The 113109-nt window shown below is 68.0% G+C and carries 112 protein-coding genes and 4 pseudogenes (2 of these 116 only partly in view); 84 read left to right on the forward strand and 32 right to left on the reverse strand.

Annotated features, from left to right (window positions below):
- From rimM to D7316_RS02985, 11 genes are all read left to right on the forward strand, one after another.
- Window positions 1–402, forward strand: the 3' portion of a protein-coding gene (gene rimM / locus D7316_RS02935; protein ID WP_124706968.1) for a ribosome maturation factor RimM. Its footprint begins 114 nt before the window's first position; only the last 402 of its 516 coding nucleotides appear in the window; its start codon lies beyond the left edge, outside the window; the stop codon is at window positions 400–402.
- 2 nt (window positions 403–404) lie between these two features.
- Window positions 405–1142, forward strand: a complete 738-nt coding sequence (gene trmD / locus D7316_RS02940; protein WP_124711064.1) for a tRNA (guanosine(37)-N1)-methyltransferase TrmD — start codon at window positions 405–407, stop codon at window positions 1140–1142.
- 26 nt (window positions 1143–1168) lie between these two features.
- On the forward strand, window positions 1169–1525 hold the full coding sequence (locus D7316_RS02945) for a YbaB/EbfC family nucleoid-associated protein (protein ID WP_197718173.1): 357 nt from the start codon (window positions 1169–1171) through the stop codon (window positions 1523–1525).
- Entirely contained in the window at window positions 1522–1893 is a 372-nt protein-coding gene (locus D7316_RS02950; RefSeq protein WP_124706969.1) for a hypothetical protein, read from the forward strand. Before D7316_RS02945 ends, D7316_RS02950 begins: the two co-directional genes overlap by 4 nt.
- On the forward strand, window positions 1890–2957 hold the full coding sequence (locus tag D7316_RS02955; protein WP_197718174.1) for a hypothetical protein: 1068 nt from the start codon (window positions 1890–1892) through the stop codon (window positions 2955–2957). Before D7316_RS02950 ends, D7316_RS02955 begins: the two co-directional genes overlap by 4 nt.
- Window positions 2954–3400, forward strand: a complete 447-nt coding sequence (locus D7316_RS02960) for a hypothetical protein (protein WP_124706970.1) — start codon at window positions 2954–2956, stop codon at window positions 3398–3400. Before D7316_RS02955 ends, D7316_RS02960 begins: the two co-directional genes overlap by 4 nt.
- 54 nt (window positions 3401–3454) lie before the next feature.
- Complete coding sequence (locus tag D7316_RS02965; protein WP_124711066.1) at window positions 3455–4393, forward strand: hypothetical protein; 939 nt, start codon at window positions 3455–3457, stop codon at window positions 4391–4393.
- Between the two features lie 77 nt (window positions 4394–4470).
- Window positions 4471–4812: a 50S ribosomal protein L19 gene (rplS, locus tag D7316_RS02970; RefSeq protein WP_124706971.1), complete on the forward strand. Its 342-nt coding sequence runs from the start codon at window positions 4471–4473 to the stop codon at window positions 4810–4812.
- 18 nt (window positions 4813–4830) lie between these two features.
- On the forward strand, window positions 4831–5715 hold the full coding sequence (gene lepB / locus D7316_RS02975; RefSeq protein WP_124706972.1) for a signal peptidase I: 885 nt from the start codon (window positions 4831–4833) through the stop codon (window positions 5713–5715).
- Window positions 5716–5749: 34 nt separating this feature from the next.
- Complete coding sequence (locus D7316_RS02980; RefSeq protein WP_124706973.1) at window positions 5750–6442, forward strand: ribonuclease HII; 693 nt, start codon at window positions 5750–5752, stop codon at window positions 6440–6442.
- Window positions 6432–6743 (forward strand): DUF2469 domain-containing protein, encoded by a 312-nt coding sequence (locus tag D7316_RS02985; protein WP_124706974.1) that lies wholly within the window; start codon window positions 6432–6434, stop codon window positions 6741–6743. The genes D7316_RS02980 and D7316_RS02985 overlap by 11 nt, the downstream gene beginning before the upstream one ends.
- 70 nt (window positions 6744–6813) lie before the next feature.
- Here the strand turns inward: D7316_RS02985 and D7316_RS02990 are convergent, their stop codons facing one another.
- Window positions 6814–7443, reverse strand: coding sequence for a DUF3558 family protein (locus tag D7316_RS02990; protein WP_331852558.1), 630 nt, complete (start codon window positions 7441–7443; stop codon window positions 6814–6816).
- A gap of 547 nt (window positions 7444–7990) precedes the next feature.
- On the opposite strand from D7316_RS02990, the gene D7316_RS02995 reads away from it, so the two are divergent.
- The 5 genes from D7316_RS02995 to D7316_RS03015 all read left to right on the forward strand — a co-directional run bounded on the left by D7316_RS02995 (window position 7991) and on the right by D7316_RS03015 (window position 14044).
- The gene (locus tag D7316_RS02995; protein ID WP_124706975.1) at window positions 7991–9331 is read left to right on the forward strand and encodes a hypothetical protein; all 1341 of its coding nucleotides are present in this window, start codon (window positions 7991–7993) and stop codon (window positions 9329–9331) included.
- A gap of 113 nt (window positions 9332–9444) precedes the next feature.
- The gene (locus D7316_RS03000; RefSeq protein ID WP_124706976.1) at window positions 9445–9867 is read left to right on the forward strand and encodes a YraN family protein; all 423 of its coding nucleotides are present in this window, start codon (window positions 9445–9447) and stop codon (window positions 9865–9867) included.
- Window positions 9864–11396 carry a YifB family Mg chelatase-like AAA ATPase gene (locus D7316_RS03005; protein WP_232016737.1) on the forward strand — a complete coding sequence of 511 codons (1533 nt, stop codon included), beginning with the start codon at window positions 9864–9866 and terminating at the stop codon, window positions 11394–11396. The genes D7316_RS03000 and D7316_RS03005 overlap by 4 nt, the downstream gene beginning before the upstream one ends.
- Window positions 11396–12526: a DNA-processing protein DprA gene (gene dprA / locus D7316_RS03010; RefSeq protein WP_124706978.1), complete on the forward strand. Its 1131-nt coding sequence runs from the start codon at window positions 11396–11398 to the stop codon at window positions 12524–12526. Before D7316_RS03005 ends, dprA begins: the two co-directional genes overlap by 1 nt.
- Window positions 12527–12766: 240 nt before the next feature.
- Window positions 12767–14044 carry a saccharopine dehydrogenase family protein gene (locus tag D7316_RS03015; RefSeq protein WP_124706979.1) on the forward strand — a complete coding sequence of 426 codons (1278 nt, stop codon included), beginning with the start codon at window positions 12767–12769 and terminating at the stop codon, window positions 14042–14044.
- A gap of 17 nt (window positions 14045–14061) precedes the next feature.
- On the opposite strand, the gene D7316_RS03020 is transcribed toward D7316_RS03015, so the two are convergent.
- The gene (locus tag D7316_RS03020) at window positions 14062–14628 is read right to left on the reverse strand and encodes a TetR/AcrR family transcriptional regulator (protein ID WP_124706980.1); all 567 of its coding nucleotides are present in this window, start codon (window positions 14626–14628) and stop codon (window positions 14062–14064) included.
- 145 nt (window positions 14629–14773) lie between these two features.
- Here D7316_RS03020 and D7316_RS03025 point away from each other — a divergent pair, with 145 nt between their 5' ends.
- The gene (locus D7316_RS03025; protein ID WP_124706981.1) at window positions 14774–15637 is read left to right on the forward strand and encodes a siderophore-interacting protein; all 864 of its coding nucleotides are present in this window, start codon (window positions 14774–14776) and stop codon (window positions 15635–15637) included.
- Window positions 15638–15722: 85 nt separating this feature from the next.
- Window positions 15723–16637, forward strand: coding sequence for a tyrosine recombinase XerC (locus D7316_RS03030; protein ID WP_124706982.1), 915 nt, complete (start codon window positions 15723–15725; stop codon window positions 16635–16637).
- On the opposite strand, the gene D7316_RS03035 is transcribed toward D7316_RS03030, so the two are convergent.
- Window positions 16585–17202 (reverse strand): M23 family metallopeptidase, encoded by a 618-nt coding sequence (locus D7316_RS03035; RefSeq protein WP_124706983.1) that lies wholly within the window; start codon window positions 17200–17202, stop codon window positions 16585–16587. The genes D7316_RS03030 and D7316_RS03035 overlap by 53 nt on opposite strands.
- A gap of 303 nt (window positions 17203–17505) precedes the next feature.
- Here D7316_RS03035 and rpsB point away from each other — a divergent pair, with 303 nt between their 5' ends.
- Together rpsB and tsf are read left to right on the forward strand one after the other, a co-directional pair.
- Entirely contained in the window at window positions 17506–18321 is an 816-nt protein-coding gene (gene rpsB / locus D7316_RS03040; protein WP_124706984.1) for a 30S ribosomal protein S2, read from the forward strand.
- 80 nt (window positions 18322–18401) lie between these two features.
- A complete protein-coding gene (gene tsf / locus D7316_RS03045; RefSeq protein ID WP_124706985.1) occupies window positions 18402–19226 on the forward strand; it encodes a translation elongation factor Ts in 825 nt (274 codons plus the stop codon).
- A 48-nt stretch (window positions 19227–19274) separates the two neighbouring features.
- Here the strand turns inward: tsf and D7316_RS03050 are convergent.
- Window positions 19275–20989: pseudogene (locus D7316_RS03050) on the reverse strand (DHA2 family efflux MFS transporter permease subunit).
- A complete protein-coding gene (locus D7316_RS03055) occupies window positions 20989–22410 on the reverse strand; it encodes a condensation domain-containing protein (RefSeq protein WP_124706986.1) in 1422 nt (473 codons plus the stop codon). The pseudogene D7316_RS03050 and the gene D7316_RS03055 overlap by 1 nt, the downstream one beginning before the upstream one ends.
- Before the next feature lie 322 nt (window positions 22411–22732).
- On the opposite strand from D7316_RS03055, the gene D7316_RS03060 reads away from it, so the two are divergent.
- The 5 genes from D7316_RS03060 (at window position 22733) to D7316_RS03080 (ending at window position 27333) form a co-directional block, all read left to right on the forward strand.
- Entirely contained in the window at window positions 22733–23743 is a 1011-nt protein-coding gene (locus D7316_RS03060; protein ID WP_124706987.1) for an alpha/beta hydrolase, read from the forward strand.
- 95 nt (window positions 23744–23838) lie between these two features.
- Entirely contained in the window at window positions 23839–24795 is a 957-nt protein-coding gene (locus D7316_RS03065; RefSeq protein WP_124711068.1) for a glucosyl-3-phosphoglycerate synthase, read from the forward strand.
- A 180-nt stretch (window positions 24796–24975) separates the two neighbouring features.
- The gene (gene pyrH / locus D7316_RS03070) at window positions 24976–25716 is read left to right on the forward strand and encodes a UMP kinase (RefSeq protein ID WP_124706988.1); all 741 of its coding nucleotides are present in this window, start codon (window positions 24976–24978) and stop codon (window positions 25714–25716) included.
- Window positions 25717–25777: 61 nt separating this feature from the next.
- Entirely contained in the window at window positions 25778–26335 is a 558-nt protein-coding gene (gene frr, locus D7316_RS03075; RefSeq protein ID WP_124706989.1) for a ribosome recycling factor, read from the forward strand.
- A 35-nt stretch (window positions 26336–26370) separates the two neighbouring features.
- A complete protein-coding gene (locus tag D7316_RS03080) occupies window positions 26371–27333 on the forward strand; it encodes a phosphatidate cytidylyltransferase (RefSeq protein WP_124706990.1) in 963 nt (320 codons plus the stop codon).
- Between the two features lie 35 nt (window positions 27334–27368).
- On the opposite strand, the gene D7316_RS03085 is transcribed toward D7316_RS03080, so the two are convergent.
- Entirely contained in the window at window positions 27369–27752 is a 384-nt protein-coding gene (locus D7316_RS03085) for a LapA family protein (protein ID WP_124706991.1), read from the reverse strand.
- 30 nt (window positions 27753–27782) lie between these two features.
- On the opposite strand from D7316_RS03085, the gene rlmN reads away from it, so the two are divergent.
- The gene (gene rlmN, locus D7316_RS03090) at window positions 27783–28889 is read left to right on the forward strand and encodes a 23S rRNA (adenine(2503)-C(2))-methyltransferase RlmN (RefSeq protein ID WP_124706992.1); all 1107 of its coding nucleotides are present in this window, start codon (window positions 27783–27785) and stop codon (window positions 28887–28889) included.
- 28 nt (window positions 28890–28917) lie between these two features.
- On the opposite strand, the gene D7316_RS03095 is transcribed toward rlmN, so the two are convergent.
- The gene (locus D7316_RS03095; RefSeq protein ID WP_124706993.1) at window positions 28918–29181 is read right to left on the reverse strand and encodes a DUF2631 domain-containing protein; all 264 of its coding nucleotides are present in this window, start codon (window positions 29179–29181) and stop codon (window positions 28918–28920) included.
- A 167-nt stretch (window positions 29182–29348) separates the two neighbouring features.
- Between D7316_RS03095 and puuE the strand changes: the two genes are divergently transcribed.
- From puuE to D7316_RS03125, 6 genes and pseudogenes are all read left to right on the forward strand, one after another.
- A complete protein-coding gene (puuE, locus tag D7316_RS03100; RefSeq protein WP_124706994.1) occupies window positions 29349–30305 on the forward strand; it encodes an allantoinase PuuE in 957 nt (318 codons plus the stop codon).
- A 47-nt stretch (window positions 30306–30352) separates the two neighbouring features.
- Window positions 30353–31527: pseudogene (gene dxr / locus D7316_RS03105) on the forward strand (1-deoxy-D-xylulose-5-phosphate reductoisomerase).
- Window positions 31524–32756: a M50 family metallopeptidase gene (locus D7316_RS03110; protein WP_124706995.1), complete on the forward strand. Its 1233-nt coding sequence runs from the start codon at window positions 31524–31526 to the stop codon at window positions 32754–32756. Before dxr ends, D7316_RS03110 begins: the two are co-directional and overlap by 4 nt.
- A gap of 56 nt (window positions 32757–32812) precedes the next feature.
- A complete protein-coding gene (gene ispG, locus D7316_RS03115; protein WP_124706996.1) occupies window positions 32813–34003 on the forward strand; it encodes a flavodoxin-dependent (E)-4-hydroxy-3-methylbut-2-enyl-diphosphate synthase in 1191 nt (396 codons plus the stop codon).
- A gap of 94 nt (window positions 34004–34097) precedes the next feature.
- Window positions 34098–34934, forward strand: a complete 837-nt coding sequence (locus tag D7316_RS03120) for a GNAT family N-acetyltransferase (RefSeq protein WP_124706997.1) — start codon at window positions 34098–34100, stop codon at window positions 34932–34934.
- 81 nt (window positions 34935–35015) lie between these two features.
- On the forward strand, window positions 35016–36851 hold the full coding sequence (locus tag D7316_RS03125) for a penicillin-binding transpeptidase domain-containing protein (RefSeq protein ID WP_124706998.1): 1836 nt from the start codon (window positions 35016–35018) through the stop codon (window positions 36849–36851).
- A gap of 76 nt (window positions 36852–36927) precedes the next feature.
- On the opposite strand, the gene D7316_RS03130 is transcribed toward D7316_RS03125, so the two are convergent.
- From D7316_RS03130 to D7316_RS03140, 3 genes are all read right to left on the reverse strand, one after another.
- Window positions 36928–37710: a heme ABC transporter ATP-binding protein gene (locus D7316_RS03130; protein WP_124706999.1), complete on the reverse strand. Its 783-nt coding sequence runs from the start codon at window positions 37708–37710 to the stop codon at window positions 36928–36930.
- A 2-nt stretch (window positions 37711–37712) separates the two neighbouring features.
- The gene (locus tag D7316_RS03135; RefSeq protein ID WP_232017119.1) at window positions 37713–38729 is read right to left on the reverse strand and encodes a FecCD family ABC transporter permease; all 1017 of its coding nucleotides are present in this window, start codon (window positions 38727–38729) and stop codon (window positions 37713–37715) included.
- A 71-nt stretch (window positions 38730–38800) separates the two neighbouring features.
- Window positions 38801–39790, reverse strand: coding sequence for a heme/hemin ABC transporter substrate-binding protein (locus D7316_RS03140; RefSeq protein ID WP_124711069.1), 990 nt, complete (start codon window positions 39788–39790; stop codon window positions 38801–38803).
- Window positions 39791–39990: 200 nt separating this feature from the next.
- On the opposite strand from D7316_RS03140, the gene map reads away from it, so the two are divergent.
- The 3 genes from map (at window position 39991) to D7316_RS03155 (ending at window position 43263) form a co-directional block, all read left to right on the forward strand.
- Window positions 39991–40854 carry a type I methionyl aminopeptidase gene (gene map / locus D7316_RS03145; RefSeq protein WP_124707001.1) on the forward strand — a complete coding sequence of 288 codons (864 nt, stop codon included), beginning with the start codon at window positions 39991–39993 and terminating at the stop codon, window positions 40852–40854.
- 10 nt (window positions 40855–40864) lie between these two features.
- Complete coding sequence (locus D7316_RS03150) at window positions 40865–42391, forward strand: cobyric acid synthase (protein ID WP_124707002.1); 1527 nt, start codon at window positions 40865–40867, stop codon at window positions 42389–42391.
- A gap of 68 nt (window positions 42392–42459) precedes the next feature.
- Window positions 42460–43263: an alpha/beta fold hydrolase gene (locus D7316_RS03155; RefSeq protein WP_124711070.1), complete on the forward strand. Its 804-nt coding sequence runs from the start codon at window positions 42460–42462 to the stop codon at window positions 43261–43263.
- Between the two features lie 19 nt (window positions 43264–43282).
- Here D7316_RS03155 and D7316_RS03160 read toward each other — a convergent pair whose 3' ends face one another.
- The 4 genes from D7316_RS03160 to D7316_RS03175 all read right to left on the reverse strand — a co-directional run bounded on the left by D7316_RS03160 (window position 43283) and on the right by D7316_RS03175 (window position 47159).
- Window positions 43283–43996, reverse strand: coding sequence for an FAD-binding oxidoreductase (locus tag D7316_RS03160; RefSeq protein WP_124707003.1), 714 nt, complete (start codon window positions 43994–43996; stop codon window positions 43283–43285).
- Window positions 43993–44589, reverse strand: coding sequence for a molybdopterin-dependent oxidoreductase (locus D7316_RS03165; RefSeq protein WP_124707004.1), 597 nt, complete (start codon window positions 44587–44589; stop codon window positions 43993–43995). The genes D7316_RS03160 and D7316_RS03165 overlap by 4 nt, the downstream gene beginning before the upstream one ends.
- Window positions 44590–44679: 90 nt before the next feature.
- Window positions 44680–46074, reverse strand: a complete 1395-nt coding sequence (locus tag D7316_RS03170) for a mycothione reductase (protein WP_124707005.1) — start codon at window positions 46072–46074, stop codon at window positions 44680–44682.
- Window positions 46071–47159, reverse strand: a complete 1089-nt coding sequence (locus tag D7316_RS03175) for an alpha/beta hydrolase (protein ID WP_124707006.1) — start codon at window positions 47157–47159, stop codon at window positions 46071–46073. Before D7316_RS03175 ends, D7316_RS03170 begins: the two co-directional genes overlap by 4 nt.
- A gap of 193 nt (window positions 47160–47352) precedes the next feature.
- Here D7316_RS03175 and mqo point away from each other — a divergent pair, with 193 nt between their 5' ends.
- The 6 genes from mqo to D7316_RS03205 all read left to right on the forward strand — a co-directional run bounded on the left by mqo (window position 47353) and on the right by D7316_RS03205 (window position 55242).
- Window positions 47353–48882, forward strand: coding sequence for a malate dehydrogenase (quinone) (gene mqo / locus D7316_RS03180; protein WP_124707007.1), 1530 nt, complete (start codon window positions 47353–47355; stop codon window positions 48880–48882).
- A 72-nt stretch (window positions 48883–48954) separates the two neighbouring features.
- The gene (locus D7316_RS03185) at window positions 48955–49458 is read left to right on the forward strand and encodes a GNAT family N-acetyltransferase (RefSeq protein WP_124707008.1); all 504 of its coding nucleotides are present in this window, start codon (window positions 48955–48957) and stop codon (window positions 49456–49458) included.
- Complete coding sequence (locus D7316_RS03190) at window positions 49455–51467, forward strand: VWA domain-containing protein (RefSeq protein WP_124707009.1); 2013 nt, start codon at window positions 49455–49457, stop codon at window positions 51465–51467. Before D7316_RS03185 ends, D7316_RS03190 begins: the two co-directional genes overlap by 4 nt.
- A gap of 37 nt (window positions 51468–51504) precedes the next feature.
- Window positions 51505–52122, forward strand: a complete 618-nt coding sequence (cobO, locus tag D7316_RS03195) for a cob(I)yrinic acid a,c-diamide adenosyltransferase (RefSeq protein WP_124707010.1) — start codon at window positions 51505–51507, stop codon at window positions 52120–52122.
- A 19-nt stretch (window positions 52123–52141) separates the two neighbouring features.
- Window positions 52142–53581: a cobyrinate a,c-diamide synthase gene (locus D7316_RS03200; protein ID WP_124707011.1), complete on the forward strand. Its 1440-nt coding sequence runs from the start codon at window positions 52142–52144 to the stop codon at window positions 53579–53581.
- Window positions 53581–55242, forward strand: coding sequence for a GAF domain-containing sensor histidine kinase (locus tag D7316_RS03205; protein ID WP_124707012.1), 1662 nt, complete (start codon window positions 53581–53583; stop codon window positions 55240–55242). The genes D7316_RS03200 and D7316_RS03205 overlap by 1 nt, the downstream gene beginning before the upstream one ends.
- Before the next feature lie 14 nt (window positions 55243–55256).
- Here D7316_RS03205 and D7316_RS03210 read toward each other — a convergent pair whose 3' ends face one another.
- Both D7316_RS03210 and D7316_RS03215 read right to left on the reverse strand, forming a co-directional pair.
- Complete coding sequence (locus tag D7316_RS03210) at window positions 55257–56090, reverse strand: CPBP family intramembrane glutamic endopeptidase (RefSeq protein WP_124707013.1); 834 nt, start codon at window positions 56088–56090, stop codon at window positions 55257–55259.
- A 37-nt stretch (window positions 56091–56127) separates the two neighbouring features.
- The gene (locus D7316_RS03215; protein WP_124707014.1) at window positions 56128–56814 is read right to left on the reverse strand and encodes a response regulator; all 687 of its coding nucleotides are present in this window, start codon (window positions 56812–56814) and stop codon (window positions 56128–56130) included.
- A 152-nt stretch (window positions 56815–56966) separates the two neighbouring features.
- Here D7316_RS03215 and D7316_RS03220 point away from each other — a divergent pair, with 152 nt between their 5' ends.
- The 5 genes from D7316_RS03220 to D7316_RS03240 all read left to right on the forward strand — a co-directional run bounded on the left by D7316_RS03220 (window position 56967) and on the right by D7316_RS03240 (window position 61860).
- Window positions 56967–57977: an acyl-ACP desaturase gene (locus D7316_RS03220; RefSeq protein WP_124707015.1), complete on the forward strand. Its 1011-nt coding sequence runs from the start codon at window positions 56967–56969 to the stop codon at window positions 57975–57977.
- Entirely contained in the window at window positions 57974–58291 is a 318-nt protein-coding gene (locus D7316_RS03225) for a hypothetical protein (protein WP_124707016.1), read from the forward strand. The genes D7316_RS03220 and D7316_RS03225 overlap by 4 nt, the downstream gene beginning before the upstream one ends.
- A 39-nt stretch (window positions 58292–58330) precedes the next feature.
- The gene (cobA, locus tag D7316_RS03230) at window positions 58331–59605 is read left to right on the forward strand and encodes a uroporphyrinogen-III C-methyltransferase (RefSeq protein ID WP_124707017.1); all 1275 of its coding nucleotides are present in this window, start codon (window positions 58331–58333) and stop codon (window positions 59603–59605) included.
- 111 nt (window positions 59606–59716) lie between these two features.
- A complete protein-coding gene (locus tag D7316_RS03235; protein WP_124707018.1) occupies window positions 59717–61237 on the forward strand; it encodes an MFS transporter in 1521 nt (506 codons plus the stop codon).
- Between the two features lie 65 nt (window positions 61238–61302).
- Window positions 61303–61860: a pyridoxamine 5'-phosphate oxidase family protein gene (locus D7316_RS03240; protein ID WP_124707019.1), complete on the forward strand. Its 558-nt coding sequence runs from the start codon at window positions 61303–61305 to the stop codon at window positions 61858–61860.
- On the opposite strand, the gene yaaA is transcribed toward D7316_RS03240, so the two are convergent.
- On the reverse strand, window positions 61850–62590 hold the full coding sequence (yaaA, locus tag D7316_RS03245; RefSeq protein WP_124707020.1) for a peroxide stress protein YaaA: 741 nt from the start codon (window positions 62588–62590) through the stop codon (window positions 61850–61852). The genes D7316_RS03240 and yaaA overlap by 11 nt on opposite strands.
- A gap of 102 nt (window positions 62591–62692) precedes the next feature.
- Between yaaA and D7316_RS03250 the strand changes: the two genes are divergently transcribed.
- Window positions 62693–64423, forward strand: coding sequence for a proline--tRNA ligase (locus D7316_RS03250; protein WP_124711071.1), 1731 nt, complete (start codon window positions 62693–62695; stop codon window positions 64421–64423).
- Between the two features lie 12 nt (window positions 64424–64435).
- Here the strand turns inward: D7316_RS03250 and D7316_RS03255 are convergent, their stop codons facing one another.
- Window positions 64436–64870, reverse strand: a complete 435-nt coding sequence (locus tag D7316_RS03255) for a ferritin-like domain-containing protein (RefSeq protein WP_124707021.1) — start codon at window positions 64868–64870, stop codon at window positions 64436–64438.
- Complete coding sequence (locus tag D7316_RS03260; RefSeq protein ID WP_124707022.1) at window positions 64867–65409, reverse strand: hypothetical protein; 543 nt, start codon at window positions 65407–65409, stop codon at window positions 64867–64869. The genes D7316_RS03255 and D7316_RS03260 overlap by 4 nt, the downstream gene beginning before the upstream one ends.
- Window positions 65410–65588: 179 nt before the next feature.
- Here D7316_RS03260 and rimP point away from each other — a divergent pair, with 179 nt between their 5' ends.
- From rimP to truB, 11 genes are all read left to right on the forward strand, one after another.
- Window positions 65589–66134, forward strand: coding sequence for a ribosome maturation factor RimP (gene rimP / locus D7316_RS03265; RefSeq protein WP_124711072.1), 546 nt, complete (start codon window positions 65589–65591; stop codon window positions 66132–66134).
- A 129-nt stretch (window positions 66135–66263) separates the two neighbouring features.
- On the forward strand, window positions 66264–67301 hold the full coding sequence (gene nusA / locus D7316_RS03270; protein WP_124707023.1) for a transcription termination factor NusA: 1038 nt from the start codon (window positions 66264–66266) through the stop codon (window positions 67299–67301).
- Window positions 67302–67471: 170 nt separating this feature from the next.
- On the forward strand, window positions 67472–67705 hold the full coding sequence (locus tag D7316_RS03275) for a YlxR family protein (protein ID WP_232017120.1): 234 nt from the start codon (window positions 67472–67474) through the stop codon (window positions 67703–67705).
- A gap of 102 nt (window positions 67706–67807) precedes the next feature.
- Window positions 67808–70648 (forward strand): translation initiation factor IF-2, encoded by a 2841-nt coding sequence (infB, locus tag D7316_RS03280; RefSeq protein ID WP_124707025.1) that lies wholly within the window; start codon window positions 67808–67810, stop codon window positions 70646–70648.
- Between the two features lie 93 nt (window positions 70649–70741).
- Complete coding sequence (gene rbfA / locus D7316_RS03285; protein ID WP_124711073.1) at window positions 70742–71209, forward strand: 30S ribosome-binding factor RbfA; 468 nt, start codon at window positions 70742–70744, stop codon at window positions 71207–71209.
- On the forward strand, window positions 71206–72162 hold the full coding sequence (locus tag D7316_RS03290; protein WP_124707026.1) for a DHH family phosphoesterase: 957 nt from the start codon (window positions 71206–71208) through the stop codon (window positions 72160–72162). The genes rbfA and D7316_RS03290 overlap by 4 nt, the downstream gene beginning before the upstream one ends.
- Window positions 72159–73514, forward strand: coding sequence for an MATE family efflux transporter (locus D7316_RS03295; RefSeq protein ID WP_124707027.1), 1356 nt, complete (start codon window positions 72159–72161; stop codon window positions 73512–73514). Before D7316_RS03290 ends, D7316_RS03295 begins: the two co-directional genes overlap by 4 nt.
- Window positions 73515–73556: 42 nt before the next feature.
- Entirely contained in the window at window positions 73557–74315 is a 759-nt protein-coding gene (locus D7316_RS03300; RefSeq protein ID WP_124707028.1) for an esterase/lipase family protein, read from the forward strand.
- 61 nt (window positions 74316–74376) lie between these two features.
- A complete protein-coding gene (locus D7316_RS03305) occupies window positions 74377–75363 on the forward strand; it encodes a metallophosphoesterase family protein (protein ID WP_124707029.1) in 987 nt (328 codons plus the stop codon).
- Complete coding sequence (locus D7316_RS03310; RefSeq protein WP_124707030.1) at window positions 75360–76016, forward strand: 4'-phosphopantetheinyl transferase family protein; 657 nt, start codon at window positions 75360–75362, stop codon at window positions 76014–76016. The genes D7316_RS03305 and D7316_RS03310 overlap by 4 nt, the downstream gene beginning before the upstream one ends.
- Window position 76017: 1 nt before the next feature.
- The gene (gene truB, locus D7316_RS03315) at window positions 76018–76932 is read left to right on the forward strand and encodes a tRNA pseudouridine(55) synthase TruB (RefSeq protein WP_124707031.1); all 915 of its coding nucleotides are present in this window, start codon (window positions 76018–76020) and stop codon (window positions 76930–76932) included.
- A gap of 16 nt (window positions 76933–76948) precedes the next feature.
- On the opposite strand, the gene D7316_RS03320 is transcribed toward truB, so the two are convergent.
- Complete coding sequence (locus D7316_RS03320) at window positions 76949–77704, reverse strand: metal-dependent transcriptional regulator (RefSeq protein WP_124707032.1); 756 nt, start codon at window positions 77702–77704, stop codon at window positions 76949–76951.
- A 161-nt stretch (window positions 77705–77865) separates the two neighbouring features.
- Between D7316_RS03320 and D7316_RS03325 the strand changes: the two genes are divergently transcribed.
- The 5 genes from D7316_RS03325 to D7316_RS03345 all read left to right on the forward strand — a co-directional run bounded on the left by D7316_RS03325 (window position 77866) and on the right by D7316_RS03345 (window position 84338).
- Window positions 77866–78846 carry a bifunctional riboflavin kinase/FAD synthetase gene (locus tag D7316_RS03325; protein ID WP_124707033.1) on the forward strand — a complete coding sequence of 327 codons (981 nt, stop codon included), beginning with the start codon at window positions 77866–77868 and terminating at the stop codon, window positions 78844–78846.
- A gap of 141 nt (window positions 78847–78987) precedes the next feature.
- On the forward strand, window positions 78988–79257 hold the full coding sequence (gene rpsO / locus D7316_RS03330; RefSeq protein WP_124707034.1) for a 30S ribosomal protein S15: 270 nt from the start codon (window positions 78988–78990) through the stop codon (window positions 79255–79257).
- A 413-nt stretch (window positions 79258–79670) separates the two neighbouring features.
- A complete protein-coding gene (locus tag D7316_RS03335; RefSeq protein WP_124707035.1) occupies window positions 79671–81941 on the forward strand; it encodes a polyribonucleotide nucleotidyltransferase in 2271 nt (756 codons plus the stop codon).
- 150 nt (window positions 81942–82091) lie between these two features.
- On the forward strand, window positions 82092–83555 hold the full coding sequence (locus D7316_RS03340; RefSeq protein WP_124711074.1) for a putative nucleotidyltransferase substrate binding domain-containing protein: 1464 nt from the start codon (window positions 82092–82094) through the stop codon (window positions 83553–83555).
- A 12-nt stretch (window positions 83556–83567) separates the two neighbouring features.
- Window positions 83568–84338 (forward strand): NRDE family protein, encoded by a 771-nt coding sequence (locus D7316_RS03345; protein ID WP_124707036.1) that lies wholly within the window; start codon window positions 83568–83570, stop codon window positions 84336–84338.
- 4 nt (window positions 84339–84342) lie between these two features.
- On the opposite strand, the gene ald is transcribed toward D7316_RS03345, so the two are convergent.
- Entirely contained in the window at window positions 84343–85449 is a 1107-nt protein-coding gene (gene ald / locus D7316_RS03350; protein WP_124707037.1) for an alanine dehydrogenase, read from the reverse strand.
- Between the two features lie 137 nt (window positions 85450–85586).
- Here ald and D7316_RS03355 point away from each other — a divergent pair, with 137 nt between their 5' ends.
- The 5 genes and pseudogenes from D7316_RS03355 to D7316_RS03375 all read left to right on the forward strand — a co-directional run bounded on the left by D7316_RS03355 (window position 85587) and on the right by D7316_RS03375 (window position 88112).
- Window positions 85587–86075 (forward strand): Lrp/AsnC family transcriptional regulator, encoded by a 489-nt coding sequence (locus D7316_RS03355; protein WP_124707038.1) that lies wholly within the window; start codon window positions 85587–85589, stop codon window positions 86073–86075.
- A gap of 57 nt (window positions 86076–86132) precedes the next feature.
- Window positions 86133–86885, forward strand: coding sequence for a 4-hydroxy-tetrahydrodipicolinate reductase (dapB, locus tag D7316_RS03360; protein WP_124707039.1), 753 nt, complete (start codon window positions 86133–86135; stop codon window positions 86883–86885).
- Window positions 86886–86902: 17 nt separating this feature from the next.
- Entirely contained in the window at window positions 86903–87382 is a 480-nt protein-coding gene (locus tag D7316_RS03365; RefSeq protein ID WP_124707040.1) for a hypothetical protein, read from the forward strand.
- A pseudogene (locus D7316_RS03370) lies at window positions 87379–87603 on the forward strand (flavodoxin family protein); the annotation flags it as partial. The gene D7316_RS03365 and the pseudogene D7316_RS03370, both read left to right, overlap by 4 nt.
- Before the next feature lie 53 nt (window positions 87604–87656).
- A complete protein-coding gene (locus D7316_RS03375; RefSeq protein WP_124707041.1) occupies window positions 87657–88112 on the forward strand; it encodes a flavodoxin family protein in 456 nt (151 codons plus the stop codon).
- A 27-nt stretch (window positions 88113–88139) separates the two neighbouring features.
- On the opposite strand, the gene D7316_RS03380 is transcribed toward D7316_RS03375, so the two are convergent.
- Window positions 88140–88898: a hypothetical protein gene (locus D7316_RS03380; RefSeq protein WP_124707042.1), complete on the reverse strand. Its 759-nt coding sequence runs from the start codon at window positions 88896–88898 to the stop codon at window positions 88140–88142.
- A gap of 277 nt (window positions 88899–89175) precedes the next feature.
- Between D7316_RS03380 and D7316_RS03385 the strand changes: the two genes are divergently transcribed.
- Window positions 89176–90057 (forward strand): hypothetical protein, encoded by an 882-nt coding sequence (locus D7316_RS03385; protein ID WP_124707043.1) that lies wholly within the window; start codon window positions 89176–89178, stop codon window positions 90055–90057.
- Window positions 90058–90290: 233 nt separating this feature from the next.
- Here the strand turns inward: D7316_RS03385 and D7316_RS27365 are convergent, their stop codons facing one another.
- Window positions 90291–90719 carry a hypothetical protein gene (locus D7316_RS27365; protein WP_232016738.1) on the reverse strand — a complete coding sequence of 143 codons (429 nt, stop codon included), beginning with the start codon at window positions 90717–90719 and terminating at the stop codon, window positions 90291–90293.
- A gap of 258 nt (window positions 90720–90977) precedes the next feature.
- Between D7316_RS27365 and D7316_RS03395 the strand changes: the two are divergent.
- Window positions 90978–91271, forward strand: a pseudogene (locus tag D7316_RS03395) (flavodoxin family protein); the annotation flags it as partial.
- A 12-nt stretch (window positions 91272–91283) separates the two neighbouring features.
- Here D7316_RS03395 and D7316_RS03400 read toward each other — a convergent pair.
- Both D7316_RS03400 and D7316_RS03405 read right to left on the reverse strand, forming a co-directional pair.
- The gene (locus D7316_RS03400) at window positions 91284–91760 is read right to left on the reverse strand and encodes a hypothetical protein (protein WP_124707044.1); all 477 of its coding nucleotides are present in this window, start codon (window positions 91758–91760) and stop codon (window positions 91284–91286) included.
- A 145-nt stretch (window positions 91761–91905) separates the two neighbouring features.
- Entirely contained in the window at window positions 91906–92592 is a 687-nt protein-coding gene (locus tag D7316_RS03405) for a TetR/AcrR family transcriptional regulator (RefSeq protein ID WP_124707045.1), read from the reverse strand.
- A 65-nt stretch (window positions 92593–92657) separates the two neighbouring features.
- Between D7316_RS03405 and D7316_RS03410 the strand changes: the two genes are divergently transcribed.
- The 4 genes from D7316_RS03410 to D7316_RS03425 are packed head-to-tail and all read left to right on the forward strand — an operon-like array spanning window position 92658 to window position 95589.
- Window positions 92658–92978, forward strand: coding sequence for a hypothetical protein (locus D7316_RS03410; RefSeq protein WP_124707046.1), 321 nt, complete (start codon window positions 92658–92660; stop codon window positions 92976–92978).
- A gap of 9 nt (window positions 92979–92987) precedes the next feature.
- Window positions 92988–93827 carry a thymidylate synthase gene (locus D7316_RS03415; protein WP_124707047.1) on the forward strand — a complete coding sequence of 280 codons (840 nt, stop codon included), beginning with the start codon at window positions 92988–92990 and terminating at the stop codon, window positions 93825–93827.
- Window positions 93827–94351: a dihydrofolate reductase gene (locus D7316_RS03420; RefSeq protein ID WP_124707048.1), complete on the forward strand. Its 525-nt coding sequence runs from the start codon at window positions 93827–93829 to the stop codon at window positions 94349–94351. Before D7316_RS03415 ends, D7316_RS03420 begins: the two co-directional genes overlap by 1 nt.
- Before the next feature lie 8 nt (window positions 94352–94359).
- On the forward strand, window positions 94360–95589 hold the full coding sequence (locus D7316_RS03425) for a winged helix-turn-helix domain-containing protein (protein WP_124707049.1): 1230 nt from the start codon (window positions 94360–94362) through the stop codon (window positions 95587–95589).
- 4 nt (window positions 95590–95593) lie between these two features.
- On the opposite strand, the gene D7316_RS03430 is transcribed toward D7316_RS03425, so the two are convergent.
- A complete protein-coding gene (locus tag D7316_RS03430) occupies window positions 95594–96610 on the reverse strand; it encodes an NADP-dependent oxidoreductase (RefSeq protein WP_124707050.1) in 1017 nt (338 codons plus the stop codon).
- A 27-nt stretch (window positions 96611–96637) separates the two neighbouring features.
- Window positions 96638–97021 carry a DUF1304 domain-containing protein gene (locus D7316_RS03435; RefSeq protein WP_124707051.1) on the reverse strand — a complete coding sequence of 128 codons (384 nt, stop codon included), beginning with the start codon at window positions 97019–97021 and terminating at the stop codon, window positions 96638–96640.
- A gap of 92 nt (window positions 97022–97113) precedes the next feature.
- Here D7316_RS03435 and D7316_RS03440 point away from each other — a divergent pair, with 92 nt between their 5' ends.
- Window positions 97114–97701, forward strand: a complete 588-nt coding sequence (locus D7316_RS03440; RefSeq protein ID WP_124707052.1) for a TetR/AcrR family transcriptional regulator — start codon at window positions 97114–97116, stop codon at window positions 97699–97701.
- 105 nt (window positions 97702–97806) lie between these two features.
- The gene (locus D7316_RS03445) at window positions 97807–98571 is read left to right on the forward strand and encodes an HAD-IIB family hydrolase (protein WP_124711076.1); all 765 of its coding nucleotides are present in this window, start codon (window positions 97807–97809) and stop codon (window positions 98569–98571) included.
- Window positions 98572–98576: 5 nt separating this feature from the next.
- On the opposite strand, the gene D7316_RS03450 is transcribed toward D7316_RS03445, so the two are convergent.
- Window positions 98577–99419 (reverse strand): tyrosine-protein phosphatase, encoded by an 843-nt coding sequence (locus tag D7316_RS03450; protein ID WP_124707053.1) that lies wholly within the window; start codon window positions 99417–99419, stop codon window positions 98577–98579.
- A 13-nt stretch (window positions 99420–99432) separates the two neighbouring features.
- A complete protein-coding gene (locus D7316_RS03455; RefSeq protein ID WP_232016739.1) occupies window positions 99433–101163 on the reverse strand; it encodes an alkaline phosphatase D family protein in 1731 nt (576 codons plus the stop codon).
- A gap of 140 nt (window positions 101164–101303) precedes the next feature.
- On the opposite strand from D7316_RS03455, the gene D7316_RS03460 reads away from it, so the two are divergent.
- The 6 genes from D7316_RS03460 to D7316_RS03485 all read left to right on the forward strand — a co-directional run bounded on the left by D7316_RS03460 (window position 101304) and on the right by D7316_RS03485 (window position 109673).
- Entirely contained in the window at window positions 101304–102104 is an 801-nt protein-coding gene (locus D7316_RS03460) for a DUF427 domain-containing protein (protein ID WP_124707055.1), read from the forward strand.
- 92 nt (window positions 102105–102196) lie between these two features.
- On the forward strand, window positions 102197–102949 hold the full coding sequence (gene thyX / locus D7316_RS03465) for an FAD-dependent thymidylate synthase (RefSeq protein ID WP_124707056.1): 753 nt from the start codon (window positions 102197–102199) through the stop codon (window positions 102947–102949).
- Window positions 102950–103011: 62 nt separating this feature from the next.
- Window positions 103012–103917 carry a 4-hydroxy-tetrahydrodipicolinate synthase gene (gene dapA, locus D7316_RS03470; RefSeq protein WP_124707057.1) on the forward strand — a complete coding sequence of 302 codons (906 nt, stop codon included), beginning with the start codon at window positions 103012–103014 and terminating at the stop codon, window positions 103915–103917.
- Window positions 103917–105992, forward strand: coding sequence for a ribonuclease J (locus D7316_RS03475; protein ID WP_124707058.1), 2076 nt, complete (start codon window positions 103917–103919; stop codon window positions 105990–105992). The genes dapA and D7316_RS03475 overlap by 1 nt, the downstream gene beginning before the upstream one ends.
- A gap of 45 nt (window positions 105993–106037) precedes the next feature.
- Window positions 106038–106670: a TIGR03085 family metal-binding protein gene (locus tag D7316_RS03480; RefSeq protein WP_124707059.1), complete on the forward strand. Its 633-nt coding sequence runs from the start codon at window positions 106038–106040 to the stop codon at window positions 106668–106670.
- A gap of 96 nt (window positions 106671–106766) precedes the next feature.
- Window positions 106767–109673 carry a DNA translocase FtsK gene (locus tag D7316_RS03485; protein ID WP_124707060.1) on the forward strand — a complete coding sequence of 969 codons (2907 nt, stop codon included), beginning with the start codon at window positions 106767–106769 and terminating at the stop codon, window positions 109671–109673.
- Between the two features lie 7 nt (window positions 109674–109680).
- Here the strand turns inward: D7316_RS03485 and D7316_RS03490 are convergent, their stop codons facing one another.
- Window positions 109681–110103 carry an MmcQ/YjbR family DNA-binding protein gene (locus D7316_RS03490; protein ID WP_124707061.1) on the reverse strand — a complete coding sequence of 141 codons (423 nt, stop codon included), beginning with the start codon at window positions 110101–110103 and terminating at the stop codon, window positions 109681–109683.
- A gap of 224 nt (window positions 110104–110327) precedes the next feature.
- Between D7316_RS03490 and D7316_RS03495 the strand changes: the two genes are divergently transcribed.
- Window positions 110328–111314, forward strand: a complete 987-nt coding sequence (locus tag D7316_RS03495; protein ID WP_124707062.1) for a TerC family protein — start codon at window positions 110328–110330, stop codon at window positions 111312–111314.
- Between the two features lie 116 nt (window positions 111315–111430).
- On the opposite strand, the gene D7316_RS03500 is transcribed toward D7316_RS03495, so the two are convergent.
- Window positions 111431–111715 carry a YciI family protein gene (locus D7316_RS03500; protein WP_124707063.1) on the reverse strand — a complete coding sequence of 95 codons (285 nt, stop codon included), beginning with the start codon at window positions 111713–111715 and terminating at the stop codon, window positions 111431–111433.
- Window positions 111716–111733: 18 nt separating this feature from the next.
- Window positions 111734–112240: an amino-acid N-acetyltransferase gene (locus D7316_RS03505; protein WP_124707064.1), complete on the reverse strand. Its 507-nt coding sequence runs from the start codon at window positions 112238–112240 to the stop codon at window positions 111734–111736.
- Between the two features lie 203 nt (window positions 112241–112443).
- On the opposite strand from D7316_RS03505, the gene pgsA reads away from it, so the two are divergent.
- A protein-coding gene (pgsA, locus tag D7316_RS03510) for a CDP-diacylglycerol--glycerol-3-phosphate 3-phosphatidyltransferase (protein WP_124707065.1) crosses the window boundary here: on the forward strand, window positions 112444–113109 show its 5' portion. The gene runs 33 nt beyond the window's last position; 666 of the gene's 699 nt are visible here — the first part of the coding sequence; the start codon lies at window positions 112444–112446; the stop codon falls past the right edge of the window.

Below are 113109 nucleotides of genomic sequence, written 5' to 3' on the forward strand. Positions count from 1 at the left end.
GGGAGATTGCCGCGTGGGGGTGGAGAGAAGTCATTCATGGTGACAGCCGCCCGGCAGCATGCCGGGCGGCTGTTGCTGTCGCTGGACGAGGTATCGGACCGGTCCGCCGCAGACGCGCTGCGCGGCACGCTGTTTCTCATCGACAGCTCCGAGGTGGATTCGGGTCCCGATCCGGACGAGTTCTACGACCATGAGCTCGAAGGCCTGCCCGTCTCGACCGTGGACGGGACAGACGTGGGGGCGGTGTCGTCGGTGCTGCATCTCCCGGGCGGCGAGATCCTCGAGGTCCGCACCCCGGAGGGACGAGAGGTGCTGGTGCCCTTCGTCCGTGAGATCGTGCCGACCGTGACCGCCGACGGCATCGTGATCGATCCGCCCGACGGTCTCCTCGACCCCGCGTGACCATGCGCATCGACATCGTCTCGATATTTCCGGAGTATCTCACCCCGATGCGGGTTGCCTTGTTGGGTAAGGCAATCGACGCGGGAAAGATCACCGTTGACGTCCACGACCTGCGCGAGTGGACACACGACGTCCACCGCAGCGTGGACGACTCGCCCTACGGCGGCGGGCCCGGGATGGTGATGAAACCCGACGTCTGGGGGCCCTGCCTCGATGAGGTCTGTCCCGACGAGGCGCTGCTGGTGGTGCCGAGTCCCGCCGGTCGCCCGTTCACCCAGGCGACAGCTCAGCGCTGGAGTCGCGAGCGCCACCTGGTGTTCGCCTGCGGCCGTTATGAGGGCATCGATCAGCGGGTCTTCGACGATGCCGCGCGTCGGGTGCGGGTGGAAGAGGTCTCACTCGGCGATTTCGTGCTCATCGGCGGTGAGGTAGCCGCCATGGCCATGGTGGAGGCCACCGTCCGGTTGATCACCGGCGTACTCGGCAATCCGCGGTCACACCAAGAGGATTCGTTCTCCGACGGTCTGCTGGAAGGCCCGAGCTACACGCGCCCGGTGTCCTGGCGCGGGCTCGACGTCCCGCCGGTGCTGCTCAGCGGCGACCACGCCAAGGTCGACGCCTGGCGGCGTGAGCAATCGCTGGCGCGTACCCGCGAGCGTCGCCCCGACCTGTTGACCGAGGACCATGCCGCGGCCCGGCCCGGTGCGGACGGAACGTCGGAGAATTCCGCGGCCCGTTAGGATCGGCACACCGGCGGAGGGGGCTCATGGTGGATCGGTGGTCGGACATGCTCGACGAGCTGTCGCGCCAACGCTCGGAGCTGACCCGGGTCGGCGAGACGATGGCACGCCTCAGCGCCCGCGCCGTCAGCGCCGATCGCCTCGTCGCGGTGACCGTCGACGCCCGCGGGCGGTTGGTGGACCTCACGATCGATCCGCGCGCCCTTCGGCGCTATCGCGCCGAACAACTCTCCGCACAGATCACCGCGCTGACCACCGAGGCCGATCAGCAGATCCGGGACAAGCGGAACCAGATCCTTGCCGCAGCCGTCCAACCTTCACCGGACTATGCCGACGTCCGGGTGGACAGCGCGGCCGAGGCCGGTGAGCGGGGGAATCGATGACGAACGGGTCGGATGTGGATGGTGGGACCGATCGGGGGCCGGCCCATGGCTCCGCGGGAACGTTAAGGGCGGATCTGCGGTCACTGGGCGAACTCGTCGAACGGATGTCGTCGGCGGGTGACGAGGGGGCCCGGATCGTCGACGACGTCGCCGCCGTCCTCGGTGAGGTCGACGCGGCCATCGGCGTCGACGAGGCGGCCCGCGCCTTCCGTCGCGGATTCACCGAGGTGTCCGCCGGTATCGCCGCAGCGGCCGACGACGCGATGACGGCGCTCGAGCGTCACCGCGCGCTGATCGAGCGGGGGACGCGCGAGATCGACGGCGCCGACCACGATCTGGGTCTCCGACTCGGCCAGGCCGGTCGATGACCACCGCATCCGCCGACCTCGGTCCGACCGCCCTGCCGGTGCCGCCGGAGGTGCGCGCCCTCGCCGACGAGCTGGCGCCCGGCCGATGGCCGACCGCAGACGTCGCCGCAGTGCGGGAGTCCGCAGCGCGGTGCCGCGATCTGGCGGCCCGGGCGGCGGCACTGGCCGCGGACGTCGACGGTGCGCATCGTGATCACGCCACCGGCAGCGGCGACTTCCACGAGGGGATCTCCCGGGGACACCACGAACTGACCGGGTCGTCGTCGACCGGTCTCGGCCGGCTGACCGGACGACTCGAGGCCGCGGCGTCGGCGCTGGAGGACTACGCGGACGCCGCGGTGTCGGCGCACAACGAGATGGCGGTCATCGCGTCGGTGGCCGACCGCGAGAGGTTGCGGTCCGACTTGTTGTCGACGTTGGGCGACGACTCGGCCCGGGTTGTCGCAGCCGGCGCCGGCCGGATGGCGCTGACGGCGGCCGGAGACGACTACACCGACCAGGCGAATGACGCGGGTCAGCGGCACCACGACGGTGACCAGCCCCCGCCGGCCGCGACGAGCGGCATGATGCCGTTCTCAGCGCTCGGCGGGTTGGCCGCCGGGGCCGGTGCGCTCGCCGGCAGGCACGCCGGCGCCGGGATGATCGACGAGTCGTCGCTCGCCGAGATCGACTCCGACTGGCTGCAGCGCCGGGCGGCGCAGTTGCAGGCCGGCCTGCCGTCGTCGGTGGCCGGCTCGGTGCGGATGGCCATCGGCGTCGGAACCGCAACCGACGGGTCGCGGGCCGTCGTCGTCGGAACCAGCGATCCCTATCCGTACGAACGTGAGGGCACCGAGTTGGGTCCGGGGGAGACGCTGGTCGGTAATGGTCGGGCCGCTGAACTCGCGATCGTCGACCACATGATCCGCACGGGCGTCGACCCGCACGCGATCGCGGCGGCCACGCCGATGTCGTCGGAGACGATGGGTGCGCTGATGGGCACCGGTGCCGAACTCTTCGCGCCCGATGACGGCGCGGAACCCGGCGTGCACTGGTTGCCCGACGACGGCGGAGACCAGTCGTGAGCCATCGGATCACCCGGCTGCCCGGGAACGTCGCCGAGCTCGTCGATCGGGTACCCGACCCCGATATCGCCGCATGCACCTACTTCCTGGCCATCACGGTGACCTCCGCGGTCGACATCGGTGACCATCCGGAACTCTCGACCGCATTGTCCGAACTGCGCGAGCGGGGTGTCGTCGCACCCAGTCATCGTCTGCAGGTGGGCAGCCTGCTGGCTCAACAGGAACAGCGGGCATTCGCCGCGGCACGGCGTGGCGACCACGACGCGCACGAGCGGGCCTTCTTCCGGGCGCGGGCGCTGAACTGTGTCGTGCACGCCGTCGGTGCCGGCTCGTCGACTCCACGCCCACCTCGCGACACGCTGCGCGAGGCGGCCTACGAGGCCGCCATCGCCTGCCGGGGTCCGGCCGCGGTGGAGAGTGTGCTGATCCGCTACGCGGGCTGACCCGACTAACCTGGACGTGTGCACCATTGGCTCTCGCATCGGGCCGCGCACTGGATGAACCACGACATCATCGAGCGTGGCCGGCTGCCGCTCCTGGTGTTCTTCCTCGGCCTGATCATCGGCTTCGTGGTGATCCGGGTCAGCGTGCGCCTCATCCGCGCCGACGTCAGCTGGTGGTTCTCCAATGTCACCGCCGGCGACACCCACATCCACCACGTCGTGTTCGGCGTCGTGCTGACATTGCTGTCGGGGCTCGGACTGATCGCGATGGGACTCAGCGGCGACCAGCTGACGATGTCCATCCTGGCCGGACTGTTCGGGGTGGGGGCCGCCCTGATCCTCGATGAGTTCGCGTTGATCTTCTACCTACGCGACGTCTACTGGTCGCAGGAGGGGCGCACCTCGGTGGATGCGGTGTTCATCGCGCTGGCCGCCACCGGCATGATCCTGCTCGGTTTCCGGCCGCTCGACCTGTACTTCGACGCCCTGCACGATCTCCGGATCGGCCGGACCGTCGTCGTCGACGTGGTCGCGGCCGTCCTGAACCTCGGGCTCGCCGCTCTGGTGGTGCTCAAGGGCAAGATCTGGACAGGCGTCGTGGGCGTGTTCGTGTGGCCGCTGCTCATCGTCGGGGTGATCCGGCTCGCCCGGCCGACCTCGCCATGGGCACGGTGGCGGTATCTTTCCCGTCCCCGCAAGCTCGAACGGGCGATCCAGCGCGAACGCACTCTGCGGCGGCCCCTCATCCGGGCGAAGATCTTTGTGCAGGATCTCGTCGCCGGGCGTCCCGATGTGCTGCCGCACGTGCGCGCGGCCACCGAGGATCATCTGGATCGTGTCGTGCATCCGGCACCGCCGCCACCGGCGATTTCGCCGCACCGGGGTCTGTCTGGCACAATAGTTGGGTTGCCTGGTGACGACCGGCCCCCTGCGGGCGGCGGCCCGGACACACCCCATGACTCGGAGCACGAACCGGTCGAACCTCATACCTGACCTCCCGGCGATCGGGAGGTCGAGTGCGGGCCGCCAGGTTCCTCTGTTCACGCGAAACGCCAGATTGGACCCACCAGATGAACACCCTCGACTTCCTCGACAAGCAGTCGCTGCGCGACGACATCCCCGAATTTGCACCCGGTGACACCCTTGACGTTCACGTCAAGGTCATCGAGGGCTCGAAGGAACGTGTCCAGGTGTTCAAGGGCGTCGTGATCCGTCGCCAGGGCGGCGGCATCCGCGAGACCTTCACCGTCCGCAAGGTGTCCTTCGGCGTCGGCGTGGAGCGTACTTTCCCGGTGCACAGCCCGACCATCTCCAAGATCGACGTCGTGACCCGCGGTGACGTGCGTCGCGCGAAGCTGTACTACCTGCGCGACCTCCGCGGCAAGGCAGCCAAGATCAAGGAAAAGCGCTGACGCGTCTACCCTGACGACGTGGCCGACTCTCACTCCACGGGTAGCGATTCCGATTCCGACGCACAGTCGTCGCCCGCCGACGCAACGTCGCCGGCCGAGGACCACGGTTGGAAGTCGGATGACGAACATCCCGACGAGCGCCCCTGGCGCACCAAAGATGATGAACCCGAAAAGCGTGGCTCGCTGCTGCGTGAGGCGGTCATCATCATCGGCTGCGTCCTACTGTTGACCTGGCTGCTGCAGACCTTTGTCGGTCGTCAGTACGTGATCCCCTCCGAGTCGATGGAGCAGACCCTGCATGGCTGTGCGGGCTGCACCAACGATCGGATCGTGATCGACAAGCTCTCGTACCGATTCGGCGATCCCAGTCCCGGTGATGTGGTGGTCTTCAAGGCCCCCAGTGAATCCTGGGACGGCGCCTGGCTCTCGCCGCGGTCGGACAACGCGGTGGTGCACGGCATCCAGGACGCGCTGTCGTGGTTCGGCTTCGCGCCGCCCGACGAGAACGATCTGGTGAAGCGCGTGATCGCCACCGGTGGGCAGACCGTCGAGTGCAAGAACTCCGACAACGTTGGGGTGACGGTCAACGGCAAGCCGCTCGACGAGCCCTACGTCGACAAGTCATTGCAAGGAAACGATGTCGCGGCAGGCAATGAGCTCGCCGCGGCTCCCGACGGTCAGCCCAACGCCTGCTACGGTCCCGACTTCGGTCCGATCAAGGTGCCGGAGGGCAACGTGTGGGTGATGGGTGACAACCGCGCCAATTCGGCCGATTCCCGCTTTCACATGGAAGACGAGTTCCACGGAACCGTTCCGGTGAGCGATATTCGCGGCAAGGTCCGGTTCATCATCTATCCCTTCTCGCGGATCGGTGGTGTGTCCTCGGACAATCCCCAGTCATGACGCCGCGGATCGAGCCGGTGTGGGGAGTTGTGCGATGAGTCGATGGCCGCCGCGGTTCCCGATACGTCGCGCCGCCAGCCTGCGCACCTTCGAGTTCGCTCTGCACCGCAATGGACTCGGGCCGGTTGCCGGCGTCGACGAGGCCGGTCGGGGAGCGTGTGCAGGACCTCTGGTGGTTGCCGCGTGTGTACTCAAACCGACCCAACTGGCGTCGCTGGCCGAGCTCGATGACTCCAAGCGGCTCACCGAAGCGATGCGCGAGACGCTCTACAAAGCGGTGACCAAGTACGCGATGAGTTGGAGTGCCGTGGTCATCGATGCGGACGAGATCGACCGGATCGGCATCCACGTCGCGAACATCGAAGGCATGCGTCGTGCCGTCGCCGGCCTCGACATCACCCCCGGGTACGTCCTCTCGGACGGGTTCGCCGTCCCGGGGCTGACCGTTCCGTCCCTCCCGGTGATCGGTGGTGACGGTGCCGCCGCCTGCATCGCCGCGGCCAGCATCATCGCGAAGGTCACCCGAGATCGCATCATGGTGGCGATGGACGGTGACCTGCCGGGTTACGATTTCGCAGTTCACAAGGGGTACAGCACGGCCCGCCACATGGCCTGCATCGATCGGCACGGGCCGTCGGTGCAGCACCGGATGTCCTACCGGAACGTCGCGTCCCGCGTGACCTCCGACCCCAACCCGACCACGATAGGCTTGTCGAATGAGTGCTGAGGATCTCGAGAAGTACGAAACCGAGATGGAACTCTCCCTGTACCGCGAGTACAAGGACATCGTCGGTCAGTTCACGTACGTGGTGGAGACCGAACGGCGCTTCTACCTGGCCAACGCGGTGGAGATGGTCCCCCGCAACACCGACGGCGAGATCTACTTCGAACTGCGCATGTCCGACGCCTGGGTCTGGGACATGTACCGACCCGCCCGTTTCGTCAAACAGGTCCGCGTGATCACCTTCAAGGACGTGAACATCGAGGAGCTGGAGAAGCCGGAACTCCGCCTTCCCGACGAACCCTGATTCCTTCGCAGATGACGTCGAACGTATCGGTGGGCGATACGTTCGACGTCATTTGTCTTGTGGTGGCTGGTTACTCGGGGATTTTGTCGATGGTTGCGCGGGTGAGGTCCAGGGCATATCCGCATATTTCCTTCTCGGGCAGGCTTGGCAACAAGCCGTACCCTGAGCCTGTCACGACGCCAGCAGTTCCGGACTGCACATATGTGAGGCATCCACCAGACTTATCGCTGGCTACCCCGACTCGCCTGCCATTGATTACTTCGTCGGGAAGCCAATTTGAACCGATCCGGTTCTGGACCTTGTACCAATCTAGACTTTCCGAGTTGCCAACAATTTGGTAAATACTCAGAAATTCTGATTTTGGAGGAAAGTAATCCCAATCGCAACCACGGAGGGTCTGGCCGTCCACAGTTGCCGCGTCGCGGGCGGAATCGGGATCGATTCCCAAGGAAACTAGACGATCTGCGCCGACAGTGCAAGGCTCGTAGGACGTGCCGTCGTTTGCAGAGTTCCATCGTTTGGAGAAAGTGTTATGGAAGGGAAGCGGCGTCCCTTGAGCGTCGGTTTGTCGGACTTCCTGCGTATTGCTCGGGGACATACCCTCCGCCGACGGGGATCCCTGAATTGGATTAGAGCAGCCGCACGATAGGAAACCGGCAATGGCGATTGTTGCGCATGCAATCGGGCGCATTCCTGCCATCGCTTAGAACTCAAACTCTGTCATGCTCGTAGTTGCATCCTGACTGCGAAGAGTCTCAGCAGCTGTCGCGCAGTTCGCCGCGAGGCTTTTGAGATCACTTGACTGCTGGACGAGTTCAGAACTCCAGCCACCGTCGACAATGGCAGCTCTTAACGCCTGATATAGAGAGGTTCCCTCCGCGCAATCGCGACCAAAGTAGTTTACGCCGACAATTCTGGCAATAGCCATTCTGCAATCGTCAAGTTCGTCTGCAGCTGTATGCGCGGCCTGGGCGCGCCTTTTCCAAGTCTCTTCAATCGAGATGAGCTGGTGTGAGCCTTCCGGCAGAATCCGACCCACCTCACCCCGCAACTCAACGTCATCCCCGCCACTCATGGTGTCCTCCCCACAGAACCTTGGACGCTGCCCACGTCCGAGCGGTTCCACCTTACTGTCCACAGGCCTACGTGCAGTGCCTTCGGAGCCGCTGTTGCCACGTAGGATAGCCAACCGACGATAGCTGTGGCTTTGAGGCCATGACGGGATGACGCAGACGGCAGGGGGATCTGTGGCTGACGATGGTGCCCAGTACTCGTGGGAGGGTGCCGACGAGGGCGGTGGGCCCGCGTCGCGGGGTGTATCCGGTGGGGGCTCGACGAACTGGATGCTCGCGATCCAGCAGATGCTGGAACGGATCAAGTCGATGGAGCCGGAAACGGCGCTCGCCGACGCCGAGGCCTTGCAACAGGCGATCAAGGCGGCGGTCGACGCATCCGAACGCTTGGCGCGCGCCTTTGACGGCGATGGACTCGAGGGGGAGGCCGCCACCAGCAGCTCGACCCGGGCCTCCGATCTCGCCGCGCAGATCGCGTCCAACGCAAACGCTGTCTCCGGTGGCGCGGTTGCGCTGGGATCGGCGTCAGGCGTGATGTCGGCCGCACGTTTGAATGCTCCGTTTCTTCAGCAGATGCAGAAGGAAATGGAGGACAAGCCGGAGGATGCGGCCGACATCATGACCCGTGCGGCATCGTTGATGACCGCTTCCTACAACGCTCCGATGAGTGCGGCCGCCAGCCAGGCGCCGTCGCCGGGGATGAGTGCCGATTCGGCCACCTCGGCGGTTCTGTCTTCCGGCGGATCGGTATCAGGCGGCGGTGGAGGTGGGAACAGTGGCGGTGGCGGGTCGCGGGGTTCGGCCGGCGGCTCCACCGACCTCGGCGACTACGGCACGACAGGCGTCAAAGACCCGAATGCGACGCCGGCCGCATCGACGTCGGGAGACCAATCGCCGCCGTCGGGGACCACGGCCGGGTCCGACAAGCCGCTCTCGCTCGGCGACAACCCGTCGGGCGGGGGCACCGGAGGAGACGACCCCGACACCCTGACTCGTGGCGGCCTGGGCAGCCCGAACAGCGTCGACGGATCGACCAACCCCGCCGCCATGATGATGGGACCGGGTGGAGTGGGTGCCGGTGCCGGAGCGAAGGCCGTCGGCGGAGCCGCCAGCCCCGGTGGCATCGGCGGTACCAACGGTGCGAACGGTGCGAACGCGGCGTCGACGCTCTCACGCCGACTGTCAGGCGCGATCCCGACGGCGGCCACATCGAATCCGGTGTCGACGACCCCGGTGGGCACCGGCTCGGGACGGGTCGGCGGCACCGGACCTATGGGTGGGACACCCCACGGCGGACGTGCGCGCGGTTCGGACAAGGGCGAGCACAAGGCCGCGCACTACCTTCACACCAAGGAGAACGGCGCGGAGATCGTCGGCAGTCTGCCGCTGGTGGGACCGCCGGTGATCGGCGACTGGGCACCACCGCAGCCGCTGCCGGAGCCGGCCAAACCCTCCGACACTGAGGGTGCCGACCCGACCGTGGCCGACCGTCCGGACAAGGACCTCACGCTCTGACCGTGCCGTGATCTCACTGTGCAAGCTGTGCACAAACTGTGACTGCTCCACAGATCTGGGCTTCGACGATCTTCGCGCTCTTGATCGTCCTCCACTGGCGCGATGCTTATCGCATGAGCGACAACGCATCTCGACCACGATCGGCGGGCCCGGGCCCGCGGCCCGATCGCGCACACATCGGTCGCATCGGCGAGGACCTGGCCGCTGAGCACTTGCGGGCCCAGGGGTGGACGGTGCTGGAGCGCAACTGGCGCAACCGATACGGCGAACTCGACCTCATCGCGGTCGACGGGTCGGTGCTGGTCATCGTGGAGGTGAAGACTCGGGCATCGAAGGTCTTCGACGACCCGGCACACGCGGTCACCCCGCTCAAACTCGCCCGGATGCGGCGGTTGACCCAACTGTGGCTGGCCGGTCACCGCGAACAATGGTGGAGCGAGATCCGCTTCGACGTCGTTTCAGTGCAACTGGATTCGCGGCACCCGGCGGCGGTCGAGCGTGCGACGGTTCGCCACCACCGCGGGGTGTTCGAGTGAGCGGGAAGGGTCTGACAACCGGGCTCGGCTGCGCCCACTCGGTGGGACTCAACGCGTTCGTCGCGAACGACATCGAGATCCAGGCCAACGTCGGCCAGGGGCTCCCCGGCTTCGCTGTCACCGGCAAGGTCGACGCATCGCTGCGGGAGGCCCGCGATCGGGTCCGTGCGGCGATCGCCAACAGCGCGTTGAAGTTTCCCGACATGAAGGTGACGGTGTCGCTCGCGCCGGCGGATCTCCCCAAGAGCGGGTCCTCATTCGATCTGGGAATGGCGGTGGCAATTCTCGCGGCGACCGGGCAGGTCACCAAGACCAGGATGCGCCGCACGGTCTTCCTCGGCGAACTCGGCCTCGATGGTGGACTCCGGCCGGTCCGGGGCGTGTTGCCCGCGTTGAAGAAGGCCCGCGATAGCGGTTTCACACATGCGGTGGTGCCGATGCCGAATGTCGCCGAGGCGGCCCTGGTCGCCGACCTCGATGTCGGTGGAGCACACACCCTGGGGGAGGTGGTGCGCTGGTTGGCGGGAGACCATGTACTCGACACGGTGACCGACGCCGCGAACATCCCGCCGCCGCCCGACATCGACGACATGGCCGACGTGGCGGGCCAGTCCGAGGCGCGCCACGCACTCGAGATCGCGGCTGCCGGTGCGCATCACGTCTTGATGACCGGTCCGCCGGGGATCGGCAAGACGATGCTCGCCCGGCGTCTCCCCGGCATCCTTCCGCCGCTGGGCGCGGAAGAGTCCCTGGAGGTGACCGCGATCCATTCGATCGCGGGCACCTTGCGTGCGGGCCATCCACTGATCACCGAGGCGCCCTTCATCTCGCCCCACCACACGACGTCGGTGACCGCGTTGCTCGGTGGTGGTACCGGGCTCGCCCGACCCGGTGCCATCTCGCGCGCACATCGCGGGGTGCTGTTCCTCGACGAGTGTGCGGAGATGGGGCCGAAGGTGCTCGATTCGCTTCGACAACCGTTGGAAGAAGGCGAGGTCCGGGTATCCCGACGCGACGGGGTGGCGACCTACCCCGCCCGGTTCCAGCTGATAATGGCGGCGAATCCCTGCCCGTGCGCGCCGGCCCACGACATCGACTGCGTGTGCTCGGCACTGGCTCGCCGACGTTATCTGGGCAAATTGTCCGGGCCGTTGATGGACCGCGTCGACATCCGTGTCCGGATGGATCCACCGGGCAACTCGGCGCTGATGAACTCCGTCGAGGAATCCAGTACGGCGATGCGTTCGCGTGTGGCCCAGGCCCGTGGTGCGGCGCTCGAACGATGGCGCGACCACGGCTGGCTCACCAACGCCGAGGTTCCGGGATCTGCTCTGCGTCAACGCTTCCGGCTGCCACCGGCCGTGCTCCGTCCGATCGAGCTGTTCTTGCGGGACGGTCGGGTGACCGCGCGCGGTGCGGATCGGGCGATCCGACTGGCCTGGACCCTTGCCGATCTCAAGGGGTGCGGTCAGCCATCCGAAACCGAGATCGCGGAGGCCCTGCTGTATCGGGACAGAGGAGGACGCTGATGGGTGGCATCACCGACGAGGAGCGGAGTGCCTGGGCATACCTGGCACGGGTCGCCGAACCGCCCTGTTCCGCGGTCGAATCACTCTGCGCCGAGATCGGTCCGGTCGCCGCTGCGGCCGCGATCCGCGCACGCTCGGTACCCGCCGGTCACGAGTCGGTCCTCGCGGCGACGGCCGGCCGCGCGGAGATCGACACATCCGCAGAGGACCTGGAGGTCGCTGATCGGATCGGGGCGCGACTGATCACCCGCGACGACGCCGAGTGGCCGGGGTGGCCGCTGTTGGCACTGAGCACCGCCGACACGAGCGCACGTGGCGGTGAGCCGCTGGCACTGTGGGCACGTGGTCCGCGACGACTCGACGACATGGCGTCCACCGCGATCGCGCTCGTGGGTTCGCGGGCCGCGTCCGGATACGGGGAGCAGGTGACCTCGACGCTCGCCTCCGGTCTGGCGATGGAGGATTGGACGGTGACCTCCGGTGGTGCCTACGGCATCGACGGTGTCGCCCACCGCGCGGCGCTGGCATCGGGTGGGCCGACGATGGCGGTGATGGCCTGCGGGATCGACCGTGACTACCCGGCCGGCCATGCGAGGCTCCTCGCGGAGATCGCCGAGCACGGTCTCGTCATCTCGGAGTACCCGCCCGGTACCACGGCCGCGAAACATCGCTTCCTCACCCGCAATCGACTCGTGGCGGCGATGTCGGATGCAGTGATCGTCGTCGAGGCCGGTCGTCGATCGGGTGCCGCGAACACGGCAGCGTGGGCGCGCAAGCTGGGTCGTCCGCTGGGCGCGGTGCCGGGGCCGGTGACATCGGCGACCTCGGTCGGCTGCCATCAGATGATCGCCGACGATCTTGCGCAACTGGTCACCGACACCCGGTCGGTCATCGCGCTCGCCACACCCGACGGCGCCGCCGAATCCGGTCGCGGCCGACCACGTGCCACCGACGGACTGGCTCCGGAGGAACAGCGGGTGCACGACGCCATCCCCGGACGCGGTGCGGTCACCATCGAGGAGATCGCCTTCTCGGCCGGACTCGACATCGCGACGGTGCGTTCGGCGCTGGCGCGGATGGATGTCCGTGGTCTCATCGTCAACGACAGTGGCACATGGCGGTTGGCATGAACTCCGCCCATGCCCGGGCGCCGGCGGCGAGATCGGTTCGGTCGGCGGTCTCCGCCCGGAACGTGTCGCCCGGAGATGGTCGGCCGTTCGAGGAATGTGCCGACGGACGGCCGACGAGCCGGGGCCCGCCCCACGGTGAGCAGAACCGTACTGGGCACTGCGATGTCGTGTGCCGATCTGCCTGCGGCGCCCTGGCCCGAATCGCGGCGGTCAGACGACCCGTGGGAATACGCTCGGTGGATGAGGATCCTGCTGATCGGGGCCGGCGGCGTCGGTGACGCCATAGCGAAGATCGCCGCACGCAGAGACTTCTTCGACCACATGGTGGTCAGCGACTACGACGAGGCACGGGCCCGACGTACCGTCGGGGCGATCAGCGAGGCGCACGGACCGGACGTCGCCGCCCGGTTCAGTGCCGCGACGATCGACGCCGGCGACATCGACGCGGTGCGCGCGGCCGTTCAGGACCATGGGGCGACCCACGTGATGAATGCGGTGGAGCCGAGGTTCGTCCCGACCGTCTTCGCCGGTGCGTTCGCCGGTGGCGCCGACTACCTCGACATGGCGATGAGTCTGTCGCGGCCCCATCCGACCGACCCCTACCGGCAACCCGGTGTCACGCTCGGCGAGGAGCAGTTCGGCGCGGCCGCCGACTGGGAGAAGGCCGGTCGACTGGCGCTCGTCGGGATGGGGGTGGAACCCGGGCTCTCCGACGTCTTCGCCCGCTATGCGTGCGACAACCTGTTCGACGAGGTGGATGAACTCGGCACCCGGGACGGCGCAAACCTGGTGGTGCGCAATGCGAATGGTGACGAGATCTTCGCGCCGTCGTTCAGCATCTGGACCACCATCGAAGAGTGTCTGAATCCGCCGGTGATCTGGGAGAAGGACGTCGGGTTCTTCACGACGCCACCGTTCTCCGAACCGGAGGTGTTCGAGTTCCCGGACGGCATCGGGCCGGTGGAGTGTGTGAACGTCGAGCACGAAGAAGTGCTGCTGATGCCGCGCTGGTGCGACGCCCGCCGGGTCACCTTCAAATACGGGCTGGGGGAGGAGTTCATCGGCGTGCTGCGCGTTCTGCACACCCTCGGACTCGACTCCACCGAACCGGTCGCGGTGCGTTCACCGGACGGTCGGGTGAACGTCGCCCCCCGCGACGTGGTCGCCGCCGTACTGCCCGACCCGGCGTCGATCGGTCCGATCATGACCGGCAAGACCTGCGCCGGACTGGCCGTGACCGGAACCAAGGACGGTAGGCGTCGACGCGTGTACCTCTACCACGTCAGCGACAACGAATGGACGATGCGGAACTACGGCACGCAGTGTGTGGTGTGGCAGACCGCGCTCGGTCCCGTCATCGCCCTCGAGCTGCTCGCCAAGCAGGTCTGGGCGGGCAGCGGAGTCCTCGGGCCGGAGGCGTTTCCCGCCGAGCCGTTCCTCGAACTGATGCAGGCCGACGAGTCGCACGGCGGCTACGGGCAGCCGTGGGGACTCCGTGAAGACGATCCGACGAGCTGAGTCTCCGCAGGGTCGGATCAGCGACCGGTCAGCAGGTCGATGAAGATCCGCTTGTCGTCCTCGCTCGCCGGCCCGTGCCGGGGACGTGCGTGCAGGTAGCCGATGCCGGCGTAGAGCAGGGTCGTCGCGCGGGCGTGGGCTTCCGGCTCCTCGAAGCCGAGATCGCGCATCGCCTCATGGGCGATCCGGAAGACCTGGTCATCGATCGCGGCGACGGTGGTCGCGATCGACTCGTCGGTCTCGGCCCAGGTCCGGACCGCGGACTCGACGGTCCAGCGCCGCGGGTCCGACACCAGCTGAACCATCGCCTCGATACGATCCGCCGGTGGCAGCTCGTGCAGGTCGGCGAGCGTCTTCTGCGCCGCGTCCTCCACCCGTCGGCAGTGATCGGCCAAGGCTTTCATCAGCGCGGCGATGTCGGTGAAGTGCCAGTAGAAGCTGCCCTTGGTGACACCGAGACGGTCGCAGAGACGCGAGATCTTGATCGCGCCGACGCCCTCGCTGATGAGGACCTGCATCGCGGCGTCGAGCCAGTCGTCGACGGTGAGCCGGGACCCGCGCCGGGACAGCGACGACTCCGTCATGTGAACCTCGATTGATGTGCGGTGGTGACTAATCTTCAGCGAACTGAACCCCCACTTTAGATGACTCCTACAACAGGTGTGGTAATCGGTCGGTTCTTAGGTTTACCTAACGAGGGGCGTACTGTGGTTCCCGAGAGGAGGCTTCATGGCCAAACAAATGAACACGATGACGGTGCTCCGCCGTGAGCAGCTCAGCCCGCACTTCGTCCGCCTGTACCTCGGCGGCGACGAGTTCGACACGTTCATTCCCGCAGGTGAGCCCGACAGCTGGGACACCGACCTGTACATCAAGTTCGCCTTCGGCCCCGATGGTGCACCCTTCGCGGGCGGCGAGTTCGACCGCAAGCTGGTGCGCCTGATGCGTCCGGAGCAGCAGCCGGTCCTGCGCACCTACACGGTCCGGTCGGTGGACCTCGAACGCCGGGAGATCGCCGTCGACTTCGTCGTGCACGGTGACGAGGGCATCGCCGGGCCGTGGGCGGCCGCCGTCGAGCCCGGCACGACCGTGCGGTTCCTCGGCCCGGGCAGCGGCTATCGCCCGAATTCCGCGGCGCCGTGGCACCTGCTGGCCTGCGACGAGGCGGGGCTGCCCGCGGTCGCGGCCGCGCTGGAATCCCTGCCACACGACGCGGTCGCCAAGGTGTTCATCGAGGTGGCAGGCCCCGACGATGAACTGCCTCTGACGGCTCCGGTCGGTGCCGAGATCGTCTGGGTGCATCGTGGTGGTCCCGCGGGAGAGGTCGACGACGATGTCGCCGGCGACAACGCCCCGCTGATCGCGGCCGTGCGGGGTGCCGAGTGGCTCGACGGCGAGCCCCACGTCTTCATCCACGGTGAGGCGCAGGCCGTGATGCACAATCTGCGCGGCTACATCCGCAAGGAGCGCGGCGTCGGGGCGAAGAACGCCTCCATCTCCGGATACTGGCGGCGAGGTCGCACCGAGGAGGGTTTCCGGAAATGGAAGTCCGACCTCCGTGCCGAGGAGGAGGCGTCGGGGGTTTCCGCGTAGCCCCGTCGCCCGCGCGGGGGCACGATCCGACAACGGACCGCGTGGGCGGTTGCGCGCGGTGGCCCCACGCGGTTCTGTCGTCGACATGACCACAGAGGCGACCCCGCGGGAAAGTGGAATCCTCGACGACTTCGCCGGCTTCCTCCGCTTCGAGAAGGGCCACAGCGAACACACCGTGCGCGCATACGTCGGTGACGTGCGCGGACTCGTCGCCTATGCCGGAGCGCGCGGCGTCGCGATCGGCGATCTTGATCTCGCGCTGTTGCGCTCGTGGCTGGCCGATCACACCCGGCGCGGTGCGGCCCGGACCTCGATCGCGCGGCAGGTGTCGTCGGCGAAGACGTTCTGTGGGTGGGCAACCCGAGAGGGACTGTTCGAGGTGGATCCGTCGTCGCGTCTGCAGGCGCCCAAGGCGCACCGCACCCTGCCCGCGGTCCTCGCGCCGGAACAGGCGGCAGCCGCGGCGACCGCGGTCGCCGACGACACCGACGACGACCCGATCGGACTTCGCGACCGACTCATCGTGGAGTTGTTGTACGCCAGCGGGATACGCGTGGGTGAACTCTGCGGTCTCGACATGGACGACGTCGACACCGGGCGGCGGGTCCTGCGGGTGATCGGCAAGGGCAACAAGCAACGGACCGTGCCGTACGGGGACCCGGCGGGCCGGGTCATCGACCGATGGCTGCGTGTGGGGAGGCCGGCCCTTCTCGGTCCCGGATCGGGGAACGCGCTGTTGCTCGGCGCCAAAGGGGGGCGTCTCAACCAGCGGATGGCCCGCACGGTCGTGCACCGGGCGGTCGAGGCGGCCGGCGGACCGGACATGGGCCCGCACGGACTGCGCCACAGCGCCGCGACCCACCTCCTCGAGGGCGGTGCCGACCTGCGCGTCGTGCAGGAGATGCTCGGGCACTCGTCGCTGGCGACCACTCAGATCTACACCCACGTCAGCGTCGAACGCCTGCGAGCGGTGCATCGGCAGGCACACCCACGCGCGTGAGCGCGACGACCGTCCCGACCGGTTTCAATCGGACCCGTATCGCACCGACCAGGCCGAGCGGATTCAGATACTCCGCGGACCGGCCACGACCACGCCGCGCGCCCCAATGGAGGCAGGCTTCGGCCGGGCAGCCCGGATGCCCGGCCACCACCAGACCGATCACCTCTCCACGGCGTACCGACTGACCACGTGGGATCGTCGCGCGAACCGGTTCGTAGGTGGTGACCAGATCCCCGGAATGGCGGATCGACACCACCGGCCGACCCGCGACGTCGCCGGCGAACTGTACCGTGCCCGCACCGGCGGCGCGCACCGCGGTCCCGGCCGGCGCAGCGAGATCGACGCCGCGATGTCCGGGCTGCCAGCGGTGGACGGGCGGGTCGAAGCCGCGGACGACGGAGACCGGCGCCTGCAGCGGCAGCAGGAACCGTGGGGTGTCGGCACCCGCAACTGCCGGCAGCACCCACAACAACAGCGCGATGACCAGCAGTTCGGCCAGTGCGGCGAGGACGCGTCGGAGTGTGCGGACATGGGGTCGTGCGGCAGGGGATCCAGCTGGCGCCATGATGTTCAGACGTTGCAGCGAGGCGATCGGCTCCCGACGAGTCGCGTCCGGCGCGGATATGGTCGCCGCAGGGGCGGGGTGCGTTTTGGTTTTCTGCAGGTGAACGGCGTAAAGTTGCGGGCGCACCTCATCGGATTCGATGGGGTGACTTCGCGCGCCTGCGTTGCGACCGGCTCGTTCCCCTCGGGGACGGCGGTCATCCACCGCGGTGGGCGGTCCCGGAATGCCGGGTCCACCCGGTGCAGGCGCCAGGATCGGCACCACCCGGTGTCGATGTCAACTGCACACAAAGGAATTGACGACATGGCTGTCGTGACCATGAAGCAGCTGCTGGACAGCGGCGCACACTTCGGGCACCAGACCCGCCGTTGGAATCCGAAGATGAAGCGATTCATCTTCACCGACCGCAACGGCATCTACATCATCGACCTGCAGCAGACGCTGACCTACATCGACAAGGCGTACGAGTTCGTCAAGGAGACCGTCGCCCACGGTGGCACCATCCTGTTCGTCGGCACCAAGAAGCAGGCCCAGGAATCGATCGCCGGAGAAGCAACCCGCGTCGGCATGCCGTACGTGAACCAGCGCTGGCTCGGCGGCATGCTCACCAACTTCTCGACCGTCCACAAGCGTCTGCAGCGCCTGAAGGAACTCGAGACCATGGAGCAGACCGGTGGTTTCGAGGGTCGCACCAAGAAGGAAATCCTCATGCTCACGCGTGAGAAGAACAAGCTCGAGCGCACCCTCGGTGGTATCCGCGACATGGCCAAGGTGCCGTCGGCGATCTGGGTCGTGGACACCAACAAGGAGCACATCGCTGTCGGTGAGGCACGCAAGCTCAACATCCCGGTCATCGCGATCCTCGACACCAACTGCGATCCCGACCTCGTCGACTACCCGATCCCGGGCAACGACGACGCGATCCGCAGCGCTGCATTGCTGACCCGCGTGGTCGCCTCGGCCGTGGCCGAGGGCGTGCAGGCCCGTGCCGGGCAGTCTTCCGACGACTCCAAGCCGGAGGCAGGCGGCGGCGAGCCGCTGGCCGAGTGGGAGCAGGAACTGCTCACGCAGGCCACCGCTCCCGCCGGTGGCGAGGCCGGTACCACCCCGGCCCAGTAGGAATCCAGTCCTGATGTCTCCTCGGGCCGCGACCCGGCCCGAGGAGACATCGACAATCTCTCTAAGGAGGCTCGCCAACGATGGCGAACTACACCGCAGCCGATGTGAAGCGTCTCCGTGAGCTCACCGGCTCAGGAATGCTGGACTGCAAGAACGCCCTGGCCAACAACGACGGCGACTTCGACAAGGCCGTCGAGGAACTCCGCATCAAGGGCGCCAAGGACGTCGGCAAGCGCGCTGAGCGCTCGACCGCCGAGGGCCTGGTCGCCGCCAAGGACGGCGTGCTGATCGAGCTCAACTCCGAGACCGACTTTGTCGCGAAGAACGCCGAGTTCCAGGAACTCGCCGATCAGATCCTCGATGCCGCGGCCGCCGCCAAGACCAGTGACGTCGACGCCCTCAAGGCCGCCGCGCTGGGCAACGGCACCGTGGACGAGGCCGTCGCTGCGCTCTCGGCCAAGATCGGCGAGAAGCTCGAACTGCGTCGCGTCGCCTACTACGACGGACCCGTCGCCGTGTACCTGCACAAGCGTGCATCGGACCTGCCGCCGGCCGTCGGCGTGCTGGTGTCGTACACCGGTGAAGGTGACGCCGCTGCCGAGGCCGCGCGTGGCGCAGCCATGCAGGTCGCCGCGCTGCGCGCCAAGTACGCGACCCGCGACGAGGTGCCGGCCGACGTGGTGGAGAACGAACGCCGCATCGCCGAGCAGACCGCGAAGGAAGAGGGCAAGCCCGAGCAGGCGCTGCCGAAGATCGTCGAAGGCCGCGTCAACGGCTTCTACAAGGATGTCGTGCTGCTCGACCAGCCGTCGGTGCAGGACTCCAAGAAGACCGTCAAGGCTCTTCTCGACGACGCCGGTGTGACCGTCAAGGGCTTCACCCGCTTCGAGGTCGGCCAGTCCTGATCTGAGGACCGTCCGAGCCCGGACAGCATCGACGACCCCGTACCGCCATCACGGCGGTGCGGGGTCGTCGCGTTGTCGGCCCAGCGCGAGTGACAAAGCGGCGATGACCAGGCTGATCGCGGCCAGTGACCAGACGGTGGCCTGAAAGGCGCCCACGAAAGTGCGGGCGGCGACCGAGCGGCCGGCCGCGCGCAACTCGTCGTGCGCCTGCGCGGCCAGGGTGGCCGCCAGCCCCGACGGCGCCGACGTCGCCGACGTCGCGGTGTCGCAACCCTTTGCCGGCTGCTCCGGGTGCGGTGAGGTGAGCTGTGCGCGAGCGCAGTCGGCGAAGCGGTCGGCCACCGCCGTCCGGAACATCGGCTCCACGGAGGTGGTCTGCAGATCGGTGGCGAGATCGGCGCGTGCCGCGGGGACGGCCGATCCGGCCTGCGCCGAGACCTGACCGAAGAAGAACAGCGTCACCACCGCGAGACCGATGGATGCACCGATCTGCTGGACGGTGGGTACGCACCCGGACGCCGAACCGACGTTCTCCGGCATCGTGTCCGACAAGATCGCGGTCTGCAGGGGCGCGACGAAGAACCCGGTTCCGATGCCGCCCACGATCAGTGGTGCGATCACCGCGGGAATCGACAACGTCCCCGTCGCCGGATCGAGGGTGAAACCCAGCCACGCGAGCCCGGCGCCGAGCACGAGGACACCGCCGCACAGGGTGCGGGCCGCACCGGCCCGGGCGACGAGCCCGGGGACAGGACCGACCCGACCGCCGCGCCGACCGCGAACGGCAGCGCCAGCAGACCTGTCCGCAGCGCGGAGTAGCCGAGCCCGAACTGGGCCGTCACCGACACCGTGAAGAAGAAGCCGGCGAACACGCTGAAGAACAACAGGGACAGCGTCAGGCCGACGGCAAAGCGCCGGGAACGGAACAGATCGAGTCGCAGCAGCGGAGCGACACCACGCTCCATGAGCCGTCGCTCCACCACCACGAACACGACGAGCAGCACCACCGCGGCAGCCATCATCACCCAGAGCCGTACCGGCCACCCCTGTTCGCGGCCGACCGCCAGGGGATAGAGCAGCAGGAACAAACCCGACGTCGACAACGCGACACCGGCCAGATCGATTCGCAGCGCGGCATTCTCGCGGAGTTGCGGGAGGCGGTGCCATGCGAGCACACACGCGATGACACCCAGTGGGACGTTGACGAAGAAGATGGTCCGCCATCCCCAGCCGAGGACGTCGGCACTGACGAGCACCCCGCCGATGACCGGTCCCAGCATGGCGGCGAGCCCGGCCACGGCACCGTAGATCCCGAACACGAGGCCATGCCGCGTCTTGGGGAACAAGGCGGCGATCAATGCCAGCGTCTGCGCGGACATCAGCGCCGCGCTGACACCCTGCGCACCGCGAAAGACGATGAGCTCCCCCGGGTTCTGCGCCAGGCCACACAGGATCGACGTCACCGTGAAGGCGATCATCGCGACGATGAACACCCGCCGCCGGCCCAGTCGGCCGCCCAAGGTGGCAGCGGTCAGCAGGGTGCACGCGAACGCCAGGGTGTAGACGCTGAGGACGAAGATCTGCTGGGACGTCGATGCGCCGAGGTCGACCGTGAGGTCGGGCAAGGCGATGTTGACGATGGTGGTGTCGAGCATCTGCATGAAGAGCCCGAGCAGGCACCCGGTCAGGGCGAGCCACGCCGCGCGATCCGCCGACTCGATGCGGGCAGCAGGTGAGGATTGCGTGGCAGCGGGGTCGGCCATCACGTCAGCGCGGCGACAACCGGTTCGTAGTCGCCCTGATTGGCCACCGCGGTCATGATCTCGATGTACTTCTCGGTGTACCGGTGCACCGATGCGTGGCCGATCTCGGTGTCCGGGAAGAGGAACGTCATCGACGTCGTCTCCTGAAAGCGGTTGATCCACATGAAGACTTCCTCGCTGCTTCCGCGGTTGCCGTAGAGGCAGCCGTTGATGGCGTCGAACATCTCGACGCCGGGCAGCTTGCGTACATCGACATACGAGATCATCGGAACCGACCACCCGGGTTCCACCGAGATGCCGTCCTCTGGGCGGACCAGTTCGAGCACGCGGTGGAAGGAGACGTCGGTGAGTTCTTTTCCTGCCCCGTAACTCCGCCCGGCGATCGCGGCAGCGGTCGTGAAAGTGGTGTCGGTGCCCACCTCCACCGGGACCGGGATGAGGCTCGTGAACCACCCCACCGAACTCAGCTCGGGTCCGGGCCGGCGAGTGCTCTTCGGCGTCATGCCCAGATAGTCCGACTGGCCCGTGAATTCGGCGTAGGCCAGCGCCGCGGTCGCCATGAGTCCGGCCGTGACGTTCGCGCCATTGGCCAGGCATACCTCCTCAAAGCGTTGCGCGGCAGCCTCATCGAAGACGGTTGTGGTCAGATGTGCACTGCGCGTGTAGGTCTCGACGTCTTTGCCGAGCGGTAGCGGGAACTGCGGCAGGCGGCCACCGTTGGCACTGATGAGGTCGACCCACCGCTGCACCTGAGGCGATTCCCTGGTCAGGGTGCGCGAGATCTCCCGCTCACGTCGGCAGTAGTCGACGTAGCTGCCGACCGGGGCCAGTGGATTCTGTGTGCCGAACGCGTGATTCATGTAGAGCGTCATCAGGTCGACGCAGGTCATCGCCTGCGACATCCCGTCGGTGTTGAGGTGATCGACCGCGCAGTACAGGGTGAACCCGCCGTCCCATTCGATGGCCCCGAACGTGAAGCAGTCCCAGTTGCGCGGCCCCGGGGTCTCGGCCTGGACGTGCTCGCGCACCTGCGCGGCGCTGGTCATGGCGCCGTGGTCGACCGCGGCGACCTCGACCGTCTCCGGCTCGACGACATGCCGGACCACGCGCCCGTCCGGCTCGACAGAGAACCACGACCGGAAGGTGTCGTGGCGCCGCAGGAATTCGTTGAGTGCGGCGGTGAGCGCCGCCCGATCGAGCGGTGCCTGGATGTCGAACGAGATGAGGCACAGCCGGGAGAACCGGAAGCCGGCGGATTCGTTGCGCCAGGCCGCCCGGAGGTACTCCTCCTGCTGGTGGGATGCCGGCACCGGATGCACGTCGGCGCAGGCTGCTTCCGCCACCGCGGCCGGTGTGGCGACCCAGCTGGTCAAGCGTCCTGGACGCGGGTTCCACTCCTCGATGAGTCCGAAACTGACCATGTCGACACCTCAATTCGCTCGGACGCGGATGCAGCGAAGGTTCCCCCGGTCGGCTGCCGCGTGGTGATCAGAAAGAGGACAGCGCATCCGACGATACCGCCGGGCATCGTTGCCCGCTGAACATCAAACGGCGAAAGACTATGTCCGTCAAGCTCTTTAGTTGGACAAAAGTCCCACTTGTGCAACGCGCCGCAATGCTGGACAGCCGACGTGTTCTACGGCACACTTCCAACCCACGGCATCGGGGGACTGCCGGACCGGATCGCTGTACCGAGGGGGCCACGCAGTGGGGAAGTCGCCAACGACGTCGTCGACGACACGTGTGTCGAGACGTGCCGTCGCGGCCCGGTGGGTGGTGGGTGCCATCGCGGGAGCGTGCGTGGTGACGGTCGGGCAGTTCGTCCCGGCCACGGTGTCGGCCGCGCCCACGGGTGCCACGATCGTCGCCGAGCGCGTGCAGTCGCCGCGTGAGATCGACTTGTCCGTCAAGTCGCGCTCGATGCGAACGACCGTTCCGGTCAAGGTGATTCCGGCGCGCGGAGGTGCGGCGGCACCCACTCTCTATCTGCTCAACGGTGCGGCCGGCGGCGAGGGCGGGAGCAGTTGGTTCGACCGCACCGACATTCGCACGTTCTTCGCCGACGAGAACGTCAACGTCGTCGTCCCGATGGGTGGCGCGGCGAGTTACTTCACCGACTGGTACCGGCCGGATCCGAAACTCGGAGTGCAGAAATGGGCGACGTTCCTCACCGACGAGCTGCCTGCCGTCATCGACCGACGATTCGACGGGACGGGCCGCAACGCGATCGCCGGGATCTCGATGGCGGGGACATCGGTGTTCCAGTTGTCGCTGCACGCGCCACGGCTGTACCGCGCGCTGGGATCCTTCAGCGGTTGCGCACAGACCAGTGATCCGATGGGCCAGGCCGTCGTGCGGATGGTCGTGGAGGGTCGCGGGGGTGGCAACACCCTCAACATGTGGGGACCACCGTCGGATCCGGCGTGGCAGGCCAATGACCCGTATCTGCATGTCGATGAGTTCCGCGGGAAGTCGATCTACGTCTCCAACGGATCGGGATCACCGGGGCGCTACGACACCATCGACGGGCCCGGCATCGACGGGAGCGGCAGCAAACTGTTCGACCAGATCGCCGTCGGCGCGGTCATCGAGACCGCGACGGCCGAGTGCACGAGAAATCTGCAGCAGCGCATGCGCGAGCGCGGCGTCCCCGCGACATTCCACCTGTACGGCGGCGGAACCCACGCGTGGCCGTACTGGCAGGACGAACTGCACCGGGCATGGCCTCAGTTCCGGGCGGCGTTGCGCTCGTGACGGCCGCCGGACGGTATGAGGACGGCAGTGCCCACCGTGGCGAGGATCTTCGCGGGGAGAACCTTCGTGGGCAGCCGGAGCCCGGCGACGAATCGATGACGATCGCGCCGATGCCGGGGTCGGCAACCTGGCTGGAGTCCAACACCTGGGAGCGGCCCGACTGGACGATCGATGAGCTGATCGCGCTCAAGAGAGGTCGCTCGATCTCTGTGGTGCTGCCCGCTCTCGACGAAGAGCAGACGGTCGGATCGGTCATCGCGAGCATCATGCCGCTGCTCGGCACCCTGGTCGACGAGATCGTGGTCGTCGACTCGGGATCGTCCGATGCCACGATCGCCCGTGCCGAAGCGGCGGGTGCACGCGTCGAGACGCGCGAGTCCGCGCTGCCGGGCGTCGCGCCCCTGCCGGGCAAGGGTGAGGTGTTGTGGCGATCGCTGGCCACCACGGTCGGCGACCTCATCGTATTCGTCGACAGCGATCTGGTCGACCCGGACCCGATGTATGTCCCGCGACTGGTGGGTCCGTTGCTGACCGTCCCGGAGATCCAGCTGGTCAAGGGCTATTACCGTCGGCCGCTGGTCGGCGATGCCGGGGTCGACCCGGCGGGCGGCGGCCGGGTGACCGAACTCGTGGTGCGGCCGCTCGTCGCGGCGCTGCGACCCGAGCTCTCGGGACTGATCCAGCCTCTCGCCGGCGAGTACGCGGCCACCCGCGAACTACTGACGTCGGTCCCGTTCGCCGCCGGATACGGAGTCGAGATCGGTCTCGTCCTCGACACCCTGAGCGGGCACGGGATCGATGCGATCGGGCAGGTCAATCTCGGCTGCCGCATTCATCGGAATCGGCCGCTGCACGAACTCGGTCCGATGGCCCGGCAGATCGTCGCCACCCTCATGGGGCGGCTCGGCATCGGCGATTCCGGCAGCCCGCTCACCCAGTTCCTGATGGAGGACGACGGGCACAGTCTCCGTCGCGCCTACCCGGTCCTCGACGACCGGCCACCGATGCGCGCGATGCGCAGCGTCATGCTCGCCGACGTCGGCGCCCCCTGACCCACACCTCCGCGTGTGCCCCGGGTCTGGTCCCGCCCCGAGGATGCCCCGCTGCCGCTTCTGTGGCCCCCGTGATGCGTGTGCCGTTTGTGGTGTGCGCTCCGATCCGTCGGCGTCGCCTCGTCGATCCGTGCATGCGGGGACGTACGATGTTCACCGAACCGACGAGTGAGGATGTTGATGAGCGAAACCCCCGACATACAGCAGTCCGAGCGGCACGGCTATCAGCGCGTGCTCCTCAAACTCGGCGGTGAGATGTTCGGTGGGGGCGGCGTCGGCCTCGACCCCGATGTGGTGGCCACGGTCGCCGATCAGATCGCCGAGGTCGTCGGGTCCGGTGTGCAGGTGGCTGTCGTCATCGGTGGAGGCAACTTCTTCCGTGGCGCCGAACTGCAGCAACGCGGCCTCGATCGTGCCCGCTCCGACTACATGGGCATGCTGGGCACCGTCATGAACTGCCTGGCTCTGCAGGACTTCCTGGAGAAGCGTGAGGTCAGCACCCGGGTCCAGACGGCGATCACGATGGGCCAGGTCGCCGAACCGTATCTGCCGCTGCGCGCGCAGCGACACCTCGAGAAGGGTCGTGTGGTGATCTTCGGTGCCGGGATGGGGATGCCGTACTTCTCCACCGACACCACCGCGGCGCAGCGCGCCCTGGAGATCAAGGCCGAGGTGGTCCTGATGGCCAAGGGCGTCGACGGCGTGTACGACGCGGACCCCCGGCTCGAGCCGGACGCGAAGCTCTTCCGCGAGATCACCCACCGCGAGGTGCTCGACAAGGAACTCAAGGTCGCCGACGCGACCGCGTTCAGCCTGTGTATGGACAACAAGATGCCCATCCTGGTGTTCAATTTGCTGGAGGAAGGCAACATCGCCCGTGCGGTCGCGGGCGAGCGGATCGGCACACTGGTCGCCACCTGAGTGCCGCGACCATCACCGGACCGACCCACCCGAACCCGTACCGAGTAGAAGTAGGACGACGATGATCGACGATGCGCTCCTGGATGCCGAGGAGAAGATGGAGAAGGCGGTCAGTGTCGCCAAGGACGACATGGGGTCGGTTCGCACCGGGCGTGCCAATCCGGCGATGTTCAACCGGGTCAACATCGAGTACTACGGGGCGGTCACCCCGATCACGCAGGTCGCCGGCATCACCACCCCGGAAGCGCGGCTCGTCGTGATCAAGCCGTACGAGGCGTCGATCCTGCGTGACATCGAGACCGCGATCCGCAACTCCGACCTCGGCGTGAACCCCACCAACGACGGTTCGATCATCCGCGTCGCCATCCCACAGCTGACCGAAGACCGTCGCAAGGAACTCGTGAAGCAGGTCAAGGGCAAGGGCGAGGACGCCAAGGTGGCCATCCGCAACGTGCGCCGCAAGGCGGTCGACGAACTCAAGCGCATCCAGAAGGACGGCGAGGCGGGGGAGGACGACGTCTCCCGCGCCGAGAAGGAACTCGACAAGACCACGGCCGGGTACGTCGCCCAGGTCGACGATCTGGTGAAGCACAAAGAGAACGAATTGCTCGAAGTGTGAGCGCGGATCCGCCTCGCACGGCTATACCGGAATCGATGGCCACCGAATCGTCCGCGAACGAGCCGCTGCCCGGCGACGCCACCGGCGCCTCGGGCAGGTCCGGGGTGACCGGGGGCCAGACGCCTGACCCGGCTCCCCGCGCGTCGACTCCGAGCGGGCAGGCGCCGGCGGAGAAGAAGAAGTCGCGTGCCGGTCGCGACCTGCCGGCCGCGATCGGCGTCGGGGGCACGCTCGGGATCTCGATCATCCTGATCCTGCTGTTCGCGCCGAAGGTCTGGTACGGAGTCGTCGCAGTAGCATTCGCGATCGCGACCTGGGAGGTCTCCAAACGTCTGCGCGACGGCGGGTACCAGGTGGCGTTCTGGCCCCTGTTGGTCGGCGGGCAGGCGATCATCTGGGCCGGCTGGCCATGGGCGCAGACCGGTGTGCTCACCGCCTTCGCCGCGACCGTACTCGTGCTGATGGTGTGGATGTTGTTGGCGCAGGGCATCAGTCGCGCACCCGAGAACTACCTGCACAACCTCGCGGCGAGTGTCTTCGTGCTCGCGTGGCTGCCGCTGCTCGCGTCCTTCGGAGCCCACATGGTGGTGCAGGACAACGGCGCCGCGCGGGTCGCCACGCTGATGGTCGTCGTGGTGTGTTCCGACGTCGGCGGATATGCCGCCGGGGTGCTGTTCGGCAAACACCCGATGGCTCCGGCGATCAGCCCCAAGAAGTCGTGGGAGGGTCTGGTCGGCTCGCTCGTCGTCGGGACCACCGGCGCGGTGTGCTGCGGGATCTTCCTGCTCGACGCCCACTGGTGGGTGGGCGCCATCCTCGGACCCGTCCTGGTGGTCTGTGCGACGCTCGGTGACCTCGTCGAATCGCAGGTCAAGCGCGACCTGGGGATCAAGGACATGGGTACGCTGCTGCCCGGACACGGCGGCATCATGGATCGACTCGACTCGTTGCTGCCGTCCGCGTTCATCGTCTGGGCGGTGCTGACCGCCCTCCTCTGAGTCGGCCGATCACCCGATGGGTGCTCGGCCCGGGTTCATTTCTTCGCCTTGCGCAACGCCCGGCTCATCTGCACCATGCGTACCCCGCCCGCCAGTGCGACGATCAATGCACCGGCGATCGCCGCGATGAGAAGGCTCACACCCAGCGGCAGGTTGACCTCCCAGAAGAGCAGCTCGATCCGCTGCGACTCCATGTTCTGCAGGATGAACACCAGCAGCAGGATCGTGATGATGGCACCGATGACCAGACCGAAGAAAGTGGCCCGTGCCCTGGTGTGTTCGACTTTTTTGACCTGGGTACGCAGATTGTCGCGCTCGGCCAACAGCGCCTTGTGCTCGGAATCCATGCCTTCGACGCCGGCCGGATCGACCGGATCGACGCGTTCGAACTCCGGCTGGCCAGGATCAGGTGTCGTCATACACCCATCATGACATGCGACAATGTCATCATGTCGTCATTGCCGCTCGTGTTCGACGCGCCCAAACGAGGTCGCCCGCCGACCCATTTCGCCGACCTCGACGCAGCCGGACGGGTCGCCGCCCTCGCCGACCTGGGCCTGCCGAAGTTCCGCGCGAATCAGCTCGCCCGTCAGTATTACGGCCGGCTCAACGGCGATGTCGAGGAGATGTCCGATCTGCCGTCGTCGGCTCGCGACGCCGTCGGCGAGAAGCTCTTCCCGGCTTTGCTGTCGCCGGTGCGCCATATCTCGTGCGACGACGGCGACACCCGCAAGACGCTGTGGCGGTTGCACGACGGCACCCTGCTGGAAAGCGTCCTGATGCGCTACGCCGACCGCAACACGTTGTGCATCTCGAGCCAGGCCGGATGCGGGATGGCGTGCCCGTTCTGTGCGACCGGGCAGGGCGGGCTGGACCGCAACCTGTCGACCGCGGAGATCGTCGACCAGGTGCGTGCGGCGGCACGCGCGCTGCGCGACGGCGAGTTCGGTGATGCGGGACGACTCTCGAATGTCGTTTTCATGGGGATGGGCGAGCCGCTCGCCAACTACAAGCGCGTGGTCAGCGCGGTTCGGCAGATCACGTCGCCGGTCCCGGATGGGCTGGGGATCTCGGCTCGCTCCGTCACCGTCTCGACAGTGGGCCTCGCGCCGTCGATCCGTCGCCTCGCCGACGAGGGGCTGTCGGTGACGCTCGCGGTGTCCTTGCACACCCCCGACGACGAGTTGCGCGACACCCTGGTCCCGGTGAACAACCGCTGGTCGGTCGCCGAGGTGCTGGAGGCCGCGCGGTACTACGCCGACACCACCGGCAGGCGGGTGTCGATCGAGTACGCGTTGATCCGCGACGTCAATGATCAGCCATGGCGGGCCGACCTGCTGGGACAGAAGCTGCGCAAGGCCCTCGGTCCGTTGGTGCACGTGAACCTGATCCCGCTCAATCCGACACCCGGCTCGGAATGGGACGCGAGTCCGAAACCAGCGGAGCGCGAGTTCGTCCGACGGGTCCGCGAACAGGGTGTCTCGTGCACCGTGCGCGACACCAGGGGGCAGGAGATCGCCGCCGCGTGCGGTCAGCTCGCCGCAGAGGAACGTTGAGCCGAGCGGGCGGCGATGCCCGAGTCGGTCAGTTCTTCCAGCGGCCGCGCTTGGCCCACACCGGCTTGAGCAGGAAGTAGGCCAGGAACGCGGCGAAGACGACCAGCCAGATGTCCTCGACGTGGCCGCGATGGTTGCCGATGAACATCGCCAACAGGGCGAACACGCAGAACCAGCCGGCGATGATGAAGGACTTCGTCGCCTGACCGTGCCAGCCGAACCGTGCCGACGGCGCGTCGTCGGGCTCGCGAACCCAGCCGGTGTCGACGGGCTCAACCTCGGTGCTTGCCACGATGGCTCCTCACTGCACGGTCAGCGGTCTGACGACGCGGCCAGAAAAACGAGCGCGGTCAGAAGTCTGACGGTCGGTAGTAGTTCATCGAACAGCATAACCGTAGGGCCGCACCGACGACGCGTTGCCACCACGCACCTGTACCGGTTCGGTGACAGAATGCGGCCATGTCCGAGATCGCACATCGAACCCTGGCCGACTACCGCTCCGAGCGATATCCGCGCGACATGGTCGGCTACGGCGCGACGACACCGGACCCGCAATGGCCGGGCGGGGCCAAGATCGCGGTGCAATTCGTCCTCAACTACGAGGAGGGGTCGGAGAACAACGTCCTCGAGAACGACCGTGGCAGTGAGACGTTCCTCTCCGAGATGATCGGCGCGCAGTCGTTCCCGAACCGCCACATGAGCATGGAGTCGCTCTACGAGTACGGGTCGCGAGCGGGGGTGTGGCGCATCCTGCGGGCGTTCTCGCGCCGCGAACTGCCGCTGACCATCTTCGCCGTGGCGCAGGCGATGGCGCGCAACCCGGAGGCTGCGGCCGCGTTCGTGGAACGTGGCGATGAGATCGCGTGTCACGGATACCGTTGGCTCAGTTACCAATTGGTCGACTCGGCAGTCGAGCGCGAGCATATGCAGGCCGGCATCGAGCTGTTGACGGAGATCACCGGACAGCGCCCGCAGGGGTGGTACACCGGCCGGGATTCACCTCACACGCGCCAACTCGTCGTGGAACAGGGTGGGTTCGTCTACGACTCCGACAGCTACGCCGACGACCTCCCGTACTGGGTGAAGGTGCCGCGCGGCGACGACACCGTGGACCACCTCGTGGTGCCGTACACGCTCGACACCAACGACATGCGGTTCGCATCGCCCGGCGGGTTCCCCTCCGGCGAGCAGTTCTTCACGCACCTGCGCGATGCCTTCGACGTGCTCTACGCCGAAGGGGAGGCCGGCGCGCCCAAGATGCTGTCGGTCGGATTGCACTGTCGGCTCGTCGGGCGCCCGGCCCGCCTCGCGGCGCTCGAGCGTTTCCTCGACCATGTCCAGTCGCACGACGACGTCTGGATCACGCGACGGATCGACATCGCCGAACACTGGCGCACGGTGCATCCGGCCCGCTGATCCGGCCGGCGTTTGGGCTCGGTCGTCGGAGGCGGGACAATGGCCGGGTGACGACTCGCGTACTGATCCTCGGCTCCACGGGGTCGATCGGTGTCCAGGCCCTGGAGGTCATCGCCGAGCATCCCGAGCGCTTCCAGGTGGTCGGACTGGGAGCGGGGGGAGCCAACCTCGATCTGCTGCGCGACCAGGCCAAGGCCTTCCGGATCGGGCCGTCCGCCCTCGCCGTGGCCGATCCGGTCGCGGCCCGGACCCTGTCCGACGACATCGGTGGCCGCGTCCTCGGTGGTCCGGACGCGATGTGTGAGCTGATCGAGGCGGTCGAGGCCGACGTGATCCTCAACGCGGTCGTCGGATCGATCGGACTGCGACCCAGCCTCGCCGCGCTGCGGTCGGGGCCCGGCTTGCGCTGGCCAACAAGGAGTCGTTGGTCGCGGGCGGATCGTTGGTGCTCGACGCGGCCGCCCCCGGCCAGATCGTGCCGGTCGACTCCGAGCACTCGGCCATCGCGCAGTGCCTACGCGCCGGAACGGCCGACGAGGTGGACCGACTCGTGCTGACCGCGTCCGGTGGACCGTTTCGTGGGTGGACCCGGGCCGCGCTCGACGACGTGACGCCGGAGCAGGCGGGCCACCATCCGACGTGGTCCATGGGTCCGATGATCACCCTCAACTCGGCGACGCTGGTCAACAAGGCGCTCGAGGTCATCGAGGCCCACCTGCTCTTCGGCGTCGACTACGACCGCATCGACGTCACGGTGCACCCACAGTCGATCGTGCACTCGATGGTCACCTTCGTCGACGGCGCGACGGTCGCCAAGGCGTCACCACCGTCGATGAAGCTGCCGATCGCGCTCGCCCTCGGCTGGCCGGATCGGGTGCCCGGATCGTCGCGGCCGTGCGACTTCTCGACCGCATCGGCCTGGACGTTCGAGCCGGTCGACGACGAGGTGTTCCCGGCAATCGACCTGGCGCGGGAGGCCGGGCGCGGTGGGGGGTCGCTGACCGCGGTCTACAACGCCGCCAACGAGGCCGCCGCGCAGGGATTCTTCTCCGGTGCCATCCGCTTCCCGCGGATCGTCGAGATCATCGGTGAGGTGCTCGCCGAGGCCGATGAGTGGCGTGCCGCGCCAGGTACTGTGGAAGAGGTCTTGGCCGCTGATCAGTGGGCACGCGATCATGCTGCGCGTCTGGTCAAGGCATATGCGGATGGAGTGAATCAGTGAGTTTTGCGCTCGGCGTGGCGCTGTTCGCCGCGGCGCTGCTGCTGTCGGTGGCATGGCATGAATGCGGTCACATGTGGGCCGCCCAGGCGACCGGCATGAAGGTGCGCCGCTACTTCGTCGGCTTCGGACCGACCGTGTGGTCGACGCGGCGCGGTGAGACGGAGTATGGCGTCAAGGCGTTTCCGCTCGGCGGATTCTGCGACATCGCCGGCATGACGCCCTACGACGAGATCTCCGAAGAGGACCGCCCGCGGGCGATGTACCTGCAGAAGCCGTGGAAGCGTCTGGTCGTCCTGTTCGCCGGTCCGGCCCAGAACTTCATCCTCGGATTCGTCCTGGTGGTCATCGTCGGGGCGATCTTCGGTCTGCCCAACATCAGCCAGGATCCGGTCCCGGCGACCGTGTCGAAGGTCGATTGCGTGCCGGCGAGCACCACGTATTTCACCGACAAGAAGCCGGAGTCGACACCGTGCGCGGCGGCCGACGGGCCGGCCGAGGTCGCCGGGCTGCGGGCCGGCGACACGATCGTCGCCGTCAACGGGGCGCCGGTCTCCGACTATGCGCAGGTGTCCGAGAAGATCACCGATTCGACCGGCCCGGTTGCGCTCACCGTCGACCGCGACGGGGTACAGCGCGAGTTCACGATCACCCCGCAACCGTCCACCGTGACCGCGCCGACGCGTGATGGCGGCACCGAGACCCAGCAGACCCGCAAGGTCGGCATCGAGTTCAGCCCGCCGCCGTCGATCAACCACTACGACGGTCTCGCCGTGATCCCCGCATCGTTCGCGTTCACCGGTGATCTGTTCGTCGCCACCTGGGATGCCCTGTTGTCGCTGCCGTCCAAGGTGAGCGCGCTGTGGACCGCCGTCACCGGCGGTGAGCGTGCCGCGGACACACCGGTCAGCGTGTACGGCGCATCGGTGATGGGCGGCCAGGCGGTGGAGCGCGGTGCGTGGAGCACGTTCCTGTTGCTGCTGATCAGCATCAACTTCTTCCTCGGCCTGTTCAATCTCGTCCCGCTATTACCCTTGGATGGTGGGCACATGGCCATCGTCGGCTATGAGAAGGCCCGTAATACGGTCCGTGGCTGGTTCGGCCGGGCGGCCGGAGGTCCGGTCGACTACGTCAAGCTCATGCCGATCACGTACGCGGTGGTGGTGATCATGGGTGGATTCATGGTTCTCACGCTCACCGCCGACATCATCAATCCGATCAAGATCTTCTGACAACACAGCCCGCAGCCCGTGAACCACACAGCCATTCGTCATTCGAGGTGAACGAGATGAACGCCCTGACAACATCGCCGGATGCGGTCCCGATCGGACTCGGCATGCCGAGCGGACCGCCCCCGGTCCTGGCCCCGCGCCGCACGACCCGCCAGATCCAGGTCGGCAAGGTCGGCGTCGGCAGCGATCACCCGATCTCCGTGCAGTCGATGACCACGACCAAGACCCACGACATTAACGCCACGCTGCAGCAGATCGCCGAGCTGACCGCGTCGGGATGCGACATCGTGCGCGTCGCCTGCCCGCGACCCGAGGACGCCGAGGCGCTGCCCGTCATCGCCAGGAAGAGCAAGATCCCGGTGATCGCCGACATCCATTTCCAGCCGAAGTACATCTTCGCGGCGATAGACGCCGGCTGCGCGGCGGTGCGGGTCAACCCGGGCAACATCAAGGAGTTCGACGGCCGGGTCAAAGAGGTGGCGTACGCCGCGAAAGACGCGGGCATCCCGATCCGCATCGGCGTCAACGCCGGCTCGCTGGATCCCCGCCTGTTGAAGAAGTACGGCAAGGCAACCCCGGAGGCGCTCGTGGAGTCCGCCCTGTGGGAGGCGAGCCTGTTCGAGGAGCACGGTTTCGGCGACATCAAGATCTCGGTCAAGCACAACGACCCGGTCGTGATGGTCGAGGCGTACCGGCAGCTGGCCGCGCAGTGCGACTACCCCCTGCATCTGGGTGTCACCGAGGCCGGCCCGGCGTTCCAGGGCACCATCAAGTCCGCGGTGGCCTTCGGCGCGCTGTTGTCGGAGGGGATCGGCGACACGATCCGCGTGTCGTTGTCCGCGCCGCCGGCAGAGGAGATCAAGGTCGGCGACCAGATCCTGCAATCGCTGAACCTACGGCCACGCAAGCTGGAGATCGTGTCCTGCCCGTCGTGCGGTCGCGCCCAGGTCGACGTCTACAAACTCGCCGATGCGGTGAGCGCAGGACTCGAGGGCATGGAGGTCCCGCTGCGCGTCGCAGTCATGGGTTGCGTGGTCAACGGTCCCGGCGAGGCCCGCGAGGCCGACCTGGGTGTGGCATCGGGCAACGGCAAGGGGCAGATCTTCGTCAAGGGCGAGGTCATCAAAACCGTGCCGGAGGCGCAGATCGTGGAGACCTTGATCGAAGAAGCGCTGCGGATCGCGGGTGAGTCAGGAGACACTGATGGGGACAGGGAAGGTGGTCCCCCGGTCGTGACGGTCAGTTGACGTGACGGTCGGCTGACAGCGATGGGGACGGCCACTGCCGCCGGCCGCCCGGCCGGTGTTCGCAACCCTGCCGGATCATGCAGAGGAGCGGCGGGTGCTGAAGTTACTGGGTGACCGCCCACTCGGCGCACGTGATGCACCCGTGGTCGAACGCGTGCTCGCGACCGATCCGGTCGCGATGTGCATGGTGGCGGCCAGATTCGAGTCGCACGGCATCAATCCGCGCCTACTGGGTGGCGAACTGTGGACGGTCGACGACCCGACCTCGTCGCTGTGCTTCTCCGGGGCCAACCTCATCCCGCTCCTCGGGTCGACCGGTGACATGGACGGGTTCGCCGATCGGGCGGCCGCCGCGCCCCGGGTCTGCTCGTCGATCGTGGGTCGCGCCGAGATGGTTCTGCCGTTCTGGGATCGGATCGCGCCGTGTTGGGGCCCGGCCCGCGAGGTGCGTGACAACCAGCCGCTGATGGCGTTGACCGGTGCACCCGCGGTGACCCCGGATCCCCTGGTCCGACTGGTCACCCTCGACGACCTCGACGCCTATCTCCCCGCCGCCATCGACATGTTCATCGGCGAGGTCGGAGTCGACCCATGCGCCGGCGACGGCGGACGGTCCTACCGCCGACGCCTCGCGTCGCTGATCTCCGCACAGCGCGTCTTCGCCCGTTTCGATCGTGGCGAGGTCGTGTTCAAGGCCGAGATCGGTTCGCTGTCACGCAGAGTCGGCCAGATCCAGGGCGTCTGGGTGTCCCCGGACCGCCGCGGAGAGGGACTCGGCGCCGGCGGGACCGCCGCCATCGCCGCCGCCATCATCAGCTACGGCCGTACCCCGAGCCTCTACGTCAACAGCTTCAACCTGCCGGCCCGTGAGGTCTACCGGCAGGTCGGGTTCAGCGAGGTCGGCACGTTCACGACGGTTCTCGTCGACTGACCGGTCGACGACGCGACACATCGCGTCACGTCGCGCGTGGCGCAACGGATATCGCTGCCGGACGCCATATGATCGCAGCTGATGTGGCAGATGAGACGGCGTGCGATCAGCGTGACCTGTGTGTCGATGAGTGCTGTCGTGGCACTCGGGGTCGCCGGCTGCGCCGGCGCCGACGACGGTCCCCGACAGGCCGTCGAGCAATTCCTCGATGCCTACGGCGGTGGCGACGCGGCGGCTGCCGCCGCGCTCACCGACAACCCCACCCAGGCCCGCACCGACCTCGATGCCGCCTGGGAGGGTCTGTCCGCCGAGAAGGTGTCCGCGAGTACCGGAAAGGCGCGTATCACCGGCGACACCGCGGACATCGACGTGACCTACCGCTGGGGTCTACCGCGCGGCCGTGAGTGGAGTTACCCGGCCCGGGTCCGGCTCATCAGATCCGACGCCGGCTGGTCCGTCCGGTGGGCCACCACCGACATCCACCCCGATCTCGGTGCCAATCAACGACTCTCGCTCCGGATCGTCGAGGCGCCCCGAGCGACGGTCAACGAGGCCGACGGATCGCAGGTAATGGTCAACGGTTCGGTGGTCGGGATCAACTTCGACGCCGCGGCCGCCGCGGCGAGTGGGTCGGTCGCGGATTCGGTGACCCAGCTCGTCACCACGCTGAAGCGGTTCGATCCGACGTTGTCCGCACAGAAGATCGCCGAGGAGTCCACCGCGTCCGGCTCGCCGTATCCGATCATGCGGCTCTCGCATCGCGATTTCGATCAGCTCCGAGACCAGCTCGCCATCCCGGGTGTCACCCACAATGAGCAGGCCGAACTGGTGCCGAAGACGCCGGGTTTCGCGCCCGCGCTGCTGACCGAGGTCAAGAAGGTCGTCGACAGCGAGGTCGACGGTCGGGTGGGCTGGCGGGTGGTCACGGTCAACCCGAACGGTCTCGACGCCGACGTGCTCGCCGACCACGACCCGGAGCCCGCGCCTGCGGTGTCGTTGAGCCTGTCCCGGCAGGTGCAGGTCGCCGCGCAACGCGCGGTCGACGCGACCAACCGCTTCCAGATCGCGATGGTGGTGCTCCAGCCGTCGACCGGGCACATCCTCGCCGTCGCGCAGAACAAGGCGGCCGACCGGCAGGGCCCGATCGCGACCACCGGTCTCTATCCGCCCGGTTCGACGTTCAAGATGGTGACCGCGGCCGCGGCCATCAGCCGCAACCTCGCACACCCGCAGACGATGGTGCCGTGTCCCGGAGAGATCGAGATCGGGCCGCGGCGCATCCCGAACTACGATCGGTTCTCGCTCGGCACGGTGCCGATGCTCCAGGCGTTCGCGAGCTCGTGCAACACGACCTTCGCCAAGCTCGCCAGCGAGATGGGTCCGTCGGATCTCGCGCACACCGCCGCCGCGATGGGCATCGGCCAGCAGTACGACATCGCCGGGCTCGACGCGACATCCGGGTCGGTGCCGATCGCGGCGGAGCTCGTGGCACGCAGCGAGGACGGCTTCGGCCAGGGCAAGGTGCTGGTGAGTCCGCTCGGGCTGGCCCTGGTCGCCGCAACTGTCGCGCACAATGGCAAAGCGCCTGTGCCGCAGCTGATCCTGGGCAAGCCGACCACGGTCACCGGTCCGCAGCCGACGCTGGACCCGGCAGTGGTCGCCGAGTTGCGACCGATGATGCGCGCCGTCGTCCAGCAGGGCACCGGCACGGTGATCGCCGGGGAGGGCGACGTCCTGGGCAAGACCGGTGAGGCCGAGTTCGACGGTGGCTCGCACGCGTGGTTCGCGGGCTACCGCGGCGACCTGGCGTTCGCGACACTCGTGGTCCGCGGCGGCGACTCGAACAATGCGGTCGGGGTCACCCGTGACTTCTTCGCGGGACTGCCGCCCGGCTACTACTCCGGGGCACGGTCCTGAGATCGGTCGCCCCGGTCCGGCTTCTCCGTCGTCAGGTTCAGCGCCATCAGGTTCGGCGCCATCAGGTTCGGCGCCATCAGGTTCGGCGCGGCACGATGATCGGCTGTCCCGACTCCGGGTGATCCCAGATCTCCACCGGATGGTCGTAGGTCTCCGAGAGGAGATCAGCCGTCAGTACGTCTCGTGTCGGGCCGTGCGCCAGCAGTCTGCCGTCCTTCATCAGCGCCACCTGATCGGCGTATGCGGCGGCCAGTGACAGGTCGTGCACCACCAGTAAGACCGCTGCGCCGTCGTCGCGGGCGACGCGCAGGATGTCGAGGACCGACTCCTGGTGATGGATGTCGAGGGCCGCGGTCGGTTCGTCGAGCAGCATCACGGGGGCACGCTGGGCCAGCGCCCGTGCGATCGAGACCCGGGCCTGCTGCCCGCCGGACAGTTGGGCGAAGGCGCGGTGGGTGATGTCGGTCAGGTCGCAGGCGCGGATGGCCGTGTCGATGATCGCGGGGGAGTCGACCGCCTGCGGGGTGCGCAGCCACGGGAATCGGCCCATCTCCACCACTTCGGCCACCGTGAACGGGGTGTCGGTCCGATTGTGCTGTGTCACAAAGGAACGCAACCTGGCCAGATCGCGGGACGAGGCCTTGGCCACCAGTCGATCGTCGATCCGGACCGACCCGTGATCGGGTCGCCGCAGTCCGGCCAGCACCGAGAGCAGAGTGGATTTGCCGCAACCGTTGGGACCGACGAGGGCGAGCAGTGAACCGGGCTCGACCTGGAGTGAGACGTCGTGGACCACCTCACGGCCGCCGAGGGCGACGGTGATGTGCTCGGCGACGACACCGGATGTGGCCACCGCCATGCTCACCACCCGGCTCCGGCGTGACGGCTGCGCCGCAGCAGGATGAAGAACACCGGGCCGCCGATCAGGGACGTGAACATACCCAGTGGCAGATCCGCATCACCGAGCATGGTCCGGGCCGCGAGATCTGCACCGGTGATGACCAGGGCGCCGCCGACGACGCTGGCCGGCAGCAGGATCGCATGGCGCGGACCGACGATCAGGCGCAGCACATGCGGGACGATCAGCCCGACGAACATGATGATCCCGGCGAAGGCGACCGCCGCGGCGGTCAGTATCGACACCAGCACGATCACCTGCCGGCGCACCACCTCGACGTTCACCCCGAGCGACGCGGCCTGGATCTCGCCGAGCGCGAGCAGATCGATCTTGTGGACCAGGACGAGGGCGGCCGCGACGGCGGCGATGATCAGCGGGGCGGACACCCACACCTCGTCCCAGGTCGTCCCGGCGAGCGACCCCAACTGCCAGAACACGATCTGCTCGCGGGCCGCCGTCGATGCGACGAACGTCAGGTAGGCGATGATGCCGAGCGCGAAGGCGTTCACCGCGATACCGGTGAGCACCAGCATGATCGCCGACGTCGCGCCGTCGCGCAGCGACAACAGGTAGACCGACGCCGCGGTGAACAGGCCGAACACGAATGCGGCACCGGCCAACGCCCAGTCGTTCGCGGTCCCGCCACCGAGCACGATCATCAGGCATGCACCGACCGCGGCTCCCGACGAGACACCGATGATGCCGGGCTCCGCCAACGGATTGGCGAGCACGCCCTGCAGCAGGCAACCGCCGGCGCCGAGCGCGGCACCGACGAGCAGACCGAGCACGATCCGTGGGAACCGCACGTTCCAGAGGGCGCCCTCGCCGTTCGGATGCGACGGCAGCGGTCCGACGTCGAGGTGGAAGTGGTGGGCGAGGCTGCCGAGGACCTCGACCGGCGGCACACTCACCTGGCCCATGCCCGCCGAGACGACGACGAGTGCCGCGGTGCCGATGATCAGTCCCAGCAGTACGAGGATGCTGCGGGTGCGATGCCGGTTCCGGTGGTCGGGGACCGTCCGGGTGGTCGGATCGACCGCGGTGGGCGCGCTCACGTGTAGATCGCCCGGGCCAGGGAGGCGAGGACCTCACCGATGTCGGGTCCGAACGCGAGGATCTTGGTCTCGTCCATCTGCACCACCCGCCGATTCCGTCCCGCGTCGGTCTCCGCGATGCCCGGCAGGGCGAGGACACCGTCCGGACCGCCGACCGTGTCGGCGCCCTGCGTCATCACCAGGATCACATTGGGATCGGCCTTGATCATCGCCTCGGCGCTGATCGCGGTGAACGCGCCGGACAGGTCGGCCTGCTCGCCGGCGTCCTTGCCGCCGAGTTCCTTGATCAGATCGTCTGCGCCGGAGCCGGGTCCGGCGAGCAGGATCAGGTTGCGACCGCGGATGTAGACGAAGGCCATGGTCGGATCGCCCGACGGTGACGGGACCAGGGCGCGGGCCGCGCCGACCTGTGCGTCGGTGCGTGCGGCCAGCCGCTCACCCTGCGTGGGCACACCCAGTGTCGTCGCGACCGAACGGATCAGATCGTCGTTGGAGGCCAGGTTGCGGTCCCCGGGGAACACCACCACCGTCACGCCGGAATCCCGGATCTGGTCGACTGCGGCCGCCGGCACCGCGTTCTCGTCGACGAGCAACACGGTCGGCGCCAGCGCGAGGACGGCCTCCGCGTTGAGACTGTGGCCGCGGTTGGTCACCACAGGGAGGGCTGCGGCCGACGGGAATGCCGTCGACGTGTCGCGGCCGACGACGCGCGAACCGAGGCCCAGGGAGAAGACGATGGTGCCGAGCGTGCCGTTGATGTCGACCGCCACTATCCGACTCGCGTCGGTGACGGTCACCTTGCCGTGGCGCACGGAGTCGACCGTGACCGGAAGCGACGGCTCCGGATCGTCGGCGACCGGAACCACGTCTCTGCTCGGGAGTTCGGCCGTCTGCGGCCCGCTGCGCAGGTGTGCGGTCGGTGCGACCGATTGCCGGGTCTGCTCGATGGGTTCGACGAAGCAGGCTGTCGTGGACCCCGTCAGCATCAGCGCAGCGACGACCAGCAGAGTTCGGATCACCGCGTTCCCGCGCGTCACCTGTTCACCGCGCCTCACGTACCACCTCACGACACCTCCACACCCCGGGCACTGAGTCTCACCTTAGTTCGCAGCCGAACGGCCACCTGCCGGCCCGCCGGTGCCCGGGCGGCACATTTCCGCGGGCGCCGTCTGGATAAGCTGGTTGTATGACTGTTCGCGCTGCACTGCGGCCCGGCACGCTGACGCCGACCCGGCCGGTACCGGACTCGATCGAGCGACCGGAGTACGCCTGGAAACCGACGGCCAACGAGGGCAGCGAGCCGTGGGTGCAGACGCCGGAGACCATCGAGAAGATGCGCGTCGCCGCGAGGATTGCGGCCAACGCGCTCGCCGAGGCCGGTCGGGCGGTGGCGCCCGGGGTGACCACCGACGAACTCGACCGCATCGCCCACGACTACATGGTCGATCATGGTGCCTACCCGTCGACGCTGGGCTACAAGGGTTTTCCCAAGTCCTGCTGCACCTCGTTGAACGAGGTGATCTGTCACGGCATCCCGGATTCGACGGTGATCGAGGACGGCGACATCGTCAACATCGACGTGACCGCCTACATCGACGGGGTCCACGGTGACACCAATGCGACGTTTCTGGCCGGGGATGTCGCGACCGAGGTGGCCGATCTGGTGGAGCGGACTCGGATCGCGACCGAGCGGGCGATCAAGGCGGTCAAACCGGGGCGTGAGCTGAATGTCGTGGGGCGGGTGATCGAGGCCTACGCGAATCGCTTCGGCTACAACGTGGTGCGGGATTTCACCGGCCACGGCATCGGTGAGACTTTTCACAACGGCCTCGTCATCCTGCATTACGACCGGCCGGACGTGGACACCGTCATCGAACCGGGCATGGTCTTCACCATCGAACCGATGATCAATCTCGGTGGGCTCGCCTACGAGATCTGGGACGACGGTTGGACCGTGGCGACCGTCGACAAGAAATGGACGGCGCAGTTCGAACACACCCTGGTGGTGACCGACGACGGCGCGGAGATCCTGACCCTGCCGGACCTGTGACGTCGCCGGCGTGAAGGGCGCGCTGCTCGTCGGCGGCACCAGTTCCGACGCCGGGAAGAGTCTCATCGTCGCCGGTCTGTGCCGGCTGCTGACCCGGCAGGGTGTTCGGGTCGCGCCGTTCAAGGCGCAGAACATGTCGAACAACTCCGCGGTCACGCTCGACGGCGGTGAGATCGGCCGCGCGCAGGCGCTGCAGGCCTTCGCGTGCGGGCTCGCGCCGTCGACGCGGTTCAACCCGGTGCTCCTCAAACCCGGCAGCGACCGCCGCTCCCATGTGGTGGTGCGGGGGCGGCCCGCCGGTGACGTCGGCGCCCGTGACTATCACGCGTGGCGTTCTCGGCTGGCCGGGATCATCGCCGACGAACTCGCCGGACTCCGGTCCGAGTACGACGTGGTGGTCTGCGAGGGCGCCGGATCGGTCGCCGAGATCAACCTGCGTGCGACCGACATCGCGAACATGGGTCTGGCGCGCTCGGCGCGCCTTCCGGTCCTACTGGTCAGCGACATCGACCGGGGCGGTTCGCTGGCCCACCTCTTCGGCAGCACCGCGGTCCTCGACGCCGACGACCAACGCCTCATCGCCGGATACGTGATCAACAAGTTCCGGGGTGACCCCACGATCCTGACCCCGGGGCTCGATCAGTTGCGCGACCTGACCGGACGTCCGACGTTCGGGGTGATCCCGTTCCGATCGGATCTGTGGATCGACGCCGAGGACTCACTCGCCGCGCCCGTCGGCCGGCGCGTCGGCCCACCCGACGGGCCGTCGGGGTCGTCGCCCGTACGGCTGTCGGTGGCCGCGATCCGGCTTCCGCGGGTGTCCAACACCACCGACGTCGAGGCACTGGGCTGTGAGCCGGGCGTCGACGTCACCTGGGTCGACGATCCGGCGAGCGTGACGTCGGCCGATCTGGTCGTGCTGCCGGGCACCCGGGCCACCGTCGCCGATCTGTCCTGGTTGCGGGAGCGCGGCCTCGACGTCGCCCTGGTGGACCGCGCGCGCCGGGCTCGCCCCGTGATCGGGATCTGTGGTGGCTTCCAGATGCTCGCCCGACGTATCGACGATCCCGTCGAATCGGCGGCCGGTCCGGTCGACGGCCTCGGGATCCTGGACATGGAGATCGTCTTCGACCCGGGCAAGGTGCTCCGGCAGGTCACCGGAACCGGGGCGGGTCACCCGATCACCGGGTACGAGATCCACCACGGGCGGGTGCGGTCCACCCGCGAGCAGACGTGGATCGTCGACAGCGCGCACGGTCCGGAGGGCGTCGTGCACGGCGCGGTCCGCGGTACCCATTGGCATGGTCTGCTCGCCTCGGACGCCTTCCGACGCACATTCCTGCGTGAGGTCGCGCGGGAATGCGGCAAGCCGGACTTCGTGGTCGCGGCCGCGACCGTCGTGGACGACATCCGGAACAGGCAGGTCGACCTGATGGCCGATCTCGTCGGCGAGTACCTCGACATGGCGCGCATCGCGGCCGTGATCGAGGACGGGCCGGACCCGAAAGCACCGGTCATCACCCACCACGTCGGCTGATCAGGGGACCGCGGCCCGCAGCCGTCGTTCTCGCCTATCCTGGGCCGGTGGACACGCAACAGCGCTCGGTGACGGTCGGGGAACTCACCTTCGATGCCCGGATCGGGGGACCGGAGGACGGCAAGTGGGTGCTGCTCCTGCACGGGTTCCCGGTGAACAGTTCGTGCTATGACACGGTTGTACCGCGGCTGCACGAAAGTGGTCTGCGCACAATTGTTTTCGATCAACGCGGATACAGTCCGGGCGCGCGGCCCGACGGCGTGGACGCCTATGCGCTCGACCATCTCGTCGACGATGCGCTCGGCGTACTCGACCAGCTCGGAATCCAGTACGCGATGCTGGTGGGCCACGACTGGGGTGGGATCGTGGCCTGGCATCTCGCCGGGAAACATCCGGATCGGTTCACCAGTCTGGTGGCGGCCAGCACGGGCCATCCCTCGGCGATGCGGGACGCCCTCGAGAACAGCGATCAACGTGAACGCTCCTCCTACATCAAGGATTTCATCGCCGATGATGCGGAGGAGAAACTTCTGGCGCGGAAGGGCGTACTGCTGAGGCGTGCCGGCGTGACCGCCGCGGAACTCGAACCGCTCACGGCTCCCGGCGCCTTGACCGGACCCCTCAACTGGTATCGGGCGAACTTCACCGGCAACATCGCCGAGACGCTGGCCTGCCCTCCCGTCGAGATTCCGACCACCATGATCTGGGGCGACGCCGACGCGGCGCTCGGGCGAGAGCAGGCCCAGATGAGTGGGCGCTACGCGTACTCCGACTTCCGGTTCTGCGAGCTCCCGGGCATCGATCACTGGGTTCCGCAGCATGCCGATGCCGCGATGGCGAGCGAGATCGCGCTGCGGTCCGCGGTGTTCTGACCCCGCGGCGTCCGACCGGTCAGCCGAACCGCTCGGTGCGCACGCGTCCGGGTTGGTGCCCGGCGGCCACCATTGCCGCGGCGCAGTGCTCGACGAAACGGTTGGGTCCGCAGATGTACACTGCCGGTTCGTGTTCGGGGCCGATGGTGATCTCGGCCAGTTCGTCGGCGGACAGCCGCCCGACCGGCCGTGGGTCGTCGGCTGGGGCGCTGCGGGTGTGGGCGAGATGAACGGGGAGTCGCCGGTGTTCGATCAGCTGGCGCAGGTCATCGGCGAACAGCATCCGGTCCGGCGACCGCAACGAGTAGACGAGATCGAACGGCACCGTCGGCGCCACGACCTCGCGTGTGCGGATCATCGCCATCAGTGGGGCGAGCCCGGACCCGCCGGCGATCAACTGCACCGGCGCGGTGTCCCGACCGTCCCAGGTGAACCAGCCTCCGTGTGGCTGTGTCACCTCCAGTGGCTCGCCGACCTCGACGACGTCGACGAGATACGGCGAGACCTCGCCGTCCTCCGCGCGCTCCACCGTCACCTCCACCGTGCGGTTCTCCCGGACGTCGGACAACGAGTAGGTCCGCGCCGTGGAGTAGCCGTCCTCGGCGGTGAGGCGGATGTCGAGGTGCTGGCCGGGACGTCCCTGAAACGGTTCGGACAGTGCCAGACGCAGCGAACGCGCGCTGTCGGTGTGACGGACCTGCGAGATGACCGTGGTGATCTGCCAGTCGGTCATGAATACCGCTGCTCGCTCCACGGATCCCCATGCATGTGGTATCCGCGACTCTCCCAGAACCCGGGTGTGTCGGCCGGCATGAAACGCAGTCGCCGCACCCATTTGGCGCTCTTCCAGAAATAGAGGTGGGGGACGAGCAGCCGTGCCGGACCGCCGTGTTCGGCGGGCAGCGGCTCGCCGTCGTAGGTGTCCGCGATCCAGCCGCGCCCGGATGTCAGGTCGCTCACCGCGAGGTTGGTGGTGTACCCGCCGTGGCAATGCGCCATCACGTGGGAGTCGGCGGGCCACGGCAGGTTCGCCAGGATCGTGTCGAACGAGACCCCTCGCCAGCGGGTCTCGAACTTCGACCATCGGGTGACGCAATGGATGTCGGTGGTGATCTCCTCGTGCGGGAGATCCTGGAACTGCGCCCAGGTCCAGCTGTGCGCCCGATGATCCGACGACTGCATCGTCAACGACCAGGCGTCGAGCGGCACGGTGGGGGTCGGTTCGGCCGACAGCACCGGGAAATCGAAGGTGCGGTACTGCCCGGGCGGGAGACGCCCGGCGTCGCGGTCCCGACGACCCACGAAGCCGCGGTTCACGATCGCCATGATGAGATCTTACGCGCGGGGCCGTATTTCGCAGGTCGGGCCCGACGACGCGGAGACCACCGGCCGTCCTCACCGAGGTCGGGAGCGGTCTCAGATGTCGAGCCCGAGGAGTGCGTTCTCTAGTACCTCCGGCATCGCGGGGTGAATCCAGTACTGGCCACGGGCCATGTCGGACGCGTTGAGGCCGAAGGACATCGCCTGGATGACGGGCTGGATCACCGTCGGTGCCTGCGGACCGATGATGTGGCAGCCGAGGAGGCGGCCGGTGCCGCGCTCGGCGATGATCTTGCAGAACCCGGTCGAATCCTCCATCGCCCAGCCGTAGGCGACGTCGCCGTAGGCCTGCACCTTCACCGTGATGTCGAGACCCCGCTCGCGGGCATCGTCCTCGGTGAGTCCGACGGATGCGATCTGCGGGTGGGTGAACACCGCGGCGGGCACGAAGCGGTGATCGACGGTGACGAGATCGTCGGCGTCCCAGCCTTTGAGCAGGTTGGCCTGCACCACCCGCTCCTCGTGGTTGGCGACGTGCTTGAGCTGATACGGCGAGCTCACATCGCCCAGCGCCCACACACCGCGGGCGTCGGTGCGGCCGTGCTCATCGACGACGACGCGCCCCTGGTCGTCGAGCGGCACGCCGATCGAGTTCAGGTTCAGGCGATCCCCGTTGGGCTGTCGGCCCGTGGCGACGAGCAGCACGTCGCCGTCGATGTCTGTACCGTTCGCCAGGCTGACCCGGACTCCGCCGTCGGGAAGATCGCGGGCGCCGGTGACCTGCGCGTCGAGGTGGACATCCCACGTGTCGCGGGCGACCTCGGTGAACCGCCGGGAGATGTCGGAATCCTGTTTGCGCAGCAGTGCCGGTCCGCGGGCGATGATCGACACCCGACTCCCGAGCGCACCGAAGACGTGCGCGAACTCGGCTGCGATGTAGCCGCTTCCGACGATGACGAGATGTTCGGGCAGGCGCTCGAGGCGCATCACGTCGTTGTTGGTGTAGTACCGGACCGCGGACTGGTCGATGATCGGCGGTGCCGTCGCGCGGGAGCCGGCCGCGATGACCACCTCCGAGGCCAGGACCTCCGCGTCGGCGGTCACCAGTCGGTAGCGGCCCTCGTCATCGCGGCCGTCGAACTCGACATGCGCGGCGTGGACGGTGATGTTCGGGCATCGATCGACGCGATACTCCTTGCCGCCGACCGAGATCGGGTCGATACGGCCGAAGACCCGATCAACGATAGAGGGCCAGTCGACCGAGTCGACCCGGGTGTGTACGCCGTAGCGTTCGCCGTGGCGGGCGATCTCGGCGACCTCGGCCGCGTAGACGAACATCTTGGTGGGGATGCAGCCGACGTTGAGGCAGGTGCCGCCGTAGACGCCCTCCTCGAAGATTGCGATCGACTTGTCGTCGAACCGTTCGTCGGGAATGGAATTGCCACTGCCGGAGCCGATGATCGCGAGATCCACGATCTGCGTGGTCGTCATGCGCGCTCGGAGATCGGCGTGGTCGCGGCGTCGTCGGCGGTGGCCGTCGGCACGTCCAGTGTGGTTCGCAACCACGTGTCCACCTCGTGGTAGGCCTGCGTCCGGGCTCGTGGCACCGACAGGAACACGTCGTGTCGGGCGTCGGTCACCGGGACGACCGAGACCCGATCACCGAGGTAGCCGCTCCATCGGGCCATGTGCGCGACGTCGAGGACCACGTCGGAGTTGTCCACGCTGCTCGGATGGCGAGAGTTGAAGATCGTCTTGTCCGACCGCAGCACCAGCGACGGGACGCCCACGTCCACGCCGCCGTGCAGGTGTGCCTGGCCGCGGCGCACGGCGTGGAGGAATCCGAACGTCACCGGGAACCCGCCCATCGGTTTGAGGGACAACTCGTAGGCCCATTCGCCGCCGGTCGTCTCGTGGATGCTCCGCCCGTACCCCTCGGAGAGTTCTTGGGGGATGACCGTTCTCGGCCGCACGGCGGCGACGACGCGGATCACGGTCGAGACCGGCAGACTGCGCAGCACCGGGCTGCCCTGGAGGTCGAACCACGGGCTGTTCAACAGCAGTCCGCGCACGTGCGCGTGGCGCTGGGGTGACTCCTGTCGGAGGCGATCCAGCCACAACGGGGCGATCAGTCCGCCGGTGGAGTGCGCCGCGACGACGACCCGTGCCGACCCGCCGTGGCCGGCGGTCTCGTCGACGATCACGTCGAGGGCACGACCGAGTTCGTCGTCGTACTGACGCAGGTCGGTGGTGAAGTGCGCGGTGTGTTCTTTCGCGAGGGACCGTCCGCACTTGCGCAGGTCGAGCGCGTAGAACGCATATCCGCGGTCGTGGAAGAAGTCGGCGAGGGGTTCGTGGAAGAAATAGTCGGTGAATCCGTGCACGTACAGCACGGCACCGTTCTCCGCGGGTTCCTGCCCGGCCTTGCGGACCAGGCTCGCGGTGATGGGACCCTCGCCGTCGGGATCGTCTCCCAGCGGCAGGGTGAGGACCTCGTAGCGGTCGAGGAGTCGATCGGGTTGCCAGGTCGCAGCGGGCCCGCTGTCGTGACGGGGGGCCCCGGAGGATGCGGTCACGTTTCCACTGTAGAGAAGCGATGCCCGGGAGATACCGCCCGCGGTCGACCGGCGCCAACTGTCAGCCAGCCCACATTTGCCCGAGGCGATTCCGTGGTTCGACCGAGGATGGGGAACAATGGCCGTTGACAGGGACGACCACACAGCTCTACATCAACGTCGATCGTCCATCCTGTGCGAAGGAGAGCTCCGAGTGTCTCAATCGGTGATCAAGACGGACGTCGCGCTGGTCGGTGCGGGAATCATGAGCGCCACCCTCGGCGCGCTGCTACGCCGGCTGCAGCCGGACTGGTCCATCAGCTTGTTCGAACGTCTCGATGCGGCGGCCGCCGAGAGCAGCGACCCGTGGAACAACGCCGGGACCGGCCACTCGGCCCTCTGCGAGCTGAACTACACGCCGAAGACCGCCGACGGTGACGTGAACATCGACAAGGCGATCACCATCAACGAGCAGTTCCAGGTGTCGCGTCAGTTCTGGGCCAACTCGGTGGACAACGGCATCCTCGGTGACCCGAGCGAGTTCATCAACCCCATCCCACACGTCGCCTTCACCCATGGCCCCGCGGGTGTCGAGTACCTGCGCAAGCGCTACGACCGGCTCGCCGGCCAGGTGTTGTTCGAGGGGATGGAGTTCATCGACGACCCGACCGAGTTCACGCAGCGGTTGCCGCTGATGTCCGCGGGTCGCGACTTCGCCGATCCGGTCGCCCTGAACTGGTTCACCGAGGGCACCGACGTCGACTTCGGTGCGCTCACCCAGCAGCTCATCAACTACGTCGGCCGCACCGGTGCGGACATCTACTTCGGTCACGACGTGACGAACCTCTCCAAGCAGTCCGACGGCAGCTGGATCATCAAGGTCCGGAATCTGCGCACGAAGCAGAAGCTGACCGTGCACGCGAAGTTCGTCTTCGTCGGGGCGGGCGGCGGTGCACTGCACCTGCTGCAGAAGTCGGGCATCAAGGAGGCGAAGGGGTTCGGCGGATTCCCGGTGTCGGGCGAGTTCTTCCGTTGCACCAACCCGGAACTCGTCAGCGAGCATCAGGCCAAGGTCTACGGCCAGGCGGCCGTGGGCGCGCCCCCGATGTCGGTCCCGCACCTCGACACCCGTGTGATCAACCACAAGCCCGGCCTGTTGTTCGGGCCCTACGCCGGGTGGTCACCCAAGTTCCTCAAGAACGGCAAGGTCACTGACCTGCCGAGCACGGTCAAGCCGGGCAACCTGCTGCCGATGATGTCGATCGCGCCGCAGGAGTTCGGCCTGCTCAAGTACCTGATCAGTGAGCTCGCCGCCACCCGGGCCGACCGGGTCGACACGTTGAGCGAGTTCGTCCCGCGGGCCGAGGGTGGCGACTGGGAGATCATCACCGCCGGACAGCGTGTGCAGGTCATCCGCAAGACCGGCGTCGGGGGCAGCCTCGAGTTCGGCACCGCGGTGGTCACCGCCGGTGACGGCACCATCGCCGGCCTGCTCGGCGCGTCCCCGGGCGCGTCGACCGCGGTGCCCGCGATGCTGCAGGTCCTCGAGAAGTGCTTCCCCGACCAGTACGCGGGGTGGGCGCCGGCACTCACCGAGATGATCCCGTCATTCGGTCAGAAGCTCTCCGACAACCGGGATCTCTTCCGACAGGTCTGGGACTGGACCAACGCCAGCCTCGCCCTCAAGCGGGACGGCGTCGAGCGGGGCGTCGAGGTAAGCCTCGACCCGGCCCCGGCGGTCTGACATCCTCCTCGTCGATCCCCGGCGTCGCCTGCGGCTGGTGCCCGGGAACGCGACTGTGATAGTCACGACACCATGACTTCGGAAGGGCAGTTACACCACAGCCCGGCAGCCGAGCTGGACGCCGCGACCCTCTATCAGATCCTGCGGCTGCGGATCGACGTCTTCGTCGTCGAGCAGGCGTGTCCGTATCCGGAGCTCGACGGCCGCGATCTCGAGCCGTCGACCCGGCAGTTCTGGGTCGCCGACGACGACGGCGTCATCGCGACGCTGCGACTCCTCACGGATCCGTCGGCCGCCGACGGCGCCACGATGTACCGGATCGGACGTGTCTGCACCGAACGCGCGCACCGCGGTCAGGGACTGACCGCGCGGTTGATGACCGCGGCACTCGCCGAGATCGGCGATCATCCGTGCCGCATCGAGGCGCAGGCCTACCTCGTCGAGATGTACGCCAAGTTCGGTTTCGTCACCGAGGGTGAGGAGTACCTCGAGGACGGTATCCCGCATGTGTCGATGCGACGCGACCCGTCGCCCGTGGCCGGCGCATCGGCCGAATCCGATGGCGGCCACCGATGAGCGGACGCCACCGGACCACGGACGGGCAGGCGCCGATCCGCTATCCGTTCAGCGCGGTCGTCGGCCAGGAACGACTCAAGTTGGCACTCATCCTGTCGGCGATCTCGCCGGGGATCGGCGGTGTGCTGATCCGCGGGGAGAAGGGCACCGCCAAATCGACAATCGTGCGTGGGCTCGGTCCGCTGCTCGGTGACGGGCCCGCCACCCCGGATGGTGGGGGACCGGAGTCCGGCCGCGGGCGTGTTGTCGAGTTACCGATCGGGGCCACCGAGGACCGGGTCATCGGTTCGCTCGACCTCACCGCGGTGCTGAGCGAGGGCCGGGCGGAGTTCACGCCTGGCCTGCTTGCCCGCGCCGACGGCGGTGTGTTGTACATCGACGAGGTCAACCTGCTCGCCGATCATCTCGTCGACGTGTTGCTCGATGCCGCGGCCAGCGGCCGGATCACCATCGAACGGGACGGTGTCTCGCACACCCAGGCCGCAGACTTCGTCCTCGTCGGGACGATGAATCCCGAAGAGGGAGAGTTGCGTCCGCAACTTCTCGACCGCTTCGGTCTCGCCGTCGACGTCGCCGCCGGCCGCGACATCGAGGAGCGCGTCGAGATCGTGTCCCGCCGCATGGCCTTCGACGCCGACCCCGAGGGGTTCGTCGCGCGGCACGCCGACGACGAGACCGAGCTCGCACGCCGTATCGCCATCGCGCGTGACCTGATGCCGTCGGTGTCGATCCCGCCCGCCGAGCTGCGACGCATCGCCGGGATCTGCGCCCATCTCGACGTCGACGGATTGCGCGGCGACATCGTGGTGGCGCGCACCGCCGCGGCACACGCGGCGTGGCGCCAGGCCGCCGAGGTCACCGCCGACGATGTCCGGATCGCCGTCGAGCTCGCCCTCCCGCACCGCAGGCGACGTAATCCGTTCGACGAATCCGGCTTGAGCAGCGAGCAACTCGACGACGCGATGGATGCGGGCGGTCAGGCCGCCGACGACCACACGCCCGAGGACCCGGACCCGACGGACCCGGGGCCCGGGGACGGCGCGCCGTCGGACGCGGGCGAGGAGCACACGCCCGGAACGGGATCCACCTCGCCGGACGACTCCCCGCGCACCGATCCCGACGAGTCGTCCCAGCGGTCGGGCGACGACCGGGAACCGTCCCAGCCCCCGCCGGGCGTGCGATTCGGCACGCCACCGGCCTCCGGCGCCGGCACCCGGGTGCGTCGACTCCGGGTGGCCGGGATCGGTGACGGCGATGACGGCCGACGATCGCGCGCTCGGTCCCGTCGCGGACACACCACTCGCGCAATCGATTTCGCGAACGGTGAGCCGGTCCACCTGTTCGGCACGGTGTTGTCGGCCGCCGAGGGGCATCGGTCGGGAGGCGATCAGGACCGAGGGGGCGGGCCCCGGCCGGTCCGGGTGGCCCCCGGCGATCTGCGGACGGCAGAGCGTATCGGACGCGAGGGCAACCTGGTGGTGTTCGTCGTCGACCTCTCCGGCTCGATGACGGCTCGGCGCCGGCTCTCCGCGGTCAGTGAGATCTGCGTGGACCTGCTCCGGGACTCCTACACCCGACGTGATCGCGTGGCCGTGGTGGTGGCGCGCGGGTCGTCCGCGTCGATCGCGGTCCCACCCACCAAATCCGTCGACATCGCGGTCCGCAGGCTCGCCGAGGTCCGCACCGGAGGTCGCACACCGCTGGCCGAGGGGCTGCTCGCGGCAACGGAACTCATCGAGCGGGCGGTGCGACGCGAGCCCCAACGCCGGCCGCTGCTGGTCGTCCTCACCGATGGTCGGGCGACCGCGGGCCCCGACGCCGCGCCACGTGCCACCGCTGCGGCAGCCGCCGTCGGCAGGCGCGGGATCGACACCGTCGTGGTCGACTGCGAACAGGGCATGATCCGGCTCGGGATGGCCGCCGACCTCGCCGCCGTGATGGGTGCCCGGTGCCTGCCGATGGACCAGCTCACCGTCGGTGCGCTCGGCCATCCCGGCCGGGCCGCCTGACACCCGTTCCACACCAGACCGATCGGCAGGAGACGAGATGCCGCAGGGAGTTCCGGACACCATCCCCGACGACGGGATGACCACCCGGCAGCGGCGGAATCTGCCGGTCCTGGCCGTGCACACGGGCGACGGGAAGGGCAAGTCGACGGCGGCCTTCGGGATGGCCATGCGCGCCTGGAACGCCGGGATGCGCGTGGCGGTGTTCCAGTTCGTCAAGAGTGCGAAGTGGAAGGTCGGCGAGGAGTCGGCCCTGACCGCCCTCGGCGACGTGCACGAGCAGACCGGACAGGGCGGTCCGGTCGAATGGCACAAGATGGGTCAGGGCTGGTCATGGTTGCGGGCCAACGCCGATCACGCCGACGACCATGCCGCGGCGGCGCACGCGGGCTGGGCCGAGATCGCTCGGCGACTGGCCGCCGAGCAGCACGACTTCTATGTCCTCGACGAGTTCACCTACCCGTTGGGCTGGGGGTGGGTCGACACCCATGAGGTGGTCGAGACACTGCGCAACCGGCCGGGCCGCCAGCACGTCGTGATCACCGGTCGACGCGCACCCGCGGAACTCACCGATGCCGCCGATCTGGTCACCGAGATGCGCAAGGTCGCGCACCCGATGGACGCGGGACGCAAGGGCCAGAGGGGAATCGAGTGGTGATCGGCGGCGGCGCGACATCATGAGTGGGGTGCCTGCCGTCGTCATCGCCGCGCCCTCGTCGGGGAGCGGCAAGACGACCGTCTCCACCGGACTCATCGGTGCGCTCCGGGCGGCGGGCCACCGGGTGGCCCCGTTCAAGGTGGGGCCGGACTACATCGACCCCGGATATCACGCGGTCGCCGCCGGTGTCGTCGGCCGCAATCTCGACCCGAACCTGGTGGGCGAGGAGCGCGTCGGGCCCCTGTTCGCGGCGGGTTCCGCCGGCGCCGACATCGCCGTCGTCGAAGGCGTGATGGGTCTGTTCGACGGCCGGATCCTCGACGACGACGCCGGTGTCGCCGACCCGACGGGATTCGGGTCGACCGCGCACGTCGCACGAACGATCGGTGCCCCGGTGGTCCTCGTCGTCGACGCGGCCGGGCACAGTCAATCGCTGGCCGCCCTGCTGCACGGCTTCGTCGGCTACGACGCGACCGTCCGGATCGCCGGCGTCATCCTCAACCGCGTCGGCTCGGCACGACACGAGACCGTGCTGCGTCAGGCGTGCGCCCGGGTCGGGTTGCCGGTGTTCGGTGTCGTCCGACGCGACCCCGGGTTGCAGGTCCCGTCGCGCCACCTCGGCCTGATCCCAGCGGCCGAGCGCCGCGCGGACGCGGTCCGTGCGGTGGATGCGATGACCGTCACCATCGGTGCGGCACTGGATCTCCCGGCGATCGTGGCGGCGGCCCGCACCCGTCGTCCCGAACCGGTGACGACATGGTCGGCGGCCGATGCCGTCGGCGACGCCGCCCGCACGGGTGACGGCGGCCGCCCGCTCGTGGCGGTCGCGGGCGGTGCGGCGTTCACCTTCGGATACGCCGAGCACCGCGAACTGTTGATCGCCGCGGGCGCCGACGTGGCCGGATTCGATCCGCTCTACGACCCGTTGCCACCCGGCACCGACGCCGTGGTGATCGGCGGAGGATTCCCCGAGGAACATGCCGAGGCACTGTCGGCGAACGAACCACTGCGGGCGGGATTGGCCGCACACGCCACCGCGGGCCGGCCGATCCTCGCCGAGTGCGCCGGATTGCTCTACCTCGCAACCGAACTCGACGGTCATCCGATGGCCGGTGTGCTCGACGTCGTCGGGCGGTTCGGGCCGACACTCACGCTCGGCTACCGGGACGCGGTGGCGGTCGGGGACTCCGTCGCGTTCGTCGCCGGCGAACGGGTGACCGGGCACGAGTTCCACCGGTCCACGGTCGGCCCCGGCCCGGGCGCGCCGGCGTCTGCCTGGGCGTGGCGTGACCATGCCGGGGTCGCCGGTACACACGGCTTCGCGACCACCTCCGTTCACGCCTCGTACCTGCACGTCCACCCGGCGGGTCATCCCGGGGCGGTCGTCCGGTTCGTCGAGTCGGCCCGATCCGCCGCGACCCGCCGACACGAACGAAATACGTTGGGGGAGAGCGTCTGATGCCGATGAAGCGGTTGGCGCAGGCGCTGGACGAGCTGACCCGCCAGGGCATCGACGACCCGGCGATCCTCCGCGACCTGCTCGAGGCGGTGCTGGTCGTCGGGCAGGGACTCGAGCTCGACCGCGCGTTGCAGCGGATCGTGGAGGTGGCATCGCAGGTGGTGGATGCGCGCTACTGCGCGCTCGGTGTTCGTGGACCGGACGGTGGCCTGAGCGCGTTCGTCTACACCGGCATCAGTGCGACCCAGCGCGCGCGGATGGATCACCTGCCCGTCGGCCGCGGGGTGCTCGGTCTGCTGATCGAGCAACCGCAGGTGCTGCGGATCCCCGCGCTCGCGAAACATCCGTCATCAGTGGGGTTCCCACGCAATCATCCGCCGATGAACACCTTCCTCGGCGCGCCGATCATCGTCCGCGGGTCGGTGTTCGGCAGTATCTATCTGACCGAGAAGCAGTCGGCGCCGGAGTTCGGCGAGATCGACGAGACGCTGGTGGCGGTGCTCGCCGTCGCGGCCGGGATCGCGGTCGACAACGCCCGGCTGTTCGAGCGCGCCCGCACGCGACATCGATGGATGCAGGCGATCGCGCGCCGGGGCTCGGAACCGCTGGCCGGGATCGCGTTGGCGGACACCCTGTCCCGCCTGTGCGACGACGTCGCGACACTCACCGACGCGGTCGATGTCTTCATCCTCACCGGCAGGTCCGGGGATGTCGTGGTGCGCGGCCACACCGGGGCCGCGGTCGCGGCCGGGGATCTGACATTGCCGCTCACCGGGGTTCGTACCGTCCTGCCGGTCGCCGACATCCCGTCGGAGCTGGTGCGGCATGCGGCTCAATGGGTGACCGTCCAGCCGTTGCAGCGGGCCGCGGGCGCCTTTGGCTGGATCGTGATCACCCACCGCACGCGCCCGGAGTGGGCGGAGGAGGACGTCTCGGGACTCGCCGGCGTCGCAGAGGTCGCCTCGCTGTCGGTGGTCTACGCGGAACAGCAGCAGACCGCGCGCGATCTGGAGGTGCTCGAGGACCGGCACCGCATCGCCCGCGACCTGCACGACCACGTCATCCAGCGACTGTTCGCCATCGGCATGTCGGTGCAGACGATGCTCGCGGCCTCGGTGTCCGGTCGACGGCTGGATGAGACCGAGGCGGACCGGGCCACGACCGCACGGCTCGAGCAGGTCGTCGTCGACCTGGATCGCACCATCGCCCAGATCCGTACCTCGATCTTCGATCTGCAGACGGCACCCGGCCAGCACGACACCTCCACCTTGCGTCGGCGTGTACTCGACATCGTCGCCGAGTTGGCCACCCACGCGCCGATCGCGCCCGGGGTGGCGTTCGCCGGCCCGGTCGACACCGTCGTGCCCGAATCGTTGGGTCCGCACATCGATGCGGTTCTGCGCGAAGGGTTGTCGAACGCTCTGCGCCATGCCGACGCCGAACACATCGACGTGTCGGTGAGCGCGGACGACGACGTGCTGACCGTCGAGATCGCCGACGACGGAGTGGGTATCGGCACGGGGGTGGCCTATCGGGGATTGGACAACCTCACCCGCCGCGCGGAGGAGTGCGACGGAGTGTTCGGCATCGTGACCGCCCCACGGTCCCCGTCGAAATCCGGTGGTACGACGTTGACGTGGTCGGTGCCGCTGTCCGGTTAGGACGTGCCGACGGGTCAGTTCTCTGTGGCGCCCCGGGTGGCGGGATCCGCGGCAGGTGTCCCGGTCGACGGCTCGATGTGGCGACGTCGGACGACCAGCGTGATCGCCAGCACCGCCATCGTCAGCATCGCGATGCCCGAGATCGGCCGGAGCGCACCGCTCGTCAGCCCCGAAATCAGCGAGAAGTCCCACAATGCGTGCACGAGAACCGGAACGAGGAGTCCGCTGGTGCGGCGGCGGATGATGTAGAAGAAGTAGCCGGCGATGATCGTCGCGAAGACCTGGGCAAAAGCGCTCACGCCCTCGGAGAGGAGATTGGTCGCGTGTGCCACGCCGAAGATCACCGTCGACCACAGCGCGACCTTCGCCTCGCTGAAGCCGTTGGTGCGCATGCACGTCACACCGATACCGCGGAACATCGTCTCCTCGCCCAGGCCCACGAGCAGGCACGTGAGCAACAGCATCAGGGTGAACGCGAGTCCGTGGTCGGCGAGCCCGGCGTAGTCGGTGACGGCGAGGATGGACACGATCATGAGGATCGGCACCACGATGAGCCAGCGTTGCACCGGGCGGTCGTCGACCCACACCGGTCGCCACCAGCCGAGCCAGGCGACCACCGCATAGACGAGGACCACCGACACCGCGACCGGCACCGTCATGGTCCGCCACATCTCGTTGATCGTGGAGGGGGCGGCGTAGTCGGTGTCCAGGCCGCGTCCGAGGAACTTCCCGAGGCCTTGCAAGATGATCAGATAGACGATGACCAGACCGACGAACGCGGCGATCCCCAGGTGTCGAACGTGCCCCGGCGTGGCATCGGTGGACGGCGGAACAGTGGGCGTCGACATGCGTCGACGGTAGCGAAACAACGCGACGAGCGCGTGACTAGCCCGGCTTGCCGTCGCGCAGTCTGGTCGCCATCACCGCGACCTGGGTGCGGCGTTGCATGTCCATCTTCGCGAGGATGCGCGACACGTAGTTCTTGATCGTCTTCTCCGCCAGGAACATCTGCTGTGCTATCTGCCGGTTCGTCAGGCCGTCGCCGATGAGGTTGAAGACCTCACGTTCCTGATGGGTCAGGTCGGCGAGCGGGTCGGTCGCCGAGTCCTTGCCCGCGCGCAGCTTGGCGAGCAGCGCCGCGGTGCTCCGGTCGTCGAGCAGCGAACCGCCCTGCCCGACAGTACGAACCGCGGCGACGAGGTTGTGGCCCAGGATCTGCTTGAGGACGAAGCCGGAGGCGCCGGCGAGCACCGCCGCCAGCAGTGCGTCGTCGTCGGCGTAGCTGGTCAGCATCAGGCAGTGCACCGACGGTTCCTGGGCCCGGACGTCGCGACACAGTTCCACACCGTTGCCGTCGGGTAGTCGGACGTCGAGCACCGCGACATCCGGCTTGGTCGCGAGGATGCCCACCTTCGCCTCGCCCACGGACGCGGCCTCACCGACGATCTCCAGATCGTCGGCGGTGCCGAGGAGGTCGCGCAGTCCTCGACGGACGAGTTCGTGGTCGTCGACCAGATAGACGCGGACCGGTGCGTTCGGGACGGCCCCCTCCGGTGTGACATCGGCAGGCATGCCAGAACGGTACCGCAGGTCACCGAGCCCGGGGAGCCATGCGGTTCCGCGACCTGAGACCCATCACATCCGGGACTTTGGGCTCATTTGGACGCCCCGGACCCAGCGCAGAGTGGGTACCGCCCACATACGCGGAACCACGAGGGAGAGCGATGACCAGCCTGATCGGCCCACCGGCGGTATCGGACACCGGGATGACCGGCGCGGACCTGCTGCGGGAGTTGCTCCCGGTCTGCGAGACCGAGGTCGAGCGCCATATGAAGATGACCAGGGACTGGCACCCGCACGACTACGTGCCGTGGGATGACGGACGAAACTTCGCCGCGCTCGGCGGGGACGACTGGGACCCGACGCAGTCGCAGCTCTCGGAGACCGCCAAGGCGGCGATGATCACGAATCTGCTGACCGAGGACAACCTCCCGTCCTATCACCGCGTGATCGCGGACAACTTCAGCCTCGACGACGCCTGGGGATTCTGGGTGGGTCGCTGGACAGCGGAGGAGATGCGGCACTCGGTGGTGATGCGCGACTATCTCGTGGTCACCCGCGGGGTCGATCCGGTCGAACTCGAGAACATCCGCATGGAGCACATGACCCATGGCTTCGACCCCCTGCCGGCCGACGACGGCCAACGCGACCACAGCTACGACATGCTCTATGCCGTCAGCTACGTGAGCTTCCAGGAGTTGGCGACCCGGGTGTCGCACCGCAACACCGGAAAAGCCTGCGGCGACCCGATCGCCGATCGCATGCTGCAGCGCGTCGCGGCGGACGAGAACCTGCACATGCTCTTCTACCGCAATGTCGTGGCGGGTGCGTTGGACCTGGTGCCCGATCAGACGATGGCCGCGATCTATGCGATCGTCAGCAACTTCCAGATGCCCGGCGCGACGATGCCGAACTTCCGCCGCAACGCGGTTCTCATCGCCAAGGGCGGCATCTACGATCTGCCGCAACATCTCTCGGAGGTCGTGATGCCCGTGCTGCGGAAGTGGCGAATCTTCGAGCGGGACGATTTCGGCCCGCTCGGTGAGCACTATCGCGAGCTGCTCGGCGACTTCCTCGAGCAGATGGACGTCAAGGTGCGCAAGTTCGAGGAATCACGCGAGCGTGCCCTGGCGCGGCAGCGCGCCAGGGGACTCGCCGAGGCGGGCATCCGATGACCGTGCTCGACATCGGGGTGGTGGCGTCCGGGGGATGCGAGGGATGCGCGTGTGCGGGTTGCGACCGCGACGACGACGCCGAGCCGCCACGAATCGCCGGGTTCGACACCGCGATCTCCATGGCCGAGGCGGCCGGCTGCGGCAACGTGACCTGGTGGAACACCATCCGCGCGCACGCCGACGATCCGTCGGTCGGGGAGTACGCGGCATCCGTGCTGCTCGCCAGGCTGATCCGCTCGTCAGCTCATCGGCTCGGCATCCCGGCCGCCGATGTCTGGACCGCCATCCGCCGCTCGGGTCGGCTGCCACTCTGAGACAACGCCCGTGTGGACGGGTCGGTAGGCTCGTGGGTCATGTCCTCCGGCGTGTCCGACGGTGCACAGCGCGACCGTCCCGAATCCGAATCCTCCTCCGATGACGGGGTGCAACGCGGTCATTATCTGGTCGGACTCGACCTGTCCGGCCGCAAGGTCGTCGTCGTCGGCGGCGGTTCGGTGGCGCAGCGGCGACTGCCCAACCTGATCACCGCGGGAGCCGACGTCCACGTCGTCGCGATCGACCCCACGCCCGCTGTCGAGTCCACCCGCGACGTCACCGTCCATCGCCGCGCCTATCGGGACGGCGACCTCGACGGGGCCTGGTACGTGATGGCCTGCACCGATGATCCTGCGGTCAACGCGCAAGTAGTCGCCGACGCCGAGACCCGGCACACCTTCTGTGTCCGTGCCGACGACGCCCCCTTCGGCACCGCGGTCACGCCGGCGTCCGGCCGGCATCGGGATCTGCAGTTCGGCGTGCTGGCCGGTGGCGACCACCGCCAGTCGGCCGCGCTGCGCGCCGCGATCGGACGTGCCCTGGCCGACGGGTCGCTCGCCGACGGCGACGACGCGCATCACGCCCCCGGGGTGGCCCTGGTGGGAGGGGGGCCCGGGGATCCCGACCTGATCACCGTGCGCGGCCAGAAACTCTTGCAGCAGGCCGACGTGGTGGTCGCCGATCGACTCGCACCGCCGCAACTGCTCGCCGAACTCGGTCCGCAGGTGGAGATCGTCGACGCCGCAAAGGTCCCCTACGGACGCTCGATGAAGCAAGAGGCCATCAACGCGGTACTCGTCGAGCGCGCGAAGGCCGGGAAGTTCGTCGTGCGTCTCAAGGGCGGCGACCCCTATGTGTACGGCCGCGGTTTCGAGGAGGTGCAGGCCTGCGTCGAGGCGGGGGTCCCGGTGACCGTGGTGCCCGGCATCAGCAGTCCGATCGCAGCCCCCGCGGCCGCAGGCATCCCGGTCACCCATCGCGGCGTCACCCATGAAGTGGTGATCGCGTCCGGACACGTCGCGCCGGGTCATCCCGACTCGCTGATCGACTGGCCGTCGCTCGCCCGTCTGCGCGGGACCCTGGTGCTGATGATGGCGGTGGAACGGGTCGACGCGTTCGCCGATGCGCTGCTCGCCGGCGGCAAACCCGCCGACACGCCGGTGGCGATGATCGAGAACGGGTCGTTGCCGACCCAGCGGGTCCTGCGCACCGACCTCGCGCACGCCGCGACCACCGCGACCGAACACGACCTGCGACCGCCGGCGATCCTGGTGATCGGCGACGTCGCCGGATTCACCGAGCTCGCGGACTGACCGGGCGAACGTCCGGGTCATTCGACCCGGACGACGGTGCTGTGACCGGCAACGCCAACAAGCCAACGGGGATTGGCATATTCGACGTCGGGGGCGGTAGCGTCGAACTCTATGTCCGCACCCGAGACGTCGAGCCCCGAGCACACGGCCGTGCCCGAGTACCGTCGCGTCTTCGGCCCGGCGATCCTCGTTCTCAGCGGTATGCAGCTGCTGATGGTGCTCGACGGGACGGTCGCCGCGCTGGCACTGCCGCGTATCCGCGACGCGCTGCAGCTCTCCGAGTCGAGTGCGAACTGGATCATCAGCAGCTACGTCCTCGCGTTCGGCGGTCTGATGTTGCTGGGCGGTCGCCTCGGCGACACGTTCGGCCGCAAGCGGATGTTCATCATCGGTGTCGGCGCCTTCACCGTCACCTCCCTGCTGTGCGGCATCGCCTGGGACGAGACCAGCCTGATCGTCGGACGTGCCCTGCAGGGCGCATCGGCGGCCATTGCCGCGCCGACGGCGATGGCGCTGGTCGCCACGACGTTCGCACCGGGTAAGCCCCGAAGCCAGGCGTTCGCGATCTATGCGGCGATGACCGGCATCGGGTCGGTCGCCGGCCTGATCCTCGGCGGTGTGCTGACCGAGGTGTCGTGGCGGCTGGTCTTCCTCATCAACGTCCCGATCGGGGTCCTGGTCGCCATCGGCGCGATCGCGGTACTACGCGAGTCGCAGGGTGAGCGGTTGGCCCTCGACGTCCCGGGCGCGGTCCTGGCCACACTGGGCTGCACTCTGCTGGTGCTCGCCGTCAACGAGGGGCCCGGCGGGTGGGCACGCCCGATCGTGGTCGGCTCGTTCGTCCTCGGCGGCCTGGCCCTGATCGCGTTCATCTTCGTGGAGCGACGTGCGAGCAACCCGATCCTGCCGTTCGTGCTGTTCGGCAACCGCAATCGGGTCGCCGCGCTGGTCGCCATCTTCTTTGCCAGCATGATCATGATGTGCATGGCGGTGTTCATCTCCCTCTACCTGCAGGGGATTCTGAAGTACACCCCCATCCAGAGCGGCATGGCCGTCGTCCCGTTCGCATTCGGACTCGGTGTCGCCGCCGCGATCGCCTCCAAGCTGTCGTTGATGGTCCAGCCGCGGTGGCTGGTGCTGTTCGGTGGCGCGATCATCCTGGCGGGGTGCCTGTACGCATCCTCGATCGCCACCGGCGCACCGGACTACTTCCCGAGCATCGGGCTGCCCGTCATCGTCATCGGCTTCGGCGTCGGGTTCGCGGTCATCCCGCTGACCCTCTCGGTCGTCGCCGGGGTGGGGCCGTTGGAGATCGGCCCGCTGACCGCGCTGGCGCAGGTCGCCCAGAATCTCGGTGGCGCGATCGGGCTCGTCGCGGTCGGTGCGGCGGTCACGTCACGCGCGCTGTCGGAGGGTGGTACCACCGGCCCCGTCGAGGACATGAACCCGAGCGAACTGGCCGCACAGGCCAGCGGCTACGGACTGGCGTTCGCCTGCTGCGCCGGGATCGCCGTGCTGGCCGCCGTCGTCGTGCTGTTCATGCGGTTCACGCCCGAAGAGGTCGCCGAGGGCCAGGCCGCCCAGGAGGCGGCAAACGCGTCGCTCGACGTCGACGAATCCGGGCATCACTGACCGTCGCCGACCCCGTCGGCCGTTCCGAGCGATGAGATCGGTCCGGTCCCCGGGTCTGCATCGGTATGGATGCGCAGAATCTGGCCGGACTGTACGACCTGCCCACGCTCGAGTGGGCGCCGATCGCCGCTCGCCTCGACGACGGGGTTCCCCAGGCCCCGGGCACCGGGGGCCCGAACCGACACACCTGGTGGCTGGCGACCATCGACCACGACGGAAGCCCGCACGTGACCGGCATCGGCGCCCTGTGGCACGACGGAGCATTGTGGTTCGAGACCGGCCCGCGAACCCGCAAGGCGCGAAACGTCGCCCGCGACCCACGGTGCACCCTGTCCCTCGCGACGCACGAGTACGACCTGGTCGTGGAGGGCGTGGCGCACCTGGTGACCGAACCGGACGTCGTGGCGGAGATGGCGGCGCTGTGGTCCGCAGACGGCGGCTGGCCGTGCCGTGTCGACGACAGCGGGACGGCGCTGACCGCGGACTTCAGTGCCCCGTCGGCGGGTCCGCCGCCCTGGTACGTGTACCGGGTGACGCCGCAGCGGGCGACCGCGTTGCAGACCGTCGAGCCGGGCGGGGCCACCCGATTCACGTTCGACGGGACCGCGTCGGTCAGTCGGTGATCACGACGATCTGGTCGGCGCGCGCGATCTCCACCCGCTGACCGGCATCGGACAGCACCGCGGCCAGGGCGTTGACGTCACGGACGTTCCGCCGGGTCCGCACCAGCTCCCGCGCCATCAGTCCCTTGTAGTGCTTGTTGAAGTGGCTGACCACTTTTCGGCTGCCGTCGGCCGACTCGGTCATCACCGTCGCGGTGACCGCGTCGCGGACCGGTCCGAGTTGGTGATACACCCCCGACCGCAGGTCGACCACGAAATCGTCGACGGCGTCGAGGCTGTCGGACAGGTCGGGTCTCCACAGGGACGCCAACGTCGGCATGCCGGGGAGCTTCGACCCGCCGGACAGGCGATAGGCGGGGATGGGATCGGTGGCGCGGACCACCCCGAACAGGGCGGAGCCGATCGCCAGCCGCTCGGACGCCTTGACCTTGCCCGCACGGGTGAGCGACCGATGCTCGAGCGCGTCGTAGAGCACACCCGTGTAGCGGTCGATGGCCGGCCGGGTGGGGGAGAGCCAGAGGTCGGCGTTGCGGTCGATCTCGGCGAGCTGGGTCCGTCCGAGGTCCAGCGCCACGCGGCTCGCGTCGAGGTCGGAGGCCAGCTCGACGAGGGCCTCGGCGATCCTTTTGCGGATCGGGTTCAGCTCGGGAAACGCGAGGGTGTCCAGATCCAGTGGGGCACCTCGACCGCCGTCGGACTTGGTCTCGGAAGGAGGCAGGATGACGAGCACCGCAACACCATATCGGTGGCCGCCGATGCCTCCGGGAGCCGTCCCATGCCGCGGGCCTGCGGTCCGGGGCGCCCGACTAAGGTGAGTGCCGTGATCACACGGATGTCGACCCTGTTCCTGCGCACGCTCCGCGACGATCCGGCCGATGCCGAGGTGCCCAGCCACAAGCTGCTGGTCCGCGCCGGGTATGTGCGCCGAGCCGCGCCGGGCGTCTACAGCTGGTTGCCGCTGGGACTGCGGGTGTTGAAGGCGGTCGAGGACGTCGTCCGGGAGGAGATGTCGGCGATCGGCGCGCAGGAGATCCTGCTGCCGGCCCTCTTGCCGCGTGATCCGTACGAGACCACTGGCCGGTGGACCGAGTACGGCGACAGCCTGTTCCGGCTCAAGGACCGCAAGGGTGCCGACATGCTGCTCGGACCGACGCACGAGGAGCTCTTCGCCCAGCTGGTCCGCAGCGAGTACTCGTCGTACAAGGACCTGCCGGTCATCCTCTATCAGATCCAGACCAAGTACCGCGACGAGGAGCGTCCGCGGGCGGGCATCCTGCGCGGCCGCGAGTTCGTGATGAAGGACGCCTATTCCTTCGACCTCGACGACGACGGTCTCAAGGCCGCCTACCACGCGCACCGGGAGGCCTACCAGAAGATCTTCCGTCGCCTGGAGGTCACCTACGTCATCGTCGCGGCCACCTCCGGCGCGATGGGCGGGAGCGCCTCCGAGGAGTTCCTCGCCGAGAGCGAGGTGGGTGAGGACACCTTCGTGCGCTGCCTCGAGTCCGGGTACGCGGCCAACGTGGAGGCGGTCATCACGACTGCGCCGCAACCGATCCCGTTCGACGGGCTGCCGCAGGCGCAGATCCACGAGACGCCGGACACCCCGACCATCGAGACCCTGGTGCAGTGGGCGAACGCCACCTTCGACCACAACTACGGCGGGCACGACACGCTCAAGAACGTGATGGTCAAGATCCGTCGGCCCGGCGGGGACTGGGAGATCACCGGCATCGGCGTACCCGGCGATCGTGAGGTCGACATGAAACGCCTCGAGGCGGCGGTCGAGCCGGCCGAGGTGGAGATCCTGTCCGAGGCCGACTTCGCCGCGAACCCGTTCCTCGTGAAGGGCTACATCGGGCCCAAGGCGCTGGCCGCCAATGGGATCACCTATCTGGTCGATCCCCGCGTGGTGGACGGGACGTCGTGGATCACCGGCGCCGACGAACCGGGTAGGCATTACGTGGGTCTGGTCGCGGGACGCGACTTCACCGCGGACGGCACCATCGAGGCGGCCGAGGTCCGCGACGGTGATCCGTCACCGGACGGCAAGGGTCCGCTGGTGTCCGCGAAGGGCATCGAGATCGGCCACATCTTCCAGCTCGGTCAGAAGTACACCGACGCCTTCGAGGTCGACGTGCTCGGTGAGAGCGGCAAGCCGGTGCGGCTCACCATGGGGTCCTACGGTGTCGGGGTGTCGCGGCTGGTGGCGGTGATCGCCGAGCAGTGCCACGACGAGAAGGGACTGCGCTGGCCGCGGTCGGTCGCGCCGTACGCGGTACACCTGGTCATCGCGAACAAGGACGAGGCCGCGATCACCGGTGCGCATGAACTGGCCGAGGATCTCGACGCCGCGGGACTGTCGGTGCTGCTCGACGACCGCAAGGCGTCGCCGGGAGTGAAGTTCAAGGACGCCGAACTCCTCGGCATGCCGGTCGTCGTGGTGGTGGGGCGTGGTTATGCCAACGGCACCATCGAGATCCGCGACCGATTCACCGGCGAGACGACCGAGGTCGCGGTCGACGGTGCGGTGGACGCGGTGACCGCGGCGGCCCGCGGCTGACGTCCCGCGCAGTCAGGCCGGGGTGCCGGGAAACGCGACCGTCACCGGCGAATCACGCAGCGCGACACGCCAGTTCGCTGCGCGCACCGTCGACTCGGTGAGGCCGTCGAGTCCTTGTCGTCGCGCCGCCGTGTCCGAACCCTTCTCCAACAGGGCCCGGTAGGCGACGGTGCAGTCGACCTCCGCGGCGAGCAGCGCCCGCACCGCGGACACCGAATCGTCGACGGTCACCGGCAGTGTGTAACCCGCCGCCTGCTGCGGGACGGTGCCGCCCGCGGCGGTCAGTGCGGCCACCAGCGAGTCGCGCCGGACGCGATGTGCGGCAATGTATTCCGCGACGGTGACGCGGCGTGCCGCAGACACGTATGCGGTGGCGACGCCGTAGGTGAAGATCGCCGCGTTCTCCGCGTCGATCGCGGCGGCCAGGGCGTCGGTGGTCGCGGTCATCCGAGTTGAACCTCCACCATGCTGGTCACCGACGCACTGATCGAACCGGCGAGGCCGGCGGGATAGCCGGTCAGATTCGCGGTCGCATCACCGGCGGCACGTGCGGACGACGAGAGTTGCTCGCGCAGGGCGGGCACCGTCGTCGGTGCCGCGGGAGTCGGCGCGGTGATCGACGCATCGCCCGGAGCGGCCGATGCGGGCGCCGAGGTCGATGCTGCGGGAGTGGCGATCCGTCCCGCGGTCTCCTCGTCGAGTCGGGTGATCTCCTCCCGCAGCGCACGCGCGTGTTCTCCGCGTTGCGCGGCGACCACACCGAGGGCGCCGGCGTACTCGGGCGCCCGGGGCGCCAGCGATTGTGCCGCAGCCTGATCGGCGAGCGCGGCGTCGGCCAGCGGTACCAGCGCGGCGGCGGTCACCTGCTCGGGCGACGGGCCGGTGTCGCACGCGCCGATCGTCGTCACCGCGATCGTCCCGGCGGTCACCGTGAGGCCGGCCCGCAGGATCGCGCGTCGGGTGAGGGGAGGGGTCACGCGACACATGATGCCAGTTGCGTCGCGACGACCCGGACGTGCGGCGGGCGGTCGCCCCCGCCGTGTCCCCGGGCGGTCACGACGTCGCTCGGCATCCACTAGGATGGATGACTGCAGTCAGCCGGTCGCCGACCGCCCCGACGATGCACGTCAGTCCGTCGGGACAACTGAAGACGAGGAGTGTGCGCGTGTCCATCACCGCCGAGCAGGTCAGTCGACTCGTCGAACCCGTGATCGCCGGTCGGGGCTTCGATCTCGAGGACGTCCTCGTCACCGCCGCGGGGGAACGTGCGGATGTCACCATCGTGGTCGACCGGGACGGTGGCGGTGACCTCGACGTCCTCGCCGACCTCAGCCGCGAGATCTCCGATGTCCTCGACGGCGCGCCGCCGACAGCCGACGCCGCGTACACACTCGAGGTGACCTCGCCGGGCGTCGACCGACCTCTGACCCTCGAACGGCACTGGCGGCGCGCGCTCGGGCGCAAGGCGACCGTCGAACTACGGAGCGACGACGATTCGTCGCGACGCGTCACCGGGCGGGTCGGGCCGGTCGCCGACGGTCACGTCCGTCTCGCGGTCAACGAGAAGGGGCGGCTACGCACCGAGGACGTCGACCTCGCGGCCGTCGTCTCCGCGGTGGTCCAGGTCGACTTCTCGCGGCCGAGTTCGGCCGAGCTCGAGATGTGCGGCCTCGACGCCGACGAGATCCGTCGACGGCAATCCGACAGCTGAGCGCGATGTCACCTCACGACCGTCACCGATGACCACTTCACCGATGCTGATTCACAACCACGCGTGATCTGCGCACAATCGAAGCAGACAAATGAATAGGAGCCGACAAATGAATAGGAGCCCGGCCACATGAACATCGACATCAACGCACTGCGGATGATCGAGGCGGACAAAGGTATCTCGATCGACACGGTGATCACCGCGATCGAGACCGCACTGCTCACGGCCTACCGACATACCGAGGGCTTCGCCCCGCACGCCCGGATCGACGTCAACCGCAAGACCGGTGCGGTGCGCGTGATGGCGCAGGAGCTCGACGACAACGGCGACGTCGTCCACGAATGGGACGACACACCCGAGGGCTTCGGCCGCATCGCGGCGACCACGGCACGCCAGGTCATCCTGCAGCGGCTCCGGGATGCCGAGAACGAGAAGAACTTCGGCGACTTCGTGGCACATGAGGGCGAGATCGTCGGTGGCGTCGTGCAGCAGGATTCCCGCGCCAACGCGCGCGGCATGATCGTCGTGCAGATCGGCAGCGACGCCAACAGCGCCGAGGGGGTCATCCCGCCGGCCGAGCAGGTACCCGGCGAGACCTACACCCACGGCGATCGCATCAAGTGCTACGTCGTCGGGGTGTCGAGGGGCTCGCGCGGCCCGCAGATCACCCTGTCCCGGACGCACCCGAACCTCGTCCGCAAACTGTTCTCGCTGGAGGTCCCGGAGATCGAGGACGGGTCGGTCGAGATCGTGGCGGTCGCCCGCGAGGCGGGGCACCGGTCGAAGATCGGCGTGCACACCGGGGTCAGCGGACTCAATGCGAAGGGTGCGTGCATCGGTCCGATGGGGCAGCGGGTGCGCAACGTGATGAGCGAACTGGCCGGCGAGAAGATCGACATCATCGACTACGACACCGACCCCGCGGTGTTCGTCGGGAATGCCCTGTCCCCGGCGAAGGTTGTGTCGGTCGAGGTCGTCGATCTCGCGGCGAAGGCGGCGAGGGTCGTCGTGCCGGACTACCAGCTGTCGCTGGCGATCGGCAAGGAAGGCCAGAATGCCCGCCTGGCGGCGCGGCTGACGGGATGGCGGATCGATATCAGGTCCGACGCCGACCCCGGTCCCGCGACGTCGCAGGACCGCCGTTCCGACGCTCCGCACGCCGACTGAGCAGCCGGTTGTCCGAGAACAGTACCGGCGCGCTAGACTGATCGATGGTTCAGCGAACGCTGCCGACAACACCCGAGGATCGGGCCCCGCGAGACGGTTCGACCCGACGCGGACCGGTCCGGATGTGTGTCGGTTGTCGGCAACGTGCCGAGGCTTCGGATCTGGTCCGGATGGTCGCCCGTCAGGGTGACGGTCCGCCGGTGATCGTCGTCGACCTCGCGAAGACCATGCCGGGACGAGGTGCCTGGTTGCACCCGCGACGGGACTGTGTGTCCGCCGCGGTGCGACGCAGAGCGTTTCCCTCGGCACTTCGGGTGCCCGGTCTGACCGTGGACCCCGACGACCTCGCCGAAGCAATCGGTGGGATCACCGAAGGAGATGGCCGTCAAGGCCGGAACAGGTAGCAGAAGACATGAGCACACCGTGAAGTACCCACGATGAGCGCGTTTCTAACGTAAACCGAGGTCGTAGCGGGCAGCCCGCTCGACCTCCAAGTGAGGAGAGCAGTGGCAGGCAAGGCCCGCGTTCATGAACTGGCCAAAGAACTCGGCGTGACGAGCAAGCAAGTGCTCGAGCGCCTGAAGGAACAAGGCGAGTTCGTCAAATCAGCGTCGTCGACCGTCGAGGCCCCGGTGGCCCGTCGACTTCGCGAATCGTTCCCCCAGAACGGTGGGGGCAAAGACGCCGGAAAGTCGGCGGCCAAACCGGGCGGCGGCCCCCGACCCGGTGCCAACGGCGCCGGTGCGAAGCCCGGACCCGCCCGGCCAGGACCCCGACCGGGTTCTCCGACCCCCGGCCCCGCACCGGCGGCTGCGAGCGCTCCGGCGCCCGCCGCACCGACTCCGGCAGCACCGGCACCCACCCCGGCCCCGCCGGCACCCAAGGCTCCGGCCGCGCCGGCTCCGGCCGCACCGGCCGCCAAGGCAGATGCTCCGGCGACTCAGGACTCCGCCGCCGGAACCACGTCCCGTCCGGCCGCGGCCCCGCGACCGGGCCCCAAGCCGGGTCCGCGGGCCCCGCGCGTCGGCAACAATCCCTATTCATCTGCGCCCACCCCGGCCCCTCGGCCGCCGGCCGCACGTCCGGGCCCCGGTCAGGGTGGTCCCCGTCCCGGCGGTGGCCGTCCGGGCGGTGCTCCCGGTGGTCGTCCCGGTCAGGGTGGTCCCCGCCCGGCTCCCGGCCAGGGCGGACCTCGTCCCAGCCCCGGCAGCATGCCCCCACGCCCCAACCCCGGTGCCATGCCCAGCCGGGCAGCCCGTCCCGACGCCGGACGTCCGGGTCGAGGCGGTCCGGGCGGCGGTAACCGCGGCGGCGGCGGTGGCGGTGGCTACCGCGGCGGCGGTGGCGGTGCCCCCGGTGGCGCACCGGGCGGTGCTCCCGGTGGATTCCGCGGCCGTCCCGGTGGCGGCGGTGGACGTGGTCGCGGCGGTGCCGCGGGTGCGTTCGGTCGTCCCGGCGGCGCACCTCGCAAGGGTCGCAAGTCGAAGCGGCAGAAGCGCCAGGAATACGATTCGATGCAGGCGCCCGCCGTCGGCGGTGTGCGGTTGCCGCGCGGTAACGGCGAGACCATCCGTCTCGCCCGCGGCGCATCGCTGTCCGACTTCGCCGACAAGATCGACGCCAACCCGGCATCGCTGGTCCAGGCGCTGTTCAACCTCGGCGAGATGGTCACGGCGACCGAGTCGGTCAACGACGAGACGTTGGAGCTGCTCGGCTCCGAGATGAACTACAGCGTCCAGGTCGTCAGCCCCGAGGACGAGGACCGCGAGCTCCTGGAGAGCTTCGACCTCACCTACGGAGAGGACGAGGGCGACGACGAGGATCTCGAGCAGCGGCCTCCGGTGGTCACGGTCATGGGTCACGTCGACCACGGCAAGACGCGCCTGCTGGACACCATCCGTAAGGAGAACGTCCGCGAGGGTGAGGCCGGCGGCATCACGCAGCACATCGGTGCCTATCAGGTGAACACTCACCTGAACGGCGAGGATCGTCTGATCACCTTCATCGACACCCCGGGTCACGAGGCGTTCACCGCCATGCGTGCGCGTGGTGCGAAGGCGACCGACATCGCGATCCTGGTCGTCGCAGCCGACGACGGCGTCATGCCGCAGACGGTGGAGGCGGTCAACCACGCCCAGGCCGCCGACGTGCCGATCGTCGTGGCGGTCAACAAGATCGACAAGGAAGGCGCCGATCCGCAGAAGATCCGCGGACAGCTCACCGAATACGGGCTGATCCCGGAGGAGTACGGCGGCGACAGCATGTTCGTCGACATCTCGGCCAAGCAGGGCGACAACATCGACGCGCTGCTCGAGGCCGTGCTGCTCACAGCGGACGCATCGCTGGATCTGCGGGCCAATCCGGACATGGACGCCCAGGGTGTCGCGATCGAGGCACACCTCGACCGCGGCCGCGGACCGGTGGCGACCGTGCTGGTGCAGCGCGGAACGCTCAAGGTCGGCGACTCGATCGTCGCGGGCGACGCCTACGGGCGCGTCCGGCGCATGGTGGACGAGCACGGCGACGATGTCGCCGAGGCGCTGCCGTCGCGTCCGGTCCAGGTGATCGGCTTCACGTCGGTCCCGGGTGCCGGTGACAACCTGCTCGTGGTCGAGGAAGATCGCACCGCCCGGCAGATCGCCGACCGCCGCAATGCGCGTAAGCGCAATGCGATGGCCGCGCGTAGTCGCAAGCGGATCAGTCTGGAAGACCTGGATTCGGCTCTCAAGGAGACCAGCCAGCTCAACCTGATCCTCAAGGGCGACAACTCGGGAACGGTCGAGGCCCTCGAGGAGGCGCTGCTCGGTATCGACATGGGCGACGAGGTCTCGTTGCGCGTGATCGACCGCGGTGTCGGTGGTGTCACCGAGACCAACGTCAACCTCGCGGCGGCCTCGGATGCGATCATCATCGGCTTCAACGTCCGTGCGGAGGGCAAGGCCACCGAGCTGGCCAACCGCGAAGGCGTCGACATCCGGTACTACTCGGTGATCTACCAGGCGATCGACGAGATCCAGAGTGCGCTCAAGGGCATGCTCAAGCCGATCTACGAGGAGGTCGAGCTCGGCCGCGCCGAGATCCGCGCCATCTTCAAGTCGTCGAAGGTCGGCAACATCGCCGGCTGTCTGGTCCAGTCGGGCATCATGCGGCGTAACGCCAAGGCCCGTCTGCTCCGCGACAACGTCGTGATCGCCGAGAACCTCACCATCTCGTCGCTGCGCCGCGAGAAGGACGATGCCACCGAGGTTCGCGACGGGTACGAATGTGGTCTCACGCTCACCTACAGCGACATCAAGGTCGACGATGTGATCGAGAGTTACGAGTTGCAGGAGAAGCCGCGCGACTGAGTTCCGCGCCACGACTGCCGATCTCCCCTTCGGGGTCCGCGTGATTCGCGCGGACTCCGAAGGGGAGTGGTCTCCCAGTGGAAAGGACCGATGATGGTTGATTCGGCACGAGCTGCCCGCATGGCGAAGCGCATCTCCTCGATCGTCGCCTCGGCGATCGGGACCGAGATCAAGGACCCGCGCCTGGCCTACGTCACGATCACCGATGCCCGGGTCACCAACGACCTGCACGACGCGACGTTGTACTACACCGTGATGGGCGAGTCGATCGACGCCGAACCCGATTACGAGGCCGCGGCCGCCGGTTTGGCGAAGGCGACCGGCATCCTCCGGTCGAAGGTCGGGGCCGGCACGGGTGTGCGATTCACCCCGACACTGACATTCGTGCTCGACACGGTGCCCGATGCCGCACGTCACATGGAGGAACTGGTCGCGCGAGCGCGGGCCAACGACGAGTTGGTGGCCCGACAGGCGGAGCAGGCGCGCCCGGCGGGTGATGCGGATCCCTACCGGAGCACGGAGGACGACGACAGCGCCGGCGAGGGTGGTTCCCCGGCGTGACCGCCTCGACCAGCACGGCGGTGGCCACCGAACTCACCGATGTACCGGCGGTCACCATCCTGTGCCACGTCCGGCCGGACGCGGACACCATCGGCAGCGGCCTGGCCCTCGGGCTGGCCCTCGACCGCCTCGGCGTCGACGTCGAGGTCGCCTTCCCGGACACCGTTGCGCTGCCCGCAACGCTGGCGGGTTTACCCGGCGCGAAGCTCCTCGTCGTGGAGGGCGACGTGGTCGGCCATCCCGTCGTGGTATCGGTCGATGCCGCCAGCCTGAGCCGGTTGGATTCTCTTGCAACGATTTTCACTGCTGCTCAGCGTTCGGTGACGATCGATCACCACGCCTCGAACGACGGTTTCGGCGATCTCGACCTGATCGACCCGACCGCCGACTGCACCGCGGTGCTGGTGCTGTCGGTGCTCGACGCGATGGGCGTTGTCGTCGATGCCGAGATCGCCACCTGCCTGTACGCGGGACTGGTGACCGACACGGGTTCCTTCCGCTGGGCGCGACCGGAGTCGTTTCGCGTCGCCGCCCGTCTGATCGATGCAGGCGTCGACGCGCGTGCGTGGAGCCGGATGCTGCTCGACACTCATCCCTTCCGGTGGTTCTCCATGGTGTCGTCGGTGCTCGGCGGTGCTCAGCTGGTACCGGCTGCGTGTGGTGGGGACGGCCTCGTCTACGCGGTCATCCCGCACGACGTGCTCTCCGGGATGAGCTGGGAGGAGTCGGAAAGCGTGGTCGACATCGTCCGGACCGCCGATGAGGCCGAGGTGGCGGCGGTGTTCAAGGAGACCGGACCGGCCAGCTGGACGGTGTCGCTGCGGTCCAAGCGCAGCGTCGATCTGGTTCCGATCGCCGCGGCACATGGTGGCGGCGGGCATCGCCACGCCTCCGGCTACAGCGACATAGGAACCGCGGACGAGGTCGTGACCCGTTTGTTGGGGTCCCTCTGAGCGAAGCGGGCGGGCCGATTGATACGGGTCGTCGCATCGCGACCCTGACGGTTTCGGCGTTGGCGGTGCTCATCGCGCCGCCGTTGTATCTGTTGCTCGATCTGGCGGTGGTCGGCAGGCTGGGTGGGCATCAACTCGCCGCCCTGGGTGTCGCCACGCTCGTGTTGTCGGTGATCAGTACTCAGCTGACGTTCTTGTCGTATGGCACCACGGCCCGGTCGGCGCGCCGGTTCGGCGCGGGTGACCGTACGGGCGCGGTCGCCGAGGGGGTCCAGGCGAGCTGGATCGCCGTGGCGGTCGGGATGGTGCTGGTCGCCGTCATGTATCCGCTCGCCCCGATCGTGATGCGGGTTCTCGTCGGCACCGGCTCGGCCGAGGCCGGTCAGGTTGTCGACGATGCCGCCGGATGGCTGCGCATCGCGATGTTCGGTGTGCCCGTGATCCTGTTGTCGATGGCGGGCAACGGGTGGATGCGGGGGGTGCAGGACACCCGTCGGCCCGTCCTCTACGTGATCGCCGGGTTGTCGGTGGCCGCGGTGCTGGTGGTGGGGCTCACCCACGGCGTCGGGCCGTTCCCGCACCTGGGCCTGCCGGGCAGCGCCGTGGCGAACCTGATCGGCCAGGGGATCACCGGGGTGCTGTTCGCCGTGCGGGTCGTCCGTGAGGCGCGACGGTCCGGGGTGCAGAGTCTGGCGCCGGATCGGACGGTGATACGCGCCCAGCTGGTCATGGCGCGTGACCTGGTGCTGCGAAGTCTGTCGTTTCAGGTGTGCTTCCTGTCGGCGGCCGCGGTCGCGGCCCGGTTCGGGGTGTCGGCGGTGGCCGCCCATCAGGTCGTGCTGCAGTTGTGGGAGTTCATGTCGCTGTTCCTGGACTCCCTGGCGATCGCGGCTCAGGCGATGGTCGGGGCCGCACTCGGCGGGGGTGCGGTCGGTGTCGCCGTCGCTGTCGCGCGACGGGTCACCGTGGTGTCGGTGGTGGCCGCCGGACTGATGGCGGGCGTGTTCGCGCTCGGCGCCGAACTGATCCCTCGACTGTTCACATCGGATCAGGAGATCCTCGATGCCATCGCCGTCCCCTGGTGGTTCTTCGTGGCGATGCTGCCGATAGCCGGCATCGTGTTCGCTCTCGACGGTGTGCTGCTCGGCAGCGGAGATGCCGCGTTCCTGCGTACCGCGACACTGGTCGCCGCTCTGTGCGGATTCCTTCCGCTGATCTGGCTGTCGCTGGCCTTCGACTGGGGGCTGGCCGGCATCTGGACCGGACTCATGGTGTTCATGCTCTTGCGGCTGACGGCGGTCGCCTGGCGTATCAGGTCCGGGCGGTGGCGGCGGACCGGCGTCGACTCCTGAGGACCGCGCGGTGACCAGCGGTGGTTAGGGTATCCTTGCCCGATGTCGATCCGATCTGTCATCGCCGCGGTCTGCGGTGTGCTCGCCGTTCTCGCTTCCGTGGTCGTCGGGGCCGCGCCTGCCGACGCCGCACCCCCGACCACGCGCGTGCTGATCATCCCGGGTCAGTATGTGGGCGCCGTGCCGTTCGCGCCGATGGCGGACAACCTCACGTCCCGTGGATATCCGACCACCGTCCTGGATCTGCCCGGCTTCGACATGAAGACCGACGCAGGCAAGATCGCCGCCGCGGTCGACCGCATCCATCGCCTGCATCCGCACGATCGCGTCGCGCTCGTCGGCTTCAGCATCGGCGGGGTCAGCGCCCGGTACTACCTCAAGGAGATGGGCGGGCATCCCAAGGTCTCGACCTATGTCGCCGCCGGCGCGCCGCAGTACGGCTCGCCAGGCGCGTGCGGTCAGCAGGCGGGTCCCGAGGTCTGCCCGGGCACCCCGTTCATGACGTCGCTGAACAAGGGTGACGACACTCCCGGCTCGACCGAGTACTACGACGTCCGCAGCGCACGCGAATGGGTCGACGGCCACCTCGACGGCGGTCAGTGCCGGGTCACCCCGATCCCGGCGAACGAATCCTTGCCTGCGCTCGGTCTCGAGCACACCTTCGAACCGTTCGATCCGAAGATCTGGGATGTGACCGTCGCGGCGATCAACGGTCAGTGCCGGGGCCGGTTCGTCACCGAGCCCGATGGCATCCTGACCTACCAGAAGTCGGCGCAGCCCGGGGCGCCCGGCTACCGCTGAGCCGACCGGCGGTGCGCGGCCGCGCGGAGGTGAGCCACCGCACATCGATAGTCTGGTGGGCATGGCGACGTTGTGGGCAATCAGTGATCTCCATGTCGCGCATCGGGGGAACGAGCACATCGTCGACCAGATCCGGCCGCAGAGCAGTGACGACTGGCTGATCGTTGCCGGCGACGTCGCCGAGCGCACCGATGACATCATCGACACCCTGCGCCGACTCCGGACCCGTTTCCACACCGTCATCTGGGTGCCGGGCAATCACGAGCTCTACACCACCGCGAAGGATCCGCTCCAGATCTTCGGCGTCGCCCGCTACGACTACCTCGTGCAGGCCTGCCGGGACATCGGCGTGGTGACGCCGGAGGACATCTATCCGTTGTTCGACCCGGGCAACGGTGTACAACCGGTGCGGGTGGTCCCGATGTTCCTGCTCTACGACTACACATTCCGGCCCGAGGGCACCACCACGACGCTCACCGCACTCGCACTCGCGCGGGAACGCAACGTGGTGGCCACCGACGAGTTCCTGCTGTCGCCGGAGCCCTATCCGACCCGCGACGCCTGGGGCCGTGCCCGCGTCGAGGCCACTGCGAAGCGGCTCGACGCGATCGATCCGGCCGAACCGACGGTGCTGATCAACCATTGGCCATTACGGCGCGAGCCCACCGATGCGCTGATGTACCCGGAGTTCGCACTCTGGTGCGGCAGCGAACTGACCGCGGACTGGCACACCCGCTATCACGCGGCGTGCTGTGTATACGGGCACCTGCACATCCCGCGCACCACGTGGTACGACGGCGTGCGGTTCGAAGAGGTGTCGGTCGGTTATCCGCGTGAGTGGAAGCGCCGTGGTCTGCCGGAGCCGTTGTTGCGCGCGATCATTCCCGATCCGGGTCTCACCGAGGCCGATCTGCCCGGACACGGTGCACGGTTCGAGCTCCCGCCGGACTACGAGGAGCGGGCCAAGGAGTTCGCCCGCAAGCTACAGGAACGGCGCGAACGGCGGGCCGCCCGATCGGGTACCCGTACAGATGAGGAGCAGCGTTGATCGAACAGCTGGTGCCGACCGGTGTGGCGTCGGCCGAGGCCTTCGAGGATCCACCCGGCATCGAACCCCTGCCCGCAGAGCGCACCCTCATCGAGCGTGCGGTGGAGAAGCGGCGCCGGGAGTTCACCACGGCCCGGCATTGTGCACGACAGGCCATGTCCGAGTTGGGCATCGGGCCGACCCCGATCATGCGCGGTGAACGCGGGATGCCGCTGTGGCCGGATCGTGTCGTCGGCAGTCTCACCCACTGTGACGGCTACCGCGCCGCGGTCGTCGGTTATGCATTGCAGGTCCGGTCGCTCGGTATCGACGCCGAGCCGCATGATGCGCTGCCCGATGGGGTGCTCGAGCACACCAGCCTCGCCGAGGAACGTGATGTGCTCGCCACCCGTCCCGCCGGTCTGTACTGGGACCGGCTGCTGTTCTGCGCCAAGGAGGCCACCTACAAGGCGTGGTTTCCGATCACGCAGCGCTGGTTGGGTTTCGAGGACGCGCACATCACCTTCGAGCAGGAATCGGCGCAGGCCGGAACCTTCACCTCACGAATCCTCATCGACGGTGCGGCGGTCGACGGGGGACCGCCGCTGCGTGAGCTCACCGGCCGCTGGCTGGTGGACCGCGGGCTGATCACGACGTCGATCGCGTTGGTCTGACATGGCCGATCTGTCCATCGAGAACGCCGGACTCGTCATCGTCGACAAGGACGCGGGCATGACCAGTCACGACGTCGTGTCCCGGTGCCGAAAGCTGTTCGACACCAGGCGCGTCGGGCACGCCGGGACGCTCGATCCGATGGCCACCGGGGTCCTGGTCGTCGGGGTCGAACGCGCGACCAAACTGCTGGGGCTGCTGTCGCTGACGACCAAGTCGTACACCGCCACGATCCGTCTCGGCGCCGCGACCGACACCGACGACCGGGAAGGGCAGGAGATCTCCCGGGCCGACGCCACGCACCTGACCGACCCGGAGATCACCGCCGGGGTCGCCGCACTGACCGGCGACATCCAGCAGGTGCCGGCCAAGGTGAGTGCGATCAAGGTCGACGGACGACGTGCACACAGTCTGGCGCGCACCGGCGCCGAGTTCGACCTCGCCGCGCGACCGGTCACGGTGTCGCGGTTCGCGATCCGCGAGGTCCGTCATATCGACGGCGACGCCGCGGGCGGGTACGTCGACCTCGACGTCGAGGTCGACTGTTCGGCCGGCACCTACATCCGGTCACTGGCCCGCGATCTGGGCGCCGGGCTCGGTGTCGGCGGGCACCTGACGTCGTTGCGGCGCACCGAGGTCGGGCCGTTCACCCTCGATCACGCGCGATCGCTGGCCACCCTGGCCGATGGTCCGCAGCTCTCGCTGACGATCGACGAGGCGGTGAAGCTGTCGTTTCCGCACCGCAGCATCGACGACGACGAGGCGGAGTCGATCAGCCAGGGGCGCTGGCTGGATCCGGTGGGCCGCAAGGAGATCTATGTGGTGATCGACCCGGCGGGACAGGCGATCGCGCTGGTGCAGGAGAACGGGCGCCGCGCGAGTTCGGTGATGGTGGTCCGGCCCGCGACCCTGCGCTGACCGCAGACGGGACAGGTCAGGAGGTCGGCACCAGGAAGATGGCCTGCGCCGCGACGTCACCCAGATCGATGTTGCTGTTGCCGTCGACGGAGATCGAGATGGTGCCGGCGAACGGGCGCTTCTCGATGACCGTGACCTCACAGTCGAGGGCGACGCCGACCTCGTCGAAATACCGCAGCATCTCCGGGTCGGTGTCGGAAATCCTTGCCACCCGGCCGGTTTCCTCCACCTCGAGGTCGGCGAGCAGTTTCACGTCGGGGCTGGGCACCGAGCCGTCGATGGCCGGGATCGGATCGCCGTGCGGGTCCCGGTTCGGGTGGCCGAGTTTGGCGTCCAGACGCGACATCAGACGATCGGAGACGGCGTGCTCGAGAACCTCGGCCTCGTCGTGCACCTCGTCCCATCCGTAGCCGAGTTCGCGGACGAGGAAGGTCTCCAGCAGTCGGTGGCGACGCACCATCAGGATCGCAGCGGCGCGACCCTCATCGGTCAGAGTGACGGCGCCATAGCGTTCGTGGGACACGAGACCCTGATCGGCGAGTTTGCGAATCGCCTCCGACGCCGTGGATGCGGAGACACCGAGTCGTTCCGCCAGCATCTTCGTGGTGACCTTGACGTCGGCCCATTCCTGGATGGTCCAGATCACCTTCAGATAATCCTGGGTGACCGTGGACAGCTCGGTCACCGGCCGGTCGGCGACCGCACCGGACCTGCCGTTGCCGGAGTCACCCGGCTCGGGGTTGCCGGATCTGGCCGTGCGGGACTGGGGCATTCCTCGAGCTTAGGACGTGCCCGAGCGCAGAGCGAGATCGGTCACGGTGTGTTGCTCGTGTTGGGTGTCCGTTCAGCGATGTGCGGGTCGCCTGAAACACGCTGTTCAACACCCACGGCCGGAAGTGGTTTGCACGCGGGGCGGGCCGTAGGCTGGTGCGCGTGTTGCGTTGGCGAGGTCTCGAGGACATCCCCGCGGACTGGGGTAGGTGCGTGGTCACCATCGGCGTGTTCGACGGCGTGCATCGCGGTCACGCCCAGTTGGTCCATGCCGCAACGGTCGCCGCTGCCGAGCGGGGCGTGCCGGCGGTCTTGATGACCTTCGATCCGCACCCTGCCGAGGTCGTCAGGCCGGGAACGCATCCGCCGCAACTGACCACGCTGACCCGTCGCGCCGAGCTCGCCGAGCAGCTCGGTATCGATGTCTTCTGCGTCATGCCGTTCACCCCGGAGCTCGCGGCCCGGTCACCCAAGGACTTCGCCCACGACATCCTGGTCGAGACGCTGCATGCGGCCGACGTGGTCGTCGGTGACAACTTCACGTTCGGCAAGAAGGCGGCCGGCGACGTCGAGAAACTCGCCGAGCTCGGCCAGAAGTTCGGGTTCGAGGTCCAGGCCATCTCCCTGTTCGGCGAACACGCGGTGACCTTCTCGTCCACCTACATCCGTTCCTGCGTGGCGGCCGGCGACGTCGAGCTGGCGGCCGAGGCGCTCGGTCGTCCACACCGAGTGGAGGGCGTGGTGGTCCGCGGGGACGGCCGCGGCCGGGAGCTGGGGTTCCCGACGGCCAACGTCGCGCCCCCGATGTATGCCGCGATCCCGGCGGACGGCGTCTATGCCGCCTGGTTCACGGTGCTGGGCGCCGGTCCCGTCGTCGGACAGGTCGTCCCCGGTGAGCGCTATCAGGCCGCGGTGTCGGTCGGCACCAATCCCACCTTCTCCGGTCGCACCCGCACCGTCGAGGCGTTCGTGCTGGACACGAGCGCCGACCTCTACGGCCAGCACGTCGCGGTCGACTTCGTCGGCCGAATCCGTGGGATGGTCAACTATCCCGACGTCCAGGACCTGATCACCGCCATCGCCGGTGACGTCGAGGAGACCCGGTCGCTGCTGGCGAAGGCGGACGAGGGCTCGTCGGACTGATTTGGGTCGGTGCCGTCCGCGCTGGTAGATTGGTCCGCTGGCGTAGCTGCGGTCCGCGGCGGCGCGCCATCCGTCCGCCATCTGGGTAGATGCGGCCGGACTCCGACATGAACGCGGGACTGAGAAAACGGGAGTATCTCCATGGCATTGACTGCCGCCGAGAAGAAGACCATCCTCGCCGAGTACGGGCTGCACGAGACCGACACCGGTTCGCCGGAGGCGCAGGTCGCGATGCTCACCAAGCGCATCACCGACCTCACCGAGCACCTCAAGCAGCACAAGCACGACCACCACAGCCGTCGCGGCCTCCTGCTGCTCGTCGGCCGTCGCCGTCGTCTGCTGAAGTACGTCGCGAAGGTCGACATCAACCGCTACCGCTCGCTCATCGAGCGTCTGGGTCTGCGTCGCTGATCGACCGTCTCTGACCTGCCGGCCACCCCCGCACCGAGTTCGCTCACCGCGGGGGTGGCCGAGCCGTCTTGGGCGGTTGGCCCACAATGATAGGCTGATCACTGATCGTTGCCGTGAAAGTCCTGCTGGACGTGACGAACGAGCAGATCGGTCCTCGGTAGTGGCCGCCGGAACCCGGCACGAGTTGGTTCCGGCCGCTTCGATCGAAGGCCGTCTGCGCTAGGACGCGGCGCGGATCTCGCGATCGCGCGCCCCGCACGACCGGCACTTCTCTCATGGCTCCGCTCCGGGTCGGCTCCCTGCACGTGCAGGCGTCGCCGCACGCTCTGCTGCGTGCCGAGACGGGTCGTCCCGCATCACACAACCGCAGCCGCCGAACGCGGTGGCTGACACGAAGGGATTTCTCCATCCACATGACCGATGTGAACTCCGACGTCGACTACGACGACGCCATCACCGAAGCCACCGCCGTGATCGACAACGGCAGCTTCGGCACCCGCACCATCCGATTCGAGACCGGGCGCCTCGCGCTGCAGGCCGCCGGATCGGTCACCGCCTACCTCGACGACGAGAACATGCTCCTCTCGACGACGACCGCCTCGAAGGCACCCAAGGAGCACTTCGACTTCTTCCCGCTCACCGTGGACGTGGAGGAGCGGATGTACGCCGCCGGGCGCATCCCGGGATCGTTCTTCCGTCGTGAGGGTCGCCCGTCCACCGACGCGATCCTCACCTGCCGCCTGATCGACCGGCCGCTGCGTCCGACCTTCGTCGACGGCCTGCGGAACGAGATCCAGGTCGTCGTCACGGTGATGAGCCTGAACCCGAACGACCTCTACGACGTCGTTGCGATCAACGCCGCATCGGCGTCGACCCAGCTCGCCGGACTGCCGTTCGCCGGTCCCGTCGGCGGCGTGCGCGTCGCGCTGATCCCGACCGAGGAGAACAAGGCCGGCCAGTGGGTCGCCTTCCCGACCGTCGAGCAGCTCGAAGGCGCCGTCTTCAACATGGTCGTCGCGGGCCGCGTTGTCTCCGGTCAAGGAGACACCGCTGATGTCGCGATCATGATGGTCGAGGCCGAGGCCACCGACAACGTCCTCGAGATCATCGCCGGCGGCGCGCAGGCACCGACCGAGGTGATCGTCGCCGAGGGCCTCGAGGCCGCCAAGCCGTTCATCGCCCGACTCTGCGAGGCGCAGAAGTCGCTGGCGACCGCAGCGGCCAAGGAGACCGGCGACTTCCCGCTGTTCCCGCCCTACGAGAGCGACGTCTACGACGCCGTCGCGGGTGCCGCATCGGATCGTCTCGGCGAGATCCTCACGATCCCCGGCAAGCAGGAACGCGACGACAAGACCGATCAGCTCAAGGCCGACATCCTGGCCCAGCTCGGCGGTCAGTTCGAGGGTCGCGAGAAGGAGATCGGCGGTGCCTACCGCTCGCTGACCAAGAAGCTCGTGCGTCAGCGCATCCTGACCGATCACTTCCGCATCGACGGCCGCGGCATCACCGACATCCGGTCGCTCTCGGCCGAGGTCGCGGTCATCCCACGGGCGCACGGCAGCGCACTGTTCGAGCGCGGCGAGACCCAGATCCTGGGTGTCACCACTCTCGACATGGTCAAGATGGCCCAGCAGATCGATTCGCTCGGCCCGGAGACCTCCAAGCGCTACATGCATCATTACAACTTCCCGCCGTACTCGACCGGTGAGACCGGCCGGGTCGGTTCGCCGAAGCGTCGCGAGATCGGCCACGGCGCGCTCGCCGAGCGTGCCCTGATGCCGGTGCTGCCGAGCGTCGAGGAGTTCCCGTACGCCATCCGCCAGGTGTCGGAGGCGTTGGGCTCCAACGGTTCCACCTCGATGGGCTCGGTCTGTGCGTCGACCATGTCGCTGCTCAACGCCGGAGTGCCACTCAAGGCCCCGGTCGCCGGCATCGCCATGGGCCTGGTGTCCGACACCGTCGACGGTGAAACCCGCTACGTGGCGCTCACCGACATCCTCGGAGCCGAGGATGCGTTCGGCGACATGGACTTCAAGGTCGCCGGCACCAAGGACTTCGTCACCGCGCTGCAGTTGGACACCAAGCTCGACGGCATTCCGAGTCAGGTGCTCGCGGGTGCGTTGAACCAGGCCAAGGACGCCCGGCTGACGATCCTGGACGTGATGGCCGAGGCCATCGACGAGCCGGACGAGATGAGCCCGTACGCGCCGCGGATCACCACCATCAGGATCCCGATGGACAAGATCGGCGAACTGATCGGGCCCAAGGGCAAGACGATCAACGGCATCACCGAGGAGACCGGCGCCAACATCTCCATCGAGGACGACGGCACCGTGTTCATCGGGGCGTCCGACGGTGAGTCGGCGCAGGCCGCCATCGATCGGGTCAACGCGATCGCCAATCCGCAGCTGCCCAAGGTCGGCGAGCGGTTCCTCGGCACCGTGGTGAAGACCACCGCGTTCGGTGCGTTCGTGTCGCTCCTGCCGGGACGTGATGGCCTCGTGCACATCTCGAAGCTCGGTAAGGGCAAGCGGGTCAACAAGGTCGAGGACGTCGTGAACGTCGGCTCCAAGCTGCGCGTCGAGATCGCCGACATCGACGATCGCGGCAAGATCAGCCTGGTCCCGGTCGACGAGGACTCGGCATCGGAGAAGGCACCCGAGGCCGCCGAGGCCAACGCCTGACACTGCTCGACCGACCGCCCTCCTGCACCCGCCGACAGACGTCGGCGGCCTGTGGGAGGGCGGTTTTCGTTGGGATCGTCCCGCTGTCGATAGGCTGATCGAGGACACCCACGGACCGGAAGGGGAGAGGTGAGCGATCCCGAGCGCGTGATGCACGGCGACAAGCTCGTCGTCGCCCGCCGACGTGACCCCCGGCCCGGCGAGCATGCGACCGTCGACGACCTGATCGTGACCGCGCCGGTCGTCGGTACGGCGTCGATGACCATTCGCGACGCCGCCGCCCTGATGACCGAACACGGCCACGACTATGTGGTGATCCCGTTGGGGGACAGCCGATACGGCCTGTTGACCGATGCCGACATCCGGGCGCGGGTGGTCGCCGACGGTCGTGATCCGGCAATGGCCGTCGGTGACATCGTCACCACCGCGTGCCCGACCGTGCAGCGCGAGACCCCGGCGGTGGATGCGCTCACCGAGATGCTCGAACACGAGCGCACCGTCCTGCCGGTCCTCGACGGTGCCGGCGTGGTGGTCGGTGTGGTGGCGGCGGCCGACTTCGTGGCCGCGCCGTCCGGGCCGGGTATGGCGTTGCGCGGGCAGGTGTCCCGGGCCGCGACGATCGAGGACCTGCAGGCACGGACACGCCGGGTCCCCTACCTGGTGGCCGACCTGTTGCGGCGCGGGGAACCGGTCGACGAGATCACCTCGGTCGCATCGTTGATCCACGACGCCGTGGTGCGGCGGGCGCTCGAGATCGTCCTGGGGCGGCATCCGGAACTCGATCCCGATGCGGTCACCTGGCTCTCCCTGGGCAGCAACGCCCGCCGCGAACCGGTCCTCACCTCGGACGTGGACTCCGCGGTGTCCTTCGACGACAGCGTCACCGACGACCAGATCGCGGCCTATCGCTCGGCGTTCGCGGAGGTCGACGACATCCTGCGTGGGGCGGGCATGGCGATCGACACCAATGGGGCCATTGCGTCGATGCCGCTGTTCGCCCGTACCCACACGCAATGGCGTTCGGCAGCGCAGGCATGGATCGATGCGCCGTTGGACAACAAGGGCATGATCTTCACGTCGTTGCTGCTCGACGCGCGCCCGATCTGGGGTGACCCGGGCCTCTCGGCGGTCGGCGAGGTGTTCGCGGATCTGCGCATGCATCCGGGCACCAAGGCTCTCTTGCTGCAGGAATCGTTGGCGCACAAGGCACGGCTGCGTTCGATGCGTGACGTGCTCACCGGTCGCGGCGGAACCTTCGACATCAAACAGGATGCGCTGACCCCGCTGGTGAACATCGCACGCTGGGCCGCCCTCAGCGTGGAATCGTCGGCACTGGACACGCGATCGCGATTGCGGGCGGCCGCGGGGAGCCCGATGCTGCCCGACGATCACGCCGGCACGCTGATCGAGGTGTTCGACGTCCTGCAGCGGGTGCGGTTGGGCTATCAGGTCGCACAGTTCGATCGCGGCGAGCCCGTGAGCGACGAACTCACCATGAAACGTCTGTCCCCGCTGGACCGCAGCCTCGTCGCCCAGGCGGTGCGCGAGATCGCCGGTGTCCAGCGGCGGATGACGAACCTCAGCAACTATCTGCCGATCACCGAGCAGGGCTGACGGACTCCGGCTGTGTGTCTCATCGTCGTCGCGTGGAATGCGCACCCCGAGTACCGTCTCGTGGTCGCGGCGAACCGCGACGAGTTCCACCGCCGCAAGACACGGGCACTCTCGCGATGGTCCGACGTCCCGATCGTCGGCGGGCGTGACGGTCTCGCCGGCGGTACCTGGATGGGGGTGAACGCCGACGATCCGTCGCGGGTCGCGATGGTGACGAATGTGCGGGATGGGCGCCGGCCGGTGGCCGATGGTCGGCGGTCACGCGGTGCGTTGCCGGTGGAGTTCCTCGTCGGCACCGATACCCCGGACCGGTTCGCGCACCGTCTGGACGCCGACGACGGGGATTATGCGCCGGTGAATCTACTGGTCGCCGACGATCATCAGCTCTGGTGGGCGACCAACTGGCCGGAGCACGGTGTCCGGCAGGTGTCCGACGGTGTCCACGCGGTCTCGAACGGGGCCTTGGACAGCAACTGGCCCAAGGTCATCGAGAGCGTCGCCGGGATGGAGCGGCTGATCGCCGCCGACCCGGCAGGTGGGTCGGTGGAGCCCTACCTGGATCTGCTCGCCGACCGTCGACGAGCACCCGACGATCGCCTTCCCGACACGGGCGTGCCCCTCGATCGTGAGCGTGACCTGTCGCCGATCTTCATCGACATGCGTGGCTACGGAACGCGGGCATCGACGGTGCTGCGGGTCGGTCGCGACGGCCACGGCGACATCACCGAGCGCCGCTTCACCTACCGCGGTCGGCCGCTCGGCACGACGACGATCGGGTTCTGAGTCCTCAGAACCGCGATGCCGCGACCGGGATGTCCAGGGCGGCACCGACCTCCGGGGTGAACAGGGCGCCGTCATGCGTGCTCAGGCCGGCGGCCAGCGTGGCGTCGGCGCGGCATGCCTGCTCCCAGCCCTGGTCGGCGAGTCGCAGGACGTAAGGGAGGGTGGCCCCGGTCAGCGCCAGTGTCGAGGTGCGTGCAACCGTGCCGGGCATGTTCGCCACACAGTAGAAGACGGTGTCGTGCACGGTGAATGTCGGATCGTCGTGGGTGGTCGCGCGGGAATCCTCGAAGCAGCCACCCTGGTCGATCGCGATGTCCACGAGCACCGCACCGGGCTTCATCTGTGCGACAAGGCTGTTGGAAACCAAGACGGGGGCCTTGGCGCCGGGCACCAGGACGGCACCGATGACGAGGTCGGCCTCGCGGACCGCCTCGGCCAAGGCCAGCGTGGTGCTGTATCGGGTGTGCACACGTCCGGCGAACCGTGCGTCGACGGCTCGCAGCTTGGCGATGTCGACGTCGAACACGGTCACCTGCGCGCCCATGCCGACCGCGATGGTCGCCGCGTTGACACCGCTGACGCCGCCGCCGATCACGACGACGTTCGCGGGCTCGGTGCCTGGCACACCGCCCATCAGCACGCCGCGGCCGCCCTCGGACCGCATCAGGTGGTAGGCGCCGACCTGCGGCGCGAGTCGACCGGCGACCTCGCTCATCGGTGCGAGCAACGGCAGCGAGCCGTCGGCCGCGCGGACGGTCTCGTAGGCGATGGAGGTCGTCCGGGACTCCAGCAGAGCCTCGGTGCACGGCCGGCTGGCCGCGAGGTGGAGGTAGGTGAAGAGGGTCTGGCCGTCCCGCAACAACGGATACTCGGCGGCGATCGGCTCCTTGACCTTCAGCAGCAGATCGGCCTGTTCCCACACCTGCTCGGCGGTGGACAGGATCTGCGCGCCCGCCTCCTTGAAGTCGTTGTCGTGGATGGCGGAGCCCTCGCCCGCGCCGGCCTGGATGACGACTTCGTGACCGCGATGGTGCAGCTCGGCGACGCCGGCCGGGGTGATGGCGACGCGGTACTCGTTGTTCTTGATCTCGGTGGGGATTCCGACGCGCATGACGGCTCTCCTGACAGTGGTGGGCGGTGCGGGTGTTGATATTCAGCGTGAAGGAACATCGAAAATGCCACAATCTCTGTGGAGATAATTCTGCAGAGGCCAGGATTATCGATGATTAATCGACATGAGGGGATGACATGGCCGGTCAGCCGAAGGATGTTCGGGCGTCGGATCTCGCGCTCGACGACACCGATCGGACTCTGCTGCGGTTGCTGCAGACCGATGCGCGGATGCCCAACAGCGAACTCGCGGCGCGGGCCGGTATCGCGGCCTCCACCTGCCACGGTCGGGTGCGGCGGCTGACCGAACTCGGTGTCATCCGCGGCTTCTTCGCCGATGTCGACCCGGCCGCGGTCGGTCGACCGCTGCGTGCCATGGTCGCGGTCAGTCTGCAGGCGGAGGCGCGCGGGGAGATCCGACGTTTCGTCGGGGAGATCGCCCAGCACGATGCCGTGATCGACGTCTTCTTCCTCGCCGGGGCGGACGACTACATGCTGCACGTGGCCACCGCGGACACCGAGGCGCTTCGACAGTTCGTCGAGTCGCTCAACGCCAGGCGCGAGGTCGCCGGGACAACGACCTCCCTGGTGTTCGAACACCGTCGGGGCGACGCGCCGATCTACTGACCGAGCGCGCTGAATAGAATCGACCGCGGCGTGTGCCGCGAACGAAGGGACTTCTCGATGTCAGGTGATATCCGGGTCGGTGTACTCGGCAGTGCGGGCAAGGTCGGGCAGGCGATCGTCGCGGCGGTCGAGGCCGACGACGATCTGACCTACTCGGTCGGGGTCGACAAAGGCGACCCGCTCGAGTCGTTCACCGACTCCGAGACCACCGTCGTCGTCGATTTCACGCATCCGAGTGTGGTGATGGACAACCTGCGGTTCCTGATCCACAACGGGATCCATGCAGTGGTCGGGACGACCGGGTTCACCGACGAGCGCCTCGACACCGTACGTGGGTGGCTGGCCGAGAACCCGGGCGTCGGGGTTCTGATCGCGCCGAACTTCGCCATCGGGGCCGTGCTGTCGATGCGGTTCGCCGCTCAGGCCGCGCGATTCTACGACTCGGTCGAGGTCATCGAACTCCATCATCCGCACAAGGCCGACGCGCCGTCCGGCACGGCCTACCGGACCGCGGCGATGATCGCGCGGGCGCGTGCCGAGGCCGGTGTCGGGCCGAGTCCCGACGCGACCACCGAGGAACTCGACGGTGCCCGCGGCGCCGTGGTCGATGGTGTGCACGTGCATTCGGTCCGACTGGCCGGGCTGGTCGCCCATCAGGAGGTGCTGCTGGGCACCGAGGGCGAGACGTTGACGATCCGGCACGATTCGTTGGACCGCACGTCCTTCGCGCCCGGGGTGCTGTTGGGTGTCCGGGAGATCGGCGATCGCCCGGGACTCACGGTGGGTCTCGACGAGCTGATGGACCTCTGAGCGGGCCGGGCACGACGATGGCCGCCAATCCGCAGCGTCGCGACGCGCGTCCGATCATCTGGATGATCGGCTTCCTCGTTGTCGCGATGATCGTGTACTTCGTGATCCTCGGGCAGCGCGGCATCGACCTGATCTCGTCCGGGACCGTCGCCGGCATCGGTATCGGTGTCGGCGTGCTGATCCTGCCGTTGATCGGGGCGTGGCTGATCTTCGCCACGCTGCGCGCCGGTATCGAACACCAGCGGCTGGCCCGGATCATGGCCTCCGAGGGGCGCGAACTGGATGTCTCCGCGTTGCCGCGGCGTGCCTCGGGACGAATCGAGCGTGATGCGGCGGACGAACTGTTCGCACAGGTCAAGGTGGAATGGGAGGCGAACCCGTCCGACTGGCGCAACACGTACCGGATCGCGCGGGCCTACGACTACGCCGGTGACCGGGGTCGGGCGCGCGCGATGATGAAGCGGGCCGTCAACCAGTACTACGGGCGCGACTCGTGACCACGCTGCTGGTGGTGCACCACACGCCGTCACCGGCGTGCCAGGAGATGTTCGAGGCGGTGATCTCCGGAGCGACCGACCCGGAGATCGACGGTGTCGAGGTCGTCCGGCGGGCGGCACTGTCCGTCACCCCGTCGGACATGCTGGAGGCCGACGGTTATCTGCTCGGCACCCCGGCGAATCTCGGATACATCAGTGGCGCGCTCAAACACGCCTTCGACGGTTACCCCTCTATTAGGTGTCGCTGCAGGTCAACGCCCAGATCGGTGGCAGCATGAGTCGCCTGCTGATCGTCCACCACACGCCCTCGCCCCACTGTCAGGAGATGTTCGAGGCCGTCGTGTCTGGCGCGACCGACCCCGAGATCGAGGACGTCGAGGTCATCCGGCGCGCCGCGCTGTCGGTGTCGGCGAGCGACTTCCTCGACGCCGACGGGTACGTTCTCGGCACCCCGGCCAACCTCGGGTCGATTTCAGGTGCCCTCAAGCACGCCTTCGATGGCGCCTACTACCAGATCCTCGACTCGACCAAGGGCCGACCGTTCGGGGCCTACTTCCACGGCAACCAAGGGACGGAGGGCGCGCAGCGGGCGCTCGACTCGATCACCACCGGCCTCGGCTGGTCGAGGGCGGTAGCAGATGTAGTGGTCTCGGAGAAGCCGACCAAGGCCGACCTGGAGGCGTGCTGGGAGCTGGGCGCGACAATGGCGGCTCAGCTGATGGAGAGTTGAGGACGCTGGTTTCGAGCGTTCGCAAGCTCAAGGCTGGATGGGAGGCAAGTACCGCGCTGGGTCACTCCGATGCGATGCGAACTCCTCGTCCGTCAGGGTTGGGTACTCATCTTGGTACGACTCGTCATCGTAGACTTCGAACCAGCTGGAGCCCTCGTCGTCGGTTGTATGGCGCATCTCGAAACGCGGCGAGACCAGAACACATGAGGGGAGAAAGAATCGACGGATGAAAGGCTGCTGCTCGGCCTCGGTGCTGAGGAAGCTATTTCCGGAAATACCTTCGATAAATCGCGGAGGTCCGCCGAGGGGAGCAAACTGAGACTCGATCACCTTCTGGATGTGCAGGACGGCTGCTAATGCCAGTTCGCGGGCATCGCTTCCGTCTAGGTTTCGGTTGTAGTGGATTGCGCGACTTCTAAGCTGAAAAAGTTCGGCGAACTCTTGGGAGACGATATCTGAAATGACGCCCCAGTTTACGAGCGCGCTGCGGCAGTCCTTCCAATTTGTCAGGGCCCTGTTTTTCATGATGCCGTTTTCGTGGAGTTTCGGTGTTGTCGCTTGGTGGTCGCTGTATTCGTCGCGCAACTCGATCACAAGTTGATTCAAGACTCTTTCGCCGAGTGCGCAAGCGCCCACCAAGGCGGGAAAGTACGCTCCGGCTACGAATGACCGACGGATTTGATCGAGGAACGTATTGTGGAGTGCGACAATGCTGAATGGCGCGGCGTCGATAGATCGATAATTCTGCAACTTTTGTTCGCGGTGCCAATGTCCATACTCCTGCACTAGTTCAGCTTCGATTGCACGCTTATTCTCTCTCCATTGATTCTGTATGTCTGGCTCCCAATCTGGGCTCACCTCTTGCTCTAGAATCCGATTTCGCGTGTCGAAGCTGATGAAAACGGGAAGATATCGACGGCATCCATCGCTGGTGGACCGTACGGTGCCGCGCTCTCGCTGGATCATTCGTCTATCTCACCACGGAAGGTTCGGGCTCAGGTGTGAGTGAGGTTCGTGCGGGATTCGAGTCCGTCTGTCGGAGCGTCTCGATACAGTTCGGCCCGTGACTATGAACGCCGACCACGCCCTGGAAGTCTGTCGAGATCGGGTAGCCCACGCCGCTGAGACCCGCTCCGCGATCCGGTCGATATGGAATGAGTACATCGGCCAGGTTCCGCGACGGTTCGTGTTGAAGCCGGGCCGCGACGACGACCACCGGGTCGTCGCCGTCGAGACCTTTGAGCGGATGCCGGTTCGCCTGAGCACGCTGTTCGGCGAGTGGCTGTACGAGTTGCGTGCAGCGCTCGACGGTGCGGTCTACTTCATGGCTGTGCGTGACAGCGGCCAGAACCCACCTCCTGCTGAGCGAGGTTTGATGTTCCCAACCTTCGACGATGCCGCGAAGTTCGACGACAAGGGTCATCGTGGTCGATTAAAGGCTCTCTCGGACAACAGCTTTGCGCTTCTGCGGCAAGTTCAGCCATTCAACGCTCAGCCAGACCAACACGGCAACGTCCTGTGGTGGCTCGACGAGTTGGCGCGGATCGACAGGCATCGCTACGGACACGCGCTCGCCTCGCACGCCGACCACATCAGGGTCGGAGTGTCATCGCCTTTGGTGATGGTTGAGAGCTTTCTACCGCCGAACCCAACAGGGCCGCTCATTGTCGATGAGGCAGAGCCCGTCAGGATCATTGAAGTGAAGGCGCCGTCCGAGTGGGACGGCGTAGATATCCAGCAGCACCTGATGATCGACGACGGCTGGTCGAGCTTCGTTGATGTGCCGGAGTGGCGGTCGCGGGCCGCGCAGCTATTGCGAGGGTTGTCCCTCGACAAGCGCATGTACGCCTGCGAGATCTTCGTTCTTGACGACATCATCGAGCCCTTGGTGACAGGAACGGCCAGTTTGCCGCAGCCAGAGCGCGGCGAGGACGGCGGTTCTTAGCCCCGCGACCCAGCCGGGGCAATCGTGAAGGTGCCCGGCGCACTGACTGAGCGGATCGCTGCGAGGGCGACGGCGCGTCCGTCGTCGTGGTCGGGGATATGAAGGGCGGCGTCCACGTCGGCCTGGGTCGCCGATCCGCCCGTGTAGAGCCGGTTTGCCAACAGGGCTGATCGATGCCCTGCAGTTGACCACCAGGCGGGGCACCTGGGCAGGCCGTAGGTCTCCCGCTGCGGTCATCGCGGCGAGGTCTTCGGTGCCGTCGAGGGCGCGTCGGATCGCTGCCGAGGTGGGTGGGCGAGGAAGAACTGTTCTGCGTACGGCCCGGCGTAGCTGATCGCGGCGCGGTCTTGGGCATCGAACCGGGTGGAGTAGACACAGCGCCCCTTGCGGTGCGGGTGCTCGGGGTCGGGACCGACCTTGACCTCGCGGACCCGGTGCCCGAGGACGGTGGCGACGATGGCGTGGGCCGATTCGTGAACCGAGGTGGCGTAGTCCGCCCGCTGGGCGGGGGTCATAGTCGAGTTCTCTGGTGGCTGCGGTGCCGAGACGGTGCGCTGGGCGAATCTGTCGTCGCCGTCTTCGAGGTCGAACAGCCGCCCGTTGTAGGACAGCATCACGTGCCGGTCGGTGCAGAGACGGTGCAGGTCGGCGTAGTGGTCCATCGACCGACCGACCGGCGCGCGAGGGCTCCCAGACCACAAGCACGTCGCCGGGGCGCAGCACCTCACCCAGACGCGCGTACTGCGGGGGTCCCTGGTGGCGCTGCGGTCGTTGTCGGTGAGCACCTCGGCGACCGGCCAATCGTTGCGCTCGCACACGCCCTACGCTCGGCTACCTCGCCGGTGACCGACCGGCCACCAGCGAGGTCGCGGGAGACTCGGGTGTAGATGACGGCGCGGGTCGGGGTCCGCTGGGAATCGGGAAGTCTGCTGGTCAGCGAGGCGCTCGTAATAGAGGTGTTTACGGCAAATAGACACGCCTTCGAAGTCTGCTACTACCCGATCCTGGACTCGACGAGGGGCCGTCCGTTCGGGCTGTTCCTGCACGGAAACCAGGGCACCGAAGGGGCCGAGAAGGCGGTCGACGCCATCACCACCGGCCTCGGGTGGGTGAAGGCGGCCGACCATGTCGTGGTTCGCGGGACACCGGGCAAGGACGATCGGGAAGCGTGCTGGGAACTGGGTGCGACGCTCGCCGCGCAGTTGATGGAGTAGGCCGCAGGCGGCTCAGCGGATCGGGTCGCCGACCGGGATCGCCGCCGCGGGACTGACGCCGGCGTTCAGATTCCGGACGGTCTGCCGCGCGATGCCTGCATCGTAGAACCCCGCGACGAACTGGTTGTCCAGCGTCGAGCGCACCTCGTAGTACCGGGTCGAATGGCTGTCCTCGACGGTGATCACCCGGTAGGCGTGCGGGTGCAGCGCCTCGAGGGCGTCGGCGCGGTTGCCCCGGAGCGCCGCGGCGATGGCGGTCTCGGGCAGGTCGGCGACGCGGGCCAGCTGGACCAGATCGGCGATGGCCGTGGTCAGCGTCGCGAGATCCTCACCGGGGGCTGCGGGCGGATCGGTGATCTCGACGCCGCGACCGAGCGAGTCCGCGACCGCAGTGGCGGCGTTCTTCGTCTGCTCGGCGACGGCGAGGGTGTGATTGCTCGCGGTGGCGATCCGGGTGATCAGGGCGGTGGCGAGGGTGATGTCGTGCACGTGGTTCTCCTGTGTACGGTCGGTTCGGCATGGGCGCAGAGTCGACTGCACCCTTCCACGGTAACGACGCTCGGCCCCCCGTGCCGCCGAGGAACTGCACGTCACAGGCGGTCTGCGGGGTGCTCGGCGACACAGTCGCGCGTGCTCAACCGGTCTCGTCGAGCAAGAGGCGGCACCAGGCGTCGAACAGCCAGTCGGTGAACCGCGCGCTCGACCACCCTCGATCGGCGACCAACATCGCGTAGTACTCCGCGGAGTTCATCGTCCAGACGACGTCGGCGACCTCGTCGATCGTGAGGTCGCCGCGTAGCTGCCCGGTGCTCGCGAGATCGCTTGCCAGGCCACGCATGTTCTCGGCGCGCCGGTCGGTGATCTCACTCCACAGGTCCTTCAGATCGGCATCCGCCGTCGCGGCCTCCCGCAGCACCAGGAACAGCGGCCCGAGACGGGTCTGGATCGCGGTGACGGCCTCGGCATAGATCCGGAGTCTGTCGCGCGCGTCCGGCTCGTCGCGCATGCGGACGGCGTAGTCGCGCTGCGCGCCCGGAACGGGTCGGCCCGTTCCCGAGAGTGACAGCTCGATGAGTTCACGGAACAACGCGGGCTTGCGCCCGACCGTCGCATAGATCGTGTCGGCGACGACGTCGGCGTCCCGCGCGATCTCGGCGACCGTCGTCGCGGTGTATCCGTTGGCGAGGAACCGCGCGCGGGCAGCGTCGAGGATGCGCCCGCGGGTCTCCGCCGCCGCCGCCCGGCGGCGCGTGGAGTCATAACGCCGGGTCCGCTGACCGGGCGATTCGCCGCCGGTGTCGGCATTGACTGCATCGGACATCGGATCTACTCTAACGGCAGGAAAATTGATCCGATAGCATTTCGGATGAAATGAGGGTGAGTGTCATGGGATTCTTCGCATGGACCCAGAACGTCCCGATCACGGCCGAGATCTATGACGAGATCGCCGAGCGGATGGGCGACGCTCCGATGCCGGGCCTGCTCGTGCATCTCGCCTTCGAGAACGCCGACAAGACGGTCAGTTACCTCGACGTGTGGGACTCAGAGGAGAGTTGCAACGCGGGAGTCGAACGGGTGGTGCATCCGGCGGTGCACCCGGTGCTGGCGGCTCGCGGCATTCATCCGCCCGGTGAGCCGCCCCGTGCGCCGGTGACCGTGCTCGACATTCGGTTCGGCGATGGGTCCTCGAAACGGCCGGGGTCGTAGACTGTCCGCGTGAGCACGGCCACCCATACCGCGACGACCTCGGGCGCGGCGACGATCCCCACGCCGTACGAGGACCTCCTGCAGCTGGTTCTCGACACGGGCACACCCAAGGCCGACCGCACGGGAACCGGCACGCGCAGCCTGTTCGGTCACCAGTTGCGCTACGACCTCGCCGAGGGATTCCCGCTCGTCACCACCAAGAAGGTTCACCTCAAGTCGATCGTCTACGAACTCCTGTGGTTTCTGCGTGGCGACTCCAACGTGCGCTGGCTGCAGGAGCGCGGCGTGACCATCTGGGACGAGTGGGCCGACGACGACGGCGAGCTGGGCCCGGTCTACGGCGTGCAGTGGCGCAGCTGGCCGACACCGTCGGGCGAGCACATCGACCAGATCTCCGCGGCCCTGGAGCTGCTGAAGACCAACCCCGACTCCCGACGCAACATCGTGTCGGCCTGGAACGTCGGCGAGATCCCGCAGATGGCATTGCCCCCGTGCCACGCGTTCTTCCAGTTCTATGTCGCCGACGGCAAGCTCTCGTGTCAGCTCTACCAACGAAGTGCCGACCTCTTTCTCGGCGTCCCGTTCAACATCGCGTCGTATGCGTTGCTGACGCACATGATGGCCCAGCAGGCGGGGCTGGAAGTGGGGGAGTTCGTGTGGACCGGCGGCGACTGTCACATCTACGACAACCATGTCGAGCAAGTGCGTCGTCAGCTGTCGCGCGATCCCTTTTCCTATCCGAAACTCGATCTGCGGCAACGGGACTCGATCTTCGACTACGAGTTCGAGGACATCGCGGTCGTCGGCTACGAGTCGCACCCGGGCATCAAGGCGCCGGTGGCGATCTGATGGCGACGAGCGTCACGCTGTTGTGGGCGCAGGATCGCGTCGGCGCCATCGGTCGCGCCAACACGATCCCGTGGCGGGTCCCCGAGGACATGCGCCGATTCCGTGAGCTCACCGGTTCGGACCCGGTGGTCATGGGCCGCAGGACCTGGGAGTCGCTGCCCGATCGTGTCCGTCCGCTACCGGGCCGGCGGAACGTCGTCATCACCCGATCGACGTCGTTCACCGCGGCCGGTGCGGACGTCGTGCACACGATCGACGAGGCGCTCTCCGCGGTGGACGGACCGGTCACGGTGATCGGCGGGGGGCAGATCTACGAGGTGTCGATGACCCTCGCCACCCACCTGCGGATCACCGAGATCGACATGCTCGTCGACGGTGCCGACGCGTTCGCCCCGGAGATCGATCCCTACGCGTGGGACGTCGACGCGGCCGGCGACTGGCAGACCTCGACGACCGGGGTCCGATATCGCTACGTCGACTATCTCCGCCATGGTGACGCCCTGTCGGGACGGCGGGGGGCCTGATCGGGCACATGTCCCGCACCGACCTGTCCGTCGCACAGGCGCGACGCATCGCCCTGGCCGCACAGGGTTTCGCCGACCGGGTACCGTCTGGCGCGCCCACGATGGCACATCTGCGGCGGGTGATCGGACGTACCCGGCTGTTCCAGATGGACTCGGTGAACATCGCTGCCCGGGCCCACTATCTGCCGCTCTTCAGTCGGCTGGGGCCCTACGACCAGGCATTGCTCGACCGCGCGGCGTGGCGGCCGGGCCGGGGTGAGCGGCTGCTCGTCGAGTACTGGGCGCATGAAGCCGCGCTCATCCCGATGGGTGACTGGCCTCTGTTCGGTTGGCGCCGAGACGAATTCCGTGACGGACGCTACCGATACACCCGGGATGTCATGCGCCGCAGCCGGGTTCTCGCGGGAGATGTCCACGCGGTGATCGCCGAGGACGGCCCGAGCACACCCAGGCAGATCGAGGACCGTCTGGGCATCGAACGCCCGGCCGGCACACCCGGCGGGTGGTGGCATCGCGGCGAGGTCAAGCACGTGTGTGAGGCGATGTTCGCCGCCGGTGACCTGTCGGCCACCCGCAACGAGAACTTCATGCGCCACTACGACCTGACCGAACGGGTCGTCGACGCCGACAACGCCACCCGACAGGTGGACCGCGCCGACGCGCACCGCGAACTGACCGCGCGCGCCGCGAGCGCCCTCGGGGTGGCGACCGTGGCCGATCTCGCCGACTACTACCGGACCAAGACGGCCGACGTGCGCCCCGCGGTCGACGACCTCGTCGCGCGCGGGGACCTGACACCGGTCACCGTCGAGGGTTGGCGGGATCAGGCCTATCTCGACCCGACGGCGAAGATCCCGCGCAAGATCGACCGCTCGGCGATCCTGTCGCCGTTCGACCCGCTCGTCTTCTTCCGGCCTCGCGCCGAGCGACTCTTCGACTTCCACTACCGCATCGAGATCTACGTGCCCGAACACAAACGCGTGCACGGGTATTACGTCCTGCCGTACCTGCTGGGCGACGACATCGTCGCGCGGGTCGACCTCAAGGCCGACCGCAAGGCCGGCTCCTTGCTGGTACTCGCCGCCTACCTGGAGGATGGCCGACCGGAGCCCGAGGTCGCCGAACGGCTGGCCGCCGATCTGACGTCGATGGCGGGCTGGCTCGGCCTGCATCGGGTCGAGGTGGCCGAGGTCGGGAACCTGGCCGCTGCGCTCGGTGGCGCAGTCGGCCGGTCCTGAGCGCTCAGGCGGTGCGGACCACCATCTTTCCGGTGTTCTCGCCGCGCATCAGTCCGAGGAACGCGTCGACCGCGTTGTCGATCCCGTCGATCACGGTCTCGTCGTGGACGACCTTTCCTTCGGCGAACCACTGCCCGACCTCGCGGTTGAACTCCGCCGCCTGATCGAAGTGATGGCCGACGGTGAACCCGGTCAGGGTCAGGCCGCGGGTGATGATGTTGGCCATGTTCGACGGTCCCGGGGTCTTGGTGGTGCTGTTGTACTGGGCGATCGCCCCGCACAGGGCCGCACGCCCACCGTCTTTGAAGGAATCGAGGGCCGCCTCGAGGTGGTCGCCGCCCACGTTGTCGAAGTAGACGTCGATACCGTCGGGCGCGGCCTCGCGAAGTTGCTTGCGGACCGAGGGCTCGTCCTTGTAGTTGAACGCGGCGTCGTAGCCGTACCGATCGGTCAGCAATGCGACCTTCTCCGCCGAGCCGGCCGATCCGATCACCCGGTCGGCTCCCTTGAGTCGTGCGATCTGACCGGCGGCGGTACCGACGGCGCCCGCCGCGCCGGAGATGAACACCGTGTCCCCGGGCTGGAGTCGCGCGATGGTGAGCAGGCCGACGTAGGCGGTCAGGCCGGTCATGCCGAGGGTGCCCAGGTAGATCGACGACGAGGCGTCGCCGGGAGCATCGGGGAGGGCGCGGAATCCGGCTGCGTCCTCCTGGGCGACGTCACGCCATCCGTACTGGTGCGAGACGAGCGTGCCGACGGGCAGATCGTCGACGGTGGACTCCACGACCCGGCCGACCGCACCGCCGGTCATGGTCTCGCCCAGCACGAACGGCGGGATGTAGCTGCGGGTGTCGATCATCCGGCCGCGCATGTACGGATCGACCGAGATGAACTCGTTGGCGACCCGTACCTGTCCCGGGGCGAGGTCGTCGAGGTCGACGGTGATCGTGCGGAAGTCGTCGGATGTCGGCCAGCCGTGCGGCCGGTTGACGAGCTGGATCTGGGTGCTGGTGGTGGACATGAATGCCTTTCTCGGTGGTTCGGGATGTCAGACGAGGCTGATCGCAACCGCGACGACCGCGACGAGCGGAACGGTGAGCTGGACGAACGCCGGGCGTGCCTTGGTGCGGTCGGAGGCGAACAGGACGGCGCCCGCGGAGACCATCGAGCCGCACCCGGCGATGACCAGTGCCGCACCGACCGCCGGTTGGCCGATCAGCAACGCGATGGCGCCGGCGGCCGCGATCACCGCCAGGAAGAGGTTGTAGAACCCCTGGTTGAACGCCAACTGTCGGGTGTCCGCCGCCTGCGCCTCGGTGGTGCCGAAGACGGCACGGCCGCGTGGGGTCGTCCACCACACCGATTCGAGGACGAAGATGTAGACGTGGACGGCGGCTGCGACCAGGGCGAGAACTGCGGCCAGGACGGACAAGGCGATCTCCGATCATTTTGTACTGACCGTTCCACAATAGGGGTATAGTCGTCGGCAGACAACCAGCCGACCATCCGCCCGGGGGAGTGACCATGGGGAGAACGCAGGCCTACGACACCGCCGAAGTCGTCGCCGCGGCGCGAAACCTCTTCTGGAAGAAGGGCTTCGACGCGGTGTCGGTCAGTGACGTCGAGCGCGCGACGGGATTGTCGCGATCGAGCGTCTACCACGCGTTCGGCAGCATGCGTGGACTGTTCGACGCGGCGGTCGAGGACTATCTGGATCGGATCGTCCGCCCGCGCCTGCGCGGATTGCAGGGCGCCGACGTCGCCCCCGGAGCGCTCGCGGACTACCTGACGAGTCTGTCCCGGGCCATCTCACGGCTCGGGGATGCCGGCGAACCGACCGGCTGCATGCTCGTCGGCACGGCCGTGACGTCACTCGGCGATGATGTCGCGGTCCGTGACGTCATTGCCGCCTACCACGCGGAGCTGCTGTCCGCGGTGACGGCCGGCGTGCGGGCCCGCTACGCCGACGCCGATGAGGCCGCGATCACCGTCCGGGCAACGACGATCACCGGCTCCCTGGTGGGCGCCCACGTCCTCGCGCGGGTGAACAGGGACGAGGCGGTGCGATTGCTCGACGCGACCGTGGCGACCCTCGCAGTCGACGGGTGGTGAATCGGGCATCCGCTCTGCGCGTCACGCGTCCGGGATGACATGCTGTGTGGTCGATGGGTAACCGTCGATCCACGATTGCGCACGCGCCCGAGTGAGAGGCTGATGATGACGGTTACGTACCAGGGCAAGGACTATCAGCTGGTCATGTTCGACCTCGACGACACCCTCGCGCCGTCGAAGAGTCCGCTGCCCGACGAGATCGCCGGAGTCCTGAGTCGCATGCTCGGCACGACGCAGGGGTGCGTGATCTCCGGTGGACGGTTCGAGCAGTTCCAGAAGCAGGTGATCGATCGGCTCGGCACCTTCGACGGCGCGGCCAACCTGCACCTGATGCCGACCTGTGGCACCCAATACGTGCGGTGGTCGGGGACCGGATGGGACACCGTCTACGCGGAGTATCTGTCCGACGACGAGAAGCAGCGCACCCTCGACGTATTGGAGACCGGCGCCAGGGAACTCGGCATCTGGGAGTCCGAGACCTGGGGGCCGGTCCTCGAGGACCGCGGCAGCCAGATCACCTTCAGCGCGCTCGGTCAGTCCGCCCCGGTCGATGCGAAGGTCGTGTGGGATCCGGACGGCGCCAAGAAGGAGGCGCTGCGGGCCTACGGCGCCGAACGGCTACCCGACCTCGAGGTGCGCAGCGGCGGTTCCACCTCCGTCGACGTCACCAAGAAGGGCATCGACAAGGCCTACGGCACGCGCAAACTCATGGAGATCCTCCACCTGGGCATCGACGACATCCTGTTCTTCGGTGACCGCCTCGACGAGGGGGGCAACGATCGTCCGGTGAAGGACCTGGGGATCGAGTCGATCGCCGTGCACGGCTGGCAGGACACGTTCGCGAAGTTGTCGGCGATCGTCGACGGGTAGTCGGATCAGCGCGGGGTGTACGCAGTCCATCCCATGTTCGGGTCGTACAGGAGTGCCTTCTTCAGTCCGGTGATGTCGGCGTCGGTCAGTCGCAGGCCCTGGTGGACGTAATTGTCGAAGCTGCCGTAGGTCTGATCCGCAGCGGCGAACGAGGTGCGCAGCCAGGCGATGTTCACCCCGTTCAGTGGATCGTTCGCGTTGGCATGACGGAACGTGTTGCTCGCCAGATAATCCCGCTCGACGGTGGCGCGGTCGACGCCGAGGACGGTGAGCAGGACCGCAGCCGCCCAGCCGGTCCGGTCCTTGCCCGCGGTGCAGTGGAACAGCGTCGCCTCGCTCTTACCCGCAGTGTTCTTGATGTCCAGCAAGGTCTTTCGGAACGCCTGCCGCGCCGACGCGTCGGTCACGAAGGCCCGATACGAGCTCTGCATGTCGACCAGGCTGGTGGGCGGCTGGGCGCCCAGGACGTCGTAGGTCTCCAGCGTGGCCCCCGGCACCGGCCGATCGGACTGCAGGGTGCGTTCGATCTGCGTGCGTAGATCGATGATCGACGTGACGCCGTCGTCGCTGAGTTTCCGCTGGTCGGCCGGGGTGATCCGAGACAGGTTGTCGCTCCGGATGACCCGATCGTTGATCGCGTGACCGTCGGTCGTGCGGTAACTGGTGAAGGTGCGCGTGTTGTCGGTGCCGGCCAGGTCGAACGCGGCCGGTGCGGCCACAACGGAGCGGGACGGCGCCGCGGTCGCGGTACCGATCATCGTGGGTAGGACCGTGGGCGCGACGATCACGCCGAGGGCGGAGACCGCGCACACGAGGCGGCGGCCGGCGGTACCGAGTGAGCGTGACATGGAGAACCTTTCGTCAGTCGGCGGGCCCGGCGACGGGCCGGACCTGCTGGGAACCGGAGGCGACACGGAATGACCTGGCGTGATAGCGACTGGTCCGCGGGTCGGTCTTGTCGGCGAGGAAGTACCAGTCCATCTGCGCCGCAGCAGGTGTGACGGTCAGGACCGCATAGCCATGGGCATCGAAGTCGTTCCAGCGAACGTGGTGGTTGGCCGCCATGATCGCCGGCGGTACCGCCGCGCCGACGGTGTGCTCGGGTACCTCCAGGATGTCGTCGATGTTCGACGATGTCACCGACGGCACGACGAGTTCCGTGGCGACCGTCCCGGCCGCCGGATACCGCGCCGGATCGACGGGGATGTCGCAGGCCCACGACGAGTGGATGTCACCGGTGATGAAGACGACGTTGTCGACCCGGTTCTCGCGGATGGTGTCGAGGAGACGCCGCCGATCGGCGGTGTAGCCGTCCCACTGGTCGGCGTTGTAGGGGATGCCTTCGCGCGGGAGTCCGAGCATCTCGGTGAGTGCTGCGGCATTGCGCGCGTCGAGCGGTGGGATCAGCACCGGTGAGATCATCACCGGATTGCCCACGATCTGCCATCGTGTCCCCGACGAGGTGAGACCGCCTGTGAGCCAGCGCATCTGGGCCGAACCGGTGATGCTGCGGGCAGGGTCGTCGACCTTCTGCGACGTCGCCGACACCTGCTGGTCGCGATAGGTCCGCAGATCCAGCATCGACAGCTCCAGCAGACGACCGAACCGTAGTCGGCGATACAGATGACGACCGGTGCCGGTGGACTCGGGCCGCACCGGCATCCATTCGAAATATGCCCGCTCCGATGCGGCTTTTCGTGCCGCCCAGGGGCCTTCGCCCGCGTCGTGGTTCTCGGCGCCGGCCTTCCACGAGTCATTGGCCGACTCGTGGTCGTCCCAGGTGCAGATCCACGGCAGCGAGCGGTGGAGTTCCGCGAGGTCGGGGTCGGTCTTGTACTGGGCGTGCCGGATTCGATAATCGCGCAGCGTGACCGTCTCGTTCACCGGCTGATGACGTCGGACGGTCCCGGATTTGCCGGTGTAGCCGCCGGATTCGTACTCGTAGAAGTAGTCGCCGAGATGGACGATCGCGGTGAGATCGCGGTGTGCGCGCAGGTGTCGGTAGGCGCCGAAGTAGCCCGCCTCCCAGTTGGCGCAGGAGACCACTCCGAAGCGGACCCGGGAGACATCGGCACCGGTCGAGGGTGCCGTGCGGGTGACCCCGACCGCGGATACGGCTCCCGTGGCGGGACCGGACGTGACTCGGAACCGATAGACGTAGCGGCTGTCGGGAGCGAGTCCGGTGACGTCGACCTTGACGGTGTGGTCGGCGGCGGCGGACGTGGTCACCGACCCGGATGCCACCGGCGCGGCGAACGAGGCGTCCCGCGCGACCTCCCACGAGACGTCGGTGGCCGGACCGCGTCCGGAACCCGGTGTCGCCGCGGCCGTCGGGGTCACCCGGGTCCACAGGATCACACCGTCGGGGAGCGGGTCGCCGGAGGCCACGCCGTGCGCGAACGTCGTCGTCGAGCGTCCGGCGGGCGCCGCGGCGGCGGGTGACACGGTCATGGCGGCGGCGGCGGTGGTGACGCCCGCCGCGGCACCCGAGCGCAATACCGTGCGGCGGCTGATCCCGGACCTCGTGGGCGGCTGCGCGCTCGGCGCATCGCGATGGTCGTCGGCTGGGGGCTGTGCTGACACGCTGCTCATCATGCGACACCCGATGCCACGAGGACGAACAGGGTGCCGACCGGGCGACGGGGACGACATGGGCCTTCGTCCGGTCGCCACCAACTGTTCACCATCGCGATGCTCTGACGATGTCGGCAAGAAGGGAGCAGAATTCCGATATGGCGGTCGCGATGGACCACTTCACGATGTCCCGGCTCGACGAACTGCGATGGTGCGCCATGCACCGTCGAGTGCGAGCGACGGTCGCCGGCGAGACCGTCGTCGATTCGGCCGACGTGCGTCAGGTGTGGGAGCCGCACCGGGTGGTCGGCTTCTACGCAGTGCCTGTTGCGGACATCATCCCGGGGCTTGTCGAACCGACCGAGGTGTCGCCCGCCGATGTCGGCCCACGAGTCCTCGACCCCGACGACGCGTTCACCGTCCACACATGTCCGGGTGTCCAGTGGACCGTCCCGGTGGTGGGACGCCCACTGCCCGCGGCGGCATTCACGTCGCACGATCCGGACCTGGACGGCTTCGTCGTGCTGGACTGGTCCGCGTTCGACCTGTGGCGCGAGGAGGACCAGGTCGTCGGCGGGCATCCCCACGATCCGTTCAAGAGAATCGACTGCCTCGCCACCTCCCGGCACGTCGTCGTCACCGCCGGTGGAGTGGTGGTCGCGGACAGCAACCGGGCGACCCTGCTGCTGGAGACCTACCTCCCGCCCCGCTACTACCTGCCGCGCGACGACGTCGCGATGGACCTGCTGGTGCAGAGCGAGACGCGCACGACCTGCGCATACAAGGGCCACGCCGACTATTGGTCGGCGGCCGTCGGCGCCACGGCGATCACCGACGTCGCGTGGTCGTACGCCGATCCGCTCGCCGACGGCGAACCGGTCCGCGACCGGATCTGCTTCTACGACGAGCGGGTGAGGGTGACCGTCGACGGCGTCGACACCGCCGCAACCACGGGGTGAGAACGCGCGCGACCGGTCCCTGATGGACAATCGACTCCGGCCGTCCCGGTGATCGTGGGCGGTGCGTCGCGCATCGTGGGTGAGGAGACAACGTGTCCGAGTTGGTGCCGCTGAAGGTCCAGATGGTGGCCGCGACCCAGTTCACGCCGCCGCCCGACGTCGACTGGAGCACGGACGCCGACGGCGGTGAGGCCCTCGTGGAGTTCGCCGGCCGGGCCTGCTACCAGAGCTGGGACAAGCCGAATCCACGCACCGCCACCAACGCCGGATATCTGCGGCACATCCTCGAGGTCGGGCACCTGTCGCTGCTCGAACACGCGTCGGTCACCTTCTACATCACCGGCATCTCGCGATCATGCACCCACGAACTGATCCGGCATCGGCACTTCTCCTATTCACAGCTGTCCCAACGGTTCGTCCCGGAACACGACTCCAACGTGGTCGCGCCGCCGGCCATCCTCGGTGACGCCGAACTCGAGACACTGTTCATCGAGGCCACCGATGCCAGCCGCAAGGCCTACACCGAGCTGCTCGCCGCACTCGAGGCCAAGTTCTCCGATGTGCCCAACGCGATCCTGCGACGCAAGCAGGCGCGACAGGCGGCCCGATCGGTGCTGCCCAACGCGACCGAGACGAAGATCGTGGTCACCGGCAACTACCGCGCGTGGCGGCACTTCGTCGGGATGCGGGCCACCGAGCACGCCGACGTCGAGATCCGGCAGCTGGCGGTCGAATGCCTGCGCCACCTGATGCAGGTCGCCCCGACCGTGTTCGGCGACTTCGAGATCGGCACGCTCGCCGACGGGACCGAGGTCGCGACCTCGCCGTTCGTGCTCGAGGGCTGAGCGGCGCCGCGCCGGACGCCCGCACGCGTGGTGGCGCTGCGGAGAAGGTAGCCTTGAGCACCATGAACGCAGGCGCAGACCAGCTGCAGACACACCCGTTCGGGACCATCGGCGTGGCCATGGTGACCCCGTTCAAGGCGGACGGCTCACTGGATCTGGACAAGGCCGCCGAGTTGGCCGATCTCCTCGTGTCCAAGGGATGCGACGGACTGGTCGTGTCCGGCACCACGGGCGAGTCGCCCACCACCACCGTGCCCGAGAAGCTCGAGCTCCTGCGCGTCGTCCTCGACGCGGTGGGGGATCGCGCACGCATCACCCAGGGCGCCGGCAGCTACGACACCGCGGAGAGCATCCGGTTCTCGATCGAGGCCGAGAAGGTCGGTGCCCACGGTCTGCTCGTGGTGACCCCGTACTACTCGAAGCCTCCGCAGGCAGGCGTGTACGCGCACTTCCGGGCCATCGCCGACTCGACCGAACTGCCGGTGATGCTCTATGACATCCCGCCCCGGTCGGTGGTCCCGATCGCCAACGAGACGATGCTCGCGCTCGCGGAGCATCCACGGATCAAGGCCGTCAAGGACGCGAAGGGCGACCTGCACTCGGCGGCGGGCATCATCGCCTCCACCGATCTCGAGTACCTGTCCGGTGAGGACGCGCTGAACCTCCCGTGGCTGTCCGTCGGCGCGACCGGATACGTCAGCGTGATCGGTCACCTGGTCGCAGATCGCCTGCGCGACATGCAGATGGCGTTCGAGAAGGGCGACATCAAGACGGCCCGCGAGATCAACAACTCGATGCTCCCGCTGGTGAACGCGATGGGCAGGCTCGGCGGCGTCACGATGGTGAAGGAGTCGTTGCGCATCCTCGGGTTCGACGTCGGGCACCCGCGATTGCCGCAGGTTCCCGCGGACGGTCCGCAGGTCGAGGCGCTCATCGCCGACCTCCGCGCGGCGGGTGTGTTGCACTGATGACCGAGCCGACGCGCCGTCGCCGCAGCGCCAGCCGTAAGGCCGGCCCGCCGGCACCGCCCACCTCGCCGACCGACGACGCGATGCAGGCTCCCACGCAATCGAACCAGACCCCCGCGCAGTCGAACGAGACCCCGGCGCAGCCGACGAAGACCGCGGCGAAGAAGACTGCGGCGAAGAAGTCGGCGGCGAAAAAGACCGCGGCGCAGCTGGATTCGGGTGATGCGTCGGACCCTCGGCAGGGTGAGTCCGAGCCGAAGCATGCCGCGGAACGGTCCCGGCGCGCACCGCAGGCGCAGGGATCGCGGTCGGGCGGCGGACGGCACGAACGCCGGGATCGGCGCGGGGACAACCGGGATCGGACGTCCCAGGGTGCCTCGACGGTGCCGGCGGTCGATCGACTGGGGACCCCGCGTCGCGCACCCCGCAACGGGCTTCGGATCGTCGCGCTGGGCGGGATCGGTGAGATCGGCCGGAACATGACGGTCTTCGAATACGGTGGCCGCCTGCTCATCGTCGACTGCGGCGTCCTGTTCCCCGAGGACGCGCAGCCCGGAGTCGACCTGATCCTGCCGGACTTCACCTACATCGAAGACCGCATGGACGACATCGACGCGGTCATCCTCACGCATGGTCACGAGGACCACATCGGCGCCCTGCCGTTCCTTCTGCGGCTCCGCAGCGACATCCCGGTGATCGGCTCGAAGTTCACCCTGGCATTGGTGGACGCGAAGTGTCGCGAGCACCGCCTGCGACCCAACCTCATCCAGGTCGTCGAGGGGGAGCGGACAACACACGGCCCGTTCGAGTGCGAGTACTTCGCGGTCAACCACTCGATCCCGGACGCGATCGCCGTCGCGATCCGGACCGGAGCCGGCGTGGTGCTGCACACCGGCGACATCAAGCTCGACCAGCTTCCACTCGACGGCCGGCTCACCGACCTGGCCGGTTTCGGCCGGCTCGGCGACGAAGGCGTGGACCTGTTCCTGGTCGACTCCACCAACGCCGAGGTCCCCGGTTTCGTCACGCCGGAGCGCGAGATCGGCGGGGTACTCGATCAGGTGATCGGCCGTGCCCGGCAGCGGGTGATCGTCGCCTCGTTCGCCAGTCATGTGCACCGCATCCAGCAGATCGTCGACGTCGCGCACGCGCACAACCGGCGGGTGGCGTTCGTCGGCCGGTCGATGGTCCGCAACATGCAGATCGCCCAGGATCTCGGCTACCTGACGATCCCCGACGGGGTCGAGGTGAACCTCGACACGGCGGCCACGCTTCCGGACAACCGCCTGGTGCTGATCTCGACCGGTTCGCAGGGCGAGCCCTTGTCGGCGCTGTCCCGGATGGCCCGCGGCGAGCACCGTCAGATCAACATCCGGGCCGACGATCTCGTCGTGCTGGCGTCGTCATTGATCCCGGGCAACGAGAATTCGGTGTTCGCGGTGGTCAACGGGCTGGTCAAGCGCGGGGCCACGGTGATCACCCAGCAGAGCGCCAAGGTGCACGTCTCCGGCCATGCGTCGGCGGGCGAGTTGCTCTACCTCTACAACGCGGTCCGGCCGTCGAATGTCATGCCGGTACACGGCGAGTGGCGCCACCTGCGGGCGAATGCCGCGCTCGCCGTCGCGACCGGTGTACCCGAGGACCGTGTGGTGCTCGCCGAGGACGGTGTGGTGGTCGACCTCGTCGACGGCATCGCGTCCATCGCGGGTCGGGTGCCGGTTGGGCACGTCTACGTCGACGGACTGTCCGTGGGCGACGTCGGGGAGTCGACGCTGTCGGAACGGCTGGTGCTGGGGGAGGGCGGTTTCATCTCCATCACCGTGGCGATCGACGCCGCCACCGGGCGGGCGGTCAGCGTGCCCGAGGTGTCCGGTCGTGGATTCTCCGACGACCCGGATGCGTTGAAGGCCGCCGCGGATCTCGTCGACCAGGTGCTGGATTCGCTGGCGGCAGAGGGCATCACCGATGCCCATCGGATCGCGCAGACCATCCGCCGTACGGTGGGCCGCTGGGTTGCCGACACCTACCGTCGCAGGCCGATGATCGTCCCGACGGTGCTCGCCGTCGGTTCCTGACCTCGATTCGTCGGCGGTCCAGCCGTCGGCGCTACTGTGGTGCCCGTGACCCTCGCACAGGATGAACGCGCCGCCCTCGTCACCACTTTGCGATCGGTCGGGCCCGATGCGCCGACGATGTGCGAGGGCTGGACCACCCGAGACCTGACCGCGCATCTGGTCGTGCGCGAGCGGCGGCTCGACACCGGGCCGGGGATCATGATCAAGCGGTTCGCCGGCCACACCGAGCGGGTGCGGGCCGACGCCGCCGCCGAGAACTGGGACGACCTGCTCGGCAAACTCGCCGACGGTCCGCCCGTCTACTCGCCATTCAAACTCGTCGATCGCTGGGCCAATCTGGCCGAGATGTTCGTCCACCACGAAGACGTACTACGTGGCGGAGCCCGGAAGGATGCGGCCTGGACTCCGCGTCCGTTGTCGGCCGATCTGGAGAAAGCCCTCATCGGACCGGCATCGTCGATGGCCCGGATGACTCTGAAGGGATCGCCGGCGCGCATCACGCTGCGCACCCCCGACGGCCGTGATCTGGTGACCGCCGGGGACGGTGACCAGGTTGTCGTGACCGGCGCACCCGGCGAGCTCGTCCTGTTCGCGTTCGGCCGCAGCCCGGTCGACGTGGTGTACGAGGGCTCGGACGCGCTGATCGCGAGCGTCAAGGACGCCAAGCGCGGATTCTGACCTCATCGATTCCGGTTGGTTACGAATTCGACACACAAACGCGTTGCCAGTGTTGCCCATGTGACTGACGTGACTCTCGCCGACTAGTCTGTCGGCATGGCTTCGAAAGCAACCACGGGTGCGCGCAAGACGGCTGCGAAGAAGTCGCCGTCGCGCGCCACCGCAGGCACGACGAAGTCGGGCACTCGGGGGACGCGTGGTACCAGTACGCGCACGTCGCGGTCCACATCGGGCGGCGCACGGTCCACCTCGACCCGGCGGGCGAGCGGAACGTCGGGCACCGGGCGGGGCGCGACCCGACAAGCCGATGCCTCGGCCGACATCCATCGTCGATCGGTCGCGGCCACGGGGGCATCCGCCGTCGGCCGCGGCCTCGGAGCGGGATGGTCGCTGATGGCGCGCGGGGTCGGCAGCCTCGCCCGTTCCGGCGGCACCCGTGACCGCGATGATCGGGACTTCGACGACCTCGACGACGAGTTCGACGATGGTGCCGACGACGGATTCGAACTCGACAGTCCACTCGTCGACGAGCCGGACGCCCGTCCGCGGCGTTCCGGCGCCGGGGCTCGGTCCGCGTCACGCGGTGGTCGGGATCTCGCCGGGCACTCCCATCGGCGCGACGGATCCGCCCTGGCCATCCTGGCGCTCGCCCTGCTCGTCGGTGCGAGCGTGTGGTTCGGTGCGGCGGGTCCGGTCGGTGCGTTCATCGAGGCGTTGATCCGCGCGATCGTGGGTGCCGCGTCGGTCCTCGTGCCACTGGCACTCGTGGCGCTGGCCGTCGTTCTCATGCGCCGCCCACCGAATCCGCATCGGCGTGCCCGCTACCTCGGGGCAGGACTGCTGCTGGTCCTGCCGGTGCTGGGACTCATCCACCTGGTGGCGGGCGCGCCCGCCGACCTGCCGGGCCGGTCGTCCGCCGGTGGCTTCCTCGGGTTCGCCGTCGGGACACCCCTCACCGATGGTGTGACCGCGTGGATCTCGGTGCCGATCCTGTTGCTGTGCATCGCTTTCGGGGCCCTCATCCTCAGCGGCAAGACGGTCCGGGAGGTCGCTGACGGGGTCGCCGGCTATCTGGGGCTCGGCGTGGGCCACCCCGCCGACGGCGACGATGCGGCGCCGTGGGACGACCTCGACGATGACCTCGTCGACGAGGCCGACTCCGGCCGCCCCGGCATCGACGATCAGGTCACGGAGGTGTTCGGCAGCGCGGCCGGATACTCGCCCGACCCGTACGACAACTACCCGCCGGACGCCGAGCCCGTTCGCCGCAGCCGCCGCAGACGACGGCCTGCGGACCCTGATGTCGACGCGGCCGATTTCGCCGCCGCGACGACAGTGCCGCTCGACGACGAGGTCACCGAACAGATCGGGCGCCCCGACGAGCCGGAGGAGCCGGCCGCGCCGGCACCGAAGCCGGCATCGAAGCGTGCCACGCCTGCTCGTCCGCCGACACCCGCGGTCGACGAGTCCGACCGCGATGTCGCGGAAGGCGGCCTCGTCGAGCGGGTGGTCGAGGGAGAGTACGACCTGCCGCCGGCGACGCTGCTCATCGACGGTGACCCGCCGAAGCAGGGCGGTCGTTCCAACGACGACATGATCGACCGCATCAACGGTGTCCTCGAGCAGTTCAAGATCGATGCCGCCGTGACCGGCTACACCCGCGGTCCCACGGTGACCCGGTACGAGGTCGAACTCGGTCCCGGCGTCAAGGTGGAGAAGATCACCGCGCTGCAGCGCAACATCGCGTACGCGGTGGCCACCGACAACGTCCGGCTGCTGGCGCCCATCCCGGGCAAGTCGGCCGTCGGCATCGAGGTGCCCAACAGTGACCGGGAAATGGTCCGGCTCGCCGATGTGCTCAAGGCGCCGAAGACGCGCAAGGACACGCACCCACTCGTCATCGGCCTCGGCAAGGACATCGAGGGCGAGTTCGTCAGCGCCAATCTCGCGAAGATGCCGCACCTGCTGGTCGCCGGTTCGACCGGCTCCGGAAAGTCGAGCTTCGTCAACTCGATGCTGGTGTCCTTGCTGACCCGCGCGACCCCCGACGACGTGCGCATGATCCTCATCGACCCGAAGATGGTGGAACTGACTCCCTACGAGGGGATTCCGCATCTGATCACGCCGATCATCACCCAGCCGAAGAAGGCTGCGGCGGCGCTGGCGTGGCTGGTCGAGGAGATGGAACAGCGCTACCAGGACATGAAGGCGTCCCGGGTGCGCCACATCGACGACTTCAACACCAAGGTCCGGACGGGGGAGATCACCACGCCGCTGGGCAGTGAGCGTGTCTACAAGCCCTACCCGTACATCCTCGCCATCGTCGACGAGCTGGCCGACCTGATGATGACCGCGCCCCGCGACGTCGAGGACGCCATCGTGCGGATCACGCAGAAGGCGCGCGCGGCGGGCATCCACCTGGTGCTCGCGACCCAGCGCCCGTCGGTCGACGTGGTCACCGGTCTGATCAAGACCAACGTGCCGTCGCGGCTGGCCTTCGCCACGTCGTCGCTGACCGACTCGCGCGTCATCCTGGATCAACCGGGAGCGGAGAAACTGATCGGCATGGGTGACGGCCTGTTCCTGCCGATGGGAGCGAACAAGCCGATCCGCATGCAGGGCGCGTTCATCACCGACGAGGAGATCCAGGCGGTCGTCGACTACGCCCGGGACCAGAGCGAACCCGAGTACACCGAGGGCGTCACGACGGCCAAGGCCGGCGACAAGAAGGAGATCGACGGCGACATCGGCAACGACCTCGACGATCTGCTGCAGGCCATCGAGCTCGTGGTGTCCAGCCAGTTCGGATCGACGTCCATGCTGCAGCGGAAGCTGCGCGTGGGCTTCGCGAAGGCCGGTCGCCTGATGGACCTGATGGAGACGCGCGGTGTGGTGGGACCCAGCGAGGGTTCCAAGGCCCGCGAAGTCCTGGTGAAGCCGGAGGACCTGGCGGGCGTGATCGCCTCGATCACCGGTGGCGGCGGCGACGCGACCGACGACTAGCGTCGGCTCAGGTCAGATCATGTGCGGCCAGCCAGGTCTGTGCGCGGCGGGCCGACGCGCGGGACAGCCAGGCGTCCTGGATGACCTCGGTGAGCTCGTCGACCGACAGCTCGCCGACTCGCGACGACCGCAGCAGCACCGACAGGTGTCCGTCGAAGTGTGCGGTGGTGAAGAACGGTGACGCGGCGTCCTGGACCAACGCCAGCTTGTCCGCCTCCGACGACACCCAGATCACGACGACGTCGTCATAGCGTTCACCGGTCTCCGGGTCGCGCGCGTCCGGGCGCGGCGTGCGGAAGAACACGAAAGACTTGCCGCCGACCTGGTAGACGGGCAGATCCGTGGAGCTCCCCGCGTCCGTGACATGCGGCATCGCCTGTGCGATCGCGTGGATGTCGCCGACCCTGGCCCGACGCCGCGTGCGCGCCATGGTGTCGAACTCTACGCGCGTGTATTAGGCTGGTCGACGATCGAAGAGGGGAGTATCCCCGACCTCGCGGCGTTTCCGTCAATACGGTCGCTCCGGGCCACGATGCCGATCATCGTGCCGGGACCGGCCCGGATCCGTCGGTCTGGCCCGGCGTGATGCGCGGGCCCGGCGGGAGAGACCTCTGGCATCGCAAGCCTGTGCTGCGCGCTGGAGGAGATCGCTCAATGGATGTAACGACAACGGTCTGGATCGTCACAGGTGTGGTGGTCCTGGCCCTGTTCGTCTTCGACTTCTTTGCCCACGTACGAGTGCCACACGCACCGTCGCTGAAAGAATCCGGTACCTGGTCCGCGATCTACATCTCGATCGCGGTGCTGTTCGGATTCTTCGTGTGGTGGAAATGGGGTGGCACGTACGGCGGCGAGTACTTCGCCGGCTACGTCACCGAGAAGGCACTCTCGGTGGACAACCTGTTCGTGTTCGTGATCATCATGTCGAAGTTCGCGGTGCCCAAGGAGTATCAGCAGAAGGTCCTGCTGCTCGGCATCGTGATGGCGCTGGTGATGCGCACCGTCTTCATCCTCGTCGGCGCGGCCGCCATCAACGCCTACAGCTGGATCTTCTACCTGTTCGGCGCGTTCCTGATCTTCACCGCCGTCAAGCTCGTCAGCGAGAGCGACGATCCGGTGGAGCACGAGGAAGAGCGGGAGACCCGCCTCGAGCGGTTCGTGAAGCGTCACCTGCGTACCTCGGACGAGTACGACGGCGACAAGCTGTTCACCAAGGCCAACGGCAAGCGTCTCGCGACCCCGATGCTGATGGTTCTCATCGTCATCGGCTTCACCGACGTCTTGTTCGCCCTCGACTCGATCCCGGCCATCTACGGCCTGACCCAGGAGCCCTACCTGGTGTTCACGGCCAATGCGTTCGCGCTCATGGGACTTCGCCAGCTGTACTTCCTGCTCGGCGGACTGCTCGATCGCCTGGTCTACCTGTCCTACGGGCTGTCGTTCATCCTGGCGTTCATCGGTGTGAAGCTGATCCTGCACGCACTCCACGAGAACACCTTGCCGTTCATCAACGGCGGCGAGCACGTATCGGTGCCGGAGGTGACCACGCCGGTGTCGTTGGGCGTCATCATCCTCACCCTGGTCATCACGACAGTGGCGAGCCTGATCAGCGCCAAACGACGCGAGTCGTCGGAGACCTAGTCGCGGTCAGGCACACGTCGACGGGTCGTCGTCGCGGTCAGGCACACGTCGACGGGTCGTCGGGGCCTCCGGCACGAGCCGGGTCGGCCCTGGCGACCCGGCCCCGGCGACGTCGGTCAGGATTCGAACGGACCGAACACCGGGGTCCACTCGACCACCCGCACCCCGTCGACGGCCTCGTGTGCGATGAAGGGGTCGTTGGCGAGAAACGCCTCGGCGCCGTCGAGGCTCTCGGCACGCACCAGGATCAATGCACCCGACCCATCCGGGTACGGACCGGCCATCAGCACGTTGCCGGCGCGGTTCTCCTCACCGAGCCATTCCCGGTGCAGCGGACGGTGGGCGTCGCGCAGCGCCGCCTTCGGGGGTGCGTACGAATAGTGCACGGCGAAGATCGCCATCGTCGGCTCCTGTCGTGATCAGTTGAGGGTGGCCAGCATCCGGGTGTTACCGAGCGTATTGGGTTTCACGTAGCTGAGGTCGAGGAACTCGGCGACGCCGGTGTCGTAGGACCGGCACATCTCCTCGAACACCTCACGCGTGACGGGGGTGCCGTCGATCTCGGCGAAGCCGTGCCGGGCGAAGAACGATGTCTCGAAGGTGAGGACGAAGACCCGCGACAGTTGCAACTCCCGCGCCATGTCCATCAATCGGTCGACGAGCCGATGACCGATACCCCGACCGGCGTGGGCGGTGTCGACGGCAACGGTGCGGACCTCGCCGAGGTCGGCCCACAGGACGTGCAGTGCGCCGCAGCCCACCACGACGTCGTCGAGATCCGCGACCCAGAACTCCTGCACCGCCTCGTACAGCGTGACGAGATTCTTCTCCAGCAGGATGCGGCCCGCGTACTGATCGATCAACTCCTTGATCCGCGGCACATCGGATGTCCGCGCCCGGCGGATCGACACATCGACTGGGGGCATGGCAACTGACAGTAGTCGGGATCGCGCGCTGTCCGCACGGCGGTTTCGCACGGCACCCCGGGCACCGCGGGAGGGCGAATCCGGCCGCGGCGCCACGCGAGTGCGACCTGACGAACAGGTGTCGACGGTGCTGCCGATAGGCTTGGGGACGTGCGGGAGCAGTATCGTCGGGTCGGGACGCGGCCACAAGGGATCGGTGCATCATGACCGATCGCATGCGCCGCGCCGTCGAGGAGCGGGGAATCGGCGGGGCCGGGCGTGGACCCGACCACATCACCGATCCGGTGGATCCGGTGCCGGTGGTCAACATCGCCAACGCGCTCACCGTCTTTCGCATCATCCTGATCCCCGTGTTCGTGGCCGCCCTGTTCATCGGCGGCGGACACGACACCGCATGGCGGATCGCTGCCGCGGTGATCTTCGCTGCGGCCGCCATCACCGATCGGTACGACGGCAGGCTCGCGCGTCAGCGCGGTCTGGTCACCGACTTCGGCAAACTCGCCGACCCGATCGCCGACAAGGCGCTGATCGGTGCTGCGCTCGTCGGACTGTCGATCCTCGGCGACCTGTCGTGGTGGGTGACCGCGGTGATCCTCTTCCGGGAGCTGGGTGTGACCGCACTGCGCTTCTGGGTTCTGCGGCACGGCGTCATCCCGGCCAGTCGCGGCGGCAAACTCAAGACGCTGCTCCAGGCGATCGCCATCGGTCTGTACCTGCTTCCGCTCAGCGGGGCGTGGCACGTGGCAGCTGCGGTGATCATGGGCGTCGCGCTCGTCGTGACCGTGTTCACCGGCTTCGACTACGTGTGGCAGGCGGTCGCCATGCGCAACCGTTCGACGGCCGGCGGTGAGTCGGGTGGTTCCGCGGTC

Origin of the sequence: Gordonia insulae (assembly GCF_003855095.1) — a bacterium.
Lineage (GTDB): Bacteria > Actinomycetota > Actinomycetes > Mycobacteriales > Mycobacteriaceae > Gordonia > Gordonia insulae.

Coding starts and splice junctions, on each gene's coding strand:
- D7316_RS03365 (WP_124707040.1), top strand. CDS start 86,903: ATGGCCGCCAATCCGCAGCGTCGCGACGCGCGTCCGATCATCTGGATG.
- D7316_RS03495 (WP_124707062.1), top strand. CDS start 110,328: ATGGATGTAACGACAACGGTCTGGATCGTCACAGGTGTGGTGGTCCTG.
- D7316_RS03055 (WP_124706986.1), bottom strand. CDS start 22,410: ATGGTCAGTTTCGGACTCATCGAGGAGTGGAACCCGCGTCCAGGACGC.
- D7316_RS02955 (WP_197718174.1), top strand. CDS start 1,890: ATGACCACCGCATCCGCCGACCTCGGTCCGACCGCCCTGCCGGTGCCG.
- D7316_RS03340 (WP_124711074.1), top strand. CDS start 82,092: ATGCACGGCGACAAGCTCGTCGTCGCCCGCCGACGTGACCCCCGGCCC.
- D7316_RS03260 (WP_124707022.1), bottom strand. CDS start 65,409: ATGTGTCGCGTGACCCCTCCCCTCACCCGACGCGCGATCCTGCGGGCC.
- D7316_RS03140 (WP_124711069.1), bottom strand. CDS start 39,790: ATGCTGACGGGGTCCACGACAGCCTGCTTCGTCGAACCCATCGAGCAG.
- D7316_RS03170 (WP_124707005.1), bottom strand. CDS start 46,074: ATGACGACCACGCAGATCGTGGATCTCGCGATCATCGGCTCCGGCAGT.
- D7316_RS27365 (WP_232016738.1), bottom strand. CDS start 90,719: ATGGACCACTACGCCGACCTGCACCGTCTCTGCACCGACCGGCACGTG.
- cobA (WP_124707017.1), top strand. CDS start 58,331: ATGTCCTCCGGCGTGTCCGACGGTGCACAGCGCGACCGTCCCGAATCC.
- dapA (WP_124707057.1), top strand. CDS start 103,012: ATGAACGCAGGCGCAGACCAGCTGCAGACACACCCGTTCGGGACCATC.
- D7316_RS03275 (WP_232017120.1), top strand. CDS start 67,472: ATGGTCGCCCGTCAGGGTGACGGTCCGCCGGTGATCGTCGTCGACCTC.
- tsf (WP_124706985.1), top strand. CDS start 18,402: ATGGCGAACTACACCGCAGCCGATGTGAAGCGTCTCCGTGAGCTCACC.
- D7316_RS03305 (WP_124707029.1), top strand. CDS start 74,377: ATGGCGACGTTGTGGGCAATCAGTGATCTCCATGTCGCGCATCGGGGG.
- D7316_RS02965 (WP_124711066.1), top strand. CDS start 3,455: ATGAACCACGACATCATCGAGCGTGGCCGGCTGCCGCTCCTGGTGTTC.
- D7316_RS03440 (WP_124707052.1), top strand. CDS start 97,114: ATGGGGAGAACGCAGGCCTACGACACCGCCGAAGTCGTCGCCGCGGCG.
- rplS (WP_124706971.1), top strand. CDS start 4,471: ATGAACACCCTCGACTTCCTCGACAAGCAGTCGCTGCGCGACGACATC.
- D7316_RS02945 (WP_197718173.1), top strand. CDS start 1,169: ATGGTGGATCGGTGGTCGGACATGCTCGACGAGCTGTCGCGCCAACGC.
- D7316_RS03410 (WP_124707046.1), top strand. CDS start 92,658: ATGGGATTCTTCGCATGGACCCAGAACGTCCCGATCACGGCCGAGATC.
- D7316_RS03125 (WP_124706998.1), top strand. CDS start 35,016: ATGTGGCAGATGAGACGGCGTGCGATCAGCGTGACCTGTGTGTCGATG.
- D7316_RS03475 (WP_124707058.1), top strand. CDS start 103,917: ATGACCGAGCCGACGCGCCGTCGCCGCAGCGCCAGCCGTAAGGCCGGC.
- D7316_RS03200 (WP_124707011.1), top strand. CDS start 52,142: ATGAGTGGGGTGCCTGCCGTCGTCATCGCCGCGCCCTCGTCGGGGAGC.
- D7316_RS02985 (WP_124706974.1), top strand. CDS start 6,432: ATGAGTGCTGAGGATCTCGAGAAGTACGAAACCGAGATGGAACTCTCC.
- D7316_RS03450 (WP_124707053.1), bottom strand. CDS start 99,419: ATGTCACGCTCACTCGGTACCGCCGGCCGCCGCCTCGTGTGCGCGGTC.
- D7316_RS02950 (WP_124706969.1), top strand. CDS start 1,522: ATGACGAACGGGTCGGATGTGGATGGTGGGACCGATCGGGGGCCGGCC.
- D7316_RS03355 (WP_124707038.1), top strand. CDS start 85,587: ATGGCCGGTCAGCCGAAGGATGTTCGGGCGTCGGATCTCGCGCTCGAC.
- D7316_RS03000 (WP_124706976.1), top strand. CDS start 9,445: ATGAGCGACAACGCATCTCGACCACGATCGGCGGGCCCGGGCCCGCGG.
- rlmN (WP_124706992.1), top strand. CDS start 27,783: ATGTCGTCATTGCCGCTCGTGTTCGACGCGCCCAAACGAGGTCGCCCG.
- D7316_RS03215 (WP_124707014.1), bottom strand. CDS start 56,814: ATGCCTGCCGATGTCACACCGGAGGGGGCCGTCCCGAACGCACCGGTC.
- D7316_RS02980 (WP_124706973.1), top strand. CDS start 5,750: ATGAGTCGATGGCCGCCGCGGTTCCCGATACGTCGCGCCGCCAGCCTG.
- D7316_RS03035 (WP_124706983.1), bottom strand. CDS start 17,202: ATGGCGCCAGCTGGATCCCCTGCCGCACGACCCCATGTCCGCACACTC.
- puuE (WP_124706994.1), top strand. CDS start 29,349: ATGTCCGAGATCGCACATCGAACCCTGGCCGACTACCGCTCCGAGCGA.
- D7316_RS03185 (WP_124707008.1), top strand. CDS start 48,955: ATGACTTCGGAAGGGCAGTTACACCACAGCCCGGCAGCCGAGCTGGAC.
- D7316_RS03190 (WP_124707009.1), top strand. CDS start 49,455: ATGAGCGGACGCCACCGGACCACGGACGGGCAGGCGCCGATCCGCTAT.
- ispG (WP_124706996.1), top strand. CDS start 32,813: ATGAACGCCCTGACAACATCGCCGGATGCGGTCCCGATCGGACTCGGC.
- D7316_RS03080 (WP_124706990.1), top strand. CDS start 26,371: ATGGCCACCGAATCGTCCGCGAACGAGCCGCTGCCCGGCGACGCCACC.
- D7316_RS03500 (WP_124707063.1), bottom strand. CDS start 111,715: ATGGCGATCTTCGCCGTGCACTATTCGTACGCACCCCCGAAGGCGGCG.
- D7316_RS03300 (WP_124707028.1), top strand. CDS start 73,557: ATGTCGATCCGATCTGTCATCGCCGCGGTCTGCGGTGTGCTCGCCGTT.
- D7316_RS03455 (WP_232016739.1), bottom strand. CDS start 101,163: ATGAGCAGCGTGTCAGCACAGCCCCCAGCCGACGACCATCGCGATGCG.
- D7316_RS03240 (WP_124707019.1), top strand. CDS start 61,303: ATGGATGCGCAGAATCTGGCCGGACTGTACGACCTGCCCACGCTCGAG.
- rpsO (WP_124707034.1), top strand. CDS start 78,988: ATGGCATTGACTGCCGCCGAGAAGAAGACCATCCTCGCCGAGTACGGG.
- D7316_RS03025 (WP_124706981.1), top strand. CDS start 14,774: ATGGCCAAACAAATGAACACGATGACGGTGCTCCGCCGTGAGCAGCTC.
- D7316_RS03165 (WP_124707004.1), bottom strand. CDS start 44,589: ATGGCGATCGTGAACCGCGGCTTCGTGGGTCGTCGGGACCGCGACGCC.
- D7316_RS03420 (WP_124707048.1), top strand. CDS start 93,827: ATGGCGACGAGCGTCACGCTGTTGTGGGCGCAGGATCGCGTCGGCGCC.
- D7316_RS03030 (WP_124706982.1), top strand. CDS start 15,723: ATGACCACAGAGGCGACCCCGCGGGAAAGTGGAATCCTCGACGACTTC.
- D7316_RS03065 (WP_124711068.1), top strand. CDS start 23,839: ATGACGATCGCGCCGATGCCGGGGTCGGCAACCTGGCTGGAGTCCAAC.
- ald (WP_124707037.1), bottom strand. CDS start 85,449: ATGCGCGTCGGAATCCCCACCGAGATCAAGAACAACGAGTACCGCGTC.
- D7316_RS03250 (WP_124711071.1), top strand. CDS start 62,693: ATGTCGACCCTGTTCCTGCGCACGCTCCGCGACGATCCGGCCGATGCC.
- D7316_RS03460 (WP_124707055.1), top strand. CDS start 101,304: ATGGCGGTCGCGATGGACCACTTCACGATGTCCCGGCTCGACGAACTG.
- D7316_RS03405 (WP_124707045.1), bottom strand. CDS start 92,592: ATGTCCGATGCAGTCAATGCCGACACCGGCGGCGAATCGCCCGGTCAG.
- D7316_RS03220 (WP_124707015.1), top strand. CDS start 56,967: ATGACCAGCCTGATCGGCCCACCGGCGGTATCGGACACCGGGATGACC.
- D7316_RS03225 (WP_124707016.1), top strand. CDS start 57,974: ATGACCGTGCTCGACATCGGGGTGGTGGCGTCCGGGGGATGCGAGGGA.
- nusA (WP_124707023.1), top strand. CDS start 66,264: ATGAACATCGACATCAACGCACTGCGGATGATCGAGGCGGACAAAGGT.
- map (WP_124707001.1), top strand. CDS start 39,991: ATGACTGTTCGCGCTGCACTGCGGCCCGGCACGCTGACGCCGACCCGG.
- truB (WP_124707031.1), top strand. CDS start 76,018: ATGGCCGATCTGTCCATCGAGAACGCCGGACTCGTCATCGTCGACAAG.
- D7316_RS03505 (WP_124707064.1), bottom strand. CDS start 112,240: ATGCCCCCAGTCGATGTGTCGATCCGCCGGGCGCGGACATCCGATGTG.
- D7316_RS03485 (WP_124707060.1), top strand. CDS start 106,767: ATGGCTTCGAAAGCAACCACGGGTGCGCGCAAGACGGCTGCGAAGAAG.
- D7316_RS03490 (WP_124707061.1), bottom strand. CDS start 110,103: ATGGCGCGCACGCGGCGTCGGGCCAGGGTCGGCGACATCCACGCGATC.
- D7316_RS03210 (WP_124707013.1), bottom strand. CDS start 56,090: ATGTCGACGCCCACTGTTCCGCCGTCCACCGATGCCACGCCGGGGCAC.
- rbfA (WP_124711073.1), top strand. CDS start 70,742: ATGGTTGATTCGGCACGAGCTGCCCGCATGGCGAAGCGCATCTCCTCG.
- dapB (WP_124707039.1), top strand. CDS start 86,133: ATGTCAGGTGATATCCGGGTCGGTGTACTCGGCAGTGCGGGCAAGGTC.
- D7316_RS03335 (WP_124707035.1), top strand. CDS start 79,671: ATGACCGATGTGAACTCCGACGTCGACTACGACGACGCCATCACCGAA.
- cobO (WP_124707010.1), top strand. CDS start 51,505: ATGCCGCAGGGAGTTCCGGACACCATCCCCGACGACGGGATGACCACC.
- D7316_RS03430 (WP_124707050.1), bottom strand. CDS start 96,610: ATGTCCACCACCAGCACCCAGATCCAGCTCGTCAACCGGCCGCACGGC.
- trmD (WP_124711064.1), top strand. CDS start 405: ATGCGCATCGACATCGTCTCGATATTTCCGGAGTATCTCACCCCGATG.
- D7316_RS03425 (WP_124707049.1), top strand. CDS start 94,360: ATGTCCCGCACCGACCTGTCCGTCGCACAGGCGCGACGCATCGCCCTG.
- D7316_RS03375 (WP_124707041.1), top strand. CDS start 87,657: ATGAGTCGCCTGCTGATCGTCCACCACACGCCCTCGCCCCACTGTCAG.
- D7316_RS03020 (WP_124706980.1), bottom strand. CDS start 14,628: ATGACGGAGTCGTCGCTGTCCCGGCGCGGGTCCCGGCTCACCGTCGAC.
- D7316_RS03235 (WP_124707018.1), top strand. CDS start 59,717: ATGTCCGCACCCGAGACGTCGAGCCCCGAGCACACGGCCGTGCCCGAG.
- frr (WP_124706989.1), top strand. CDS start 25,778: ATGATCGACGATGCGCTCCTGGATGCCGAGGAGAAGATGGAGAAGGCG.
- D7316_RS03130 (WP_124706999.1), bottom strand. CDS start 37,710: ATGGCGGTGGCCACATCCGGTGTCGTCGCCGAGCACATCACCGTCGCC.
- D7316_RS03085 (WP_124706991.1), bottom strand. CDS start 27,752: ATGACGACACCTGATCCTGGCCAGCCGGAGTTCGAACGCGTCGATCCG.
- pyrH (WP_124706988.1), top strand. CDS start 24,976: ATGAGCGAAACCCCCGACATACAGCAGTCCGAGCGGCACGGCTATCAG.
- D7316_RS03445 (WP_124711076.1), top strand. CDS start 97,807: ATGACGGTTACGTACCAGGGCAAGGACTATCAGCTGGTCATGTTCGAC.
- rpsB (WP_124706984.1), top strand. CDS start 17,506: ATGGCTGTCGTGACCATGAAGCAGCTGCTGGACAGCGGCGCACACTTC.
- D7316_RS02990 (WP_331852558.1), bottom strand. CDS start 7,443: ATGGCAGGAATGCGCCCGATTGCATGCGCAACAATCGCCATTGCCGGT.
- D7316_RS03255 (WP_124707021.1), bottom strand. CDS start 64,870: ATGACCGCGACCACCGACGCCCTGGCCGCCGCGATCGACGCGGAGAAC.
- D7316_RS03160 (WP_124707003.1), bottom strand. CDS start 43,996: ATGACCGACTGGCAGATCACCACGGTCATCTCGCAGGTCCGTCACACC.
- D7316_RS03015 (WP_124706979.1), top strand. CDS start 12,767: ATGAGGATCCTGCTGATCGGGGCCGGCGGCGTCGGTGACGCCATAGCG.
- dprA (WP_124706978.1), top strand. CDS start 11,396: ATGGGTGGCATCACCGACGAGGAGCGGAGTGCCTGGGCATACCTGGCA.
- D7316_RS03320 (WP_124707032.1), bottom strand. CDS start 77,704: ATGCCCCAGTCCCGCACGGCCAGATCCGGCAACCCCGAGCCGGGTGAC.
- D7316_RS03205 (WP_124707012.1), top strand. CDS start 53,581: ATGCCGATGAAGCGGTTGGCGCAGGCGCTGGACGAGCTGACCCGCCAG.